Genomic DNA, 107,296 nt, shown 5'->3' with positions numbered 1-107,296 from the left:
GTCCATTTTCCCGAGACGGCATCGAATTTTCCATACCTCCACAAGACAATGTCTGGTACGAGAATTGCGTTGATGTAGTTCCATACGTCGTTGCTCGAGGCATCTACTGGCATTATCTCCATTTGTTGATGAACCACGGGTCCCACAGCTCGATCGAACTCGGTGAGACGGCGCCCTCGGACTACAGAGGGATAGCCGAACTCTGATGCGACGTTTACGATCTTTGCCCTCAGCGCGGAAAGGTCATCCGGGGACGCGCGACGGCGAGCCAGGGGGTAGAACTCACCGCTGGCGCCGAAGAAATCGACCTCAGTCGCGATGACATGGAGGGGTTGGGACTTTAGTAGATCCCATCGCAAGGACGCATCGGCTACAGACATGCGTGGGTAGCAGAGTTGTGTGCTCTCGGACATTTCTAGACGCCTCCAACCTTGGCCTGCAGTTGGGCTTCGACTCTTCCGGGATCGTCGTTGTACCGACTCCGAACGTATTCCACTGTTTCCCCAAGAAGGCGGACCACGCCCGAGAGGGCGTGTCCCAAGGAGGCATCGGGGTAGTCCTCCGATAAAGTCAACTCGTCGTGATCCAGAGCTTCCCGGAGCAACTGCCGAGCAAAGTCAATCTTTAGGAACTGCAACCAAACTTCGGATTCGGGTGAGTCTGGATCGTCTAACACTGCTTGGACAGACGGATTCTCGACGTTCATCCAAAGCCAAATAGCTGAGGCGGCAGATGCTTGCAAGTCCTTAGTCATGAGCTTTAGCCACCACAGAGCTTCGCGGCTGTTCTGAAGGTCGTAATCGGAAAAACGAACAGGCAGCATCGGGAGACGAGGCGCCGATCCTTCGAGGACCACACGCCGGTTCAATCGAAGGACTGTGTGTCCAAGCTTGTGTGGAGAAATGGCGCTGGATACAGAGGCCAAGGTCTCGGCGGAAGATATTTGAAACTCCAGACTCAGAGTTCCCGCCAGTTGGTCGGCAGGAAGAGTGACGCTTAGTTGCTGAGAACCGGATTTGACTCTTTGAACGCTCGACGTCTGAACAATGGGTGTGCCTGTGCACCGAGCAATTATTACCGCCCCCAGGGGAGCATCCTCCGGAAGCTGGAGTCGAGACAATGCATCCACGAGGTCTATCTCATACGAGCAAGTCACGTGCACGTCGTCGTAGTAAGTCCATCCTTCGGCAACGTCTTCGCCCGCCTCCAGCACACCATCGCCGATATGAACGGTCCACGAAAGTTGCGGCGCCGCGTCAACGGGCAGGGTAAGGTGACCGTAGCTAACTGCCTGCATACTCCACCTCGTTCAATTGTGCAGAGGCTCGCATAGCCGTGTCCTGCGGCTGGCTGAACACAGCCACGAAAACACGATCAGTGGGCACCGAGACCCTCAAAGACGGGTCCGTATTTAGCCATCCATCCGATTCCCAGCCGAGGAACTCGGGGGTCTGCGCGTCCGCCGGAACGGCTCCTTCATTAGCCCCCGATTCGGTGACAACGTGGGCAGTGACGTTGAGATCGACAAGGTCCCCGTCGCGGCCTCCAACAACACTGAATGAATACCGGACGGCTATGCCTTGGTCCATGTAGAGCAAATCCGGCTCCGCGATCTGCTTGACCCGCGCCTTCCGCTGCCTGCTGCTACCTGGCCGGCTTTCTCTCTCTGGCTGTTGCTCTGCCCCGTTACCCGAGAAGCCGGAAAGCAAACTCCCTAAGGACGCCGATACTTTGGAGGCGCCCTTCGAAGCCACCCCTCCTGACGCCCGGACACCGTCGACGGCCAACGACTTGAACGTATCGCGTATGCGGTCCAACGCAATTTTCACGGGGTTGGCTGAGTTCTTCGACACCGAAGCCCGCTGGTAGACCCAGTCGTCATGCGTGACCGGCTCGGATTTGGCGAACGTCTGATCCATGTCATGAGCTGCGATGAAAACCCCATAAGTGGGTATGCCTTTTGGCTGAGCCGCCACTGGCATGTATTTCACGACCATCCGAGGTGCGCGGAGTAGCGCCACAGTATTTTCAAGCTCAGACGGAGTGGACTCAGGCGAGCCACTTATTCTGTGGACAAGCAGACCCAAAAACTTGTGAGGGCGCTTGCTTTCAATGCGCGTGAACGTTGTCTGCCAGTCCGTGGCATATTCCGGGTTAAGAATTCGTTTCCTACCTTCAAGGTAGGCCAGTGCAAACTCCCGATACTCCTTGGATTCAAGTGGGTCTGGTGCCGGAAGTTCTGTTCCATCCGCAGAAAAGGAGAACAGAATGTTCGCACCTTGGCCTGTGTCGACTGCATGCGGCCATGCCCACTTTAGGGCAGCGGAGGCCATAGCTTGGATTCGGTCCACCCCAGCCTCATAGCCCTCGTTTTCCGGGGCAAGGATCATGATGCTGGTTCCCGTGTTGTCGGACCCCGGCACGGGCATACCCAAGCGAAGGGCCAGGTCACGAGCTGCTTCGCCGACGAGAGGGTCAACGATTGCATCGTCGCCGGGTACACCCCACCAGTTCCTCCCCGTATAGCGCAGTCCACCGTCGTCATAGTCTCCATCCCCACCAGAGACTCCAATAATGCGCGGCTGGATCGCACCCTCGTGGAGTGTCTGTGAATATATGAGACAGATGCCGACCTTGCTGGCTTTGTACAGGACTCCCTTCCCGAGCCCGTATGTACCGCCTTGAAGTCCCTTGGCTGTCGATCTGCCGAGATTGCGTACAAAGTCAACGAAGTCGCGACGTTCGCCCGAACCCGCCAAGTGCCCACGCACTGGGCCTCCTAGGCCCTTCGTTCCGGAATCTGAAATAACCATTACTCGCAGGCGCCGGTCGAAAACATATCGGCTGAGGTCGGTGCATTGGCAGTGCGGTGGTAACTCAGCGAAAACCTCATTGGTAAGCACATCTGTCTGTTCGACAGTCATGTTGTACTCATCGACTGCATACGAGATAGGCCCATTTACGTCCCTCCTCGCGTCCCAGCTGTTCTGCAGGGACTCTCGAAGCACCAAATCCCACAGATCCAGGGAGGTACGTCCGATCGCGTTCTCTGCGGACCGCGCGTCCACCCCGCCGTCAGCCCCATATGGTTGCCGAAATAATGACAGCATTACATCCCTCCGACGGAATGAAACTGCAACCGGGCTACGTCAAGGGGGTAGCTTTCGAGTTGGCCCAAATCAACTGCGTAGCTAAGGTTCGACAGCTTCTCCAACACTTCGGGAGGGCAAACTGTTTCTGCCGTTATGCGAGGAAACGTTGCGCCCACAATGAATGCCTTGTCCATAAGAGGGGAGAAGCGCAGCGAACCATAAAGCTTCGAGTGAGTGTCGCTGTATTTGGCTCCTTCCAACTTGGCAAGAAGATCCAAACGGCCAACACCGAGGGCAATCAAATCCCGAATCTTGTCCGGTACTGAAATCCCCTCTGGGCTCGGTTCCATCTGGAAGGCATGAACGAAAAGTTTGGCATCCTTGGGGGCTAACAGCTGTTTGCCGCCGTGGATGGTGACAACCATGTTGTTGTGGTTTGTAGTGGCCTTCACCTCGATTGAGCAACCAGCCAATACGAAGTCATGACGGTTGCCACTTGGGCCCTGCCATGTTGTGAGGGCTTTGGGGCCATGGGCACGGACCAGTCTCTCTAACACCAAGAGCTCCGCAAGAAGACCTGCCAGCTGAGCGGGTCCGAGGATCCCTGGCGATTCTGTTTCAAAAAGTCGTCGCCATCTGTCCAAAGTCGAGAGTGTCGCCTTCAAGGCACCGTCCGGCTGAAGCTCAATTGCGTCAAGGATCTCGTCGGTCAAGAGGGAAAACTGGCCGTTCAGCTTGTCGTCAGTGCACCGCAGAATCATAAATGGGCTGATGTGATCATTAAATTCAAGCGGCTTGAATTCCAGTGATAACGCCTTGGAATTCCAGTCCACATATCCGACCTCGGAGGTGCTGAGTGGTACAAGTAAGGTCAGCCCACCGAGGGAGTCGACTGCGTGGAAGACAACTCCGTCCGCGCATTGAACACCTGAGTTACGGACACGAAACTTACCTTTTCCAGCCAGCTCGTGTGTAAGAAACTGGAAAACCGAAGTTGAAGTCTCTTTCATACTTGCGAAACTTCCTCGACTTTGGCCCTGGCCTCATCCATCTTGTCTGCTTCGTCGAACTCCCGCTCGGCGTCCTCCAAGTAATCTGTGTCGACTCTTGCTGAGACATAGTCGACAGCTGATTGGGGATTCTGCGAGCGCGGAAACATGAGACTTATCGCGATGACATGGTCTGCCGCTGTGAGGGGCGTGCGACGCCCAGGATTGGTCTGGTGTTCGGCTTGAGCCAGTTCGGGATTGGATAGCTTGGCGATCGGGTAAATGCACAACAGCCCCGTTTTTTGAAGGCCCCTCATCTCTCGTACCTGCAGGAGTTGGGCGTCGGTGATACGGTCTCCGGGTCCCAGACCTAAGGACTTCCGAATGGTATCGATTTCAACTTCCAAGTCGGAGACACGATCCGGCGTGGAAGCCACTGCCTTAAGGTTTGCCGTTCCATTACTGCCGGGAAGATACATCTTCTTGCGACGCATCATTTTGATCGTCGTCCCCAACCCCAGGTCGAGTTCCTCGTCCTTCCCGTTACGAGGCTCCATCAAAACAACGTTCCATCGCTCCAACGCACCGCTGCGTCGTTCCCGTTCGACGTACTTCCGAACTGCCTTTTGATCGATGGAGCGGGCGTCTTCGTGAAGTTGGTAGTCGTCCAGGAACTTCAATACGTGATCGGCAGATACGCCGGTGAAGCCGCGATACCCATTGCCAAAGGATTGGACTTCTAGCTCATCATGCATTGCGTTGGAAACCAGAGCTTTGGTCGCATCAATGTTCTTGCGCAACCATGTCTCATCATCTTCTTTGAACAAAATCGTCTGTACACGGCTTCCCGAGTAACTTACGGAGGCGCTTACGGCTTGCCGCATCTTCGCCGCAGCCGTCACAGACATCTGTGGGTGCGTTCGAATACGCACCGGAAGCTCACGAGGTGTCTTTCCCTCCTTCTCATAAACACTGATCTCCTCCCGGATCTCGGATTCCACCAAGGCCAGCATGAGGAACCAGCTCTGAAGTTCAGACGACATCCAAATGCGAATAAAGTCTTCGTATCCCACTCTGTAGCCAAACCAACGACCCATCTGGAGCAAAGTGTCATAAGCAGATGAGGCTCTTACGAAGTAGCTTGAAGTGAGTCCCTCCAAGGTCAGTCCGCGGGACAGGGTGTTCCCGCCGACGACGATTACCGTTTGAGGTTTGTCCTTGGCGTAGTACAACCTGTCCTCAGAGAGGTAGTTGTCCACGACAATGGTCGTGGCCCTGGCGGTAGTAAGGAGCTCATCCTGAATATCTGCAAACAGGACAGGATCGTGACCAAACATGCTTGCTGGGACTATACCGGTTTCCGATTCCCAGAGTCCTCGAAACTCGGTGAAGGCCGAGCTTGATTCATTTGCCATCGCACTCCGAAGGTCGTCCAAGCAGTCTTCAACAGCTTCAGCGGTACGCATGTGGGCTGCGGCCAGCATGGACGTGTGGATCAGCATTGAAGAGTGCGAAACCTTGCCACTGCGGACACGCCTGGCTGTCGTAGCCAAAAGGAACCACATGATTGCCGTCCGCATGGAATCAGGTACGTCCGGGGCCCAAGCTTCGAGCGCATCACGGCCCTTAGGAGGCCGAACGACGTCAACTTCAAGTTCCGGGATCGAGCGCACGACGTCCAGTCCGTCGTCCGGCTCCTGACCATCTGCAGGAGGCTCTGGGCTGCCGAAAATCCTCTCTGCGCCGAAGTAGTTTTCGGGCTTGGGCAGATCGACTATGAAGTCCTTGGGATAGAGGTCCTTCTCAAAGTTTGGGTCAATGAGAAAGTTCGCGAACGGCGTCGCCGTGTAGGCGATGTAAGCAGCCTTTGGGTTGTCCAAAATCTCGCGAATCAATTTGTTTATTGTCGACTGACGCTTGGTCCCCACATCGATGGATGCTTGATCGGCCTCATCGTCGATTACAAGGATTGGACAACCAGCACGTGTTGCATCCGAAGCGGTGCGGATCCAATCACGGAGACGCCTCAGTCTGGCAGGATTCTTCTTTACCACCGCAATCGAGCGCATGCCTGCAGCTCCGAGCACAGCATCCGAGCCGGTAGTTTCGCAGAAGTCGTGGACGGCAGTCGTTAGAGGATGCCAGGTTGGACCACACGGCTTTATGAGATAGTCGTCGATCCGTTCCTGCGTTTGTGTGCGCAAGTTTTCCGTCGTCCCGGTCAAGACAACGATCAGCCGGTACCCCACATCGGCCGCCTTAGCGATTACCGACATGAAGTTCGTGGTCTTACCGCTTTGAACATACCCAAGGACCAAGCCGCGCGATTCGATGGGCGATTGTCCGGGGGGTTTACTCAGCCCTATGACTCTTGACGATGCTCGATCGATGCCTTCAACCGCTGATTCCGGCAGCTCGCCGTCGAGGATGGTCTTAAGAGTCGGCCAGATCTTATCCTCATCGCGCGGTCCGGAGTACCAAAACCCCGTCCTGGCTTCCGCCTCGACAAGCGCTCCAGGATCCGATATCTCGGCTATCAGTCCCTTCTTCTTTTCATAGAGCGAGCGGGCTTGAAACACCAGTTCGTCCGGTGCATAGCTCAGCGCGTTCTGCGCACCCTCCAAGGTGAAACCACCAGCCACCAGGCCGGCAATTGTGTCCGCCATTTTCGCGACTTCCGCGTCGGAAAAGCCGTTGTCCGCCATCACTGCCCCCATGTTCCATGCCATTCATGGCCAATCTCAAATAAACACCTATTTCAGATGCTAGCTTCATCCCACGACAATTCTTGTCCGTCGCGCTTTCCATGACCTCGGAGGCGTGTCTGAATGGCTAGAGGCACCCCGACGGCGGGTGGCTCAGTTGAGTGTCGGACCCGCCCCGTAAGCTGGGGGCATGGCAAGCAATTGGGACAGCCTGGACCAGGCTCAGCGCGACGCAGTGGATGCGAATGTGGCGCTCTATGAGCGTGTTCGCCCCGCCCTGAAGCGGGTCACGCGCGATGTGCTGCTCACTTTGCGTGACATGTTGAACGACGCAGAGGTCACCCCTTTGTTTGTCACGGGACGGACCAAAACGGTCGAGTCGTTCCGCGAAAAGATTTCCCGTACGGATGATCCCTTGGAGCCGGGTGGGCCGCGTGTGCTCAAGTTTCCGGACCCGTTCCGCACCTTGAACGACATGGTGGGCATCCGCGTCATCACCAAGCTACCCGCGGAAAACGCAGCGGTGGCCAACATCATCAAGCGCCAGCGGCAACTCTTCGACTGCCGTGGCGACCGCGAGAAGGACATTGGTTCCATTGAGTCAGGAACCTATGGATATTCCAGCCGGCACCTCATTCTGCGCACCATCCAGAACGAGGCCGTGAAGGAATACCAGCACGTCTTCAACCCGGAGATGCCTGCCAATGGCAGCTATTTCTTCGAGTGCCAGATTCGTACCGTGTTTGCGCACGCCTGGAGCGAGATCGAGCACGATATTCGTTTTAAGGCGGAAGACCCGCGGGCCTGGACGCCGCATTTCGACCGCCAGTTCACGGCCACCGCGGCCATGTTGGAAACCGTGGAGAGCGCCTTCGCCGATCTTCACGAACGCTACGAGGAAGTCCGCGGCTACTGGGATCTCGAGGGCGATGGCGGCATGCCGTTGACACCCAACCGTGTCCGGGACGTCTGGCGTACGCTTCTGCCGCACGTTGACCGTAAAGTTGATGACGACTGGGGATGGGCTGCCGAACTGCTCGCCGCCCACGGACTCACCAAGACCGTGGAGCTTGCGGGTCTGCTGAGCGCCAACCGCATCACCGAGGTCCGCAAGGCCTTGGACCACCGCTACTCCCCCGGTCCGGACCGCCTCTTGGATGACCTCCTGCTGTGGCAGTACGGAACCGAACACATTGATCTCACCGCTGAGGCGCCCGACGTCGTCCCGCACCCGCGGCGCGACAGCCTCCAGCGGCGCCTTAAGCAGATTGAGCGCTACCGACAGACTGCGCCCTAGGACAACTGCACCTGTAAGGACCCATGACTCCCGAGCAACTCATGTCACTACGGGCGACCTTCCGCTCGCCCCGCCGCCTGCTGACCGAATCCCTTGCGGGACTCGTGGTGGCTTTGGCTTTGATCCCCGAGGCGATCGCGTTCTCGGTGATCGCCGGGGTGGATCCGCGCATCGGCCTCTTCGCGTCCTTCACCATGGGCGTGGTCACTGCCATTGTGGGCGGGCGGCCGGCCATGATTTCCGCGGCCACCGGTGCCGTGGCCTTGGTAATCGCACCGGTGATGAAAGAACACGGGCTGGATTATCTGATTGCCACGATCATCCTGGCGGGTGTTTTCCAGATCGTCCTGGCAGTCCTGGGCGTCACCAAGCTGATGCGTTTCATCCCGAGGTCCGTCATGATCGGCTTCGTGAACGCCTTGGCCATCCTGGTATTTATGTCCCAGATGCCCGAGCTCTTCAACGTGCCGTGGATGGTCTATCCGATTGTCATTGTGGGCTTGGTGATCGTGTTCGGGCTGCCCCGCATCACCACGGCCATTCCTGCACCGTTGGTGGCAATCGTGGCCATCACCCTGGTTACCGTGCTCGGAAATATCGATGTTCCGACAGTCAGCGACAAGGGAGAACTCCCCGACAGCCTGCCCGGATTCTTCCTGCCGAACGTTCCCCTGAACCTGGAGACGTTCCAGATCATTGCGCCCTTCGCCCTGTCCATGGCGCTGGTGGGCCTGCTCGAGTCGCTGATGACAGCCAAGCTGGTGGACGACATCACGGACACACGTTCCAACAAGACGCGCGTTTCCTGGGGCCAGGGTGCCGCGAACATTGTCACGGGCTTCCTTGGTGGTCTGGGTGGTTGCGCAGTAATCGGCCAAACCATGATCAACGTCAAGGGCTCAGGGGCTCGCAGCCGGCTCTCCACGTTCCTGGCCGGCGTGTTCCTGCTGGTGCTGGTGGTGGTCCTGGGCGATGTTGTGGGCCAGATCCCCATGGCCGCTCTCGTGGCCGTGATGATCTTCGTATCGCTGATCACCTTCGACTGGCACTCAGTCCGCATCTCAACGCTCAAGCGCCTGCCGAAGTCCGAGACCGCGGTCATGCTCATCACTGTTGCCGCCGTGGTGGCGACGCACAACCTCGCGGTGGGCGTCGGCGTCGGCGTCTTGACCGCCATGGTGCTGTTTGCTCGCCGGGTGGCCCACTTCGCAACTGTGGAGCGGACGGAACTCGAGCTCAACGGCGAAGTTGTCGCGACGTACACAGTGGACGGTGAACTGTTCTTTGCTTCATCGAATGACCTGTACACCCAGTTCGATTACGCGAAAGATTCCTCAGAAAGCATAGATCGAGTGATCATCGATCTGCATGGCTCGCACATCTGGGATGCCTCCACGGTGGCAGTGCTGGATTCCGTGACCGAGAAGTACCGGAATCACGGCCGTGAGGTGGAGTTCATAGGACTCAACGAGGCCAGTATTCGTATGCGCGAACGGCTAGCCGGCAAGCTCAACTCCTAACCCAAGTAGGTCGCAGTTAAGGCCGTTTTGAGCGCTCAAAACGGCCTTAACTGCGACCTACTTGGGTACAAACAGCGGTCATCTGACATATACGCTCCCCTGCAAGTAAAGAATTAGTGGCGGCCACCGTGCGGGTGTGAGCATGGATGAATGCTTGAGGCAACCAATTCACCAGCGAAAACCCAAGAACCCACTGCGCCCGTCAATGCAGCGCTTGCAGCTGAAGCCAAGATTGCGCGTATCGCGGTCACAGTGTTCCCGCTGTTGGTGGTGGTTGCAGGCATCCTGGGGTTCCTCATCCCGGACCTCTTCAAACCGATGGGCGTCGCGGTTCCCTACCTGCTTGGCGTCATTATGTTCTGTATGGGCCTCACGCTGACCCCGCCGGACTTCGCTTCGGTGGCCCGGCGTCCGTGGGCTGTGGCCCTCGGCATCGTGGCGCATTATGTGATCATGCCCGGCGCTGGATGGCTCATTGCCGTGCTCCTGCAGTTGCCTCCCGAGCTGGCCGTTGGCCTGATTCTGGTCGGCTGCGCGCCCTCCGGCACCGCTTCGAACGTCATGGCATTCCTGGCCAAGGGCGACGTTGCTCTGTCTGTAGCTGTTGCCTCGGTCTCCACATTGATCGCGCCGATCGTGACCCCAGCGCTGACTCTCTTCCTGGCCGGGTCCTTCCTGCACATCGATGCCGGCGCCATGGTGTTGGACATCGTGAAGACTGTCCTGCTGCCGGTGATCGCGGGGCTTGTGGCCCGGCTCTTTCTTTCGAAGCTCGTCGCAAAGGTACTCCCGGCACTTCCGTGGGCGTCCGCCGTCGTGATTTCACTGATCGTGGCGATCGTCGTGGCCGGTAGCGCCAGCAAGATCGTTGCCGCAGGCGCGATCGTGTTCCTGGCGGTAGTCCTCCACAACGGTTTCGGACTGGGCCTCGGGTACTTGGCAGGCAAGCTCGGCCGTCTGGACGACAAAGCACGCCGCGCCTTGGCGTTCGAGGTGGGAATGCAAAACTCCGGCCTGGCCGCGACGTTGGCCACCGCACACTTCAGCCCCCTGGCAGCGCTGCCGTCGGCCGTGTTCTCGCTGTGGCACAACATCTCGGGTGCGATCGTGGCCGCTTGGCTGGCACGGCGTCCCCTGAAGGACTAGCTAGCCCTCCGTCGTGCCGCGGCGGTGCAACTTCCACGGTGACGCAACCCGGATGCCCTCGGCCGGTGTGGTTCCCGCCAACCGGTCCAGCAACATCCGGACAACCTGCTCGAAGATCGGGTCCGGCCCTACGGTAGTCAGCGGCGGATCGTAGTCCTGGCCCTCGGTGGAATTCCCGACGCCGACGATCTGGACGTCCTCGGGAACGCGGAGGCCAAGGCGGTAGGCGGCACGGATCGTCTGCAGCGCTTCCATGTCGTCGGTGCAGAGGATGGCCGTGGGTCGGTCCGGGAGTTGGAGCAATTCCAGGGCGGACTGATAGGCAGTGGCCGGGCGGTGATGTGAGGTCCTGACCAAGGACGCGTCCAAGGGAATGCCCGCCTTCTCCAGCCCGGCTGCGTAGGCGGCAAAGCGGCTCTTGGGTCGCCCAGCCGGGTCAGCTCTCCGGATGCAGGCAATTCTGCGGTGCGACGCCGTGAGGAATTCCATGCAGTCCGCGAGCCCGGAATCGGTCTCGGGGGCAAGGACATCGAACCCAGCAGGCTTCATGGTGCCTGAGATGACTACTTGGGCAACGCCGCGGCGGGCCAATTCAGTGACTGCTTCGTCCTCGGACCTTGCTTCAGGGAAGTAGCCAATGATGACGCCGTCGGCGCCCCCGGACATCATGAACTTCCGCCAGTCGTCGCCCAGCAGGATCACCGGTTGATAACCGTGCTGCGGCAGGATGTCGGCAGCGGCAGTGGCGAGTGCGCGATCCCAAGGCCATTCAAGGTTTCCGATTGCCACGGCAACCACGTCCGTTTTGCCGCGTCGCATTCCCCGCGCGGCTTGATTGGGCACGTAACCCAGTTCCTTGACCGCTGCCAGAACCCGGTCCTGCGTGGGCTGGCTGATCCGGGTGGTGCCGCCATGACGGCCGGAAAGCACATAGGAGACAGTGGTCAGTGATACGTCCGCCGCCATCGCAACATCCCGGATGGTGGGTTTGGATCCCTTACTCACGTTGCGACTCCTGGTAGACAGCGGATTTCTTGAACTCTATCCGCAACCGCGGTGGACTCCCCTTGACGCAATTAGTTGTGAACGTTAACAATTGCGGGAGTCTACAAATACAAGTGGGAGATCATTCAATGAAGAACTGGGCAGGAAATCTTGAGTATTCGTCTGCGGACGTCCAGCGGCCCACCACTGTGGACCAGCTGCGCGAGCTTGTAGCCCAGGCGACACGGATCAAGGCCCTGGGTTCCCGGCACTCCTTCAACACGGTGGCCGACACCGACGGTACCCACCTCCTGCTCGATGCCCTCCCCCAGGAAGTTGTGTTGGACGCCGCGAAGGGCACCGTCAAAGTCAGCGGTGGCATCAGCTACGGAGCCCTCGGCCGCGCGCTTGAGGAACAGGGCTACGCCATCCACAACCTCGCCTCCCTCCCACACATCTCCGTCGCGGGTGCCATCCAAACCGGCACGCACGGCAGTGGAGTCAACAACCCGTCCCTGGCTGCCGCCGTCGTTAGTGTTGACCTGGTGCGCGCCTCCGGCGAGCTGGTCACCCTCACGGCGGACGACGACGAATTTCTCGCCAGCGTGGTGGGAATGGGCGCACTTGGCATTGTCACAGGGCTGGAGCTCGCTGTCCGGCCGAGCTATGAGGTACGACAGCGCGTGCTCACCAACTTGTCCTGGGAGGGCGCACTGGCGAACTTCCAGGCCATCGCTTCGAGTGCTTACAGTGTCAGCTTCTTCACCGATTACACCGGCGACACCATTCCCCAGGTTTGGCTCAAGGCACTGGACACGGAAGCTCCGCTGCCTGACCTTTTTGGGGCAACCGCTGCAACGGCTGCCATGCATCCCTTGCCGGACATGTCCGCGGAGAACTGCACCGAGCAGCTGGATGTGGCCGGCAAGTGGCTTGACCGTTTGCCGCACTTCCGCCACGAATTCACGCCCAGCAACGGCGAGGAGCTGCAAAGCGAGTTCCTCTTGCCGCTGGAACAGGCGCCGGCCGCGCTGCAGGCTGTCCGGGGACTGGCCGACAAGCTCGCACCTCTCCTGTTCGTCTCCGAAATCCGCACCGTGGCCGCTGATGAGTTCTGGATTAGCCCCTTCTACCAGCAGCAAAGCGTGGCACTCCACTTCACGTGGAAGCCGCTGCAGGCCGAGGTAGAAGCGGTGCTCCCGGAGCTCGAGGAGGCCCTCCGTCCGTTCGGTGCGCGCCCGCACTGGGGCAAACTGTTCACGCCCAGTCAGTACGACTTCGCTTTTCTCTATCCGCGGTTCGAGGATTTCCGAGCTTTGGTTCAGGCCAATGACCCAAATGGGAAGTTCCGCAATGAGCTGCTGGACAGCGTGCTGGGAATCTCCGCGGCGACGCACGCCTAGCGCTACTCGATGTGAGCCAGCACGGCGCCGGCAGTGACAACACCGCCGGGCTCTGACAACACCTCGGTGAGAGTGCCTGAACGGTGTGCCGAGACCTGGGTCTCCATCTTCATGGCCTCCAGTACCACCAAAGGATCCCCGGCTGCTACGTCAGTGCCGGGTTCCACCAGCCACTTCACTACGGTCCCGGCCATGCTGGAGACGAGGGCGGATTCTGCGGGAGAGTCGCCGGTGCCTGAGCCGGAACCCGGCGCATCGGTCGGAGTCGTAAAAGCAGGAATGCCCTGCCCCGAACGCGCCCAGCCGTCCAGGAGGTCCGCGGGAAGTCCCACGGCGAGCCGCTTGCCGTCCACGTCAACGGTGATGGTGCGTCGCTCCCCTTCCGGGGCGACCACGTTGTATTCGGGGTCCACAGGGATCTGGTCTGCGAAGTCCGTCTCGATCCACCGGGTGTGAACCCGCATTCCGGCAACGGAGGTGAAATCTTCGGACTCGAGGACCGCGCGGTGGAACGGCAGGACCGTCGCGAGCCCCCTGATATTGATTTCGGCCAGGGCACGCCGCGAGCGGCGAAGGGCCTGCTGCCGGTCAGCGCCAGTGACGATCAGCTTGGCCAACAAAGAATCGAATTGCGGCGCGACAAACGAGCCCGAACGAACTCCGGTGTCTACGCGGATTCCCGGGCCTGTTGGCACCTCAAAGAGTTCCACTGTCCCCGGGGAGGGCAGGAAGCCGCGGCCCACGTCCTCGGCATTGATGCGGAACTCGAAGGAGTGTCCTCGGGCGACGGGATCTTCCGTAATGCTCAGTGGCAAGCCTGCAGCAATTCGGAACTGCTCTTGGACGAGGTCGATCCCTGCAGTTTCCTCAGTGATGGGGTGCTCGACCTGAAGGCGGGTGTTGACCTCAAGGAAGGCCACGGCTCCGTCAGCGGAGACCAGGAACTCCACGGTTCCGGCACCGTAATAGCCGGCTTCACGCACGATTGCTTTCGCACCGTCGTAAATTTGCTGGCGTTGCGTGTCACTGAGGAAGGGTGCGGGAGCCTCTTCCACGAGCTTCTGGTGGCGACGTTGGAGGGAGCAGTCGCGGGTGCCGACCACAACAACGTTGCCGAGCTTGTCCGCGATGATCTGAGCTTCCACATGCCGAGGCCGGTCAAGGTACTGCTCCACGAAGCACTCGCCACGACCAAAGGCAGCCACTGCTTCCCGGACTGCAGAATCGAAGGCCTCTTCCACTTCGGCGAGCTCCCGAACCACCTTCAAACCACGGCCGCCGCCGCCGAAAGCAGCCTTGATGGCAAGTGGAAGTCCATGTTCCTCCGCGAAGGCCCGGGCTTCCGCAGCCGAGGACACTGGTCCGTCGCTGCCGGCAACCAACGGAGCACCTGCGCGGACAGCGATTTCGCGGGCCGTGATCTTGTTACCCAACTGGCGGATCGATTCCGGTGAGGGACCGATCCACTCAAGTCCGGCGTCGAGCACTGCTTGTGCAAAGTCCGCGTTCTCGGAAAGGAAACCGTACCCGGGGTGGACGGCGTCTGCGCCGGACTCCGCGGCAACGGCAAGCAGCTTCGCGATGTTCAAATAGGTGTCAGCCGGCGAATTTCCGCCCAGGCTGAAGGCTTCGTCGGCAGCACCAACGTGCATGGCATCGGCATCGATGTCTGCGTAAACGGCGACTGAGAGGATGCCGGCGTCGTCACAGGCTCGGGCGACGCGGACAGCGATTTCGCCGCGGTTCGCGATCAGGACCTTGCGCATCAAATACTCACTTCTCTGGGGTCTTCGTAAAAGGCGTGATGAACTCTGGGGAATCCGGGACGAGCCGGAAGCGGATCTTTCCGCCAATGGGGACCTGCGCGGCGAGATCAAGGTGCTCGTCGCGCACCACGCCGATCACTGGGTATCCGCCGGTGATGGGGTGGTCCGCCAGGAAGAGCACGGGGAGTCCCGCGGGTGGGATCTGGAGAGCTCCCGCCATGGTGCCCTCGCTGGGAAGCTCACCCTGGCGGGTTCGCTTCAGCGGCGTGCCATGCAGTCGCATGCCCACACGGTTGGACTGCGGAGTGACCAGCCATTCCTGGTTGCAGAGGGAATCCAGGGCTTCCTGGTCGAACCAGTCGGCACGCGGCCCGGGAACGACGTCCAGCACAGTGACTCCGTCCCCCGGGAATTCAGGTTGCAACTCAGGACTGCCAACAGCCGTGGATGCCGTAGCGCCGCCCACGGCCAGGACCTGACTGGCGACCACGGGTGCCGGCCCGATGCCGGACATCGTGTCCGCCGAGCGACTGCCCAGCACCTCAGGAACGTCCACGCCGCCGCGGATCGCCACATAATTCCGGAATCCCGACTCCGGAGCGCCCAAGGTGAGTACTTCGCCGTCGAGCAATGCGAAGGGTGCGGCCATCGGGGCGGATCGCTTCGCACCCGGCTGGACGTCGTCGTCGGCCCCGTCACCGGGCTCAAACCACGACGGCGACTCGATAGTCAGCGTGGTCGGCGCACCTGTCACAGCAATCACCTGGTCGCCAACAGCTTCCACCGTGAGCCCGCCACTTACGGATTCGATTGCTGCGGCAGACGAAGCGTTACCGACAAGCCGGTTGGCCCGCCGCAACGATGCCCTGTCCAGCGCACCGGCAGCGGACACCCCCAGTGGACCGTAGCCTCGGCGCCCGAGATCTTGGATCAGGCTCTGCGCACCCGGATTGAGAATCCGAAGACCGGACTCAACGTGATGCTCCTTTTCGGGTTCACGCGCCGGGGCGTCACCGCTCGATGGTGCTTTAGCTGTGACCACTTCGCGGACGGCCCGGTACTGCACGCGATCGCCAGGACGAACCAATGCAGGTTGGGAACGGTCCAGATCCCACATCCGGGCCCCTGTCCGGCCGATCAGCTGCCAACCTCCCGGAGAACGGCGTGGGTAGACGGCGGAGTATTGTCCACCGAGAGCCACGGATCCGGCGGGCACCGCCGTGCGCGGTGAAGAGCGGCGGGGAACCGTGAGGGCCTCATTTTCACCCACCATGTAGCCAAAACCGGGTGCGAAGCCAGCAAAGGCCACTGTCCAGATTTGTCCCGTGTGCGCGGCTATGACGCCGTCCACGCTCAGCCCGGTGAGCTCCGCAACATCGGCGAGGTCGTCGCCGTCGTACACGGTATCGATGACCACAAGACCAGAGTCGCTGGCGATCAGCGGAGCAAGCTCCAACTCCAGGAGCCGCGCGCCAATGGCACGGGTTGCAGCCGCCGACTCGCCGACCACCATGACAGTTTCCGCGGCGGCCAGAACGTCCACTTGGCCGGGAAGCGGGGACTTGTAGAGCATGTCCTGAAGGGCAAGGACATCCTGCAGGCTGTTCAGTTCGGCCAGGACGGCACGGGTGCCGACGGGCCTGACAGAGCGAACCCTTTTCGCGGTGGCGGTTTGCATCACGGTTTCCATCTTTCGCTACGCCGCCGGCTGAGCGTGCGTCCCCTGCACCAAACGGACATCTTCTTCCGGCTTGGGGTCACGGCCGAGGAGCATGCCCACGATCGTGACAACAGCTGCGACGAGGATGTATACGGCGATCAGGTACCAGCCGCCGCCAGCGGCACCGTAGAGCGCTGTGAAGATGATGGGAGCAACGGCTCCACCGATCACACCAGCCAGGGTGTATGCCAAGGAACTGCCGGCGTAGCGAAGGCGGGCCGGGAACTGCTCGGTGATGAATGCGGCCTGCGGGCCATACATGAAGGCGTGGAGTGCCAGGCCAATGACGGTACCGATGGTCAGCATGGCTACGGACTTGCCCTGAATCATCAGGAAGAACAGCGGGATATAGGCGGCGGTAGCTGCTGCCGCGATGCCGTAGACCCAGCGACGGTTGAAGCGGTCCGTCAGTGCACCTGCCGCCGGGATCAGGAACAGCTGGAAAGCCGAGCCGATCAGGATGGCGGACAGCACGTTGCCGGTGGTCATGCCCAGTTCTTTGGTGGCATAAACAGCGACGAACACCGTGAACAGGGCGTAAAGGATATCCGGGCAAACACGTGAGAGCGCTGCTGCCACCAAGGCCTTGGGCTGGGTGGTGAAGACTTCCTTGATGGGAGCCTTGGGACGATCTCCGTGGGCCTGGATGGCCTTGAAGACCGGCGTTTCCTCAAGCTTGAGTCGGATGATCAAGCCGAAGACCACCAAGAGTGCAGAGGCCAGGAAGGCTACGCGCCAGCCCCAGGAGAGGAAGGCCTCTTCGCTGAGGGAAGCGGCAAGAATGGCAAGAACGCCGTTGGCCATGAGGTTGCCGGCGGGCGGGCCGATCTGGGCCGCGGAGGACCAGAATCCGCGCTTGTTGGGGTCACCGAATTCGCTGGAAAGCAGCACTGCGCCGCCCCATTCGCCGCCAACGCCAATGCCCTGCGCCAAACGCAGCAGCACAAGGATGGTGGGTGCTGCGACTCCAATCACTGAGTAGTCAGGCAGTGCACCGATGAGGACCGTAGCCACGCCGATCAGGACGAGGGTGAAGACCAGAACGTATTTACGGCCGATCTTGTCGCCCAGGCGGCCGAAGATGACGCCACCAATCGGTCGGGCCAGGTATCCAACCGCGAAGGCCGAGAAGGACAGCAGCAACGCGACGAATTCGTCATTGCCCGGGAAGAAGATCTTGGGGAACACGAGGGCCGAGGCCACCGAGTAAATAGCGAAGTCGTAGTACTCAAGCGACGTGCCGGTGAGGCTGGCGACGTACGCCTTGATGGCACCGGGCGGCGGCTTCCTTGTCGCTGCCTTGGGTGCATTGTTGGTGCTGGTCATGATGTCCTCCGGGGGGATGAGGGATGGTGCGGGGAGCCCATGTGGGCTAGAGGAACGAGCCGACTCCGACGCCGGCATCGCTCAGAGCAGACTTCACAGCGGTGGCCATCGCGACGGCACCGGGTGAGTCACCATGCACGCAGATACTCTCTGCGCGGATTTTTAGGAGGGAACCGTCGATGGTTCTGACGGCTTGTTCAGTGGCCATTCGCAGGACGTGCTCTGCTACTTCGGCTGGATCGTGCAACACGGCCCCGGTTTGGGAGCGCGAGACGAGCGTTCCGTCCGGGTTGTAAGCGCGGTCCGCGAATGCTTCGGAAACGCCCCGAAGGCCTGCTTCCTCCGCGAGGCGCAGGACTTCGGAACCGGGAAGGCCAAGAATCGGAAGGTTGGGGTCAACCGATTTCACGGCCTCCACCACAGCGCGGGCCTGGGCAGTGTGCTTGACGATCGCGTTGTAAAGGCCGCCATGCGGTTTCACGTACTGAACGCTGGCTCCCGTGGTGGCCGCCAACGCCTGCAGCGCGCCAATCTGATAAACCACGTCATCAGCCAGTTCCATGGGGTCGATGTCCATGAAGCGGCGGCCGAATCCAGCGAGGTCGCGGTAGCCGACATGGGCGCCAATAACGACGCCGGCCTTGGCCGCCTTTTCGCAGGTGCTGCGGATGACGCTGGGGTCGCCAGCATGGAATCCGCACGCAACGTTGGCACTGGAGACGGACTCGAACATGGCTTCGTCATCGCCGAGTGTCCAGCGCCCGAAGGACTCGCCGACGTCGCTGTTCAAATCGATGATTGCCATGATGTGATCCCTGCCTCGTGATGTGCGTTACATCCAGCATGCACCATTTCGCCGGATTGTTCAACGATCCAGCGATCCTGCTTTTCGGCAATCGTGTATTTTTGGTGTCATGGCCAGTGCAGATCACGGAAGAAACGAACATGTTGGCCTTGATAGCGCGCGGGCCCGGGTACGGATGAAAGTTCCGTCCGTTGCCGAGAGGGTCGCCGAAGAACTGCGCTACCAGCTGGCTGAAGGTTTCCTTGTCCCGGGCGCCAAGCTGACGGAAGCCACCATTGCTGAGGACCTGGGCGTCTCCCGGAACACGGTCCGCGAAGCATTCGCCGAACTGGCCGGGGAGCGGTTACTTCTCCGCCAGCCCAATAAGGGCGTTTTTGTAGCCACCCTCGAAGCAGGCGACATCCACGACGTTTACACGGTTCGCCGCGCCATAGAGGTCAGTTCTATCCGAGCGGGTGGGTCCCCGGAGCGCATTGCCGCCGTCAGGGCCGCCGTCGAAGAAGGTAAGCGCGCGGCTGCAGCCAACGACAACGAGGGCCTGGGCAGCGCCAACCAGCATTTCCACGGGGCCATCGTCGCCTTGGCCGAGAGCAACCGGTTGAACACGATCATGGCGCAGATCCTGGCCGAAATGCGCCTCTACTTCCACAAGGCCACCATGAACGCCCACTTCTACAGCGATTGGCTGAAGGAAAATGAGCAGATCTGCTCAGCATTGGAAGCGGGCGAGCTGGAGCGTGCCGGGGACCTTCTCCTGGCCTACCTCAACCGTTCAGAGCAGCAACAAAGCGCCATCCACGGCGAGTAGTCAGCGTTTGCCCTTCTTGCGTGAACCCTTGCCGCGACCTTTGTCCGGGTTCGGGGCGTAGCGCTGCGCAACCGCGGGCTTCTTGGGGCCACCGCCACGACGATCAGGCTTGGGCTCCTTCTTGGGCTTTTCCTGCTGAGCCGAGGGTTGGCGCGAACTCTGGGCTGTCCGCCCGCGCACTATTCCTATGAACTCTTCGATCACCGGGCTGTCGGTTCCAACCAGCCAGGCCAGGCCGATCTGCGTCCCCGGAGCCCCTGTCAGACGACGCATGACCGTGTCCTTGACGTTCAGGTGCCGCGCAACGGACATCGGCAGGATCGCCAACCCGGCGCCGGATGCGACCACTTGGAGGGCCATGTCCGGCCCGCCCATTTCGTCAATATCCAGGAAGTTCTCCTCGGCGAGGTCGTCCAGTGCAACTTCCTCAAACACCGAAATCTCGTGTCCTTTGGGAGCGACCACCACGGGCTGCTCTTCATACAAAGGGATAACGTTCAGGCCTTCGCGGTCCACGGGCAACCGAACGAAGCTAAGGTCAGCGGAACCGTCACGCAACACCGAAACCTGAGCGGCGTCGTCGGACATGAATGAGTGCAACGGAAAGTTGGGCATCCGTTCTTCCCACCGCCGGATCCATTTCCCAGGAGTCACACCGGCAACATAGGCGAAGCGGAGGCCGGCAAGGGGTTCGGTTGTTTCGGCGGAATCTTCAGCGTCTGGCACACACTCACAGTACCGGCCAGATACCCTTGAAGCATGACGTCCTCGAACTCCCAGTCCATGAAGCCGGCAACAGTTGCCAAGAAACTCGGCATCTACCTGCCCGCAACACCCCAGGAGTTCCAGGATTCGTCCATCTCCCGCGAGGAATTCGCCGAACTTCAGGCCAACCCGCCGGAGTGGCTCGCCGAACTGCGCCGCAACGGCCCCCACCCGCGCCCGGTAGTCGCGCACAAGCTCAACATCTCCATCAGCGGCCTCGCCCGCGGCGGCGTAGAGGATGCGCTCACGACGGCGGAAATCACCGAGCTGCTGCAGGCACCGCCGCAGTGGCTGGTCACCGAACGCGCCACACACGCTGCTGTCCGCTCCGAAGCGCAGCGCGTCAAGGACGAAGCTGCCAAGAAGGCCGCCACCAAGGAAGCAAGGGACAACGCTGCCGCAAAGCGTGATGCTCCGAAGACCTCCAAGCGCGATCACGCGTAGTTTTCACGAGCTGTGGCCGGGACCTGCGTCCCGGCCACAGTTGTTTAAGGCCGGGTGCCTAAGCCGGGCTAGTCCTGGTGCAGCTGGATGAAGTTGCCACAGCCGTCGTCGAAGACTGCGCTGACGCCTGAAGGATCCTCGGAGGGTTCACCTTGGAACGTCACACCCGCGGCAAGCAAACGCTCGTACTCGGCCTGGACATCGGGTACGCCGAAGGTGATCGCGGCCAGGCCGGACTCGTGCAGGGCGTTCATGTAATTCGAGGCGATGGGGTTATCGCTGGGCTCCAGCAGCAGCCCTGGCGAATTGCTGTTGTCCGCGCCGGGATCCTTGATGATGAAAAGGTTGTACTCGGGCATGGCCATCAAGGTCTCGAAGCCGAGCGTCTCCGTGTAGAAGACGTGGGCTGCTGCGGGGTCCTTGACGTGGATGCTGCACATTTTCAGTCTCATGCTGCCAAGGCTACGCCCGGGGGTCCGACATCGAAGCACCTCGGGACGACGGCCACGGACAAGCCCGCGACCGTCGTCGAGACATGGTGCACCCCCTCACTGAGGACGGGCGCGATCGCGGTCAGAGTGCTTGCAGCCCGCGAAGGGGCATACTCTTGAGGCGTGAGCATCAAGGAGTAAGCCCTTGAATCGCACCAAAGAGCGCATCGCGCTGAACAAAGACCCGATTGCAGTCGGGTCTTTTGTTTGTTAACAATGCGGCAGGCTCTTGCCCACTGGCACAGAGTCTACCGAGAGTTGGCTATCCGTTTTTCAAGGCACTCCCATTGCCCCTCGCGCCCAAGCAGACACTGCCGCATACTGAATTCAAAGCAGCGAATTCGCCTGGAGGTGGTCCGATGCCCGCCATGATGCTCCTGTGGGGTGTAGCTCTGGTTCTTGCAACCGCAGCAACCACGTATGTCCTGCACAGGAAACTGACACACGGCCGCGGCCAGGAGCCGGACGGGCTCTTTTGGGACGTGTTCGGCGGGCTCGTTGTCGTAGCGCCCGCCATTCTGGTCCCTGCCGTGCAATGGGCACCGGCCGGGCTCATCATGGTTTTGGTCGGCATCGCCACTGCGGCAGGAACGCTGTTAAGCATCCGCAAAGTGGAGCGCATCCACGCAGCTGAGCCCCGCCGTCGTGCTGGTTTCCCGGACGACGCAGCCCGCCACGAAAGGATCCTGGAGCAGTGGCGCCAGTACGAGCTCGATCCTGCGCGGACCATCGATTTTCCGGCCATGACCGACGTCAGGACTGCCGAAACAGCGGCTCTTACGCGGGCCATGCGCGAGGCGGATTACTGCAAGGTGACAGCAGGAACTGACTACCGTGCCGCCGTCGAGCGACTCGCGGAAGCCCTCACGGCAGCCGAACGGGCAGCGGGCGTCCCAACGGCCGCCCTCCCTGCGCCCAGATGACACTTAATGACCATCCCAGCGAGCAACATTGGTATTAAATGCCACCTCGGCGGGAGGTCGGGAGAAAACTACAGAACCTTGCCCTTGAAAAACTCAGGACGCAGGCGATACATCACCAACATGACCACCACGCCGAGCAGGATCACGCCCATTCCCAGCACGAACACCAGGCCCACACCGCCAACGGACGAGCCCGAGCCATACTCCGGGTCCATCGAGTCCATGGCGGTCTTCACGAACATGACCAGCAGGATCACGCCGCCCAACAAAGGTGCCAGGAACTTGAAGAAGAACGGACGGACGCCACTAAACGCTGATGCCCGGAAGAACCAGACGCAGGCCAGGGCGGTGATGCCGTAGTAGAAGCAGATCATCATTCCCAAGGCGGTGATGGTGTCCCACAGCGCGTTCTCCGACACGGTCCGGGTGATCACGTAGAAACCGGCGGCAGCGATCGCAGCCGCGATGGTCGCGAAGCTGGGCGACTTGTAGGTGGGGCTAATACGGCCAAAGCGCGGCGAGATGGCGCGGTAGTGACCCATGGCCAGCATGGTGCGCGCCGGTGAAACGAACGTCGACTGCAGGGACGCCGCCGAGCTGCTCAGGATGGCGAGCGACATGAGGATGGCGAACGGACCCATCACGGGACCGGCAAGCACGGCGAAGATACTGGACTGGTTCTCCGGGTTGCCGGCACCCAATCCGGTCTCCCCCACGCCCGCGAAGGAGAGCGTAGCCAGTGCAATGGTCATGTAGATGATCACGATGACCAGCACAGTGATGGTCGCTGCCCGGCCCGGGGTCTTCTCGGGATTCTTCGTCTCCTCGTTCATTGTGAGGGTGACGTCCCACCCCCAGTAAATGAAGATCGAGAGTGACACACCCGCGGCGAACGAGGAGAAGGAGTCCACGGCAAACGGGTTGAACCAGTCGGGCGAAATTGCGGTCGCGTCGAAGGCCGTCCCGTTGGATACGTGCACAAACGCTGAGACGGCGAACCAGCCGAGGACCAGCAGTTGGAAGGCCACCAGCACGTACTGGACGCCTTTGGTGGTCTCCATGCCGCGGTAGGAAATCCAGCACGCCAAGGCAATGAACACCAGCGTGGTGGCGATGTTCAGCGGCAGGATCTTGCTGAGCTCCCCTAGTTCCGGGTTACTGAAAATCTGCGCGAGCATCAGGTAGAAGAAGTCCACGGCGACGGCGGCGAGGTTGGATAGCACGATGATGGTTGCCGCGATCAGCCCCCAGCCACCCATCCAGCCGATCCATGGACCAAAGGCGCGCGTCGCCCACGTAAAGGAGGTGCCGGCGTCGGGCATTGCATTGTTCAGTTCGCGGTACCCGAGCGCTACCAGCAGCATGGGGATGAAGCCCACCAGGAAGATGGCCGGCAGATGGACGCCAACCTCGGACACGGTGGGGCCCAAGGCAGCTGTAAGCGTGTAAGCGGGTGCGATGCAGGAAACACCAATCACGACGGCGCCGATCAGGCCCACCGATCCGGCTTTCAGCCCCTTTTCACTCAGGGATGGTGTTTCTTTCGACTGGACCGTCTTTGGTGCAGTTGACATGGGTTTTGCCTCTCAGGCGATTGCTAGGAGCTTTGTCGCGTGTAGTCGCGGGGGACCACGATCATGGGGACGGGGAGGGCACGCAGGATCCGGTTGGCGGTGCTGCCAAGGAATGTGGCCCGGTGCTGGGCCAGGCGGCTGGAGCCGATCAACAGGATTTCGCCGTCTTCCCAGTCGAGTCGGTCAACGGCTTCTTCGATGGTGCGGCCCTGCGCGACGACGATCTCAGGTTCCGGCGTCTCCACAGCAGAACCTCCGACGGCGGCAAGCCGCTCTGCGGCATGCGTCCAGGCCGCGTCGGCCAACCCAGGCGAGTTACCGCCGTCGAGCGCCAACAGCGAGACGAGCCGCAACGGAAGGCCACGGTCGCGCGCGGACTCGACCGCGACGTCGAGCAGTTCATCAGCGCCCGGACGCGTCCCAAAACCGCAACTCAAACGGGTGATCGGCTCCGTCCGCTGGTAACCGTGGGGGGCCAAAACGACCGGAACCGGCGAAGAATGGAGCAGCGAACCCGCAACGGAGCCGATGGTGAACCGCTTGAACAGGCCACCGTTGGTTGCGCCGATGACCAGGGCCGCGGCGTCCATCTCCACGGCAGCGTCGATCAACGCCTGCGCTTCGGAGTCGCCGCGCCTGATGTGGGCACGGGCGGTGACGTCGGCTGGAACCAGCGCAAGGCCTTCGTCCAACCAGCGCTGCGCCTGCTCGTTGAGGATGTCGTTGTAGCCGGCCTCAGGCGGGTAGACCGCATTGAACGGGGAATCTTGCGGGATCACCAGGACCAGGTCCAGGCTGACATCGTGGTTCCTGGCCAGCGCAACGGCAAGGTGAACGGCGTCGTGCCCCCTCGCGTTGGCGCTATAACCCACTACGTAGCGCATGGTGGTCCCTTTCTCGTCTTAAACAGTGGAGCCGGCAGGCCGGGGATGGTGCTCCCCCAGCCTGCCGGTTTAGTGCTGTATGCCTTAGGCGACAGGCACCGCGGCGAGCCTGTTGGCCTCGACGATGCGGGCGGCCGTTGCCTGGCCCATGCGGACGGCGCCATCCACGTGCTGGTAGCCCTCGGCTGCCAAGTCGGATGAGGACCAGTAAATCGGTCCGACGTTCGCGTGCTGGTCTTTGCCGTAGCGGTGCAGGCCACCGAGGTCGTAGCTGGAGGCGTACGCGCCGCGGGTCCACTCTTCGGAGCCCCAGTCGGACTCGTAGTAGACCTCGGGGGTGAGCGCCTTGTCGCCGAGGAAGCCGGCGATGGACTCGAGGATGGCCTTCTTGCGGTCTTCGGCGCTGAGCTCGAACACGGCGTCAGCCTTTTCGTCGGACACGAAGCCCACCAGGGTGCCGCGGGTGTCGCCGTGGTTGGTGTTGTCGTAGACCTCCTGGACCAGCGCGCCTGCGCTGAAGCCCGTGCCGGATAGCCCTTCTTCGCGCCAGAACGGTGTGTCGTACACGGCGTGGACCTTGATGACCAGGCCCAGCGACTGGTGCTGGTGCATCTGGTGCTGGCGGCGCGGCAGCGGCGGCTCAAACGAGACGCGGGAGTACAGATTCGGCGGCACTGCCATGATCACGAACCGCGCATTGACGGTTGCTTGCTCAGACACGACAGTCACGTTGTTGTCGTCCCACTTGATGGTGCGAACCGGGCTGTTAAGTACGACGTCGTCACCCAGCTCTGCTGCCTGCAGCAGCGAGACCTGCTGCATGCCGCCGATGACGCGCTTGTCCAGGATGAAGTCTTCGTCCGTCAGGTGGCTGAAGGACCCGGCTGAGGCTGCCATGAGAACTGCCTGCAGTGCGGAGAAAGCGTGAGCCGGCTTGGTCAGCATGCCACCGGCGATGAAGAGGCCGATGTTGTTGCAGGCTTCCTCGTCGTTGGAGTTCTGGCGGAGCCAGTGGTGGAAGGAGATGGTGTCCAGCTCGCGTGCCTTGGGGTGTGCCCAGGGCTCGGTGGGACCGATCTCGGCGGCGAGGCCGTCCAAAATGGCAACAAGCTTGTCCATCTCGGCCTTGGTGGTTTCGTTCACGGGGAACGTGTCACCGGTGTACTGGGTGCGCTTGCCGTCTTCGCCGATGTAGACGGATTCACCGTCGCGGTAGCGCGAGTACATTTTCAGGCCGAGCTCGTCCAGCAGTTCCATGAGCACTGTCTGGTCGGGGGAAACCCACTGGCCGCCGATCTCCAGCATGGCGCCGTCGATGGTGTCGGTCCAGGTGCGGCCGCCCACCCGGTCGCGTGCTTCGAGCACGGCAACGCTGAGTCCGGCCTTCTTCAATTCACGTGCCGCCGTCAGCCCTGACGGTCCGGCACCGACGATCACAACGTCGCGGTCAAGATTCTGCATGATGTCCTCTCCGTGGCCGTCCGTGGTGGCTGACCAATAAATGAATGACGTTCATTTAGTTCCATACTAGCGTTGGAGTCGGCCGCTGTGAAGCCCCGGTGGAATAATGCTGGGGACACAGGCAGCAGAAAGGCCTCCGATGCCCGCACCGACTCCCGCTCCTTCCGCCCTCCCGGCCGGCTCTGTGCGCCGCCGCGCCGGTCGACCGACGGCGGCGGTCCTGGACCAAAACGGGATTACGACGGCCGCGCTTGAGTTGATCAGCAGCAAGGGTTACAACGGGCTCACTATGGCCGCCTTGGCACGCTCCCTTGGCGTCGCGCCGTCTGCGCTGTACAACCACGTGGGCTCCAAGGACGACGTATTACTGCTGGTGGAAGACCATTTGGCGGCGATGGTGGATGTCTCCGCTTTTGGCTCGGAACCATGGGATGTGGCAGTGCGTCGTTGGGCATGGTCCTACCGCGACGTATTCTCGGAACATACGCCGCTGATACCCGTGATTGCAGTGCTTCCCGTGGCAAATGCCCCCAAAACCCTGGCGATGTACGAGGCCGTGACTGCGGGCTTCCGCGATGCCGGGTTCCCTGAAGAGAAGATCATCTCGGCGATTGTGGCTTTGGAGGCGTTCGTTTTCGGTGCCGCTTATGACGTCACCGCGCCGGAGGACATCTTCGACGCCGGCAGCCTCGCCGAGCAGGTCCCCAACTTCACCGCCGCCGTGGACCGGCTGGCTGCCGAGGAGCACGCTCGGCCGACCGACGTCGCATTCAACCTGGGACTTGAGGCTCTGATTACGGGGTTCGGGGCGCTGCGGGAAGCCGTTTCTGACTGACGCGGGGGTACTCAGCCGTCCAGAGGGCTGACGCGAATGCTTATGACTGATGGATCCGGGAACTCATAGGCGATGTCGTAGGTGACCGCCAAGCCGGTGGACGTGCCGGGACCCAGGCTGTGATTGAACAGATCGACTGAGCTGCTGGTCTTGTTGACGTTTTGGAGCCAATATTCTGCGTCGTCGGCGTCCAACCCATAACGGGAAACCGCGTCACGAACGTCCTTTTCCAGGTCCTCCCATGTGTCGAACCGATGGTAAAAAGTGACCTCCTTAAAGTCTGAACGCGCGGGGTCCGTTACAAATTTGAGGGTGTCAGAGCTTCCAGTAACGGTTCCTTTGGGACCGGCGATGTCGATCTGAATCTCGCGGTCGTCCTGAGCAAAGATCAGGGGGCCTTTCGCAGCGTCCGCAGGTAGACCCACGGCCTCCTTTTCGAGTTTCCCCTTTGTCATATCCAGCTTCGCTGTCCCCTGTGACGTAATACGTTCGGCCCCATCGGACGTCAGGATGTCGAATTCGACGGCATCCGGTGCGGTCGTTTGATTGCCGGAGACGGCCCCCGAGCAGGCGGCCAGGGCAAGGGATAGCGCGAGAGCACCAATGGCTGCTTTCAGGCTCTTCCGGGCCTTGCCCGGGATAGCTTTCCTATTCAAGGGACGCCTGCCCCACAAATCCTCGTGATAGCCGGCCATTCTTTGTCCTGTTTTTCGTTCTGACACACAGGGAGTCTACGAGCACGGGCGCAGATCGCGCGCAACGTGAACCGCACACTGCGGGTCTTTTAGCGGACGACCCTCTTGTAGTACAAGTTTTAAACTTATATCCTAAGTGGCAGGCAAGGATGCCGTCCCCATTAGGAGAACCATGAGCACCGTAGATCTCATTCGTCACGTCAAGCTATCCACCGCAAGGTTGCCCCTCACTGTGCCCATCAGCGATGCCAAAGTCTTCACCGGCCGCCAAAAGCCCATGACCGAAGTGGTGTTCCTGTTCGCCGAGATCACCACGGAACAGGGCCATAGCGGCCTCGGATTCAGTTACTCCAAGCGCGCAGGCGGCCCGGCACAATATGCCCACGCCAAGGAGGTCGCAGAGGGCATCATCGGCGAGGACCCCAACGACATTGGAAAGATCTACACCAAGCTTCTTTGGGCCGGCGCCTCCGTGGGGCGGTCCGGTGTAGCAACGCAAGCCCTGGCCGCAATAGACATTGCGCTCTACGACCTCAAGGCGAAGCGCGCCGGGCTCCCCCTTGCCAAGCTCCTGGGCTCTTACCGCGACTCGGTCCAGACTTACAACACGTCCGGCGGCTTCCTCAACGCCACCTTGGATGAGGTCAAGGAACGCGCCACTCGGTCCATCGACGAGGGGATTGGCGGAATCAAGATCAAGGTCGGCCTGCCGGACTCCAAGGAAGATCTCCGCCGCGTCGCCGGAGTTCGCGAGCACATCGGCTGGGACGTCCCGCTCATGGTGGACGCGAATCAGCAATGGGACCGCGCCACCGCCTTGCGCATGGGCCGCCAACTCGAAGAATTCAATCTCATCTGGATCGAAGAACCACTGGACGCGTATGACTTCGAAGGCCACGCGCACCTTGCACAGGTCTTGGACACACCCATCGCAACCGGTGAAATGCTGGCGTCCGTCGCGGAGCACAAGGGCCTCATCAATGCGAACAGCTGCGACATCATCCAGCCCGATGCTCCCCGCGTTGGCGGCATCACCCAGTTCCTGCGCCTCGCGGCGTTGGCTGATGAAAGAGGGCTGGGCCTCGCCCCGCACTTTGCCATGGAAATCCACCTGCACTTGGCTGCTGCCTACCCGCGTGAGCCTTGGGTGGAGCACTTCGACTGGCTTGACCCGCTGTTCGAGGAGCGGCTGGAAACCAAGAATGGCCGCATGATCGTTCCGGACCGCCCTGGATTGGGTGTTACCTTGAGCGCACAGGCGCGGGCATGGACCACCGAATCAGTGGAATTCGGCGCGTAATCTTGAACCCATGAGCCGAAACCTGACCGCGGATCTCGCCGCCGACCTTCGCAACCGCATCGTCGACGGCGTCATCCAGCCAGGTGAGAAGCTCCCCAGCGAAAACACCCTCATCAGTGAGTTCGGGGTGAGCCGGACCGTTGTCCGTTCCGCCCTCACCCGTTTGCAGGCCGAGGGGCTTGTGGAAACCGAACGTGGGCGGGGCAGCTTCGCGCTGACCCCGCCCGCGGACGGACCCACGCCTGCACCAGGAACGCGGGCCGTTGGCAGCATGGAAGAGCGGCTGCAGATGCTCGACTTCCGGATCGGCGTCGAGACAGAAGCCGCAGCACTTGCCGCCCGGAACCACACAGAACACCAGCTGAAGGCTACGCACGGCGCCTTGGAGCAGTTCGTTGCGAGCTCAGGCCACCCGGCCCATTCAATGAAGGCCGATTTCGAGTTCCACCGGGCAGTCGCGGCGGCCACCGGCAACCCCTTCTATACGGACTGCATCTCCGCCCTGGGCCAAACCATGATCACCATGCCCCGCCCACGCCTCGTTTCAGGCGATGAGCAAGATTCCCGTAGACGCTTCGAGCAAGTGGTCCACGAACACTCCTCTATATATGCAGCCATCGCGGAGGGCGACCCAGTAGCTGCCGCGGCCGCCATGCGCCTGCACCTGAGCAATTCACGACGCCGGTTCACAGGTTCCGCAGGCAACTGACCTTCCGCCCGCCCGGGACCCGCTTGGTCACCCAGTCCCTGGCTTGTTCGAATCCCCCGCCCTACCACGGTGAGCGGAGCGAACAAGGGCGGGAGTCGCGCCCAAGACAGCAAAAGAGCCCCGGTCCTAAGACCGGGGCTCTTTCAATTGCGTGCGCGAGGGGGGATTTGAACCCCCACACCCTTTCGGATACTGGCACCTGAAGCCAGCGCGTCTGCCGTTCCGCCACTCGCGCGCAACTTCTTTTTCCGGAATCTGGCTGGTCTCCCAGCTTCGTTTCCTTCAAAAGCAGCGAGATCAAGCATAACGGACATCCTGAGCAAAACACCAATCGGCCGGGAGGCAGAGCCCCTGTCGAGCCTGGCAGAACCCCAACAACAGCTGAATCGAACGAAAATTTCAATCCCCGCCTCCCGCGCCAACAAGGGCCGGGAACGAACTTTTCCGGGTCGCAAGGCGTTGTGGATTAAGGCCATTCCCAGTCAGTCCCAGTAGTATCGGGAAGTGGAAGGGCCGTCAGGCGCATACTTCGCCGTGTGCGCAGACGGAGGAATGGACGGACTATCGGACCAGGCACAACGGGTGCCGCGGCAAGGAAAGGAGAAGGACATGGGTTTGCTGGACAAAGTCGAGCGCGGCATTGAAAAGGCCGTCCGCAACGTCTTCTCCACGGGGTCGCGGGCACGTGTTGAACCAGTGGAGATTGCAAGCAAGCTGAGGCGCGAGTTGGACAACAAGTCCATCACCATCGCAGCCGGGCGGACGCTCGCTCCCAATGTTTTCGACGTCCTGCTCAGCGATGAAGACTTCGCCCGGGCACAGGAATGGGGAACACCCCTCGCCGAGGAACTATGCGACGTCGTTATCCAGCACGTCCGCAGCCAGGGCTACACGCTCCAAGGCGCTGTCCGTATCTCGTTCCGTCGCAGTGACGAAGAACGCGCAGGACATTTCGAAATAAACTCCCGGACCGAGAAATCGTCCGATGACGCTGCTCCTGCTCCACAAGCTCCACGTGCCCATGTTCCTGCTGCCCCGGCACGGCAACCCACCCGCCTCCAGCCCGTGCTGGACATTGGTGGCCAGCGGTATTCCCTCAACGCCCACTCCGTGGTGCTGGGCCGCTCATCCGAGGCCGACATCCTTGTAGATGACACAGGCGTTTCACGGAAACACCTCGAGGTCCGCACGGAGAACGGCGGCACTTGGGCCGTTGACCTCGGCTCCACTAATGGCAGTTACGTCAACGGGCATAAAGTGAACGGCAGCGTGGAGCTGACAGACGGCTCAACCATCACGATGGGACGTACCAAGATTATTTTCCGCCTACTCCCCCAAGCCCCGGGTGGCCACGCGTGAACGACATCAGCGAACTGACCATCACAGCGCTTCGCTTCGGGTTCCTCCTTTTGTTGTGGGTCCTGATCTTCAGCATTGTGACCACCATGCGCCGCGACTTCCAGATTGGCCGCAAGGCCGTAACTGGTGTTCCCACCGCACGCGAAGTCCGGAAGCACCCTGAGCTGGCAGCTTCTCCGCCGCCGGCAATCCAGCATGCGCGCACACTGGTAGTCACGGAGGGCCCCCTCAAGGGCACCACGGTTCCCTTGGCCGCCAGCCCCATCCTGCTCGGCCGCGCACAGGAAGCCACGCTTGTCCTGGAAGATGATTACGCTTCAGGGCGGCATGCGCGCCTGTTCCCGCAGGGCAGCCGCTGGTTCATCGAAGACCTCGGATCCACCAACGGCACCTACCTGGCCGATCAACAGCTCACCCGCGCCTTGCCGGTTGAGCTTGGCGTCCCCGTGAGAATCGGCAAGACGGTCATTGAATTGAGGCCGTAGTCCATGGCCTTTTCCGAGACCCCCAAAGGCCAGGAAAAGCCTGCGGAGCGCCCGCTCATCATGCGCTACGCGGCGCGTTCCGACGTCGGACGGATCCGTTCCAAGAATGACGACTCCGCTTATGTGGGCCGCCATCTTGCAGTGGTGGCCGATGGCATGGGCGGTCACGCTGGCGGCGATGTCGCTTCCGCCTCAACGGTCTTGGACATGATCCACCTTGATCATGACGATTACCCGGAGGGCGCGGACACCGTCCTGGCTGACGAGATCCAGACCGCAAATTCCCTGCTCTCCGAGCTTGTCCACCAGAATCCCAAGCTCTCGGGCATGGGCACCACGGTCACGGCGCTGCTCTTGGAGGGACGCAAGCTCCACTTTGCCCACATTGGCGATTCCCGTGCCTACCGGTTGCGCAACAAGAAGTTTGAGCAGGTCAGCATTGACCACACCTTCGTGCAGCGCCTCATTGACGAAGGCCGCCTCCGCCCGGAGGAAGCGGAAACGCATCCGCACAAGAACGTCCTCATGCGCGTCCTGGGCGACGTCGATGCCAGCCCTGAGCTGGACTTGGATGTCCTGGACGTCGAACCGGGCGAACGCTGGCTGCTGTGCTCCGACGGGCTCAACTACGTAGCTGGCCACGTAGTGGAGCGCATGGTCCGCGAGACCAAGGACCTGCGCGAATGTGCTGAGATCCTGGTGGATCTGACGCTGGAAGCCGGCGCCCCGGACAACGTCACCGTGGTGATGCTGGAGATTGCGGAGGAGACCGACGACGACGTCAACACGGCCGCCGTCGACGTCGTTCCGGCAGCAGCGCTTGCCGCGGTTAACGAGCCCGAGGCAGTCACGGCTACCAAGTCAGCTGATGACCTGGCCGCGGACAAGGCGGAAAAGGACAGCAAGACCGAGTCCCATGCCAAAACCGCGCGGAATGCCGACGCTGGATCTTCCTTCAGCGCAGGAGATCCGGACGACAAAGAGGACGACGCTGGATCGTCAGAAGAGTCCACGGAGCCACCCACCAGCACCGACCCCCATCTTGGTGAGCATTTGTCGGCTGAAGTACTGCGCGAGGAATTGGCCAGTCGCCCCCACGAACTTGTTGGCGCTGCAGCCACGGCTGCGGAAACGGGCTCCATACCCACCGTGGCCGGCCGCACCGTCGCACGCAGGGCAGCAACGGTCCTCACGCATAAAGCAGAACAAGACCGTGTTGAGATCGAAGAGCCGGCCCGTCGCCGTGTGCGTTGGCTCATGCCTGCTGTCGCGGCCGTTGTGGTCCTGGGCGTCGTGGTGGGCCTGTGGCTTGGCTATGCCTGGACGCAGACACGTTATTACGTGGGCGAATACGACCAGCGGGTCGCTATCTTCAACGGGATCTCTCAGAGGCTCGGACCCATTCAGCTTTCCCGGCTTGAGGCCGTTACCGATATCAGGGTGGATTCATTGCCGGAATACGGCCAGCAGAGCGTACGCCAGACAGTTCCGGCGGGTGACCTCGACAGCGCACAGGGCATTGTGGAGAACCTGAGGAACACTGGCAGCGCTTCAGCCAACTGCCCGAGCACCCCCGCGGCCACAGCTTCGGGATCCGCTACGCCGACCCCGTCGGCCACTGTGCCCATACCCAGTACGGCTGCCGTTGCCAGCCCCACTCCTTCACCCGTCCCGACTCCCTGTGAGGCGGCCAAATGATGCAGACTGAGATAGCACCCAAACCCCGCCGCAATGTCGAGCTGGTTCTCATCGTCCTGGCCCTTGCCGTCGGCATTGGCGCAAGTGCGTTGGTTAGCATCAACTCGGAGGTCGGGCTGGACAGCGACTTCTGGTTCCAGTCGAGCCTCCTGGCGGTTGCAGCTTTTGCATTCCACGTGGTTCTCCGGCTCCGTGCGAAATATGCCGATCCGGTAATACTTCCGATCGTTGTAGCTCTCAACGGACTTGGGCTTGCCCTGATACACCGTATGGACGGTCCCGCGGACGATACGGGCAACAATCAGCTGCGGTGGACACTCATTGCCATGGCGGTCTCGATTGCCGTGATCTGGTTCCTCAAGGACCACCGCATCCTTCGCCGCTTTACATACATCTCCTTGGCGGCCAGCGCTTTCCTCCTGGTCCTTCCATTGATTCCGGGAATCTCCGCCGGTGAAATCCTGGGTGCGCGCGTGTGGATCCGAGTGGGTCCCATGACGTTCCAGCCCGGTGAAATCGCCAAGATCACTCTCGCCATATTCTTTGCCGGCTATCTATCCTCCAACCGGGACCTGATTCTGTTGGCTGGCCGGAAGATCGGCCCTATGCAGTTCCCCCGGTTCAAAGACCTCGGCCCCATGATCACCGCGTGGCTGGTGAGCATCGGTGTTCTCGTCTTCCAGCGTGACCTCGGATCCTCCATCCTCTTCTTCGGCCTGTTCATCGTGATGATCTACGTGGCCACCAGCCGGATCTCGTGGGTGGTCATCGGCTTGCTGCTGATTCTGGGCGGCGGCTTCATTGCCTCCCAGATCTTCTCCCACGTGGCGTTCCGCATCGACAGCTGGATCAATGCGTTCACGCCTGAGGTCTTCGGCAGGTCTCCCGGTGGTAGCGGGCAAATCGTAGAGGGCTTGTTCGGGATGGCCGACGGCGGACTGGTTGGCACCGGCCTTGGCCAGGGCAGGCCCGATCTGGTGCCCTTTGCCAACAGCGACATGATCGTTGCCCTTATCGGTGAGGAGCTTGGCCTCATTGGCCTCTTCGCCGTGGTGATGCTTTATCTGTTGCTGTTCACTCGAGGCTTCCGTGCAGCCTTGGGCACCCGGGATGCGTTCGGAAAGCTCCTGGCGTGCGGTTTGTCCTTTGCGATTGCCCTGCAGTGCTTCGTCGTCATCGGTGGAGTTACCCGGCTCATCCCATTGACCGGCCTCACGACTCCGTTCCTTGCCGCTGGTGGTTCTTCGCTTCTGGCCAACTGGATAATCGTTGGCCTGCTGCTCATGATTTCCAACACGGCCCGCGGCCCGGTGGACACCACTCCCATGGTCAACAAGCCCCCGGCAAGCAGTAGCACCCCGGGAACACGTAAACCGGCCACGGGCCAGACACCTAGCGCACCAACAGAGGCGGTGAAGCAGCAATGAACCAGGCTATTCGCAGCAGCTGGATGGCTGCCGTCGCCATGTTCGCGTTGATCTTCGGCGCCATCAGCTACGTTCAGGTCATTGGCGCTGATGACCTCAACGCCAATCCTTGGAACCAGCGCGCCGTTCTAGCGTCTTTTTGCAATGAGCGTGGCTCCATCATTGTGGGTGGAAAACCTGTAGCTGAATCAGTCACGGGAACAGAATCCTGCGCATTCCAGCGTCAGTACAACCAGCCGGAGCTTTACGCCGGCATCACCGGATACTTCTCCAAGTTCTTTGGTTCCACCGGCCTGGAGCAATCCATGGGGGAAACCCTGGCCGGAAACTCCGACCAGTTGTTCCTGGATCGCATGAGCCAGATGTTCCTGGGCAAGGAGCCCAAGGGCGCATCTGTGGAACTGACCTTGGACCCTGCCATCCAGCAACTGGCCTACGACCTCATTCCTGAGGGGCAGCGCGGTTCCATTGTGGTCACCAACCCCAAGACCGGCGCTATCCTCGCGATGGTTTCCAAGCCGTCATATAACCCCAACTTGATTGCCTCGCATGACCGCACCACGGCTGAGGCCAACTACGCTCAGCTGAACCAGATTCCGGGCATCAACCTGAACCAAAACGTCAGCGGCCCTACGGGTAACCTGCTCTCGCCCGGATCGGTCTTCAAGCTCATTGATACCGCGGCTGCGTTGAACTCGGGCAAGTACAACAAGGACAGCGAGCTGCCGAACCCCAGCAGCCTGCCCTTGCCTGGCAGCAGTGCCAGCCTCCCCAACTACGCCGGCGGTAACTGCAACGTTCGCGAAACAGCCTCCTTCGCCTTTGCCTTGGAGCAGTCGTGTAATACTCCGTTTGCCAGCATCGCACTGGACCTCGGCCAGGATGCCATCCGGGAGCAAGCGCAGAAGTTCGGCTTCGGCGAAAACTTTGGCGACCAGCTTAAGCTCCAGCAGGCCACCAGCGTCTTCCCGGAGGACCTGGACCAGGCCCAGTTGGCCCAGTCGTCGGTGGGTCAACGCGACGTGAAAGCCACACCGCTGCAGATCAACCTGATGACGGCGGCCATCGCCAACGGCGGCGTGCAGATGAAGCCCAACCTGGTTGAGGCCATCCGTGCACCCGATCTGCGCGTTATCAACGAACCCAAGCCTGAGGCGCTCCGCACCAGCACTACGCAGCCCATCGCGACCCAGATCACCGAGTGGATGACCAGCGCCGTGGATAACGGTATCGCCCGGGGCGCAGCCGTTCCCGGCGTCAAGGTGGCCGGTAAGACCGGCACGGCCGAGCTCGGTGATTCAGGTTTGAACAACTCATGGTTTACCGGGTTCGCCCCGGCAAACGACCCGCAAGTAGCCGTCACCATTGTCATGGAGAGTGTTGACGTGCAAACCGGGGCCCAGCTAACCAGTCCGAACGCAAAGAAGATTTTTGAGGCGGTGTTGAATAAGTGAGGCCTACTTCGGGAATCACACTCGGCGGCAGGTTCCAGCTGACCAGTCGCATTGCGATTGGCGGCATGGGCGAGGTCTGGAAGGCCAAGGACCAGATCCTCGGCCGGATCGTTGCCATCAAGGTGCTCAAGGAGGAATACACGGGTGACCCCGGGTTCCTTCAGCGGTTCCGTGCCGAGGCGCGTCACACCGCCCTCCTCAACCACGTGGGCATCGCCAACGTCTTCGATTACGGCGAGGAAGCCGGTTCGGCCTACCTGGTCATGGAACTCGTTCCCGGACACCCCCTGAGCGGCATCCTCGAACGGGAGCAGGTGCTCTCGCCGGACATGACGCTCTCCATCATCTCGCAGACAGCGCGTGCCCTTGCCGTTGCGCACGCACAGGGCCTCGTCCACCGCGACATCAAGCCGGGCAACCTGCTGATCACGCCCGACAACCGCGTCAAGGTCACCGACTTCGGCATTGCCAGGTTGGCTGACCAGGTGCCGCTCACACAAACCGGCCAGGTCATGGGCACCGCCCAGTATCTGGCGCCTGAGCAGGCAACCGGCCAGACCGCCACGGGTTCTTCGGACATTTATTCGCTCGGCGTCATCGGCTACGAGTGCCTCACCGGGCACCGTCCGTTCTCCGGCGAATCCCAGATTGCCATTGCCCTGGCCCAGGTGAATGACGCACCGCCGCCCCTTCCGGAGACGCTGCCCACCCCCGTGCGGGCACTGCTGATGTCCATGCTGGCCAAGGATCCGAAGAACCGTCCGGCCAACGCCATCAAGCTGGCCGAAGCCGCGGAAGCCATCCGCAACGGTGACATCGCCACCGCCCACGCCGCCGTGCCCGGCATGCTGTTGTTCGAATCCAATACCGGACCCATCACTGCGCCGGTGGACACCGCAACGGCACCCACCGGCGTCGTTACCTCGCCTTACGGCAAGGAACAGTCGACGACGGCGACGTCCGCACTGCCGGTGCTCGGCGCCGGGGCTGCAGGGGCTGCTCTTGGAGCCGCCGCCGCGTCTTCGGATAACCCCCTGACGCGTGCAAACGCGCTGGAGGCCGAACGTCAGCTCAACGACGACGAAGTGGTCTACACCGAAGAAGAGAACTTCGACGATGCTGAACCCGAGCGCAAGAAGCGCAGCCCCTGGACCTGGCCCCTTGTTGCCCTGATTCTGCTGGTCCTGTTTGCTTTGGTTGGTTTCCTGATTTCGCAGTCAGGTTTCTTCTCGCCGAGCCCCGCGCCCACCGAGTCAACCACCACGAGCTCCAGCCGGAGCGCGAGTCCTACCTCCACGTCAGCTACGCCTACGCCGCGGCCCACAGAGACCTCAGAGGCACCGCAGCCCACGCAGTCGGTTCCCCAGAAGATCAACATCATTCCCGAGCAGTACGTTGGCCAACCCTTCGAGACTGTCAGCGCGCAACTTCGGGCATTGGGCTTTGGAGTGAACGGCCAGGAGGTCTTCGACGACACAGCCGAGGCAGGAATCGTGACGACTCTCAATCCCACCGGACCTCGTGAACCTGGCGAAACCATCACCGTCACCTACTCCAAGGGCCCCGAATTGGTCGCTGTCCCCGCTATCGGAGTCGGGGTTGACGAATCGCGGATTCGCCAAGCCATCGAAGGAGCCGGTCTTTTGTGGGTTGCCGGAGAACCCGTGAACGGTGCCATCGGGCAGCAGCCGGGAACGTTCGTCCGTTCCTCACCGGCGGCTGGAACCCAGGTCCCGGCAGGCTCCACAGTCACTTATTACCTGTCCAAGGCACTGGTTCCGGTTGATCCCGGCTCGTCGAGTGCCACCCCCAGCGGCTCCGGCAGCCCGAGCGACTAAGTAAACGCCATGTCAACGTCACGTCCAGGTCCTGCGCATCGAGAGGAGAGCACACCTGTGTCCTCCCAGCGCATCCTCAATTCCCGCTATGAACTTGGCGAGCTGATCGGTCGTGGCGGCATGGCGGACGTCTACCGGGGAACGGACACCCTGCTGGGACGGACCATCGCCGTCAAGGTGCTGCGCGCGGACCTTGCGCGGGATCCCCAGTTCCAGGCCCGTTTCAAACGCGAAGCCCAGGCTGTAGCGGCGTTGAACCATCCCTCCATCGTGGCCATCTTCGATACCGGAGAATACTCGGTTCCGGGAGGTCCGGGCGAGGACGTACGTGTCCCTTACATCGTCATGGAGTACGTGGCCGGACGCACCCTGCGGGACATGATCAAGGCGAACGAGCTTGGGGTGGAGGACTCCATCGGCTTCACTTTGGGGGTCCTTGGCGCTCTTGAGTACAGCCACCGGGCCGGCATCGTCCACCGGGATATCAAACCAGCCAATGTGATGGTGTGTGCCGACACCGGCGAGGTGAAGGTCATGGACTTCGGCATCGCGCGTGCCATGGCCGATTCCGCCGCCACCATGACGCAAACACAAGCCGTGGTGGGCACAGCGCAATACCTTTCGCCGGAGCAGGCCCGTGGTGAAACGGTGGATGCGCGCAGTGACCTCTACTCGGCCGGTTGTCTTCTTTTCGAACTGCTGACAAGCCGGCCTCCGTTCATCGGCGACAGCCCCGTATCAGTTGCCTACCAGCACGTCCGCGAGACCCCGGACCTGCCCAGTGCCCACAACCCGGAAGTCACCGAAGCCCTGGACTCAGTCCTGGTAAAGGCATTGCAGAAGAGCCGGACAGATCGCTTCCAGGACGCTGCCGCCTTCCGCCGTGCGCTGCGCGCGGCCAGCAACGGCATTCCCGTGCCGGCAGTGGCGGCCAGCGAGGCCCCTACCGACCCCAACGACCTCGTGGAACCCGAAGACCCGGCAACAGAGCTTTTGAGCACCACGGCCGTGGGCTTCCTCGATGCCGGGCAGTTCAAGGACGAGCCAGTTGATCAGCCCCAGGAAGAGCCTCTTCCCTTGGGCCTCCCACCCGAACGTGAGCTGCCGGCGCGCCAGAAGTCCCGTCGTCGTGCCTGGGTTGCCACCTTGGTGATTTTCACCATTCTGGTGCTGGCAGGGGGTGGCTTCTGGCTCTACAGCCTCATGAACATGCAACCGCCGCCCCCGGCGAGAATAGCCGTACCGGTAGTGACCAACATGTCGGAAAGCCAAGCAATTCAGGAACTGTTCACGGCCAAACTGAAACCCAAGTCCGTGCGTGAGCCCAGCGACACCGTGGCCAAGGACATGACCATCGGAACGACGCCGATTGCCGGCGCAATGTTGGAACAGGATGCTGAAGTCATCCTCAAAATTTCCAGCGGTCCCAGCTCAGTGACCATCCCGGCGGACATCGTGGGGCGCACTGAACCCGACGCACGGGAAGCTTTGCGCAGGCTTGGCATCACCGGTGAAGTGGTGACCGCTTTGACCCACAGCCCCACGGTCCCCGCAGGCGTTGTGATCAGCACGGCTCCCGCCCCTGGTGGCGCCATAGCCGTGGATTCCAAGGTGGAGCTGCAGGTTTCAACGGGCAAGGTCCTCATGCCCCAGTTGATCGCGTTGCCCTTGGCTGAAGCCGAAGCGGCGCTCAAAGCCAACGGACTCACCATGGCAGTGGTGGAGCAAGAGAACTCTCAAGTTGCGGCGGGAACAGTCACAGCTCAGAGCGACGCGTTCAACACTGAGGTGGCCCAGGGCAAGGTGGTAACTGTCACGGTGGCCAAGGCCCCGGCACCACCGCCCACACCCACCCCGACGCCAACAGAGACCGAAAAACCGACCCCGACGCCGAAGCCCACGGCAACCAAGAAATAGGGGGGCTTCGGCTGTCGCCGCTGGCACCCGGAAGCGGGCGTCTAAGCGAGGAACGAGCCAGCCCGCGGAGGGTGTCAGCGGCGACAGCCCTGCCACACCTACTGCTTGATCAGCGGGCTCAGCTTCGATGCACGTGCGGCTGCTCCGGTCATGCCCAGGGACTCCAACCAGTTGCCCAGCATCTGATACCCGCCTTCGGTGAGCACCGATTCCGGGTGGAACTGGACGCCGCATAGGGGCGCGGTCTTGTGCTGCAGGCCCATCACCACTCCGTTGGTGGTCTCGGCGGTGATTTCCAAGACGTCGGGGATGGAGTCCCGTACTGCTGCGAGTGAGTGGTAGCGCGTCGCTGTCACTGGCGAGGGCAGGCCGGCAAAAACGCTCTTCCCTTCGTGCCGGACGGGCGAAGTCTTGCCGTGCATAAGCTCCGGCGCGTGAGTCACCACACCGCCATAGGCCTCGGCGAGGGCCTGGTGTCCCAGGCAAACACCGAACATGGGCTTGGCGGCCTCGCCACACCATTTGATGAGCTCAATGCAGACGCCCGCTTCTGCAGGGGTTCCCGGGCCAGGGGAGACCAGCACACCGTCGCGGCTTGCTGCGAGCTCGGTGGCCTCGGCAAGTGTCACGTCGTCGTTGCGGACCACCGTTGTCTCGGCACCGAGTTCTTGGAGGTATCCCACCAGTGTGTAGACGAAGCTGTCGTAGTTATCCACTACAAGGATTTTTGTTGTGCTCATGGCTGCTGCACTAAACCAATCGTTGAGTCGGTCAATGTGGTGAATTGGGAGAACCACGGGAAGAGGAATTCGACCATCAGTACCAGGGCTACGCCCACCAGCACCAAGGATGTCAGGATCCGCACCCACAGGGGGCCAGGCAAATGACGAAAGATCCACGCGTACATCCGTTACCCCTTTCCGTGAGCCCGGGCTACTTGGGCGGCGATTTCCGACGGCGGTCCGGCTGAGGCGGGTTGCCAATCATCCAGCATGGAGTAAGCAATGATGCGTTCCTGTGCCCCAAAGCGCGGGTTGCAACTCGTCATGGTGAGGATACTTTCCGTGGGCTGGACACCCGGTTCGGTGGGAACGGGCATCAAAACGTCCGTCCGGTCCGGGAGGACGATCTGGTTGTTACGGAAGACGTAGGTGTAGTAGCCGTCTGCGGTCTGGATGTAGATCTTGTCGCCGGGAACCAGGGTGTGGATGTTGTCCAGTACGGCACCGTGGGTTTGACGGTGTCCGGCCACAGCGAAGTTCCCGGGCGCGCCTGGCATGGAGGTGCTTCCGTAGTGTCCAAGTCCCAGGGTGTCCAGGACGTCCGAACCGGTGCCCTCAATGATGGGGCGAGTGTAGTCGGGGCCGAAGCGGGGGATGTACATAATCCCGATCATTCCGGCGTAGGCAGGTGCCGGCGCGACCACAGGCGGTCCATAATCCACAGGTGCGGCAGGTGCTGCCGGAGTTACGGGGCCGGAGAACTCCTGTGCGAAACTCTTGACCGCCTCAGTTTGCTTTGCGTCCGCTTGAACGTTGGTCCACCACAGTTCCCAACCCACAAAGAGCAGAAGAACAATGCCTGCAGTGATGAGGAGTTCGCCCAGGATCTGGCTGATTTTTCGGATGACGTCCGATGCCCGGAGACGCTTCCGCGGGCGCAGTTCCTGTCCTTGGCGGGCGGACGGCATGGCGGAAGCCGCCGTCTGCTGCTGATGCGCCACAGGGTCTCCTTGCATAGGGCGCGGGCGGCACGGGCGGACCCAGGTTGCGGCTAGACTTGACAGCTAGAACCAACCCGGAACGCCGTGTGGCCGTTAACCGCTGGAAATTTCCTTCCTGCAGGATATCAAGGCTGGCGGAACGGGGATTAACCGAACAGCCAGGAGGATCCGTGCCCGAGTCCAAGCCCCGCAAGCGGCCTGCCCGTCAGGCCCAGCAGACTTCCGCAGCGCAGCAGTACAAACCGAACCCGGTCTGGTACAAGGCTGTTATGTTCGGCCTGATGATTCTCGGCCTTATCTGGATCATCACGTTCTATATCACTGAGGGCCAGCTCCCAATCCGCGAGTGGGCCTCGTGGAACATCGTGGCAGGCTTCGGGATCGCCATCATCGGCTTCCTTATGACCACTCGCTGGCGCTCCTAGGAATTCAGCACCTCACATTTCCGTGCCCGTGAACGTCTACAGGATATGAACAGCCGGCACACCACCTTGGATTCCCCGTTGGGGCAGTTAACCCTGACTGCCCGCGGGGAATTTTTGACGGGCATCTTTTACGAGGGTCACTGGCATATGCCCCCGCCGGACTACTTCGGAGATCCCGCAGGAATCGAGGACCCGGTTTTCGCGCGGGCCCAAACCGAGCTCGCCGAGTATTTGAACGGTCATCGGACAGTTTTCGACGTCCCATTCGAAGCCTCGGGCAACCCCTTCCAGGAGAAGGTCTGGGATCGACTTAAACATATTCCCTTCGGCGAAACCGTCAGTTACGGGGAGTTGGCGTCGGAGTTGGGGGATCCTCATCTTGCCCAAGCTGTTGGGTCCGCCGTTGGACGCAACCCCATAAGCATCATCATTCCTTGTCATCGGGTGGTGGGACGCAACGGACAACTCACCGGCTACGCGGGTGGCCTTCGCAACAAGCGCTTCCTCTTGGAATTGGAAGAGCCGGCAGAAGTGCGGGAGGGCAAGCTTTTCTAATGAAGCCAGGGCAAATGGGCAACAAGAAGCCGTTCGAAGCAGTGGTCCGGGAACAAGGTGCCACTGTGCTTCGGGTGTGCCGTGCAGTTCTCGGTGTGCATGACGCCGATGACGCGTGGTCAGACACATTTCTAGCCGCCCTGCAGGCCTACCCCACCCTCCCCGCAGGGGCGAACGTTGAAGCCTGGCTGGTCACCATCGCCCATCGCAAGTGCATCGACCATGTGCGTGCCGGTACCCGCCGCGCCCTTCCGGTGGACCACCCACCCGAACAACATTCCAGCCTCGGCATTCCCGGTGACGGGCATGAGGAATTGCTCGACGCAATATCGAGCCTTCCGCCGAAGCAACGACAGGCCGTCGCTTATCACTACCTTGCCGGCCTTCCCTATAACGATGTTGCTGCCCTGTTGGGGGGCACCGCCGAGGCTGCCCGCCGTGCCGGGGCTGACGGTGTTAAATCACTCCGCTCCGCTCTTGCGGCACATCAGTCGCTGGCTCACACATCTTCGAAAGGCGATATCTGATGACCCTCGAACTCAGCCCCGATCACGCCGAAGTCGTTTCGCTCCTGCACCCCCTGGATGCAGGACTCGAACCAGCCATCGCCAGCCTCCACGCCCGGTTGGCCCGGGATGCTCAACTCACCCACACCCTGGACATCGCCTACAGGGTTGTGGACTCTCCTGTGGGGAAGCTCCTCTTGGCCGCGACAGATCGGGGAATCGTCCGCGTCGCGTTCGAGCTTGAAGACCACGACTCCGTCCTGCAGCTCCTGGCCAACACTGTGAGCCCGCGGATCCTTCAGGCACCAGCCCGATTGGACGACGCCGCCCGGGAACTCGACGAGTATTTCAAAGGCACCAGGACGGAGTTCGATCTCACGCTGGATTTCCGTTTGTGCCGGGGTTTCCGCCTCAACGTCCTGCGCCACCTGCCTCGGATCCCTTACGGCAGCACAGCCAGCTATGCCCAGGTGGCCCAGGCAGCTGGCAGCCCCAACGCGGTCCGGGCGGTCGGAACCGCTTGCGCCACCAACCCTTTGCCCCTCATTGTGCCGTGCCACCGGGTAGTGAAGTCTGATGGCAGTTTCGGCGGCTACCTTGGTGGAAGCGAGGCCAAACGCGCACTGCTCCGCCTTGAGGCAGCGGCATGAGTGACGACGCCCTGTTTCCGCTGGAACTTCTGCAGCCGGAAGGGCACGACGCCGGTCCGCGCCTCGTCGCACCCGGCGCCGTCCATGTGCCTGGTTGGCTCACGCTTGAACAACAACGGTGGATCGTTGCGCGCTTTGGTGAGTGGACGCAAGGACCGGTTCCCCTGCGTGCCGCCACCCTCCCTGGCGGACACCAGATGTCGGTAAGGACTGTATGCCTTGGTTGGCACTGGCAGCCTTACCGGTACACAAGGGAAGCCACGGACGTCAACGGCCGCCCCGTGCTCGATTTTCCGGACTGGATGGTGCGCTTGGGGCGGCAGGCAGTGGAAGCGGCCTACGCCTCCGGGGTTGAAGATGATGAAGCCCTGATCAAGCTGGCCAAGGATTACAGACCCGATGCCGCGCTGGTGAATTTTTACGACGACGGTGCTGCCATGGGCATGCACCAGGACAAGGACGAGCGCTCCAACGAACCCGTGGTTTCGCTCAGCATCGGGGAGACCTGCCTCTTTCGCTTTGGCAACACTCAGACACGGACCAAGCCATATACGGATGTTGAACTTCGCTCCGGAGACCTCTTCGTCTTTGGAGGACCATCACGTTTCGCGTATCACGGCATTCCCAAAGTCCTCCCAGGAACGGCACCGGATGGTTGTGGCCTCTCACAAGGACGGATCAACATCACCATGCGAGTTACGGGCTTGTCCTGATGCCGCGGAGCCATCACAAGAATGTCAGAGGCACCGGGCACACTAGCCCTGAAGCTGAATTACCGTCCCACCGCATTGGCGGTGCGGCTGCAGAGGAGCATGCATGAGCCCGGATAACGGCACCATCGTTGGTCAGGATGGGCTGGCGCGCCCTCTATGGGCCTCCTCGGATCCCCTCATGCAGGCGTACTACGACCACGAGTGGGGAATGCCCGTCCGCGATGAGCAGGGCATGTATGAGCGCATCAGCCTCGAAGCCTTCCAAGCCGGTCTCTCCTGGGCCACCATTCTTCGGAAACGGGACGCTTTCAGGAAGGCCTTCCTGCACTTCCATCCGGAGAGTGTCGCCGCCTTCACTGAGGCTGACGTGGAGCGCCTCATGCTAGACGCCGGGATTGTGCGCAACAGGCTAAAGATCAATGCCGCGATCACCAACGCCAAGGCCACCATCGCCTTGCGCGAAGAGGGGGGCCTGGTCGAATTCGTGTGGTCGTTCCAACCCGAGAGTACGCCGGCTCCCAGCTCCATGGCGGACATCCCCACCACATCCCCTGAATCGATCGCGTTATCCAAGGCACTCAGAACGAAGGGCTTCGCTTTCGTGGGCCCAACCACCATGTATGCGCTCATGGAAGCCGTGGGCATCATCGACACTCATTTGGTGGATAGCCACCGTCGCGGCACCTCAGGAGTTTGGCCCTGAGCCTCCGCCTGCCTCCGAGGTGAACGTCTTTAGCTAGTCCACAGCTCTTGTCCACAGAAGTGCGAAACTTTATCCACAGGCGTGGATAACTTCTGTGGACATCCACGCACCTAAGGGATAAATCAGCGCCAACCCGCCAATCCGGGCCAAAAGTCTGATCGGTCATACTTTTACCCACTGTGCACGACACTGTGGATAGTGCCCCAATCTTCACCCAGAGTTCAACGTTCAGGGATTGCCCGATTTGCCTCGGATAGTTTGAGCGAGCGTTGAACCTGCCCCACCCGGGTCGGGAGCTCCACAGTCCGAGCGTAGACGTTGAATCACTTACCCACTTAACAACAGCCCCCTACCCACAAGTTATCCACAGATGGGGATAAGGAGTGGGTATCCACTCTTAGATCGCTGGTCTGCCGGGCTTTAGAGCCCTTTCTGCAGGCTGAACTACAGCCGTGTAAGTTATTAACACTGTTGATAAGCCTGTTGATATTTGCCTCCCCGCACGCTCATTAACAGGTTTATCCACAGCCGTCACGGAAATGCCCAGTTTGTCCACATATTTTCACCCAACGGGGACAAAGTTATCCACAGGTGTGGAGAAATGCATGCCTTTCGGGGGATATCTACCGCTCTGGCGAGCGTGCGGACGATTAAAGGGGGTAACTACACTCATGTAAGTTACGCACAGTGTGGATAACAGCTGTGGATAACCGCTGGGAGTACCGTGAAGCTATGAAGAGCGACTTCAAGAAGCAGATCCCCAGCTACACGGCCAAGCACGGCCAGTTCTCGGTGGTCACAGTGCCCACATTGCAGTTTTTGATGATCGACGGTCACGGGGACCCCAACACGGCACAGTCTTATAGGGACAGTCTGGCTACGTTGTATCCCGTTGCCTACAAGCTCAAGTTCTTCAGCAAGAGTGAACTCGGTCGGGACTACACGGTGATGCCACTCGAGGCTCTGTGGTGGTCGGATGACATGGAGTCATTCACCAGTGCCAGGGATAAGTCACGCTGGGACTGGACGCTGATGAACATGGTCCCCGACTGGATCACCCAGGAGCACCTGGACATGGCGCTGGAGATGGTCGCCAAGAAGGGTGGGGCACCGCTTCTGAACGCGCTTCGTCTGGAGCCGGTCCATGAAGGATTGAGCGTGCAAACGCTTCACATAGGCCCTTATGACGATGAAGGACCAGTGCTGGAGGAGATGCACAACAAATTCATACCCGAGAAATCGCTGACTATGATCGGCAGGCACCATGAAATCTACCTCGGCGATCCTCGCCGGACCGCACCGGAGAAACTTAGGACCATCCTGCGACAGCCGGTCAAAGAATGACGGAAAAGTGGCTCGCTAGCCAGCGGTGACGCGGAACCAAGTGGCCACGGCCAAGAGACCTGCCACCAGAACCAGCCCGCCGGTCTGCAGCAGCGCCTGGTTCTTGCCACGAGGGGCGTAGGCAATGGCCGCAGCAGCCAAGCCACCCGTAATCAGGCCGCCCAGGTGTGCTTGCCAGGCGATGCTGGGCACGAAGAAGCCGATGGCGCCATTAATGGCGATCAAGACCCACAGTTGCTTGGTCTCTCCACCTCGATGGCGCTGCACAACAAGCATGGCACCGAACAGGCCGAAGATGGCCCCGGAAGCACCAACGACCCCCACAAGGGGCCTGTCCGGGGTCAGCAACAGGAAGCCCACTGAGCCACCAATTGCGGAAATCAAGTAGACAGCCAGGAACCGGATCCGCCCGAGCAAAGGCTCAAGGGCTTGTCCGAAGATCCACAGCGTGTACATATTCAGGACTATATGAAGCAGGAAGCCTTGGGAATGCAGGAACGCTGCCGTGACCATGCGCCAGGGCTCACTGACTGCAAAGATGTTGGCGAACGCGAAGTTTTCGAAGACCGCGTCGCCGGGCACCATCCACTGAAGGACATAAACCAGGGCGCACAGGCCAATGATCACGTATGTCACCAAAGGCCGGCCCACTGCCAAGGCTCCGCCATACGGGGAGCGGTATGTCGGCGTCGTACGTTTTTGTTCGTTGACGCAGTCAACGCATTGGAATCCGACGGCGGCCGCCCGCTGGCACTCTGGGCACGCAGGGCGCCCGCAGCGCTGGCACCGCACATAGGAGGGCCTGTCCGGGTGCCTGGGGCACACCGGAATATCAGCGGACGGCTCTGCCGACGGAATTCCGTAACTCATGGGCTCTGGTTCAGCGTGCGACTAGAGCTGTTCGATGTCGATGCTGTTGATGACAACGTCCTCAACCGGTCGGTCACCCATGCCGGTGCGGACGGACTCGATTGCATCCACAACCTTGCGGGATTCCTCATCCGAGACTTCGCCGAAGATGCTGTGCTTGCCGAACAGCCAGTCGGTGTTCACGGTGGTGATGAAGAACTGTGACCCGTTGGTGCCCTTGCCCATCTGAATGCCTGCGTTGGCCATAGCAAGCTTGTACGGAGCGTTGAAGGTCAGTTCAGGGTGGATTTCGTCATCGAACTGGTAGCCCGGGCCACCCACGCCGCGTCCAAGGGGATCGCCGGCCTGAATCATGAAGTCCTTGATGATCCGGTGGAAAATGGTGCCGTTGTAAAGGGGCGTACCGGTCTTGTCTTCGCCGGTTTCCGGGTGGTTCCAGGACTTTTCGCCCGTGGCCAGGCCAACGAAGTTGGCGACCGTCTTGGGGGCGTGGTTGCCGAAGAGGTCAACCTTGATGTCGCCGAGGCTCGTGTGGATCGTTGCTTTTGCGGTTGCGATGGTCATGGGAACATTCTTCCATGCAGGGTCAACGGCCGTCGGGCTGTAAAGCCGGTTCCGCGCTCGGTGAAATCCGGGACGAACTCGAACAGATGAATAGCCGGTGTTCCACAAGCGACGTAGGCTAGCAACAAACGAGCATGTGTATCGGGAGGTAGTTGTGAAGAAATCAGACCGTATTGCCCGCGAACTCGAACAATCAGTCACGGCCGGTGTGGATAACGCCCGCGACTGGGCTGCACCGCGTGTGGAAGCAGCCGTCAATTGGGCTGTTCCGCGTATCCAGCACGGCATTGACACCGCTTCCCCCAAGATCCAAGAGGGGCTGAAGTCCGCTGCGCACAACCTCGCCGACGGCGTTGCAGTTGTTACGCCGCGGATCCAGGACGGGTTGGCGCACCTCGCGCCGAAGATCCATGACGTAGTTGAAGATGCGACACCCAGGATTCAGGAGACGCTCAACAAGGCCACCCCTGCTCTTGGTCATGCCAGGGACAAAGTGGTGGTGGAATATTTGCCCAAGCTCTCGGAGCAGTTGGGCCAAGCTTCCGTAGCTGTCCATCACGTTCTCGAGAACGCTCCCGCACAGGTTGACGCTGTGGCGCAGAAGCTGGTTGATTCCGGTGTTGTCCACAGCGTCCAGGAGCAGGCTCAGGCGACCGGCAAGCAGATCAAGGCAGTTACTGACCAGGCCAGCAAGGCGGTTTCCACCGCGCTAGCCAAGGAACAGCCCAAGCCCAAGAAGCGCGGATGGTTGATCGTCACGGTCATTGCTGCCGCGGCGGCCGCAGGCGTTGCTGCTTGGAAGGCTTCCAAGCCGGTTGAGGATCCGTGGAAGACGCCTTCACCGGTCACACCCACGCCCGCTCCTGTTCCTGCAACGAGCACCACTCCGGCCCCGGCCGATGCCTCTGCGTCGGTCACAGCCACAGTTACTGAGCCCAAGGCTTCGGACATCACGCCGGAGGAAGCCCAAGCTGAAGTAGAGCAGGCAACCAAGGACGCTTTCAAGAACGTTGAGGATTCCACCGACAAGGTGGCAACCGATGCCAAGACTGCCGTCAAGAACATTGCGGCCAGCCTCCATAAGGACACTGATGGCAAGGACTCCGACGCCAAAGATGCACAAAACTAAGACCTGACCTACAGCCTCACACAGGGGCTTGCAAGTCAATCATCTGAAGGGATCCGGGCAGTTGCCTGGGTCCCTTCAGTGTTTGCCGGCTCGTAACCAAAGCCTCCATCGGACCTACCGCCCCGGGTGTTAGATTTGAGGTGATGTCAGCCGATAGACCCCTTGCGGGTGCCCTCCAGGATGTCCCGGAACCCCCGGGAGTGTCCATCGTCATCCCGGCGTATAACGAGGAAAGCGTCATTCGCCAGTGCCTCATCGCGGCCATCTACCAGTCAGTTCCAGCCGAAGAGATCATCGTGGTGGATAACCTCTCCACGGATCGCACGGCCAGGATCGTGCGCCAGATGCAGCAGGAATATCCCGAGAGCCCCATCATCCTCCTGCGGCAGGGAGACACCCAAGGCTTGATCCCGACACGTAACCATGGCCTGAACAACGCCACAGGTGACGTGGTGGGCCGCATCGACGCTGACTCCGTTCTTGAACCGGACTGGGTGGAACAGGTCCAGAAGGCTTTCATTGACCCGTCCGTCGCGGCAGCCACAGGTCCGGTGGTCTACTACGACATGCCCATGCGCCGGTTCGGGCTAAAAGCGGACGACAAGATGCGGCAGCTAATGCTCCGCTTGGCCAAGCACCAATACCACTTCCTCTTTGGCTCCAACATGGCACTACGCCGCACCGCATGGGAAACCATCCGTGATGAGGCCTGTCTGGACCCCAAGGACGAGATGCACGAGGACATCGATCTTTCGCTGCACTTGTTCGAGCACGACCTCAAAGTGCAGTACCTTCCGCAGATGGTGTCCGGCATGTCTGCCCGGCGGCTTGAGGACTCGCCGCGGGACTACCGCTACTACGTCCAGCGTTTTGATCGGACGTACAAGGCCCACAACGTCAAGAAGATGGCTCTGAAGGCGCCTATGGTGGTGTTCTTCTCCGTGTACTTCCCGGCCAAGTTACTGCGTGCCATCCACACGGCCAACTCCGCGCAAGGGGCCCGACGCGGCGGTGCTTAAACGCCCGACGCCGGTACCTCAGTCTGTGCCAAGCCCGGCTAGGCGCTGGTCCGGTTCCGGCCGCCCGCGCCGCTGACCGGCAACCACTACGGCCAGTCCCACCAGGATCAGCGACAAACCCGCATATGTGCCGGCCGGCAGGGTCTCGTTCAGGAAGACGGCTGCCAGGAAGGCAGCACCTGGAATCTCCAACAGGATGATCATGGACACCAGCAACGGGCTCATGGTGGCCAGCAGGTGGTTGAACGCCGTGTGCCCCACCAGCTGCGCACATACGGTGATGGCAATAATGCCAAGCCAACCGCCGGCGTCGAATCCTGTGAGCGGCTGAGCGCTGAACAAAGCCAGCACGGCCACTATCCCCGCGCACATTCCGTAGCACAGGGTGGTGTACGTTCCCGTACCCATGGACTGGCGTGCCTTGCCGCCCGCCAGCGTGTAGAGACCGGCCAAGGCGCCGCCAGCGAGTGCCAGGAGGTCGCCCAGCAGCGCTTCCGGGGATGAACCCATGTCGAAGCCGGTAATGGCCACAACACCGCCGAAAGCGATGCCCAAGCCCACGAGGACCGGCCACCTGTGCCGCGTACCCCGGAACAACTGGAAAACGGCGATCCACCCCGACTGCAGGCACACCAACGCGGTGGCGGCGGCAACGGACGTCAGCTGCAGCGCGGTAATGAAGCACGCAAAGTGGAACGCAAGAGCCACGGCCGCTACAGCCGACCAGCCGAATTCACGCCGCGTGATCTTCCCGAACGCTTTCGGCTCCCGGATGACAACCGGGCCCGCCATCACCACGGCACCGATAGCGTTGCGCCAGAACGCGATGGCCAAGGCTGTCACTGAAGTGGCACCGAGCGTGCCCGCTATGAGTGGTCCGGAGGACGCCACGCCAAGGACACCGAGCGCAGCAATGAGAAGGTTCACGGATCTACCCTAGTGCGGCGGGCAGGCCCGGCAGTTCCCGGGCAGTCAGTGCATTTCCCGTTGGTGTATGACACGCATATGGGGACGGCCCTTAAATGCAAAAGTCCCGGTCATTTCTGACCGGGACTTTTCTTATGGTGGAGGCACGGGGACTCGAACCCCGAACCCCCTGCTTGCAAAGCAGGTGCGCTACCAATTGCGCCATGCCCCCATAAGAAGCAACCCGTCAATCATACCCCATGTCCGGACTGGTATTTACCAATCCGTACCGGGCTCCTCGGCTAGTCCACCGTATCGGTCGACTTGCTCCAGACATCCTTCCGGGCTTCGGATTCCTGCGCCTTTTTATAGACCAGGACACCTGCGATTGCCGCTGCCACTACTACCAGCAACTTCTTCACAAGCACCTCATTCCGGTTCAGTTTTACCTGAACCTCTTTCGGTTCCGTGGGCGTACCAGGACTTGAACCTGGGACCTCTTCGTTATCAGCGAAGCGCTCTAACCGCCTGAGCTATACGCCCCGATGCCTCATCGGGCCGAGATATGACTGTACAGCACATCCCGGCCCGATCTCAAATCGAGGCATTTCCCCGGATGATTTCCGCCATTTTCGGCGTATTTCCGGGGATTTTCGTTAGTCGTCGGTCAGGGTGACGCCAACGCCACCAACCAACGTTGCGGAAATGTTATACAGCACGGCCGAAAGCATGGACAGTGCAGTCAACAGGATCACGTTCACCACGGCGATGATGGTGGCAAACGATGCCACTTGGCCAAGCGAAGCAATCTTCTTCAGTTCGAATCCACTGCCTTCGGAGCCTGCCAAAGTGCCAAGAAGGCTATCCACCTGATTGAAGATGCCTGTGAGATCCAGCACAGTCCAGAGGACGATCGCCGCAACGACAGTAACGATGCCCAACGCAACAGAGAGCAGGAATGCCATCTTCAGCACCGACCAGGGGTCAACCTTGCTGACAAGGAGGCGCGCGCGGCGGACCTTTGCTTTCGGGGCCGGCTTCACAAGTCCGGGACCACCCTGGGCAGGGCGCTGGGCAGGCGTGCCTGCAGGGCGCTGGCCTGGAGCACCTGTAGGACGCTGGCCTGGAGCACCTGCGGGACGCTGAGCGCCGGTGGCGGGACGCTGGCCGGAAGCACCGGGAGCACCGGTAGGCCGCTGGGTGGAGTTGGTGCCGCCTGCGGGACGTGCTCCGGCTGCGCCGGCGCCGGAAGAACCGGTTCCGGGACGCTGCTGGGGCCGTGCAGGTGTTCCTGCCTGTGCGCTGCCCGAGGGCTGCCGGAGTCCGCCGGGGACACCTGTGCTCGGCTTGGGATATGAGTCGGAATTACTCACTCGTTACCTCCGGTATTGTCTTCGTTCAGCTCCGCGCCCGTTTCGATTTCCGGGTCTGCGTCGTTTTCCGTTTCGTCCGTCACGGTCGCCTCGGAGGCGCCGTCGTTTGCAGCCAACGTTACGTCATCGTCGAGTCCGTCCTCTGACTCTTCTACTTCCAAGCCGCGTTCGCTGTTGCGCGCAACCTCGATAATGCGATCATTCTTGTCCGGCTTGGCAAAGATGACGCCCATGGTGTCGCGGCCCTTGGCGGGGACGCCGGTCACGGCCGAGCGCACCACCTTGCCACCCTCCATGACCACCAGGACCTCGTCCTCTTCCTGCACGATCAGTGCGCCGACGAGGTCACCGCGGTCTTCAGCAAGCTTGGCCACCTTGATGCCCAAGCCACCACGGCCCTGCAGACGGTATTCGTCCACTGCGGTCCGCTTGGCGTAGCCGCCCTCGGTCACGATGAACACGAAGGATCCGTCCTGGACGACGTCTGCGGCGAGCAGTTCGTCGTCTTCACGGAACTTCATACCGGTCACACCGGACGTGGCGCGGCCCATGGGACGCAAAGCATCATCGGTGGCCGTGAAGCGGATGGACTGGCCCTTGCGTGACACCAGGAGCAGGTCATCGGTTTCGCTGACCAGCTGGGCCGAGACAAGTTCGTCCTCATCGCGCAGGTTAATGGCGATGACGCCGGCCGTACGGTTGGTGTCATAGTCCTCCAACCGTGTCTTCTTGACCAAACCGTTCTTGGTGGCCAGCACCAAGTAGGGAGCCTGCTGGTAGTCCCGCAGGTCAAGGACCTGGGCGATATGCTCATCCGGCTGGAACGCCAGCAAGTTGGCAACGTGCTGGCCCTTGGCATCGCGGCCGGCTTCTGCCAGCTCGTAAGCCTTTGCCCGGTACACGCGTCCAAGGTTGGTAAAGAACAGCAACCAGTGGTGCGTGGTGGTGACGAAGAAGTGCTCCACAACGTCGTCGCCACGCAACTGTGCACCCTTGATGCCCTTGCCGCCACGCTGCTGCGAACGGTAGTTGTCGCTGCGGGTGCGCTTTACGTAGCCGCCACGGGTGATGGTGACAACCATTTCCTCTTCGGGGATCAAGTCCTCCATGGACATGTCGCCGTCGAAACCCATCAGGATGTGGGTGCGGCGGTCGTCGCCGTGCTTGGCCACAATCTCTGCGAGTTCTTCACTGATGATCTGGCGCTGCCGCTCCTCCGAAGCAAGGATCGAGTTGTATTCCTCGATCATCGACTCGAGCTCAGAGTGACGGTCCTGGATCTTCTGGCGTTCCAGTGCGGCCAGACGGCGCAGCTGCATGTCCAGGATGGCGCGGGCCTGGAGTTCGTCGATCTCCAAGAGTTCCATGAGGCCTTCACGGGCAGCCTCTGTGGTGTTGGACGCGCGGATGAGGGCAATGACCTCGTCCAGCATGTCCAGTGCCTTGAGGAGTGCGCGCAGGATGTGCGCCTCTTCCTCGGCCTTGCGCAGGCGGTAGCGGGTGCGGCGTGCAATGACGTCCATCTGGTGCGCAACCCAGTGTCGGATGAAGGCGTCAAGGCTCAAGGTGCGCGGAACGCCGTCGACAATTGCCAGCATGTTCGCCGAGAAGTTGTCCTGCAACTGCGTGTGCTTATAAAGGTTGTTGAGTACAACCTTGGCCACGGCATCGCGCTTCAGCACAATCACCAGGCGCTGGCCGGTACGGCCGGAGGTTTCATCGCGGAGGTCAGCAATGCCGGAAATCTTGCCGTCCTTGACCAGTTCGGCAATCTTGATGGCCAGGTTGTCCGGGTTGGCCTGGTACGGGAGCTCGGTTACCACCAGGCACGTGCGGCCTTGGAGTTCCTCCACGTTGACCACGGCCCGCATGGTGATGGAGCCTCGGCCGGTTCGGTACGCGTCTTCGATGCCCTTGTGGCCAAGAATGGTGGCGCCCGTGGGGAAGTCGGGGCCCTTTATCCGCAGCAGCAGCGCTTCGAGGAGCTCTTCGCGCGTGGCGGTGGGGTTTTCAAGCGCCCACTGGACGCCTTCGGCAACCTCGCGGAGGTTATGCGGCGGAATGTTGGTGGCCATACCGACGGCGATACCTGAGGAGCCGTTGACCAACAGGTTGGGGAAACGCGCCGGCAGGATGGTGGGTTCCTGGTTCTTGCCGTCGTAGTTGTCCTGGAAGTCGACGGTTTCCTCGTCGATGTCGCGGACCATTTCCATCGCCAGCTGGGCCATCTTGGTTTCGGTGTAACGCGGTGCAGCAGCACCGTCGTTGCCGGGCGAACCAAAGTTGCCTTGGCCGAGTGCCAGCGGGTAGCGCATGGTCCAGTCCTGGATCAAGCGGACCAGGGCATCGTAGATCGCCATGTCGCCGTGCGGGTGGTACGTACCCATAACGTCGCCCACAACGCGGGCGCACTTGTTGAAAGAGCGGTCGGGGCGGTATCCGCCGTCGAACATTGCGTACAGAACGCGGCGGTGCACCGGCTTAAGGCCGTCACGGACATCCGGGAGGGCGCGGCCGACGATAACGGCCATGGCGTAGTCCAAGTAGGACCGCTGCATTTCCGTCTGCAGGTCCACCTGTTCCACGCGGTCGGTCAGCACATCGCCCTCGAGGATGACGTCGTCAGCGTTGGATTCCGCCGGGACTTCGGGAGTTTCGTCACTCATAATCTAAGGTTTCCGTTTCAGGTATATGTCAGTTCTGGAATATTCAGTTGCCCTTGTGGGCCCCTAGATATCGAGGAATCTGACGTCCTTGGCGTTCTGCTGAATGAAGTTACGGCGCGATTCGACGTCCTCGCCCATCAGGACGGAGAAGGTTTGATCGGCAGCCAGTGCGTCATCCATGGTGACCTGCAGCAGGGTGCGCCGATCCGGGTCCATGGTGGTGTCCCACAGCTCCGTGTAGTCCATCTCGCCCAGGCCCTTGTAGCGCTGGATGCCGTTGTCCTTGGGCAGTCGCTTGTTCATGCTGGCACCCTTGCGGATGGTTTCATCGCGTTCGCGGTCGCTGTAGACGTAGTCGTGGGCGGCGTTGGACCACTTGATCCTGTACAGCGGCGGCTGGGCCAGGTACACGTAGCCATTCTCGATGAGCGGACGCATGTAGCGGAACAGCAGCGTCATCAGCAGCGTGGTGATGTGCTGGCCATCTACGTCTGCATCTGCCATCAGGACGATCTTGTGATACCGAAGCTTGGAGATGTCGAAGTCCTCGCCAATACCCGTTCCGAAGGCGGTGATCATTGACTGGACTTCAGCGTTGCCCAAGGCCTTGTCCAGGCGGGCACGCTCAACGTTCAGGATCTTGCCACGCAGCGGCAGGATGGCCTGGGTCTCAGGGTTACGGCCACGCTTGGCAGAACCACCGGCCGAGTCGCCCTCCACAAGGTAGACCTCGCAACGTGAGGGATCCTTGGAAGAGCAGTCAGAGAGCTTGCCGGGCATGCCAAAGGACTCCAGCGGGCTCTTCCGGCGGGCGTTATCACGGGCCTTGCGGGCAGCCATGCGTGCCTGGGCAGCCGAAATGGCCTTACGGATGACATCGCGGGCGGGTCCGGGATTCCGCTCCAGCCAATCACCCAGCTGGTCCGTGACAACGCGCTGTACAAAGCCCTTTACCTCGGAGTTGCCCAGTTTGGTCTTGGTCTGGCCTTCGAACTGCGGCTCGGAAAGCTTCACCGAGATAACGGCCGTCAGACCTTCACGGATGTCATCGCCGGTAAGGTTGTCTTCCTTTTCCTTGATGATGCTCTTCTCCCGCGCATAGCGGTTAATGAGCGAGGTCATCGCGGCGCGGAAGCCTTCTTCGTGCGTTCCACCCTCATGGGTGTTGATCGTGTTTGCGTAGGTATGGACACTTTCCGAGTAAGCGGTGGTCCACTGCATGGCAACCTCGACGGCGATGTGCCGCTCAGTGTCTTCGGTTTCGAAAGCGATAACGTCCTCGTGGACGATTTCAACCTTCTTGCTCGAGTTCAGGTGCTTGACGTAGTCCAACAGCCCGTCCGGGTATTGGTAAACGACTGTGCGGTGCTCGGCTGCGACTTCGCCTTCCGTTGCCACGGCATCCAGATCGAGATCGTCGTCCCCGTCACGGTTAACCGGGCGCTCATCCGTCAGCGTGATCCGCAGGCCCTTGTTGAGGAAGGCCATCTGCTGGAAACGTGCACGCAGCGTCTCGAAGTCGAACTCGGTGGACTCGAAGATGGTGCCGTCCGGGTAGAACGTCTGGGACGTCCCCGTAACGTCAGTAGCCTCGCCCTTGACGAGTTCGCCCTGCGGCTTGCCGCCGTCGGCAAAGGTCATACGCCAAACGTGACCCTGGCGGCGGACTTCCGTGTCAACCCGGCGCGACAGGGCGTTGACCACGGAAATACCAACACCGTGAAGACCACCGGAAACGGCATAGCCGCCGCCCCCGAACTTGCCGCCGGCGTGCAGGATGGTCATGACCACTTCAACGGTGGGCTTGCCCTCGGTCGGGTGAATGTCCACGGGGATGCCGCGGCCATCGTCCACAACGCGGACTCCACCATCAGCGCGGAGCGTGATTTCGATGTGACTGCAGTAACCAGCCAAGGCCTCGTCAACAGAGTTGTCCACCACTTCATAGACCAAGTGGTGCAGGCCGCGGGGACCGGTTGAGCCGATGTACATGCCGGGGCGTTTGCGCACGGCTTCGAGACCTTCCAGCACGGTGATATCGCTGGCACCGTACTCCCTGGGCGCCTCCGCGGGCGTGTCAGGCTTGGGAACAGTCTCCTCTTCGGGCTCTACTGCCAAGGTCTCTGCATTGTCGTTAGCCACAGGCGCTTTCGACTCCTCTGTACTCGATGTCGGCCGTTCCCGGAGCTGCCCACGGCGAACCGCGGCCGCCAACGGGCACGTGACTGATTGCGCCGATTAGTCCGACGAAGGGGTCCCCAATGCCACAGGAGTGGATTCAGGACCCGACGACGTTTCACCGGCGCTCAGTGATCTACGCCAATTCTATCGTGGAAACGCGTGAATCCTTGCAAATACGGGGGCAGCCGAGAGCTGAATATGGCCGTAGGAGACCGCTGGCCCTATCTTCAGTGGCCCTATGGTGGTCCCGACGGGGGCCTATACGACTCGGGGGCGTTGAAACGCCCTGCACGCCGTTTAGCCGTAAGTGTCCCTCGGTCCGCGACCGTTAACGCTGCGTCCGCCTTTTCGCCAACTTGGAGCTGAAGGTCCAAGCACCTGAATGCTCGTTACCACTCCTTCTCCCAGTTCATTGCGGAACATCTCCAGGAGGCTGGTGCTCAGCAGCCGCAGTTGTGTAGCCCAGGCCGTGGAGTCGCAACGAACGTGGAGCGTGGTGTCGGTGAAACTCTCGGGCGTGCAGTGAGCGGAGATGTCCGGCCCAACCAGAGTCTCCCACTCCGCCATGACCGAGCCGACGGCCACAGGAGATGTCCAACCGCGTTCGGCCACCAAACGACCTACTACTTTTCCAAGTCCCAAGGGATCACGGCCGCTGCCGTGGAATTGGGTGAAGCCCCTGGTATCCCGCAGCCCTTTGCGTTTCGGAGCGGATCCAGGCCTCGGCGCGCGTTGCCGTACTTCGCCGCGGGCAGCTGCGGCTTCGCGCATCCGGTTTAAGGCCGCTTGGGCAGCGTCAATCTCATCCGGCTCACGGCCGGGCTGAAGTCCGTCGTGGCTATCCTTCGCCATCGATGCCTCCCGGAACAACGGTTACGCGCCGTCCGGCCAGCTCCTCGGGGATATCGGCATCGACGGCGGCAGTCACCAGTACTTGCTCAGCACCGGCGACGATTGCTGCCAGTTTACGCCGCCGGTGGACATCGAGTTCGGCGAAAACATCGTCCAGGATGAGGATGGGCGCAGTGCCACCGGTCCGGGCGTCATCCAGCATCACATAGTAGGAGGCCAGGCGCAGTGACAGGCACATGGACCACGTTTCACCATGGGACGCATAGCCCTTGGCGGGGGCCTGCCCCAGCACGAGTTCCAGTTCGTCGCGGTGCGGACCTACCAAGGAGATACCGCGTTCGAGTTCCTTTTTCCTGGAGGCTGCGAAGGCCTGGATGTAGCGCTCCGTAAGTTCATCAACAGACAGCACCCGGAGGTCATCAACCGACGCCGAAGGCTCCGTTCCCTGCTCGGCCGGCCCGCCGTCGTCGTCAAGTGCGCCCTGAATGGTTGAGCGGTAGACGGCTCCAGCGTCCTTGGAACCATCAGTAAGTTGGGCATAAGCGCTGTTCAGGTGGGGACGCAAGCGCTCCACAAGTTCCAGGCGTGCATGCAGGAGTTCCGCGCCGGCACGGGCCATGTGCTGATCCCAGACATCCAGGGTTGCCTCATGCCCGGCGGTGAACTTGCCGGCACGGGCCGATTTCAGCAGCGCATTGCGTTGCTTCAACACACGGTCGTAGTCGCTGCGGGTTGCGGCGTGCCGCGGAACGAGGCTCACCAGCAGCTCGTCCAGAAAGCGCCTACGGTTCGAAGGATCGCCCTTGACCAGCGCCAAATCCTCGGGCGCGAACAACACTGTTTGGCAGATCCCCAAAATGTCCCTGGCACGGACCGGGTTGCTGCGGTTGATACGTCCCCGGTTCGCCCGCCCGGAGTTGATCTCAAGCTCGATGACCGTTGACTGCTCGCCACGGACGAGCCTCGCCCGGATCATGGCGCGCTCCGTGCCGAAGCGAAGAAGCGGAGCGTCCGTGCTGACCCGGTGGGAACTCAACGTCGCCAGGTACCCGATGGCTTCCATGAGGTTGGTCTTGCCGATTCCGTTGGAACCCACCAAGACCGTCACGCCGGGGCCGAGTTTCAGGTCGACCTGTGCATAGCTTCGGAAATCCGTCAGCGAAAGATGTTCGAGGTACACGCCGTTTGCAGGACTCCTGCGGCCTAGTTGGCCGGACGGGTGGCGTGTCCGCCGAACTGGTGGCGTAGTGCGGAAACCATCTTCATGGCAGGTGAATTGTCTTCGCGGGAGGCAAAGCGGGCAAAGAGTGCGGCCGTGATTGCAGGTGCGGGCACTGCGTTGGCGATTGCTTCTTCCACGGTCCAACGGCCTTCACCGGAGTCCTCAACATAGTCATCGATCGAGGCCAAGCCCGGATCTTCGTCGAGGGCTTTGACCATGAGGTCCAAGAGCCACGAACGGACAACCGTGCCCTTTTGCCACGCACGGAAAGTCCCCGGAAGGTCCTTCACGATGTCTTTTGCAGCCAGCAATTCGTAGCCCTCGGCGTACGCCTGCATGAGGCCGTACTCTATGCCGTTGTGAACCATCTTGGCGTAGTGGCCGGCACCAACTCCACCAACGTGGACGAAGCTGTCTGCCCGTTCGCCCTCGGGACGGAGTGCATCGAAAACCGGCATGGCCAGTTGAATGTCCTCGTCGGCGCCGCCTGCCATGAGGCCGTAACCGTTCTGGAGGCCCCAAACACCGCCAGATACACCGCAATCCGCGAAGCGGATGCTCTTTTCTGCGAGTGCAGCAGCGTGCTTCTGGTCTTCCGTGAATCGTGAGTTGCCGCCGTCGATGACCAAGTCACCGGGGCTGAGTTTCTCGCCCAACTCCGTTACGACAGCATCCGTGATGGCACCGGACGGAACCATTACCCACACCAACCGAGGAGTGGGTAATGCAGCGATGAGTTCATCAACTGACCCGACGTCCGTGACGTCGGGATTGCGATCAAAACCTGTGACCTCAATGCCACCGTTCCGCATGCGTTCCCGCATGTTGAAACCCATTTTTCCGAGGCCGATCAGTCCGATGTGCACAGTGTGAACTCTTTTCTGTGGAGGTGGCGGGAGACGGTACCGGGCTGGGGCCAATTGGCTCGCAGCTAGTTGGGAAGGCGGACCGGCATCACTAGGTAGCGGTAGTCATCCTGGTCTTCGCCGTCTGCTTCAGCCTGGGCCGTGATCATGGCCGGTTTCGGGGCGGTGGTGAAGGAGAATCGAACGTACTTGGTTTCGATGACGCTCAAGCCTTCAACCAGGTAGTGCGGGTTGAAGGCAACGGTGATGTCTTCACCGGAAAGCTGGGCTTCCAGCTCCTCGGAAGCCTGAGCATCTTCACCAGTACCGGCGTCGAGATTCAGTAGTCCTTGGGTGAAGGCAAGACGGACCGGGGTGTTTCGCTCTGCCACAAGTGAGACACGGCGAACGGCCTCGACGAGTTCCTGGGTCTGGACTGTTGCGTGGATCGGCGTGGAGTCCGGGAAGAGTGAACGGATCTTGGGGTAGTCGCCGTCCACCAGAAGTGAAGTGGTGGTCCGTCCACCACTTTCGAAGCCAATGAGGCGGCTGTCGTCGTCAGCAAGCGCGAGGTTGATGTCGCCGCTGCCACCGAGGGTTTTGGCCACTTCGTTCAGGGTTTTGGATTTCACCAGTGCGCTGGTGGAAATGCCCGGGGTGACAGGCTTCCACGGGACCTCGCGCATGGCCAGGCGGTAGCGGTCCGTGGCGAGGAGCGTGATGAGGTCATCCTCGATCTCCATGCGGACGCCGGTGAGGATCGGCAGGGTGTCATCCTTGCTTGCTGCAATGATCACCTGGGATACGGCTTGGGCGAAAGCGTCGCCCGGCAAGGTACCGCTGATCGCAGGAAGTGCCGGAAGTGCCGGGTACTCGGACTCGGGCATGGTGGCCAGGTGGAAGCTGCTTCGGCGGCAGGTGAGAGTGACTTTGCTGCCATCTGTCTCAACTTCCACAGGAGCCGACGGAAGGCTGCGGCAGATGTCTGCCAACAAGCGCCCGGAAACCAAGATGGTGCCCTCAACAGCGATATCCGCGGGGATTTCCAAACGAGCTGAGGTCTCGTAGTCAAAGCTGGACAGGCTAACGGTTCCTGCCTCGGCTTTGAGGAGGAGGCCGGACAGCACGGGTACGGGCGGCCGCGGAGACAACGACCGCGCGGTCCACGTAACGGCTTCTGCCAGGACGTCGCGGTCGACTCTGAACTTCACGGAAGGGTGCCGCCTTTCATTGCTGCTGCCATGTAGTAGCTGCGGCTTCCTGCTTGGAGGCCGCTAAATCTTCGCAGTCCGGCACCGGAACCTGCATGGTCCGCACTTAGCGAACTACAAGCAGACCCGAGGATGGGAGCGCTGCTGACAGCTTAGCCGGAAGATCCGGGATTAACCCATCCCCGTCGGGCAGGCCCCCTCGTATGTGGATAGTCCAGGCCGGCTACGGCCTGGCTCTTGGTCTGTCGTTTGCGGGGCGGGATGGGTGGCAGAACGAGATTGTTATTTGAGGGATTTCAATTTTTTGGGATTCGTAGTGTTAATAACTGCTGTGGAAACTGTGGATAACCCGATCTCGCCGCGTCGTTTCGCGGTTAAGCCCTGTTCACGGATTGTGCGTTAACTGGGTTTTAAACAGGGTGTGGATGGGGACAACTCCCAGGCCGGTTTTTAACGATCCACAGATGGCTTAAGGGTTTTAAGCCCATTAACCGCGCTTGTCCCCTTAAGTATCCACAGGCTTATCCACATGCACCTGTTAATAAGGTATGTAGTGCCGGGCGCGATGTGGATTTCAGGAGTCGCGCTGCTGCTGTTTGATCCGGTTGGTCAGCTCCGTGACCTGGTTGTAGATCACACGGCGCTCGGCCATCAGCTCGCGGATCTTGCGGTCTGCGTGGATAACGGTGGTGTGGTCACGACCACCGAGCTCCTGTCCGATCTTCGGCAAGGACATGTCCGTCAGCTCGCGGCACAGGTACATGGCAATCTGCCGGGCCGTCACCAGGGTGCGTGTACGGGACTTGCTGCAGAGCTCTTCCATGCTGAGCTTGAAGTAGTCAGCTGTCTGGTCCAGGATCTGCTTCGCCGTGATCTCCTGGGCACCGTCGTCGGTGATGAGGTCCTTCAGGACCATCTCAGCGAGAGCCACGTCCACAGGTTGGCGGTTGAGGCTCGCGAACGCCGTGACGCGGATCAGCGCGCCTTCAAGTTCGCGGATGTTGCTGGAGATCTTGGAAGCGATGTACTCCAAGGCATCGTCCGGCGCGGAGAGACCCTCGCTGAGGCCCTTCTTGCGAAGGATAGCGATACGGGTCTCCAGTTCAGGGGGCTGGATATCCGTCAGGAGGCCCCACTCGAAACGGGACGTCATACGGTCTTCGAAGCCGGCGAGCATCTTGGGCGGCTGATCGGAGGTGATGACAACCTGCTTGTTGGCGTTGTGCAGGGCATTGAACGTGTGGAAGAACTCTTCCTGGGTCCGGTCCTTGCCCGCCAGGAACTGGATGTCATCGATCAGGAGCACGTCCACGTTGCGGTACGTGGTCTTGAAGCTGGTGCCTTCGTCATCGCGGATGGAGTTGATGAAGTCGTTGGTGAACTCTTCCGAGTTCACGTAGCGGACCCGGATGCCGCTGTAGAGCCGGCGGGCATAGTGTCCGATTGCGTGAAGCAGGTGGGTCTTGCCCAAACCTGAATCGCCATAGATGAACAATGGGTTGTAGGCCTTCGCCGGAGCTTCAGCCACGGCCACTGCGGCCGCATGGGCAAAGCGGTTCGATGAACCGATCACGAAAGTATCGAAGATGTACTTCGGGTTCAGTCGGCCAAACTCATGCGAGGTACTCGGCGGCGTGGGCTGCGGCTTCGGTTCGGCGAAGTCGGATACTGCGGAAAGCTCGACGGCGGGTTCGGGCTCTGCGTGGACGGGCACCAGATCGGTGTCTACGTCGATTGCACAGCGGATGTCGTCCGAGAAGACATTGCGGAGGGCATCGTCCAAGGCGTCCTTGACCTGCGTCTGAAGGACCTCGCGGGTGAGTTCATTGGGAACGGCCACCAGCAGGGTTGAACCGATGAGGCCCTGCGCCTGGGCGAGGATGACGAAACCGCGCTGACGGGGTGAGACCCGGTCGTCTTGTTCCATGAGGCTCAGCACCCTGCGCCAGGAACTTCCGACAGTGTTGGCGTGGTTGGCTTCGTCTACTGTCATCAATCAGTTCCTAAATACTTGCTTGCCGGCGTTGCTGGCAGCCGAAGTGTCTCCGGCGGCGCTGTTCTGGGCGATAATCCACAGAGTTATACACAGCGGGTGGACATTGGGCTACTGAGCCACTCTAGGGGATGGAATCGCTAGAAGATAGCTGGGAAGTTGCCTGTGGATAATTACACCGTTGTGGTTCTCAAAAGCGGCCTGTGAGCCACTTCATCCACAGGCTGCGAACTGCGGTTGGACACAGCTGTGGATACCTCCGCGGCAGGCTCCCGGTTTGACTGTGGGTCCCTTTTTGCCCTAACGTTGTGAAGTCCTTTGTGTCCGCTTTTGAGATCAGTTGTAACTCCGTACGTTCACCGTGCGGGAGGCAACGGCGGCAGGCACATACAAAACTTAGCGTCGGCCAGTTCTTCCCCTTTTTTGATCGGGTGGGCGCACCTTTGATCCACTGGAGTAACTAACGTGAGCAAGCGGACTTTTCAGCCGAATAACCGCCGTCGGGCCAAGAAGCACGGCTTCCGCCTTCGTATGCGCACCCGTGCCGGCCGTGCCATCCTGGCTGCCCGTCGCGGCAAGGGCCGCGTCGAACTGTCGGCGTAAATAACTGACTTGTCGGTCAGGGTCTTTTTGCAGGTTCGACGGTGCTAGCCACCCCTAACCGTCTGCGGACGTCTACCGACTTTTCAACAACTGTACGTTCCGGCGTCCGCAATGGACGCCGGAACTTAGTGTTATATACGGCCTCTATAGAGGCCGGGGAGCCGAGTCGAATCGGCTTCATTGTCTCCAAAGCCGTCGGGAACGCCGTGACCAGGAACCTCGTTAAGAGGAGACTGAGAGAAGCAGGCGCACTGTCCTTGCATACGCATGGAACGGGTCTGGCGGTAGTAGTCCGGGCGCTGCCCGCAGCTGCAACAGCCAGCTGGGAGCAGTTGCTCTCGGACTACAACGCCGCACTGGCAGTGACGACGAAGCGATTGGGTGGCTCAGCTCCACGCAACGCTTCGACCGAACACAACGGCACCACAACGGAAGGGACACCGCGTGCATGACATAAGCACCGCCGTCGTTCCTTCCTCAAGCGACCCCTCCGGGAAGGTTCCCCATGGGAGCCTTCCGGCGGCGGTAGGCACGTTCCTCTGGGAGCTGCCCCGCAACATCCTCATTCTCTTGCTGAAGGCGTACCGTAAGGTCGTCTCGCCCCTGTACGGCCAGGTTTGCCGTTTCTTCCCCTCCTGCTCGGCCTACGCCTTGGAAGCAGTGACGGTGCATGGCGCCGTGAAGGGCAGCTGGCTCGCAGCGAAAAGGCTCGCGAAATGTCACCCTTGGAACGCCGGTGGAGTGGACCATGTCCCCGCCGGTCACCGTCATTGGCCTGAAGGCCGGACGCCCACAATTGTTGTACTGAACAATCCGGACCAGTTCCTGGCTGCTCAGGCTGATGAAGAAGGCCGCTCGGCGGCCTAACGAATAGGGATATCGTATGGACTTCTTTGAAACAATCATGTTTCCGTTCAAGTGGCTGGTGTCAATCATCATGGTTGGCTTCCACGAGGGACTGAGCTTCATTGGGCTGCCCGCCGCGAACGGCTGGACGTGGACTTTGTCCATCATTGGCCTCGTGTTGGTGATCCGTGCCGCCCTGATTCCTGTATTCGTCAAGCAGATCAAAGCGCAGCGCGGCATGCAGCTGCTGCAGCCGGACCTGAAGAAACTTCAGACCAAGTACAAGGGCAAGACCGATCAGCTGTCCCGCCAGGCCATGGCGCAGGAACAGATGGCGCTGTACAAGAAGCACGGCACCAACCCGTTCTCGGCTTGTTTGCCGATGCTGATCCAGATGCCGTTCTTCTTCGCCCTGTTCCAGGTGTTGTCGGGCATCTCCACTAACGCCAAGCAGGGCCAGGGCGTCGGTGCCATGAGTCACGAGCAGGTAGTTCAGTTCGATTCGTCCAGCATCTTTGGTGCGCCGCTGTCCGCTTCGCTCCTTCACGGTGACCCCAGTGGTGGCAACAGTGCTGTGGCTGTTTGGGTTCTGAGCATCATCATGATCATCGCCATGACGGCGTCGCAGTTCATCACCCAGAAGCAGATCATGGCCAAGAACATGTCCGAAGAGGCCATGGCCAGCCCGTTCATGCGCCAGCAGAAGATGATGCTCTACATCCTGCCGCTCGTGTTCGGTATCGGTGGCATCAACTTCCCGATCGGTGTCCTCATCTACTGGACCACCACCAACCTCTGGACCATGGGCCAGCAGTTCTTCGTTATCCGCCGTATGCCTACGCCGGGATCCCCCGCAGCCAAGGCGCTGGAAGAGCGCCGTGCCGCTAAGGGCCTGCCCCCGCTGCTGGGTGGAAAGAAGAACGCCGCCGCGGACGCTGCCGCTGAAGCCGAAGCTGCCGCTGCGGCAGCCGCCGAAATCAGGGCCCAGCGCGTCCAGCCACAACGTAAGAACAGGAAGAAGAAGTAATGTCTGCCGAGAGCACCGAAGAAGCAATGACCGCTGTGACCGAAGACCAAGAGGACTCGCAGGAAGAGACGCAGTCCAAGACGGCCAGCCGTTTGGAAGAGGAAGGCGACATCGCCGCCGACTACCTCGAAGAACTCCTGGATATCGCCGACATTGACGGCGACATCGACATCGAGGTCCGCAACGGGCGCACATACATCTCCATCGGTGCTGATGAAGAGTCAGCAGCGCTGGATAGTCTCGTGGGGCGGGATGGAGAAGTTCTGGAAGCCCTGCAGGAACTGGCCCGTCTTTCGGTCCTTTCGGCCACCGAAAGCCGTTCACGTCTTGTCCTGGACATCAATGGCTACCGCAAGGAACGCGCCGGCGTACTTCAGCAGATCGCCGAGGATGCTGTGGCGAAGGTCAAGGCTGATGGCGGCACGGTTGCCCTTGAGCCGATGAGTGCTTATGAGCGCAAGATCGTCCACGACGCCGTTGCTGATCTCGGATTCGTCTCCGAGTCCGAGGGCGAAGGCGCCGGCCGCCACATCGTCGTTTCGGCTGACTAGCAGCTCATGGTTGAAATCACGGCAGCTGAACTGGAAGCGGCAGAGAAAATCTTTGGGGAGCGCTTGGATCTTGCCAAGCGCTACGTGGAACATCTGGCTACGTCAGGTACTGAACGCGGACTGATAGGTCCCCGTGAGATTCCGCGCCTTTGGAGTCGTCACGTCCTGAACTGTGCAGTAATTGAGTCCGCCATTGCCATAGACAGCCATGTTGCTGACGTCGGGTCCGGCGCGGGCCTTCCGGGCCTTTGCCTGGCAATTGCCCGCCCTGATCTCGAGCTGACCTTGATTGAACCACTGGAGCGACGCGTCATCTGGCTCCAGGAGGTTGTGGATGACCTCGGCCTGGACAACGTCACCATCATGAGGACCCGGGCTGAGCTCGCGGTCGGAATGGTGGATGCTGACGTCGTTACAGCACGGGCTGTTTCTGCCCTCTCCAATCTGGCTGGTCTCACCATCCCTCTCCTGAATGGTCATGGTGAAGTAGTGGCCATCAAGGGACGCAGCGCTGCGGAAGAGATCGAGAAGGCAAAGAAGATCATCCGCAAGCTTGGGGGCGTGGAAACGTCAGTTGTGGTTTGTGGACAGGAACTTTTGGAGGAACCCACCACCGTGGTGAGGATCATCGTCAACAAGCCCGGAAAGACGGCGTAGGTCCCGCTCGGTTTCCCGCGTGTCGGCGGTCGAGCGGTTAGGCTAGAGAACGGCAGCAAGCGCCGAATGAGAGTGAGAGTGTGACCAGTGGGTAGTAGTGAAACCTCCACGCAGCGAATTCCCCCGTTTATGTCTTTGGGGTCCGCGCGGGCCATGGCTACACCCTCTGCATCTCTCCAGTCCGCAATAGTGCGAACTGATTCGGTTGATAACGCTGCCGTTTCACGTGAAACCGTCTCAGATGGAGTGCGTAACGTCATGGATTCCATCGATGATTCGAGTCCCATCGCCCGCCAGTTGGCTAACGAAACCCGACGCCGCGAACGGCTGATCGGCCGGGAACTGCCCAAGCCTGACAAAACCCGCATCTTCACGGTTTCCAATCAAAAGGGCGGCGTGGGTAAGACCACCACTACCGTGAACATTGCTGCCGCCTTGGCGTCTGCCGGTCTCAACGTGTTGGTGATCGACATCGACCCCCAGGGCAACGCCTCTACAGCTTTGGGTATTGAGCACCACGCTGACGTAGACAGCATCTACGATGTGCTCATCAACGATCTTCCGCTCAAGGAAGTTGTAGCTCCGTGCCCTGACATACCCAACCTGATCTGCGCGCCCGCCACCATTCATTTGGCCGGCGCCGAGATTGAGCTTGTTTCACTTGTTGCCCGCGAGCAGCGACTTCGCCGTGCTATTGACGTGTACGCCAAGGAGCGGGAGAACAATGGCGAGGGCCGGCTGGACTTCATCTTCATCGACTGCCCTCCCAGCCTGGGGCTGCTGACAGTCAACGCCTTCTGCGCCGCCAGTGAGGTGCTGATTCCCATCCAGTGCGAGTATTACGCTCTGGAAGGCCTGAGCCAATTGCTCAAGAACATCGAGATGATCCAGAAACACCTGAATGCAGACCTCGTTGTCTCCACCATTCTCTTGACCATGTACGATGGCCGCACGAACTTGGCTGCGCAGGTTGCATCCGAAGTACGCCAACACTTCCCCGAGCAGGTTCTGGGCGCTGTAGTTCCTCGGTCGGTACGCATCTCTGAAGCTCCGAGCTATCAGCAGACAGTCATGACGTACGATCCTTCTTCGAGCGGCGCGCTTTCCTACATGGAAGCCGCCGCCGAAATAGCTGAACGCTAGAATTCTTGAAACACTGCAACAGCTTGGGCCGGTCCGTGCTCGGCTATTCCATCGGAGGGATGAATCAATGAGCGAAAAGCGAAGGGGCCTCGGCAGGGGTCTTGGGGCTCTCATTCCTAGCTCGGCCGCGGCCCAAGGGAACGGTACCGCACCGTCCCGGCCCGTGGATCTATTTTTTCCCGAGGCCCGGAAAGCCGAGGAGCCTGCGACGGTAGAACCCGCGCTTGAGCAATCGGATGCTGTTGATTCAAAACCGTCTCCTGCAAAATCGCCTTCCAAGGCCTCGGCGACGAAGTCCTCCAGCACAAAGACATCGACGTCGGCAAGGTCGGCTTCGAAACCCTCCGCTTCGCGTGCTCCCGCCGCTAGCAAGCCAGGTTCAGACGTAGCAGGTACGACGGCGGCCGCCGCGCCTGCCGTCGCATCCCCGGGCTCCGCAGCCGCGCCTGCCGCCGCATCCCCGGGCTCCGCAGCCGACGTGGAGCTGGTGGAAGTCCCTGGAGCGCGGTTTGCTGAGATCCCCGTCGGGGACATCCACCCTAATCGCAAACAGCCTCGTTCGGTCTTCGATGAAGACGACATGGCCGAGCTGGTGCACTCCGTGCGGGAAATCGGGGTCCTCCAGCCAATTGTCGTACGTACTTCAACCGAAAAGGGTGGAGAACCGTATGAATTGGTCATGGGTGAACGTCGCTGGCGTGCAGTGCAAGCCGCGGGACTCGAAACGATCCCTGCGATTGTCCGTGATACCACCGACGATGACCTTCTCCGTGATGCCCTTCTGGAAAACCTGCATCGGAGCCAGCTGAATCCGCTGGAAGAAGCAGCAGCGTACCAGCAGCTCCTGGAGGATTTCGGCACCACGCACGAACAGCTCGCAGACAGGATCGGTCGGTCCCGTCCGCAAGTATCCAACACGCTGCGACTGCTTAAGCTTCCACCATTGGTTCAACGCCGAGTAGCCGCGGGTGTCTTGTCCGCCGGGCATGCTCGGGCCTTGCTTGCACTCCCCGATGCTGCGGCTATGGAACGAATGGCTCAGAAGATCGTGGCGGAGGGTATGTCCGTCCGTGCCACCGAAGAATCAGTTGCTCTCTACCAGGATCCCACTACGCCGGCCAAGAGCAGCATCCCGAAGCCCAACGCCCGGCACGAACGGTTGGACTACCTCGCTTCATCGCTCTCGGACCGTCTGGACACAAACGTGAAAATCACTTTGGGTGCACGCAAGGGACGCGTCAGTATTGAGTTCGCCAGCGTTGAGGATCTCAACCGCATTATGGATGTCTTGGGCCCTGGCGCAGAGGACTAAATACAACTATCGATGAATGGGGCTCACATATGCCATGTGGGTCCCATTTGCTGTTAAGCTCATCAAGTCATGCACGGTTTTCGTCAAAATCCTGCGACTTCCGTTAGGTTCCGTGTTTCACGTGAAACCACGTGTCTGCTTGATGCAATGCGGGAGCTGAGCCGAACGAGCGCCTAGTTGTCGTGTGCGTGTTGCCGCTTGGTTCACCGAGGATGCAATCGGACAACCAGGTCACCACTGTCACGAATTTCCCCCGAGTGGCCCTAGCTTGGAGTTGGTACGCTGACTTCTCTCCACATTTCCGAGGTTTCGCCAGCAATACTACGGTCTTCCCATCCGATCCGGGCAGCACGGGAGATCCGTGACCCACTGCCGTTCTGCAGCTTCCTCAGTGGCAACACTAGTGTGGTGGAAAGGTTGGGGTCCCTATTCGCGCATTCGGGAGTTGGGTCGTCGTCTCGAAGCACGGCGAATAGGTGGAGTTCCATCGGCTTCGGATAGCCACGGACACCGGGCCCTGTGCGAGTACGTTGTCAGGATAAATCGAACGACGTAGCTGAGACCAATCTTCGAAATTATAAGAATAGCGGTGTCCACAAGACGGCTAGTTTCACGTGAAACGTGCGGTCGGGTAGGCCCCCCAAGGTATTTGGTCTGCTTCGGCATGTTCCTTTTGGGGTTTCCCGGCTCATTCCGGGAAATTTGGTGTTTATCTGATCGTTTATGGCCGTGACATCGGGACCTATGGCAGTCAAGGACATAGTTGGGAGGTTTCTGAGTCGCCGTTCCAGAGACTAGGCAGGATACGGGCTATAACTGACGGCCTCGTTTCTATAGGGATTTGCATTGGTTCCCTTCCACAACAGAGGGACGGCTCAATCATGGATCCTCCTTCGCTGGATGTGATCTGAAGCTGTAAGCAGGGTGATATTTCGCGCGCAAGGATCAGCGAGGTTTGGGTTCGGAGTCCCCTCGCGAACCAGCGTTGGTATTGCGCTGAGGCGGGCGACTAGCATTCGAAGTGAGGGCGCACGCAGGGAATTGTTATGTTTCACGTGAAACGCAGCTATTAGACGGCAGGAGTGTGCGCCTCGACATGGGTAGCTTCGGTCATGCACGAGCGGCATATGCGTGCGTGGTCCTGCTACGGTCTTGGACGCGCCCGGCAGCGTGAATTCTCCTGATATCGGAACGCAAGGTGATTATTCTGCGACCGTTTCACGTGAAACAGTGCTCTGTTACTCGACCCTTCTCCACATTGCTTCGGCTACAGATGAAAAACCAATGCGCACGTCGGGTGCGTTCATGTAACAGCCTGGCGACGTAGCATTTGCCGCCTCGCCATTGCGAAGCCTGTGGGTTGCTTCTGCGCAGCGCGCCCAGAAAGTCTCCATTCGCTGACGTGCGATGCCTTGACAGGTACCCGGCCGTGGAGGCGGCAACATTCGTGTTCACCTCGCCAGGGACAGGATGGCTGTTGCCTCGTGTCGAGTTCCTTGGAATGGGGGCTCCAAACGCGTCATATGCGTAGGACCCCGAACCGGTCCCATGTCGGCGCCCATCCATCGCCTTGGGCCTGCCCTTCTGATGGACCTTCGGTTCAATGCCCACATTCCCAAATGGGTGAGTTGTTCTGGGAAGAACGCCTTGCCGCCGGGCTTTCCAGCGTGCCGAGACGCTTAACGGCCGTACAGGCAGCCGAGAATCGTTCAGGAAGGGTTTGGGGGGGGGTTACATAGCCGAGAACGCTATTTCTCCCCCGGACCCCCTTCTCGGGCCCGTCCTCGGAGATGCAGTGGGACGCGCAGGTTGCCGAGGGCTGGCAGCGGAAGAGTAGTCTGCCAATGCTTCTCAGCAGCGGAGAATCTACTTCCGCTGAGTCGTTTCCCTACACCTACCTAGGCCTTTTCCTTCATTGGAACGGGCTGTCCTCCCTCAGGAGCTGATGCGCCCCTGCCGCCTTAGACAGCAGGGCCTTCGCCGCCAGCTGCTCAAGGGTGTATTGGGGCTCCAAGATGGCGGCTGGGCACGCCTGCGGGTGAAACGTGCTCTTCGGCGCGGATTCGACTTCGGCGTGGATTGGTCTTCGTAGTTCCTTTAAAGAGGTGCAGGGCACTCCGGTGTCGGCGCGGATAGTGAGTCCCCAATCAAAGTCTGCCGAGATCCTGGGGAAATATGGCAAATGATGTCTAACCGCTTCCCGAGGGCGGCACGACTTAGCTGGGACTCATAGTGGGTCAAGCAACGCTATGACACCAGGGATAGTCCCTTACAGCGTTCCCTGCATCCATTACAAAGGGCCGGGAGATGTTGAAGCAGTTGGATCTGTGCAGCGTAGGTAAGGACACTGCAGGTCACAGTGATGAAGCACACGATTGGTCTGATGTTGGAGAACTGACTTTATAGCCTGAGAGGCTCGATCACCACTATCCAAGTCCAGAGCCTCCGGCCGGAAGCAGAGCCTATTGTTAGAGCCTGACACACGGAGCCGGAAGCCCCCGCAACACACAGAGGTGCCGCTGTCTTGTTTCACGTGAAACGGCGCTGTAGGGGTTCTGTTCGAGGCAGTGCGGGTGCCCTCGGAGGCCGGGAGGCTGCGGTGGATAAGTCGGTGGATAACCATGTGGAAAACGTTGGGGATAACTCTGTGGATTGCCAAGGGATTCGCATTGACCGCCTTGGTCCTCCTGCAGGTCCAGGGATCCAGCGGAGGGGCCTATTGATCGTGAGATGCTCAATATGTCGTGATCTGTGATCGGTCAGTGCAACTAGTGCGCCCCATATTGTCCAGTGAGCCCAATTTTCATTGATTTAGCGGGCTACGACCCGGGTTGGGCGCTTCCGGATCGGCCAACCCCAGTATCTGCTCTTCAGGTCACCACGGTCTTCACCTATTCCACGTATCTGCGACTGCGATATCCACTTGTAAGTCAAATGTGGGCAATGTCATGAGCGGTGGATAAGCCTGTGGATAACATTGTGCATAAGTCGGTGGATAATTACCGCTGTCGCCGCCTAACTCCTAAGCCTCCCCCTGGTTGGCTTTGGTGCAGGAGGCACTTGAGTGCACTGCATCTGCGTGGACGACGAGGGCTTATGACCTCCCTCTCTGCGGAAGGCGGGTCGAGTTGCGATCGTCACTTGAATAGGACGTGCTCACGCGGAGCTTCGTCTCCTGTGCCTGCGCCACACTCCATGACGTTCAATGGGAGAACAGCATTCAGCTCGGCATATTCATCCGATGTCTACGGGCCTATGCGCAGGGATGACTGAACTAAGTGGTCGATCGTATGCAAGCAGCAAGTTCAATCTCATGCGTCACGGTCTCCTGACAAGACGCAGTTGACCGCGCCCATTGTCTCCCCGGGCCCAAAGAATCAAGTAGCATCGACTCCTGTCTCGGTCAGGCTTTGGCAACCGGCGTCATTCATGTCGGTCATTATGAGACCTCCTGCTTTGCGACTTCCACCTGCATTCACGCACGACGACTTGAACCCACACTGTTTCACGTGAAACGTTCCGCATTCCTCTTCGTTGTTTCACGTGAAACAGCCGAAGGTGACCCAAGGATTGCCAAGGCTTCCGATGGGGCATCCAGAGGTTCATGAGCCCTGAATAGCGCAGCACGGTGCCCGCCGAGGCGATGTGGATGCGCCAGGCTCTAGCCGCTCAGCTTCGATGATGATGGGGGCTTGTGTGCCGCCCGGGTTTGCTGGCCGCAGTCGGCAATGGCCTTTCGCGTTCAGTGGAGTGGTTATATACGTGTCATTCAATTCTGAGTCGCCCGAAGCAATTGTCGGTGTAGCGCCAACAATAGTCCTGCCTGCATTGGTGGGTGCGACACGATGCCTCGATGGATGTCTCCTTCTGCGTCGGGGCGAGCCAGTCGGGTGCGGGTCGGAGATGAATTTGCACGGGCTCGCTCGTGGGTGGCCTGCGTGCCGACTGCGAACTCGGAGCTCACCCGTCGCGGACGACGCCACTCTAGTTGTGGGCTGGCGCAGCGAACTTCAGGGCGGCTCATCTTCCTGCGCACTACGAAGCCAAATGACTCAACAAATGCTGCAAGGGCCTGATCACCTTTGATCCTTGCGAACCAATAGCTGGTGCTCTATTGGGTGGTAGGGAAACGACAAATAGTGCGAAAAGCCCGACAAACCGTGCACTGTTTCACGTGAAACGCTGCTTGCTTGAGCCAAGGGGTGGTCGCTCGTCCGCACATGCCCGCGCTATGTGTTGGCAAGAATCATTACCGACGTGCTCAGACCACGAGGCAGGAATGAGAACTTCTTGTGTTCAGCTTCAATTGAGCCTTTGGCTGCCCCCTCCTGAGAGTGGCGGCACCCTGTCGGAACTAAGGACCCGGCAAGAGGATCTCCAATGAACTCCCAGCACACTAATCCGACGTGGCAGGGCGGAACGCCGGCGGAACGCGGTTCTAGTGAGATGTATGGTGCAGGCGGAGCTCCAGCTGTGCTCCTCTAAACGCTAGGTGGAGTCGTGCGGCGTAGGGGCAGTGTTGCGCGTGGATGTAATCGGATGGGGCGCTGGAGTGTGGCCTGGTCTCGGCGTGACGCTTGGGAGCGTCGACCTGATTCGGCACTGTTTTTCTGCGCGCAAACCTGGGCTGTGTGGTGGTTGGGTAGCTAATACGCGCCTAGCCGCACTCCTTATTGATGAGATGTCGGCTGTCTGTAGGAGATTAGAGCAACTGGCAATGCCTGAAGTTGCCATGGAGGCCCAACCTACGGAGACCATGCGCGAAGATGCCCTGACCATTTTGTAGCTGTCTAGCGGCAGGAGCGGCATTCAGTGGGTCATCGTCGTGTAGCGGTGCCAAGATCCCCCGAAGGCACTCGCCGCCAAAAGAGCGCGTCTGGCGGCTAACAGGGTCCCCTAGGGGTGCCGTAGGAGGCGGTGCAACCACAGCGGAGCCTGCACAGCCCTGACTTGGCCGTTGAGTCTCTAGGGACGACGGATTCTTCGATTTCAAGGGATATGGATTGGAGTTGGATGACAACATAACCTTCCAAAGGTCGTTATCGCGGCATATGGAACCGCAACCGAACCAGACTTTGACTGTGACACCACTCAGCCCAGTCCGAAATTGTCCCAGTTGAGCCGATTTTCCGCGTAGTTCGTTCGATTCCCCGCCGTCCGGTCATGGCGCAGCCAAGGGACATCCCAGCCAAGCGCACTGAAACTATCCGTGCCGATAGAAGCGCGCAACAGATTGCCTCCCAATTGTCGCTGTGGTGCACTTAATGGCTGTTCTGCTGATTTAGCCGGCCGCCCAGCCAAAGGCGCAGTCGCAGCGATGCAACCGAGGACGTTTCACGTGAAACTGGCAATGACGTCCTAGGGTGACACAACGGGCAGACACCGTGAACGCGAACGCGCTGTTTCACGTGAAACAAGACTTCCCGTACGGACCAGCGTCTTTTCCCACGTCAGAGATCCCTCATTTCGTCGATATTGGTGCTCTAGACGTGGGACGGACTCAGCACCACTAACGCTGCCGCGCACCCGAGTCACTACTAAACTCGTTCCCCGCCGACGGGCGGTACAGGCCAGGTTGTAACATTTCCTCAAGCAGCGCGAAGTTAAGCGGGACCCGATACCGCCCCACCAGCCCAGCTAGATCGCCGCCGTGACCCGAGACTAGGACTCGGAGGATCCGGAGTGGACGAGGGAGGTTCCGGGCGAGGACCCTCAGCGACGCGGCTCCTACTGGGAGAAGTCAATCTACTCGGCGGGCCGGGAATGAGAAACACGCGACCTGGAGATCTAAAGGGGTGTGTTGAGCTGACTTCTCCCTACCCCTGGTAGGGAGAAGTGAAGTGACCAATTCTGAGAAGGAGTGAGCCTGTCCAGAGCAAGAAGGTTGTTTAAGAGACCTATTCTGGTTTATGTCCTTCTGAGCAGCAAAAAGCCGGCGGCTTCCGCTCCCTCGGGAGCAGCAACCGCCGGCTTTCTACGAATTAGATCAGAAGAGAAGCCTAGGACAGGACGTCCGCAAATTCCTTTTCGAAGAACTGCTTCGGCTTGGCACCGATGACAGTGCTCTTCACTTCTCCCCCACTGAACAGGTAGACGGCCGGGATGGACGTGATGCCATATTCGGCGGCGATCGCGGGGTTGTCGTCGACGTTGAGCTTTACTACGTCAACCTTCTCGCTGTACTCAACGGAGATCTCGTCCAGGATGGGACCGAGCTTGCGGCAGGGGCCACACCACTCTGCCCAGAAGTCCACGATGACCGGCTTCTCGGAAGCCAAAACATCCGTGCTGAAGCTTGCGTCAGTTACGTCTTTTGCGTTGCTCATAACTTTTCCCTTCGTATGGTTGCTTGGATGCAGTCTAGGAGTGCAGGTCTGCGAGGTAGTGCTCTACGTCAAGGGCAGCCACACAACCGGAGCCCGAAGCCGTGATGGCCTGGCGGTACGTGGGGTCGATGACATCGCCCGCGGCGAAGACACCCTTGATGTTGGTTCGGGAGCTACGGCCTACTACGGCGATGGTTCCCTCGGGGGTCAGATCAACCTTGCCCTTGATGAGATCCGTGCGGGGGTCGTTGCCGATGGCCACAAACACGCCGGTGACTGCGAGTTCGGACTCGGTGCCGTCCACCAGGTTCTTCAGCTTCAGGCCGGTGACCTTGTCTTCACCGAGAACATCTTCAACAGCGGTGTTCCAGACAAAGTTGATCTTCTCGTGAGCCTGGGCACGGTCACCCATGATCTTTGAAGCCTTGAGGGTATCGCGGCGGTGGACAACGGTAACGGACTTCGCGAACTTGGTGAGGAACAGTGCTTCCTCCATGGCGGAGTCGCCACCACCGATAACGGCGATGTCCTGATCCTTGAAGAAGAAACCGTCACAGGTTGCACACCAGCTAACTCCGTGGCCGGAAAGGCGCTTTTCGTTGGCCAGGCCGAGCTCGCGGTATGCCGAACCTGTGGACAGGATGATGGCCTTCGCCTGGAAGGTCTCCCCCGTTCCGATGGTCACAGTCTTGATGTCGCCGTCGAGGTCCAGCTCGGTGACATCCTCGAACTGGATCTCGGTGCCGAAACGAGCGGCCTGCTTTTCGAAGTTCTCCATCAGGTCCGGGCCCATGATGCCCTCCGGGAAACCCGGGTAGTTTTCCACGTCCGTGGTGTTCATCAGTTCGCCACCAGCTGTAACGGAACCGGCAATGAGCAGAGGCTTCATGTTGGCGCGGGCGGTGTAAACGGCGGCGGTGTAGCCGGCAGGGCCTGAACCTACGATGATGACGTCACGCACCTGCGATGCGCTGTTTTCTGCAATGCTCACGTGGCGTGAACCTCTTCCTTAGTCGATGCTGCGGCTTTCGGGGCAGCCACCTGACTCAACCCCTGTTGCTTTCCAAATATTCCGTTGGAGTTGGGGACCCTAAAGCCACCATCATTCAGGGTACCGTCTGCAGGCATGCCGAATCTAAGCGGTGACGCCAATGTAGGTAGCAGTAGAGGCCGTTCCGACGAGTCAAAACGGCCTCTACTGCTACCTAGTTGGGTTTGGCTACTGGACCGTGACCTCGGCCAGGCGCAATCCGAATCCGAATCGCGTCTTCGGTGCAGCCAGCTTCGGGAGTGCGCTGATGACTACGATGACGTACTGGGTCTGCGCCGGTGCTGCAAGCGGCATGGTCAGTTCCGGGGACGTGAAGCTGTTTGTGCCCACGAGTTTTGCGCCGTCCATCGCAGGACGATCGTTGGTGTAGACGCTGATGCTACCGCCGGAGCCACCCAACTGGTTGAGTACTACCGACTTGACCTCGGTGGGTTCCTTGAGCTTAACCACAAGGGGCATGTCTTCGAAGAGCCCACCCCAGTTTGCAGACGCGAATTCCATGTCCGACCAGTAGCTGGCAGCGTTACCGTCAAAGGCCCTGGCAAGGTCCTTGTCATAGGTGGCGGCGAAGGGGAAGTCGCCGAGGCGCGTGATGCCTTCAATTTCCGGTGGTGTGGCCGGGGCCGGAGCTTCTGTGGGCGCGGGTTCCTCGGTTTCCGCGGCGGAAGATTGAGGGGCAGGCGTGCTTTGCGTCGCGGCAGGTGCACCACTGGGCAGGAGGCTACCCAGATTGGTCACCGCAAGCACGAGTCCGACCACCAAGACAGCTGCGAGAAGGCCGCCTACCAGCCAGCGCAGGGAACGCGGTTCCTTCTCAGGAGCCTCGTCTTCGTAAACTTCCTCGTCCTCGTAATCGTCCGTAACAGCTGACGACGCCGGGAAGCTGCTTGGCGCGCGATCGTAGCCGGAGTCGGTCCCCCGGCTTGCTACACCGGAACCACCCGCAGCTGCAGCGGCGCCTGAGCCGCTAAAGCCGTAGTCCTCTTCGGACCACAGCGAAACCTTTGGCTCCGCAGCAGACTCGCGGCTGGCGGGCGGCGAGACGGGCGAAGTCGAAACGGGCTGCGATGAAACAGCCTGGGTGGGCGGCTGCGAGGCAACAGCAGGCGACGCTCCGCCCCTGGAACCAGGGCCGGCAGAGGCAGCGCCAGCGTCGGCAGAACCAGTAGCGGCAGCTCCGGCGTCGTTGTTCTTGGAACCCGCATGCTTCAGCGCTGCAGCGGCAGCAACACCCGCTGCTCCGGCACCGGCAGCGGCCGCTGCCAGCTTCCCCGCGATACCGCTCTTCGGTGAAGAGGGGCTGGACGAAGGCATAGGCGGTACGTGAGGCGCGGTGCGTGCTGGGGCAGCAGGCGCCGAGTCAGGCTCATCGTTGGACTCGGACGGGATGGGGTAGCCGTTTTCGTCGTACTGGATGTACTCGGCGTCGTGCTCGTCATCCTCGTACAGGCCATCGTAAGTTTCAGGCTCATAGGTGCGCGGCTGGCCGAAGATCTCGCTTCCGAGCGTTTCGGTGAAGAAAGGCTCGATGTACGGCGGGTTGGTGGCGACCACAAGGTCCAACAGATCGGGGGCGGTGCTGTGGTTGGTGATCAGGTACGTGGTGTTTTCACTGATGCCCAAGTCCAGGATCTGAACGTGGCCCGGCCTCTCCCCAGTGGCTACTTCGCGGGCGCTCTGAGCAACCTGCTCGGCATTCCCGGGACCGGCAACAAGGATGCTCACGGGACGGTTGAGGACTTGGTCCACGCCGTCGAGCACCTGATCTTGGTCATGCGAGGTCAATACATTGGCCGTGACCTTGTAGCGGCCGCCAAGTACTGATCCGACGTCGATCGGGTGGGACACGTGTTCCTCCTAGGCTGTCCGGCAGCTGCGGTCCTGCACATGGCTCCCCCGGCGAGCCGGTTGAACCGCTTTTGCAACTACCTATATTCGTTTCTAGCCTAGCGGATTGACGCCCGCCGCCCACGTTGGCGCCACCGGCTTACTTCCTGTGGTTGCGCTTAGTGGGGAAGTACGGATTCTGTCCTGCGTCGCCTTGGTATGTCCGCCGACCCGGCAAGGGGACCTGCGGACGGAACCTGCCGCCGCGAGCCGTGCCGGGCGTGTCTTCCTCCGGCAGGTAGTTCTTGGGTGCGTCAGGGGAGTTTCCGGCGGCGGGTTCGGCAGCCCGCTGTGGAGCGAGCGCAGGCCCGGCCCTGAAGGAGGCAGCATCGAACTCGCCGGAGATGCGCGGAATCAGACCTGTATCGTCCGAGACCGTGGCGCGTGCCGGCGTCGTGGGTTCCGGTGCTGCACCGGTGACAGGTGCGGGTGCTCCTCGGCCCAGACGGCCCATGAGCGGACGTAGGAGGTCGCGCAGTTCGGTGACGTGGAAGACGCGCAGGAGGACCAGGTAGGCGAGCAGCATGACGGGCCCGACGACGACGACAGTCACCAAGGCGGCCGGCCGGCTGCTCCACGCGAAGCCGTCAGCGCGGTAGCTGCCCAAAAGCCACAAGGCCCCAGCGCCGGCTAGCGCAGATCCCAAGCCCGCGTAACCCATGCGAATGTACGAATTGGCAATGCGGGGACCGTCCAGGTGACCCAACAAGCGGCGAAGGAACACCACGCTGATCACCACAGAGAGGATGTTGCCCAGTGTGTAAAGGATGGCGATCGCGTAGATGATCTGGCCGACGGGGAGGAACTGGATGAAGAACGCTCCCACCACGTAGATCACGGCCAGCCACAACTGGACATACAGGGGCGTACGGGCATCCTCGTTGGCGTAGAACACACGGGACATCATGAAGTTCGCACTCAGGAACGGTGTGCTCAGGGCGAGGATGGTGAGCGTTTGGGCCAGCATGACGCCGTCCTGCGGTTCGCCGCCGGAGAAGAACATGCCCAGGGGGCCGGCCAGCGCGAACAGCGCCAGGGCACCGAAAACCGTAGCGACGGCCATGGTGCGGAGACCGTGGGACAGGGCGTCACGCAGTTCGGCTTTGTTGCCGTCCTGCGATGCGCGCGTCATGCGGTTGAAGAGGACGGTGGCCAAGGACAACGCGATGATCGAGTGCGGCAGCAGGTACAGCTGGCTGGCGACTTCCAGCACGGCGTTACCTGGGAGGACGGCCGCAGCGGCTCTGTCCCCGGCGTTGTCCAAACGGAGGCGCTCGGCACCGGGAATCGTGGCGATCCTCATGACGTAAAGGAACGCCAACTGCCCGACGGCGGCCGTCGCCAGCGTCCACACACTCAGCTTTGCTGCCTGGCCGAGTCCAACGCCGCGCCAGCCGAAACGAGGCCGGAGCCCAAGGCGCAAACGGAAGACAGGAACGAGCAGGATTGCCGTCTGGGCGACCACACCAAAAGTAGAGAAGCCAGCAATCAGGAGCGTCTGGGTGGGTCCCCAATTGTCCAAAGTGTGCGGGTTGTAGACGTTCTCGCCCAGAATCCAGATGAACATCCCCAGGCCGGCGATGGCCACGAGGTTGTTGAGGATGGGGGCCCACATGGCGGGCCCGAACGCTCCGTGGGCGTTCAGCACCTGCGTGAGGAGGGCGTAGAGCCCGTAGAAGAAGATCTGAGGCAGGCACCAGAAAGCGAAGGTGACTGCCAGCGCTTTCTGTTGCTCGGAATAGCCCTGGGTGGTGAGGTCGATGACCAGGGGCGCCGCAAGTGTTACTAGCGCCGTCAGCGCCAGCAGCACCAGGACTGCGAGTGTCAGCAGGCGGCTGATGTAGTCCGCGCCGCGGTCCGGGGCCTTGCTGGCCTTGATGATCTGAGGGACCAGGACGGCATTGAACACGCCGCCTGCTACCAACAGGAAGATCAGGTTCGGCAGGTTGTTCGCGTTAATGAACGTGTCATTGATCGTGGAGCCCAGGCCGAGGGCGGCACCGAGCATCCACGTTTTGGCGAAGCCAAGGAACCGGGAAACCAGCGTTCCTGCTGCCATGATGGCGCTGGAACGTGCTTCTCCGGATTGAACGGACTGGGTTGTTTTGGCTTCAGACATCGCCTTTATCGTCCCATGTACCCGGGTCAGAGGTGTTCGGGCAGCACTTCCCGTGCCAAATCGGCGATGCGGCGTTCATTCGGGAAGGACAATTTCCGGGCCAGTTCCTGGATGGGAACCCATGCGGCGTCAACGGCCTCCTGGTCCGGATCATTCTCGATGGTCAGCTCGCCGCCCGTGGCCCGGAGCAGAAAATGGTGCACGGTCTTGTGGACGCGGTGGCCGCTCACGGTGAACCAGTAGTCGATGCTGCCGAGGGGCGCCAGGATGCTGCCTTCGATGCCGGTTTCCTCGGCGATCTCACGTACGGCGGCTTCCTCGTTGTTCTCGCGACCTTCGGGATGGCCCTTCGGGAGGCACCACTCAAGCCGGCCACCCCTATTAAGGCGGGCGATAATCGCAACCCGGAGTTCGCCGTCGGACGTGTCTACTACAACGCCACCGGCTGACACTTCCTCCACAGTGGGAAGCGAGGCCTGCACCGGATGCTGCTGGGCGGGCGCGACGTGCGCACCGATTGCCGACGGCAACGGTGCGTTTGTCCTCCTGCCAGGAGCGCTCGGGATCGGGTTGGCCATGAGGTCCACTCTAACGACTCTTGCCCTCGAGTGATGACCGGGACATGGCCACAAGATGGACTGCAGGAGATGCTCCGCGGACGCATGCCTGATTTCGCATGGAGCAGTGGCCCACTGCAGAGCAAAAATCTGCCAAGCTTAAGGAACTATGGCGCACGTATTGGACAGCTCTTCTGTTAACTTCACCATCGATCCGGTGGTGCTCGACCTCGGGCAGCGCTTTGTCGATGCCGGCTTCGAGTTGTCCCTGGTCGGTGGACCCGTGCGCGATCTCTTCCTGGGGAGGACATCCCCGGACCTCGACTTCACCACCGACGCCACGCCGGACCAGACCATCTCCGTCATCAAGAAGTGGGCGGACAACTTCTGGGAAATCGGGCGCGCCTTCGGAACCATCGGTATGAAGAAGAATGGCTTCCAGATCGAAGTCACCACGTATCGCGCGGAGGCTTACGACCCCGATTCGCGAAAGCCGGTGGTGGCGTTCGGCAACTCCCTGACCGACGACCTGCTGCGCCGCGACTTCACCATCAACGCCATGGCGCTGCGGCTGCCAAGCCTGGAACTCGTAGATCCGTTCGGCGGCGTCCGCGATCTCCACGCGTCCGAGCTCGCCACGCCAGGCGCCCCCGAGGCCTCGTTCTCCGACGATCCGCTGCGCATGATGCGCGCGGCCCGATTCGCCTCCCAGCTAGGCGTCTCGGTTCACGACGACGTCCGGCTCGCCATGTCTCAGATGGCCGACCGCATCAAGATCATCTCCGCCGAGCGCGTCCGGGAAGAGCTGGTCAAGCTCATCAACGGAGCGCACCCGCGGGTAGGCATAGACCTCCTGGTGGACACGGGGCTCGCTGAGTTCGTGCTCCCTGAGGTTTCCGCCCTGCGCCTCGAAGCCGATGAACACCACCGGCATAAAGACGTGTACCAGCACTCGCTGCAGGTCCTTGAGCAGGCTGCCGCATTGGAAACAGGACCTGACGGCCCCGTGCCCGGCCCTGATTTTGTGCTGCGGTTCGCAGCGTTGATGCACGACGTCGGCAAGCCGGCTACGCGCCGCTTTGAACCGGGCGGCGCGGTGAGCTTCCGCCACCATGACGTTGTTGGTTCCAAGCTGACAGCCAAACGAATGAAAGCGTTGCGTTTCGACAACGAGTCGATCAAAGCTGTGTCCCGCCTGGTCGAACTGCACATGCGTTTCTACGGTTACGGCGATGCCGGCTGGAGCGATTCCGCTGTACGTCGCTACGTCACCGATGCAGGTCCTCTCCTGGAACGCCTGCACCGGCTTACCCGCTCCGACGTCACTACGCGTAACCAGCGCAAGGCCGACCGTCTGTCCTTCGCCTACGATGACCTTGAGCATCGCATTGCGGCGCTTCTGGAACAGGAATCGCTGGCGGCCGTCCGGCCTGACCTAGATGGGGCGCAGATCATGGCGCTCCTGGGACTCAAGCCCGGCCCGGTAGTGGGGCGGGCTTACAAGTTCCTTCTGGAAGAACGGATGGAACACGGACCACTATCCCCCGAGGAAGCCGAGCAGAAACTCTTGGCTTGGTGGGAAGCGCAACCCGAGTCCGCCGTCGTCGAGCCTTTGACCGAAACTGAGGAGCCCTCATGAACGCAGCGACTTCCCCGCGTCCGCAACTCTGGATCCTTCGCCATGGTGAGACGGAATGGTCCAAGAGCGGGCAGTACACAGGTCTGACGGATCTTCCCCTCACTGTTGAGGGTGAACAGCAGGCTGTTGAAGCCCGCAAGGTCCTGGAAAGCATCGACTTCGACCTCGTCCTGACTTCACCGCTTCGCCGTGCACGCCGCACGGCAGAACTTGCAGGCTACCCGGAGGCTGTCCATGAGCCGCTGGCCGTCGAATGGAACTACGGCGACTATGAAGGCATCAGCTCGGACCTGATCCGCAAGGACAACCCCGACTACCTCATCTGGACCGATGGCGTGCCCAACGGGGAAACACTGGACGAAGTTGCTGCACGGGCCGACAAGATCATTGGACGCGTCCTGGAATCCGGAATGGACAACGTCCTGATAGTGGCCCACGGTCATTTCTCCAGGATCCTCACCGCCCGTTGGCTGGAAATGGATGCCCGCGAAGGCCGGCACTTCATTCTGGGAACGGCGAAAGTCTGCACCCTTGGTTGGGATAAGCGGACGCCCGCAATTGTGCGTTGGGGCCTCTAAAACAAGAATTTAGAAAAAGTTTTAACGAATTAGCTAATTTCGCTGGTCAAACTCCTTCTTCATGAGGTAGCTTATATCTTGTTCCCAGAGCGACCCGCCGGGAACAAGGCGCGCATTCCCTGGTTCAGTCAGCCGGGACAATGCCACAGCAGGCTGCTTATCAGCCAGAAAAGGAGGTTGGGAAAAATGATTACTTTGACTAGCGGACGGAAGTTGACCGTCACTGCTACCCCGGCCTCTGCTGATGATCGACGCCATTTTTGCTCTCTGACCCACTCCTGAACCACCGGACCGGCTTGTTTGCCGGCGGTGTTCCTGACGGCCTCCTCTCTTTGGATGGCTGAGTAGTCAGTTGTAGGCGCGGACCCACGCAGCATGCCGCGGGTGCGCAGTTTCCCCATAGTTCGGAACCAGCTTCTTGTTGGGTCGACTGCTGGAAGCACGCGCTATTGCACGGCGATTCGGGCTTTCCCGATTCGGTCCGCAAATCCCCTTATTAGCCTCGGCTATTTATGCCCTTTTGGCCCTTGATTTCTTTTGAATTCATTTGGCTTTTATTGTCGCGCCTAAATGCCGGTATTTCTTTGACGGAAGGAGGTGAACCATGCGCAAACGCCCCGAAGACATGCGTTTCTACAAGAGCACCGATGCTCCCAAGGACCGCACTTTGTTCAACGGCCAGCTGCTCGACCAGCGCCGTGAAGACGTCTACGTTGTCCTGCACCAGATGGGACTCATCCGCTGATTCCCAACAGCTGCGCCAGAAGGAGTTCAGGTGCCACACATTCATGCTGAACCTCAAGGAGCCCACGCGGCTACGCGTGGGCTCCTCCCCTTTTAATCCCATGATGCTCTGACCCAGTGCACCTCGCAGGACTGTAAGCTCGATCGCATGCAGGAGACGAAGCCTCACCGGCTACAAAAACGTGCCCGCTTTGTGGTTCCCAGCCGCAGCGACGCCCTGCTCCGGAACTTCACGGAACTCGTGGGCGGACCCTTGGGCAAGCATTCGTCGCCAGAGAACATTTCACCCGGCCCGTTCACTGTGGAACGGGTCCTGATAATCCTCACCGTTGTGGCTGCACTGCTCGCCGTACTCGCAAAGGATTACTGCCGCGTCCGGGGCTGGGAGACTCCCGGCCAGTTCTACGCGACCTGCTATTCGGACTTTCCTGAGCTCTTCCGGAACCGCGGTCTCGGTGAGGGCATATTTCCCTTTTTCACCCAAGGCAGCCTGTTCGAGTATCCAGTGCTCATGGGCATCATCGCCGGCGTGACAGCTTTTCTGGTGCCCGGCCAGGGCATAGGGAACGAACGCATCCTGGGTTACTTCGATGTCAACGCAACACTGATCGTCGCGATTTGGATCGTTACCGTCCTCCTGACCGCCAGGATTAACAGGCGCCGCCCTTGGGACGCAGCCATGGTGGCCGTGGCACCCGGGATCATCCTGGCCGGATTCATCAACTGGGACATGTGGGCTGTGGGGCTGCTGGCTCTGGGCATGTACTTGTTCTCCAGGGACAAGCTGATCCTGGCTGGAGTGGTCATCGGTCTGGGAGCTGCCACCAAGCTGTACCCGGCCCTCATACTCGGTGCCGTGTTGCTGTTGGCCCTCCGAACCGGGAAGTTGCGTGCCTTCTTCATCACAGCCGGTGCGGCCGCAGCATCCTGGCTGGCGGTGAACTTGCCCATCGCAGCGATGAACCCTTCGGGCTGGCGATACTTCTTTGAATTCAGCCAGGATCGCCCTGCCGGGTACAGCTCACCTTGGTTTGCGTACAACCTCGTGGCGGACAGGGTCCGTTGGGTGCAGATTGACGGCGCAGCCATCAATTCCATGACACTGTTCCTGTTCGTCCTGGCGTGCGTACTTATCGGTGCCTTGGCCTTATGTGCTCCACGGCGACCCCGTCTGGCCCAACTGGTGTTCCTGATTGTTGCCGCATTCATCCTGACCAACAAGGTTTACTCGCCCCAGTTCGTCATCTGGCTCATACCGCTCCTCGCTCTGGCCCGGCCCCGCTGGCGCGACTTCCTCATCTGGCAAGCCGCAGAAGGGCTGCACTGGGCCGCCGTCTGGATGTATCTGGGCCAAACGACCAGTGGTGGATCCGTCCAGCACAACATTGATATGTCCTACTACGTGCTGGCCGTGGGTGTACATATGGTTGCAACGGCATATCTCATGGTGCGGGTGGTCATCGATATTTGGGACCCTGCCCGGGATCCACTACGCGCGTATGGCGAGGACGATCCCCATGGTGGACCATTCGACGACGCCCGGGACTGGCTGAGGCTCGACGCTTTCCGCCCCTCCCGGTCAGTGCTGCCGTGGCGTCCTCGGGCTACGGTGGAGACTACCGACCCCAAAGCACCCCAGCGTACGGAGGTAAACAGCGATGGTTGATGTCGCCGTCGTCGGCGCCGGTCCTAATGGCCTGGCCGCCGCAGTGGTTATGGCCCGTGCGGGCCTGAGTGTCCATCTCTACGAAGCAGCCGATGCGATCGGTGGTGGGTCCCGGACCAGTGAGTTGATTGAACCCGGCCACCTCTACGACGTGTGCTCCGCCGTGCATCCGATGGCTGTTGCGTCGCCCTTTTTCCGCGCTTTCGAGCTGTCGCAGCGCGTGGACCTGAGGGTGCCGGAGGTCCAGCACGGTACTCCGTTGGACATCGGTGGTGCGGCCTTGGCCTACCAATCCCTGGATCGGACGGTGCAGGAGCTGGGTGTCGATGGACCCGCTTACCGACGCCTGATGCAGCCGTTGCTGGAGCGGGTGGACGGGGTTGTGGAATTTACGTCCAACCAACTCCTGCGCATTCCAAAGGATCCTCTGGCGGCAGTCAGGTTTGGGCTGGCGACCCTGGATCAGGGGACCCCGATCTGGATGCGCCGATTCCGCGAAGAAGCCGCCCCTGCGCTACTGACGGGTGTGATGTCGCATGCCCTTGGATCGCAGCCGTCCCTTAGCTCAACGGGTGCCGGGCTGTTGCTCAGCACTCTGGCCCACGCGGGCGGTTGGGTGATACCCGTTGGCGGCTCCATGTCCATTGCCCGGGCCATGGCTGACGATCTTACTGCTCACGGCGGTACCATCCATGTGGGCGAACGCGTGGGTTCGCTGGATCAGGTCCGGCCGGCGAAGGCCATCCTGCTGGATGTTGCCCCGCCAACTCTGGCGCGCTTGGGTGGCTCGGAAGTTCCCGACCGTTACCGTCGAGCACTTGAAGCATTCCGCTTCGGGAATGCAGCGTGCAAGGTGGACTTCATCCTGTCCGGCCCTGTTCCGTGGCGTGATTCCGGATTGGCGAAGGCAGGGACTGTCCACGTTGGCGGTTCACGGCAGGCAATGGCAGAGTCCGAGAACCTGGTGGACATGGGCAAACATCCAACGGAACCCTATGTCCTGGTGTCCCAGCCATCCGTGGTGGATTCGACGCGGGCTCCGGAAGGTCGTCACGTTTTATGGTCTTATTGCCACGTCCCCGCCAACTCCAAGGTGGACATGGCCGAAGCTGTCACAGCGCGCATCGAGCGGTACGCACCAGGCTTCCGGGATGTTGTGGTGGCGTCAAAGACCACGACGGCGGCGGAACTGTCCGCGTACAACGAGAACTATGTTGGCGGTGACTTCAGTGCAGGACTGTTGGACCTGCGTGGTCTGGTGCAACGGCCGGTTATATCCAACGTGCCTTGGCGAACGCCAATGAAGGGCGTGTATCTGTGTTCCTCGTCAACGCCGCCTGGTCCGGGGGTTACGGGAATGCCCGGGTACCGCGCGGCAAGGTATGCCCTGAAGGACATATTCAAGATGCGAGTACCCGGGCTGGGCGTCGGACTGTAGCGGCTCGTTAGTTGGCGGCGGTGAAGCGGGCGCGGCGGTGCGCCGGGCTCTCGATCTCGTCCAGCATGGCTACTGCGTAGTCCTGCGTGGAGATGCTGTTGCCGGCCGGTGAATCCTTGGCAACCGTGTATTCACCGGTGCGCTCACCCGGCTGGATGACGGGAGCGGGAGCCAAGACGGTCCAGTCGATGGTCTCCGGGGTCTGCTTCACGGCTTCGAAGGCCTTGGCTGCGGTGGTGGCCTCTGCCTTGTAGGCCTCGGGGAAGTCGGGGGAATCGAGCAGGCGCACGCCGTCGATCTCCAAGGTGCCGGCACCGCCGACAATCATGAGGCGGGTTCCCTCGGCATTGCTGTAGGCGGAAGCCATCGCGTCGAGCCACTCGCCGTGGTCGCCGCCGGTGCGGCTGGGGCCCGTAGCCAGCACAACGACGTCGTGATCCTTGGCGATGGAGACGAAGGCCTGGGCGTCAGCCAGTTCAGCTGCCTGGGCAGCGGCACCGGGAACCTCTGCACCCTTGCGGGAGATGGCTGTGACCTCATGGCCGCGGGTGATGGATTCGTTGACGATCTGGCTGCCGACCATACCGGTTGCGCCGTAGACTGCGATTTTCATAGCTCTCCTTGAGGTTGGTATCCTTGCAGTAACCCCAACGGTATCCACTGGATACTGATAGCTTCAAAGGAACTGAGTTACCTTTTGGATACTAACGACCTCCCGGCAAATATCCTCGACCCCAACTGTCCTTCGCGGGTGGTCTTCCAACGCATCGGCGATAAATGGGCTTCGTTGGTGATTCAAGTGCTCGGTGACGGGCCGGTCCGCTTTTCGGAACTGCGCAAAATGGTGAACGTAGTTACTCCCAAGGTCCTGACGCAAACCCTGCGCGCCCTGGAACGCGACGGCCTGATTACCCGGACCGTCTACGCTCAGGTACCGCCACGGGTGGAGTATGAGCTGACAGCTTTAGGGGAGTCCCTGCTTCAGCCGCTCACCATGTTGCGCCACTGGGCGGAGAGTCATGTGCCCAGCATTCTTGAAGCCCGTGACGCCTACGACGAAGCGCAAGACGAATCCCTCCTCGGCTCCCCCAACTGAGTAACAGCAGAGCGCGTTTTGAGCCGTCAAAACGCGCTCTGCTGCGACCTAGTTGGGCTGCTCGGACGGGACCAGCGCACGGCTGATTCGTCCATCACGCATCGTGGTCACGGCGTCGGTGAGAGGCAGGAACTCTGTGTCGTGAGTGACCATGACGGTGGCCGTCTGGAATTCATCCGTGACCTGCCGGAGTAGCCGGACGATCGACTCGCTGCGTTCGTGGTCCAGCGCGGCCGTTGGTTCATCGACGAGAAGAACCGTTGGGCTTCCCATGAGGGCCCTCGCAATGTTCACCCTTTGACGTTGGCCCCCGGACAGCTGGTGTGGCCTCTTGTGTGCCACCCCGGACAGCCCGACGACGTTCAGTAGTTCCGCCGCCTTCTCGCGTTCGTCGCGTACGGGCTTTCCCCGCAGATGTTCGCGGATCAGCAACTGCTCGACGGCGGTCAGTGAGGGCAGCAAGTTGGCCTGCTGGAAGATGATGCCCACCTTGTCCCGGCGAAGGGCTGTGCGTTCGGCCTCCGAAAGGGCCGACACATCCTGTCCGTCGATGATGACCAGCCCGGCCGTAGGTTTGACGAGAGTCGCGGCGACGGCCAGCAAGGAGGATTTTCCGGATCCGGAAGGACCCACGAGGGAGAGGAATTCACCCCTGCGGACGCTGAGGTTGACGGCGTCCAATGCCTTAAGGGTGGAACTGCCGTCAGGGTATTCGAGGGAGACGTTGTTCAGGTTCAGTGCCGGAGTCATGATGCATGCCTTTCTGGGAATGTACTAGTTGCCGCCGAGGGCCAGCAGTGGATCGACCTTGGTGACGTTTCTGACGGCCAGGACAGCCCCTGCCAAACCCAGGAGGACGATCCCTGCGATGGGAACCAGCGTGGTCATAGGCGTGATGAGGAAGGGTGCTGCTTGAGCCGCGAAGAATCCGCCTGCCACGCCAATCAGTCCGCCCACGCCGGCGCCGATCAGCAGGACCAGGGCGGCTTGGGCAAGGGCATCCCGCAGCACGTAGCCGGATGAAGCTCCCATCGCTTTGAGTACGGCTATGTCTCGTGTGCGTTGCACGGTCCATACGGTCAGGAAGGCCACGATCACCAAGGCTGAGATCCCGTAGAGGAATGCCTGCATGAGCATGAGTGACCCGTTTTCACTCTTGTAGGAGGCCAAAGCTTGGAAGGAGCCCACGGGATCCGAGCTGACGGTGCCAGCCGCGGCGTTGGCGGCGTCGAGGTCCACGGAAGATCCGGCGTCGTAAGTTGCGGTGATAACAGTCGCTGTCCCGGGGGCCGCGTGGGCGATGGTCCGCCACGTGTCGAGCGTCGTCCAGACCACTCCGGTGTGGGAGTACCACTGGTCCTCCACAACCTCGGCCACGGTAAGGTCTGTCCCGCCCACCCGGAGCCGGCCGCCGGCCTCCAGCGAGAGCTCCTTTGCCAGTGTTTCGCCAATCACCACCGTCCCGTCCTCCACAGCTGCCGGAGCCCCGGCCCCACCAAAGACGGCGGTGTTCGCAGTACCGCTCGGTGCGCCACCGTCCCCTAGCGACAGCGCACGGCTTTGGCTGATTCCGAGTGCCTGCGCCGAAGTAACGCCGGGCTGGTCCCTCCACGTCTCCAACTGCGCGGAGGAAACTTCCGATTCTGTGAAGGACGCCTTTGGATCCCCGCCGGTAGGTGCGCCGAAAACGATCTGCTGAACGGGCAGGGCCCCAATGGCCGACGTCGACTGGTTGCCCAAGCCCGCCGTAAGCCCGGAAAGCATGACGAGCAACAAGGTGATCAGGGCGACGACGCTGGCCATGAGCGCAAAACGGCCTTTGGCGAAACGAATGTCGCGGATGGCAAGAAACATCGGATTCCTTCGATTCATTGCGGGCTTGGTCCCGTCCATATCAACTCTTCCGGCGATGCGTGGAAGGGACATCGGGAGCCGGATGGATTGGCTGGCATCGTGGGGTTGAGCTGACGATCAACCGAATGGTTGATTCCGGCTTCAGGGGACGGAAAGCGGGTTCTCCGAGGAATGTCGGGGATACGCTGGGATGCATGCAGTCTCCCGCTGGCGCCGCCACAATACTCCGCGTGCTGCGTGTGAGCCTGCATGTCGGTTTCGCGGTTCTGTTGCTTGTGGCCGTTGTCCGTTTGGTGACGGGAATGGGAACCAGCGGCGCACCGTCGGCTCTGGCTGTGGCCGCTGGACTGGGGCTTTCGGCCCTGCTGGCGCTGGTGTACCTCAGTGGCACGCTTCTGGAAAAGCATCATGCAAGCGACCCGACGCGCTTCAATCCCACGCCTTACGCGCGCTGGTGGCTGGGTGCGGTGATGCTCGTGTGGCTGCTGCTCCTCTTGGTCAGCAGCGACTTCGCATGGGTGGCCTTCCCTCTGTTTTTCCTGCAACTGCACCTGCTCCCCCGGCGGTTGGCACTCCCTGCGATTGGTCTGAGCACTGCCCTTCTGGTGGGCACGCTGTGGTTCCACAGCCGGGGAGCATCCGACGGCGGCCTGCAGCTTGCGATGATCCTGGGACCGGTGTTCGGGGCGGTGTTTGCGGTGGTCACAGGGCTGGCGTACCGGGCCCTCTTTCTCGAAGCCGAAAACCAGCGCACTGTTGCTGACGAACTCCGCAGAACACGGGCAGAACTTGCCCGAACCCAGCACGACGCCGGAATGCTGGCTGAACGTGAAAGGCTCGCCCGGGAAATCCACGACACCCTGGCCCAGGGTTTCTCCAGCATCGTCTTGATGGGAAGGTCCGCAGAGAAGGCCTTGGACGATGGCGACGCCACTGCCGCCAAGGAGCGGTTGCGGACGGTACAGGACACGGCGTCGGCCAATTTGGCTGAAGCGCGCAGCTTTGTTCGCGGCCTGCGTTCGCCGGACCTTGAGGAGTCCGGACTAGTCGACACCCTCCGCCGACTCTGTGGGAAAACGGAAACCGAGGCCGCTGCACGTGGGTCTGCGTTGCGCTGCCGCTTCGAGCTGGTGGGTACGCCTATGGAGCTGCCGAATACGTACCAGACCACCCTGCTCCGGGCGGCCCAGGCGTCCCTCGCGAACGTGTGGGCGCATGCCCACGCACGGGCCGCCGTCGTGACCCTGTCCTTCCTTGGCGATGAGGTGACCTTGGACGTTTTCGACGACGGCGTTGGTTTCGAACCGTCGACGGCGGTGAGCCCAGCGCGTGGCGACATGACCGGCGTCGGGCTTCAGAGTTTGCGGGAACGGCTGGCCGCGCTGGACGGGCGCTTGGAGATCGAGTCGGCACCCGGTGAAGGAACAGTGGTTGCGATTCGCGTGCCGCTGCCGGCGGATGAAGGTGCTGCGTGAGTGATATCCGAGTCTTGCTAGTGGATGACCACCCGGTGGTTCGGGCGGGGCTGCGGGCCATGCTCGCCGACTTTCCGGGTGTCACGGTGGTTGCCGAAGCGGCGGATGGTGACGCCGCCCTGGTGGAACTCAGCAAGCTGCACACCCTTGGCGAGCCCGTAGACCTGGTGCTGATGGACCTGCAAATGGGCAGCGGCATGGACGGTGTGACAGCCACGGAAAAAATCAAGGCCGGCGAGGCTGGGACTCCCCCGCCGCCTGTGCTGATTCTGACGACTTACGACACCGACGCCGACATCCTCGCCGCGGTGGAGGCCGGTGCCAGCGGCTACATGTTGAAAGATGCCCCGCCGGATCAAATTAGACAAGCCGTTTTGTCCGCTGCTGCCGGGCAAACCGCGCTGGCACCCGAAGTTGCGGCGCGGCTCATGGGCCGCATCCGGAATCCTTCGCCCGCCCTGAGTGCCCGGGAAGTCCAGCTGTTGGAGCTCTTGGCGACGGGCATGAGCAACCGTGCCATGGCCAAGCAGCTCTTCATTTCCGAGGCCACGGTGAAGACGCACTTGGTGCACATCTACTCGAAGCTTGGCGTCGACAACCGAACCGCGGCCATTGCCGTAGCGACCCAGCGCAGGGTCATCCGCGGGCGCTAACTCCCAACTAAGTAGCAGTTAATGCCGTTTTGAGCGCTCAAAACGGCATTTAATGCGACTCAGTTGGGCAAGGGATGCCGGGTTTACGTGAGCTCCTTGGCCCGGCTTAGTCCGTCTGCTGGCCGGGACAAGAAACTGTCAGGGGAACGGGGCATAATGTCGCAAATGGGGAAATTGAAAAAACACAGCCTTGTACTTGGTCTCGTATCGCTGGTCACGGCTGGTTCATTGACCGCCTGCGATGACGGCCGCGCCGGTGCGGAAGGAGCAGCCAAGCAGCTCGCGTCCTCGCTGGCAGCGCTCGACGTCGGCCAACTGGCCGTTGAGGGCAAGGACCCTGCCGCGGCCAACGATCAACTCAAAGCCGTGTTCGAGGGACTCGACGCCAAGCCGGCGGTCGCATCCGGCGACGTAAAACTCGACGGCGACACCGCAACATTTCCCCTTAACTACACCTGGAACATCGGGTCGGCCAAGTGGGATTACAGTTCCGAGGCCACGCTGAAGAAGTCCGGCGACAAGTGGGCTGTCCAATGGACCCCCGCACTTCTGGCTCCCGAACTCTCCGAGGGTGAAACCCTGTCGGTCAAAACAGTTCCCGCCCAACGCGGTCAGATCCTCGGCGCCGGGGATGCTGCGATCGTTGAGGACCGTCCGGTCTTCCGTGTGGGCATCGACAAAACCAAGGTTCCGGCAGAGCAGGCCGACGCTTCTGCCCGTGCCATGGCGACGCTGCTCGGACTCGATGCAGAAGAATACGCCAAGCAGGTTGCCGCCTCAGGTCCGCAGGCTTTCGTCGAGGGCATCGTGCTGCGTGCCTACACGGCGGAGATCACTGAGGCGAAAATCGAGGCCATTCCGGGCGGTTCGAGCATCCTGGACTCCATGGCTTTGGCTCCCACCCGGACCTTTGCCCGCGCCTTGTTGGGCAGCGTTGGCCAAGCCAGTGCCGAACAGATTGAAAACTCCAACGGTGCGCTGCGTGCCGGGGACACCACGGGCACCGGCGGCCTGCAGCAGAAGTACGACTCCTTACTGCGAGGTAAAGACGGCGTGGAAGTTCTCGCCACGCCCGAGGTGAAGTCTGAAGGCGAGACGCTCGGCACTAAGGTGTTCTTCTCGTCACTCCCGTCCCCCGGCACTACGCTCAAAACCACCCTTGACCTGAAACTCCAGCAGTTGGCCGAAGAGACGTTGGCTGGTGTTGGACCAGCGTCGGCCATTGTTGCCCTCAAGCCGTCTACCGGAGCTGTCCTTGCTGCCGCGTCCGGACCCGGCAGCAACGGGTACAACACGGCTCTGCTTGGTCAGTATGCGCCCGGGTCCACGTTCAAGATCGTCGATTCCCTGGCGATGTTCCGCAACGGCGCCACACCGGACTCGAAGGTTGAATGCCCCTCAACGCTGACTGTGGACGGCCGCACGTTCAAAAATGCCGAAGGCTACCCCGAAAGCTCCCTTGGCTCGGTGGCCCTGCGGGACGCGTTCGCACACTCCTGCAACACTGCCTTCATCAACGCCCGTGATGCAGTCAGCCAGGACCAGCTCGAATCCGCAGCCCAGGCCCTCGGCGTAGCGGTTGAAGCTCCCAAGCTTGGCGCTGACGCGTTCCTGGGTTCGGTTCCTGGCGCTGCCGAGGGTACCGAGCACGCCGCTTCCATGATTGGCCAGGGCAAGGTGCTCTTTTCCCCGCTCTCGGCCGCGGTCATGGCTGCTTCCGTCGCCAACGGCGCTCCCGTTTCTCCGCAACTCGTGTTGAACGCCGATGGCGCCCAGAACGCTGACGCTGCCCAGAACTCCAGCGCCAGTGCCGCGCCCACCGAAAGTGGCGGCGCGTCGCCGTCGTCCGCTTCAGTAAGCGCCGCTCCCGTGTCACCGGCGTCCACCAAACCGATCACCAAGGAAGAAGCCGCTGCGCTCTCAGACATGATGCGGGCGGTGGTGACCTCCGGGCACGCTGGATTCCTCGCGGAAGTCCCCGGGACGCCGGTAGGGGCAAAGACCGGTACCGCGGAATTCGGGAATGACAACCCGCCCAAGACGCATGCCTGGATCGTCGCAACGCACGGGGACCTGGCAGTTGCCGTGTTTGTGGAAGAAGGCGGCCTCGGTGCCACCACCAGCGGACCCCTGCTGAAGTCCTTCCTTACCGCGGCTGGCTGACACCGCTTGGGTGCGGAGCCAGCCGCACCTTCCAGAGCAAGAGAACTGTTCGCGGGATGGGCCAGAGAAGGGCCAAAGCCAGGACCGGCACCAGGAAAAGTCCGACGTCGGGAAACTGGCGGACGATGACGGTGAGGTTCGTGTCAAACCTGGCGGGTGCATAAACGAAGCACAACCATAGTGCGAACGCGTCCAAGACAAGCGCGCTGAAAACCAAGGTGAGTGGCTTCCACTTTGGGGGTGATGTGCGGCTCCTGAGCAGGATGGAAAGTGCCAGCCACAAACTGAGCAACTCTGCGAGCAGCAATGCCAGTGCGACGACCCAGCTGTAGCGCTGCAGCCAGTCCTCCTGCACAACTGTTGGCGCAGGGGGCTGACCGTGGAGGATCCGCAGGACATTGGTATCCACGGCCTTCAGTCTTGAGGGTGCCGAGGTGTCATTGGCGTTGATAACCAACGCGACACCAATTCCGGAAGCGGGAATCATTGCCAGATACGTGTGCGAGTTGCCCCACTCGCCCTGGTGTTCCAGCAGCAGCGGCAATTCTCCGTCAAGTGGTTGCTTGGAAGTATCCGCGGACTCCACAAGTGGACGGGTGAACCACCCCATGCCGTACCCCTTGGAGCCGTCCACCTGTACGCGGGGCTCGAACATCGCGTTCACGCTGTGCGGCTGGAGGACGCGGGCTTCGCCGTACCGCCCCTGCCCCAGCAGTGCCGTTAACTCGTGACCCAAGTCCTCGGCGGAGGAGTACATGGTGGTGGACGGCATGCCTGTGGCTGGCGCAGGTGCATCCGTCTGACCCCAGAACGAGCCAAACCATAATGAATACCCGGCAGCCACATTGTCAGCACGGGCAGCCGCCTGCGTCGGGTGGCTGTGGATCATGTCCAAGGGTTCGAAGACGTGCTGCCTCACGTAATCGCCGAAAGGCTGGCCTGAGACTGTTTGAACCAGGAGGCCCAGAATGTTGTAGTTTGCGTTGGCATACCCAAAGGCTTCGCCAGGTGACCTGGCCAGAGGAGCGCCTGACAGTGCACGGACACCTTCTTCCAGGGCCTTGGGACCTTGGGTGTCGCTGCCTTCAAACGCCGTACCTGCTGAAGCCATTCCGCTGGTTTGGTGCAGCAGATGGCGGACTGTGATCGCGGACGCGCGGCTATCCTTCAATGCAAACCACGGCAGGTACGTCTGGACAGGCTCATCCAACTCCAGCCTGCCCGCCTCAACCTGCTGCATCACGGCAATTGCTGTGAGTGACTTGGTGGTGGACGCCAGGAGCACCGGCGTCTTAGCGGTCATGGGCCTTCCCGAGTTGTCGGCGCGGCCAAACGCAGCCGAATGCACCTGGATACCGTGCTGGACAACCACGACGGCGGCACCGGGAACCCCGAGCGTCTCAAGCTGGTCCTGGAGGAAGGTGTCCAAGGCCTCGTAGGCCGATCCGGTGATCTCCGCATTCTCTGCCGGGATGGCGGCGTTACCGGCTGCCGGCGGGCCAAGGCCTCCCACCATAATGGCGGCCAGCAAACAAGCGAGAAGGCTCCGCGATGACCGGGAACCGATTTGCATGCCATCACCTGCCCTGGGCTGACTGTCCCTTCACGGTAGCTCTTCACGGCAGAGGGGGACAGAAGGAAAACCATGCACCGCCAGCGGGGCGTAAGTCAGCCCGGGCACCCAAGCCGGCTGCCGCCGTCGAGCGCTATTACGCCGCCGTGGGAGGATTGAAACGTGGCCCATATTGACGTTTCCGGCATCGACTACTTCCTCTCCGACGGCACACAGCTGCTCAACGGGGTGACTTTCAAGGTCCCCGACGGCACCAAGACGGCGCTCATCGGACCCAATGGAACGGGCAAGACCACCCTGTTCAAGATCATTTCCGGCGATCTCACCCCTGACGAAGGTGTGGTGGGCCGTTCCGGAAACATGGGCATCATGCGGCAGTTCGTTGGGCAGGTCCGTGACGAATCGACCGTCCGGGACCTCCTGGTTTCCACAGCACAGGCCGGCCTCGCCGCTGCTGCGAAGGCCGTGGAGGACGCCGAGCTGGCCATGATGGAGCACGATGACGAGCCCACGCAGATGAAGTACGCTCAGGCGATCGTGGACTGGGGAGACGCCGGCGGGTACGACGTCGAGACCGTCTGGGACGAAGTGTGCATGGCAGCACTCGGAATTTCCTTCGATAAGGCGCAATTCCGCCGCGCCTCCACGTTGTCCGGTGGTGAGCAGAAGCGCTTGGTGCTCGAAGCCTTGTTTGCGGGTCCGGATGAGCTCTTGCTCCTGGACGAGCCGGACAACTACCTGGACGTCCCTGGCAAGCGTTGGCTGGAGGGGAAACTCAACGAGTCCAAGAAGACTGTGCTGTTCATCAGTCACGACCGTGAGCTGCTTAACAACGCCGCCGGCCGCATCGTCACGCTCGAGCCCGGCATCAACGGTGCCGGGGCGTGGATTCATGGCGGTGGCTTCGGATCCTACGTTGAGGCACGCGCTGACCGTAACGCCCGGTTCGAGGAACTCCGCAAGCGCTGGGACGAGGAGCACATCAAGCTCAAGGAACTCGTCAATATGTACAAGAACAAGGCCGCGTTCCGCTCCGACATGGCTAACAGGTACCAGGCAGCGCAGACCCGCCTCGCCAAGTTCCTGGAAGCCGGCCCGCCCGAGGCATTGCCGATCGAGCAGAACGTCAAAATGCGCCTCAAAGGTGGTCGAACGGCCAAGCGAGCTGTGGTGGCCGAGAAGCTCGAACTGACCGGACTCATGAAGCCGTTCTCCACCGAGATCTGGTTTGGCGATCGCGTTGGTGTGCTCGGTTCCAACGGTTCCGGCAAGAGCCATTTCCTGCGCCTCCTCGCCACCGGCGGCACAGACCCCGAGCGCGAGCACCTCCCGGTGTCCGACGTCGTGATCGCTGAAGTGCCCCACGAGGGCACTGTGAAGCTGGGAGCCCGCATCCGGCCCGGCTTCTTTGCCCAGACACACGTCCGCCCTGATCTGTTGGGCAGGACCTTGTTGGAGATCCTGCACCGTGGAGACGAACACCGCTCCGGCCTTCCCCGCGAGGCTGCAGCTGGAGCCTTGGATTCGTACGGCCTGGCCGGTCAGTCCGAGCAGAAGTACGAGTCCTTGTCCGGTGGCCAGCAGGCTCGTTTCCAAATCCTGCTCCTGCAACTCTCCGGCGCCACCCTGCTGCTGCTCGACGAGCCCACGGACAACCTGGACCTTCACTCGGGCGAGGCTCTGGAGCGGGCCATCGATGCTTTCGAAGGCACCGTCCTGGCAGTCACGCACGACCGCTGGTTCGCCAAGTCCTTCGACCGCTTCATGATCTTCGGCTCGGATGGCAAGGTCTACGAGTCCGAGGAACCTGTTTGGGACGAGAAGAGGGTGGAGCGCGCCCGCTAACCCCGGGCGCTCTCTCACATTCCAGGGGTATTCCGCGAACGCTCTTGCACCTGCTGCGAGAGCGTTTCGCTTTAGGCCATGGGATGTGCGAGAGCGTCGGTGCGCAAATGATCACACCGGATGATTAATTGAGCAAACATTGCTACGGTTGAAGCATGGGAACTGCTGACCGCCACCGACTCATTGGCGAGTTGTTGCGCACCCGCGAAGAAGCCACGGTGGATGAACTCGTCCAAGCGACGGGAGCCTCCGGCGCCACCATCCGCCGTGACCTCGAGAGCCTCGCTGCCAACGGTGTGCTGAAACGGGTCCACGGGGGCGCCCGCAGCCTGGTGGCCCGAGGCGACAACCCCGGCTACGGGCAACGCGAGTTGGAAGACCACGACGCCAAAATACGGATCGCAGCAGCCGTGGACGCGCTCCTCAAAGACCGCGAACACGTGTGGCTGGACAGTGGATCCACTGCCACGGAGATCGCACGCATGCTCAGCAAGCGCGAACTCACCGTGATGCCCATGTCCTTGCACGGCGTGGAGGCACTGACGCGTACCAAGGATGGTCGCACACCCGAGCTCATCCTCCCAGGTGGCAGCCTCATCCCAGGTGAGCAATCCTTCCGGGGACCGATGACGCAAGCCAACATCCGCTCCCTAAGGTTCGACACCGCCGTCGTAACTCCCTGTGCCCTCAATCTGAAAGACGGCCTGCTGGCCCACGACCTCGAGGACGCCGCAGTCAAGCGCGCCGGTCTGGAATCGGCAAGCCGGGTGATAGTGGCGGCTTCAGGAAGCAAATGGAATGCCAACGCGCTAGCACTCGTTGCAGCCATGGACACCGTGGCCGTCATCGTGACAGACCAGGAACCACCCCCCGAAGATCTTGCCCGGCTCAACAAACTCTCCGTGGAAGTTGTGATTGCATGACCACCAACACCAGAAGCACCACCAACGTCAACGCCGCTGCGGTGGCGACGTTCCTGATCTTCGGCATGAACGGTTTGGTCTTCGCCAGCTGGGCTGCCCGCATCCCCGCCGTGACCGAGGCACTCAGCCTGACGTCCGGCCAGATGGGCACTCTGTTGCTCTGCACCGCCGTCGGGTCCTTGCTGGCGCTTCCATCAGCCGGATGGGTGGTGGGCAGGATCGGTACAGCCAATACGGTCCGGGTGGCCGGCATCGTGGCTGGGGCTGCCGGCGCGGCAATCGCCTTCTCACTGATGGCCGCGTCCGTTCCGGGCACAGCCGTTGCCCTGTTCTTCTTTGGCATTGGCATCGGCCTCTGGGACGTGGCGCAGAACATTGAAGGCGCCGACGTCGAGCACCGGCTCAAGCGCACCATCATGCCGCAGTTCCATGCTGCCTTCAGCGGCGGCGCGTTCCTGGGCGCACTGATCGGTGCCGGCCTCTCCCAACTGGGTGTCGGCTTGCCGGAGCACTTGTTGGTCATCGCGGCCATCGCCGTTGCCTTGGCGCTGACGGTCCCCAAATACTTCCTGCCGCACGCGGTTGAAGAAATTCACGACGGCGGCGTGGCCGCTGAGAAGGGCCCCACGGCTTGGCGGGACGGCAGGACGCTGCTCATCGGCGTCGTGGTCCTCGGCGCCACCCTCACCGAAGGGGCGGGCAACGACTGGATCGCGAAGGCTGCAGTGGACGGGCTCGGCGCCTCGGAATCCACAGGCGCGTTGCTGTTCGCACTCTTTGTTCTTGCCATGACCATCATGCGGTTCTTCGGCGGCAAGGCGATCGACAAGTTTGGACGAGTGAACGTCCTCCGGGCCAGCATGGCCGCGGCCGCCGTTGGCCTTGCATTGTTCGTCTTCGCCGGCAATGTAATCCTGGCAGGCGTTGGAGCGGCCCTCTGGGGCATCGGCGCGGCGCTGGCTTTCCCTATGGGAATGTCAGCCGCAGCGGATGATCCGAAGCACGCAGCTGCACGCGTGTCAGTGGTTTCCACCATCGGCTACGTAGCGTTCCTGGCTGGCCCGCCACTGCTGGGCTACTTGGGCGACCACACCGGAATCCACTTGGCCTTGCTCGCCATCGGAGCGCCTATTTTGCTTGCCCTGCTGCTTGCCGGCGTTGCGAAGCCCTTGCCGCCCAAATAGTCTGTCCGTCCGCTTGGGCATTCTCCTTGATGCATATATCGCGGAAACGCCACCACATCAGCAGGACAATGCCGGCGGCGAGGCACGCACCACCCAGTACGTCGCTTAGCCAATGGGCCGAAAGGTAGGTGCGGCTGATCATCATGGCGATAACACCAATGACTGCCATCAGTGCCATCCACCAACGTCCCATCAGTATGGAAAGCACCAGCAGGAAGGCAGTTGTCGCAGAGACATGCCCGGAGGGGTATGAACCTGTATCAGATAAAACCCTGGCGCCCTCCGGCCTATCTCTACCCACCACGGCTTTGGCAAGCTGCGTCAGCGACAGCACGACGATGCCGCTCAACGCGGCGAAGACCGCCGCCATGGGTCGCTGCCATATGACGAGCGAAATCGCGAGCACCACATGGAAGACGAGCATCCCCGCGTAGCCGGCCCAGTTGAGGACGACGTTGACTCCATCCCAGAAGGGTGAGTGCAGGCTGAAGGCGTAGGCCTGCCAGATGGTGTCCACGCCGTTGAATGCCGGCTCCCCTTGCCCTGCCATAAGCAGCACCCCGGGAACTGCGAACGCACAGAGCAGGAGCACTCCGGGGGTGACCAACTGCCAGCTGGGAGGTTGACGCGGATGGAGTACACGAATCATCCATTCATCGTAGCGACGGCAGCTTGGCGACACCGGCAGGCGTTAGTGTGATGGGATGCGAGGCTTCTTGGGCAAAGGCCCCAAACGGGTTGCGAGACTAGATCATTTCCTGGTCCGGGCTGTGTCCCGGCAACCCCAGGGTGATCACGACGTGTTCTTTCGCGAACTCTCGGCCGCGGCCACCAAAGGCAAACTTTGGTTCGGTATTGCAGGGATCATGGCTACTTTCCCCGGTAAGCCCCGGAGGGCAGCCCTGCACGGCCTCCTTGCCTTGGGTGTTGCCTCCGGGGTTACGAATCTGGTCTTCAAAACGGCGCTGCCCCGGACCCGACCGCTGCCCGAGCATTTGCCCATCTTTCGTTTCGTGCACCCCCAGCCGATCAGTTCTTCCATGCCGTCCGGTCATTCCGCGTCGGCGGTTGCCTTTGCAGTAGGCGCCGGTATTGTTTCCCCGACGCTGGGCGCCTTGTTGGCTCCCATCGCTGCGGGCGTCGCCTACTCGCGCGTGCACACGGGTGCCCATTGGCCCTCCGATGTGGTGTTCGGTTCCGCCCTGGGGGCGGGAGCGGCCTTACTGACCCGCAAGTGGTGGCCAGCGCGACCGCCCGAACCGACTCCCCGGCGGACTCCTGCGGAGGCACCGGCAATTTCCGACGGCGGAGGGCTGAGTATCGCTGTCAACGTCCTAGGTGGTTCTTACTCCCCCGAGACTGCGGAATTGTTGAAAGTTATATTCCCTAAGGCCTATATACGGGAAATTGCTGAGGGTAAGGACGTCGCGGCCGAGATCGATGCGGCGGCAACCCGGCCAGGCACCGTTGCGCTCGGTGTCTGGGGCGGTGACGGAACGGTTGGCACTGCCGCGGCTGCCGCCGTCGAGCATTCACTGCCCCTCCTGGTGCTTCCGGGCGGAACCCTCAACCACTTCGCCCGCGACCTCGGCACCAGCTCGATTGACGATGCGATCGATGCTGTGACTAAAGGACATGCAGCGTCCGTCGACCTGGGACACGTGGTGGTGCAGCGGGGCCTCCCCGAGACGCCGGAGACCACGAATCTGGCCATGCTGAACACTGCCAGCGTCGGCGTGTATCCCAACTTGGTGAGGCGGCGGGAGCGGCTCCAGCCAGCCATGGGCAAACCGCTGGCCAGCTTGGTGGCGTCCCTGCGTACGTTCGGCGTGAACTCCCCCACCACCCTCCTGGTGGATGGGGTGAAACACAAGCTGTGGATCCTCTACATGGGCAGGGGCCGGTTCTATCCCAGCGATCACGCGCCGCTTCGCAGGCCAGTGTTGGACGACGGTGTTTTCGATCTGCGCATGATCACAGCCGATGAGCCGTTCGCCCGGGCGCGACTGCTGTGGGCGGTAGTGACCGGCACCGTTGCCGCCTCCAAAGTCACCCACCTGACCGAGGCCACCACCATCACGGTGGAGGCTATTGGGCAACCATTGGTCCTGGCGGTTGACGGGGAGCCGAAGCCGGGGGTCCGCAGTGCGACGTTCACTGTGAAACCGCGCGAGCTCACCGTGTACTCGCCGCTGCCTGTGGGCTGAGTTGACTTCCCGGATTGACCGGACCGGGTCATCCGCGAGGACTACCCTGACTGAACCCTGAATCATCCCTGAGACAGGCGATTTACCGCCCCTCCGTGAGTAGCGTTGTAGGTACATTCAAAACTCACTTGCACACACATGTGCTCCGAGGAGGGGAACGCTTCCATGATCGAAGCAAAAGGCCTGACCAAGGTCTACGGCGAGAAGACCGCCGTTGGCGGCGTCAATTTCACTGTCCAAGCCGGACGGGTGACGGGCTTCCTGGGCCCGAACGGTGCCGGCAAGTCAACAACAATGCGCATGATCATGGGACTGGACGCTCCTACGTCGGGTTCTGTAACCGTGAACGGTGAGCCCTTCGCCCAGCACAAGGCGCCGCTGCGCGAGATTGGTGCCCTTCTGGACGCCAAGGCTGTCCATACGAGCCGCACTGCCTACAACCACCTTCTTGCCATGGCGGCGACGCACAGCATCCCCAAGAGCCGGGTTCGTGAAGTTATCGAGATGACCGGCCTGGGTGACGTTGCCAAGAAGAAGGTCAAGGGATTCTCGCTCGGAATGGGTCAGCGCCTCGGAATAGCCGCCGCGCTGCTGGGCGATCCGCAGACCATCATCCTGGACGAGCCGGTCAACGGCCTCGATCCTGAAGGCGTGGTTTGGGTTCGCAACCTCGTCAAGTACCTGGCCTCCGAAGGACGCACAGTTTTCCTGTCCAGCCACCTCATGAGTGAGATGGCGCTGACGGCAGACCACCTGATTGTGATCGGTCGAGGCAGGATCATTGCCGACGCACCCATCGCCGAAATCATCACCGGCAAGGGCCAAGCACGCACCCGGGTCCGCACTGATCAGCCGGAACGCCTCATGCAGCTCCTTGCCGGAACCGGTGTCTCCGTGGAGGTCCACGAACGCGAACTGCTGGAGGTTTCAGGGTTGGATCCCCGAGGCATCGCACGCACCGCCTTGGAGAATCAGGTCATGGTCTACGAGCTGACCCCGCTCCAGGCGAGCCTTGAAGAGGCTTACATGGAACTCACCAAGGACGAGGTCGAATACCACTCGCACATCACCACCGGGGCCTCGGTTCCCGCTCAGGTCGGAGGGAAATAAACATGAGCACCACTACCTTGGACCGCAAGTCCATCCGTAACTCCGTCGGTCCCGGACCGGCGTTCCACCGTGTACTCAACTCGGAATTCATCAAGTTCCGCACCTTGATGTCCACTCTGATCCTCCTGGCCTCCACGGCACTGGTCATGGTGGGCTTCGCAGCTCTCTCGGCCTGGGGAACAGGACAGTTTGCGGAGCAGGCCGCCGCCGACCCCGAAGTGGCAGCCGCCATGGCTGCCCAAGGCGGGGACCTGGCAGTCAGCATCCCCACGTCAGGTATTTCGTTCGCCCAGCTCATCCTCGGTTCCTTGGGCGTCCTGCTCATGAGCTCCGAGTTCACCACCGGCATGGCACGCTCAACGTTTGCCGCCGTTCCCAAGCGGCTCACGCCATTCCTGGCCAAGCTGATTGTGGTCATGGTCAGCGCCTTCCTGCTGACAGCGGTGTCCATTTACATCGCCGGCCTGGTGTCGCTACCAATCGTTGATACCTACGACCTCAAGCTGGATCTCGGCAGTTCGCAATCCATCAAGCTCCTCCTGGTCAACAGCCTCTACGTTGCAGCTGTGGCGGCCATTGGCATGGCCCTGGGAACAATCGTCCGTAACTCGGCCGGTGGCATCATGAGCCTGGTGGGACTCCTGTTCGTTGCACCCATAGCTTTCCAGCTCATCCCCGGCGACTTCTTCAAGGAAGCCAACAAGTACCTGCCCACCAGCACCATCACTCCGATGACCGCCGTCGAGCACGTCCCGGACACGCTGGAAGCGTGGCAGGCTGCGCTGGTTCTTGGTGCTTGGGTGGTTGTGCCGGTAGCACTGGCCATGGTTCTGCTCAAGAAGCGGGACGTCTAGGACGGGGTTGCCGTCTAGGCTCAATCCATGACTGAAGTTTCGCAGATGAAGGACGCGTCGGGCACCACGGCCGACGCGTCCTTCGCTGAAATTACCCAGCGCCGCAGGGGCAGGATCCGGCGCTACTTCTACAAGCGCCCACGGGCCATGGATGCCGTGGTGATCCTTTGCTACCTTCTGTTGGCGTTGCCCACCATCATTACCTCGATCATCGATGGCAAGTGGCTCGTGGTGGCAATCCTGCTGTTGATCGCCATCGCGTTGATTTTCAGGCGGCAATTCCCGCTTCAGGTGGTGCTCGCCATCGCGCTTCTGGAAATCGCGGCCACCATCCTGAACCCGTGGGGCTCGAACGTTTCTGCGGGTCTTTGGTTTGCGCTCTATGCTGTGGCGTCCCTGAGGAAGCGTGCGCTGACGCTGGTGGTTTTCGCCGCAGCCAGCCTGCCCCTGAGTCTTCTCTACTTGTTCATGTGGACGAGCCCCAGCCAGATGGACAACTTGCAGGACGTCCCGGAGAACTTCCACCTCATCAACAACATCGCCACTGCGGCATCCATCATGCTGTCCAACCTCCTGGCTACTGGCATCGGCATCTCGGTACGGCAGCGCAGGGAGCATGAAGCGGAGATCGCGGCGTGGGCCGCGCGGACCACGCAGCTCGGCAAGGTCACCGAGCGCAACAGGATCGCCCGCGAAATGCACGACGTCGTGGCCCACTCGCTGACAGTCATGATCAGCCTCTCAGACGGGGCCGCCGTGGTGGTCAAGAAGGATCCGGATCGAGCCGGTGAGGTCCTCGGCGAACTGTCACGCACCGGAAGGGCCGCACTGGCCGATATGCGCAGGGTCCTCGGGGTTCTACGGGATGACTCCGGGCGACCGGCACCGCTGACGCCCCTTGAATCCGGTCAGAACCTGGCGAAACTCCTGGACGGTTTCCGCACCGCCGGATTGCCGCTGCACTACGCCCATTCGGGGCCGGGCCTCCCGGCCGACCCCGCTTTTGAACTGACCGTCTACAGGATCGTGCAGGAGTCGCTGACCAACGTCCTGCGGTACGGTCGGTCGCTGAGCCGAGTTGACGTGCACGTGGCCCGCGACGGCGATTTGGTCACCATTGACGTGCTCGACGACGGCCGCGGAAGCCGCGAGGGCAGCAGCGAATCCGTGGGCAGCCTTGGGACCGGACAAGGCATTGCGGGAATGAATGAACGTGCCGGAATCTATGCTGGAATCGTTACTGCCGGTCCGGGAAAAAGGGGAGGCTGGGCAGTCCATGCCGAGCTCCGCTGGAACGGCGAAAAGGGGGAATCATGACCGAAGACAACATCAAAGTGCTGCTGGTGGACGATCAGCCACTGCTGCGGATGGGCTTCCGGCTCATTCTTGAAGGCCAAGAGGACTTCCACGTTGTGGGCGAGGCTTCCGATGGGATTGAGGCCGTGCGCCAGGTTGAGGCCCTGCAACCGGACGTAGTGCTGATGGACGTACGCATGCCCGGCATGGACGGCATTGAAGCCACGCGTAGGATCTCGGATTCAGGCTCCGATGCACGGGTCATCATCCTGACCACGTTCGACCTTGATGAGTACGCCTTCACCGGACTACAAGCCGGGGCCTCCGCATTCCTGCTCAAGGATGTTGCTCCCTCTGAGCTGGTCCACGCGGTGCGCCTGGTTGCCAGTGGCGATGCTGTGGTGGCGCCACGTGTTACGCAACGGCTGCTGGAAACTTACGTTCGCGGGGGCGTCGTGCCCGGTCACGCGCCGAGTCCGCATCGGGACCCGCTCCTGGATGAACTCACACCGCGGGAAACGGAAATCCTCACCACCATCGCGGAGGGCCTCTCCAACGCTGAGATCGCCCACAAGTTCTTCCTATCCGAGGCCACGGTGAAGACCCACGTCCGCCGAATCCTGAGCAAGCTGCAGCTCCGGGACCGGGTGCAGGTTGTGGTTTACGCCTACGAAACCGGACTCGTGGTGCCGAGCAACCCGGACTACTGACACTCAGTCTGCCCTCGAAATAGCTTGCTGCCACGTTTGCTGCGCGTCCGGAGATACATGAAATGCAAGCACCATACGAATCCGATGGGGAGGTTCACAGAGCCCTTTCCCTTCTTCGGCTGAAGGACAGGGAACTGGTCATGTTGATTGTCTGGGACGGATTCGAGTCGCTGAGGCAGGGGCGATTCTGGGACTCTCTGCAACTGCGTCGAGGACCCGCTACTCGCGCGCGCGAAAGCAGTTGAAGGACACTCTGGAACGTAGTCCTGAGTCTAAGGAGTAGCCACACAGGCGGACGTGACGTGCGTTATATACATTCACAAATGCATTTAACGCTCATTAGGGCTTGGTTCTGTGTTACCTTCGTCACTACAAGCGCCGCTTCGGCTCCCCACCCCGAAAGTTCCCGGCGTGCCGTTCGCATCTGTCAGTTAACGGAGACAAGACATGGAATCTTCTACACCCCTGAAGCTGGACCATCCATCCGCCGCCCTTCCGGCCCCGGTGGAAACCGGCCTGCGCCGGTCAATGGGGCCGCGGCACTTGATCATGATCGCGATGGGAGGTGTCATCGGTTCAGGCCTGTTCCTGAGTTCCGGTTACACCATCTCCCAGGCAGGTCCCCTCGGTGCCGTCATTGCCTATCTGGTGGGAGCCTTCGTGGTCTACCTGGTGATGGCCTGCCTCGGAGAGTTGGCCATTGCTTACCCGGTCTCCGGCGCCTTTCACATCTACGCTTCCCGTTCCATCGGTCCGGCAACAGGCTTCGCTACCGCTTGGCTTTACTGGCTCTGCTGGGCTGTGGCAATCGGATCTGAGTTCACAGCCTCAGGATTGCTCATGCAGCGGTGGTTCCCGGATATTGAGGTCTGGGTGTGGTGCCTCGTCTTCGCCGCCATGCTGTTTGGGTTCAACGCCTTTTCCTCCAAGTTCTTTGGA

93 protein-coding genes and 3 tRNA genes (1 of these 96 only partly in view) are annotated in these 107,296 nt (G+C 61.1%); 52 read left to right on the top strand and 44 right to left on the bottom strand.

Annotated features, from left to right (window positions below; all coding sequences use genetic code 11):
• The 5 genes from AC6CH8_RS11195 to AC6CH8_RS11175 form a co-directional block, all read right to left on the bottom strand.
• Positions 1-413: DUF6339 family protein (locus AC6CH8_RS11195; protein ID WP_498190539.1), on the bottom strand; the 413-nt coding region annotated here is incomplete at its 3' end.
• 2 nt (positions 414-415) lie between these two features.
• Positions 416-1,297 (bottom strand): hypothetical protein, encoded by an 882-nt coding sequence (locus tag AC6CH8_RS11190; protein ID WP_498190538.1) that lies wholly within the window; start codon positions 1,295-1,297, stop codon positions 416-418.
• Positions 1,284-2,771, bottom strand: coding sequence for a hypothetical protein (locus tag AC6CH8_RS11185; protein WP_498190536.1), 1,488 nt, complete (start codon positions 2,769-2,771; stop codon positions 1,284-1,286). The genes AC6CH8_RS11190 and AC6CH8_RS11185 overlap by 14 nt, the downstream gene beginning before the upstream one ends.
• A gap of 338 nt (positions 2,772-3,109) precedes the next feature.
• Positions 3,110-4,102, bottom strand: a complete 993-nt coding sequence (locus AC6CH8_RS11180; protein ID WP_498190534.1) for a PD-(D/E)XK motif protein — start codon at positions 4,100-4,102, stop codon at positions 3,110-3,112.
• A complete protein-coding gene (locus AC6CH8_RS11175) occupies positions 4,099-6,810 on the bottom strand; it encodes a Z1 domain-containing protein (RefSeq protein WP_498190532.1) in 2,712 nt (903 codons plus the stop codon). Before AC6CH8_RS11175 ends, AC6CH8_RS11180 begins: the two co-directional genes overlap by 4 nt.
• Before the next feature lie 166 nt (positions 6,811-6,976).
• Between AC6CH8_RS11175 and AC6CH8_RS11170 the strand changes: the two genes are divergently transcribed.
• From AC6CH8_RS11170 to AC6CH8_RS11160, 3 genes are all read left to right on the top strand, one after another.
• Positions 6,977-8,083: a GTP pyrophosphokinase gene (locus AC6CH8_RS11170; RefSeq protein ID WP_091464366.1), complete on the top strand. Its 1,107-nt coding sequence runs from the start codon at positions 6,977-6,979 to the stop codon at positions 8,081-8,083.
• A 23-nt stretch (positions 8,084-8,106) separates the two neighbouring features.
• A complete protein-coding gene (locus AC6CH8_RS11165) occupies positions 8,107-9,603 on the top strand; it encodes a SulP family inorganic anion transporter (RefSeq protein ID WP_498190530.1) in 1,497 nt (498 codons plus the stop codon).
• Positions 9,604-9,753: 150 nt separating this feature from the next.
• A complete protein-coding gene (locus AC6CH8_RS11160) occupies positions 9,754-10,749 on the top strand; it encodes a bile acid:sodium symporter family protein (protein ID WP_498190528.1) in 996 nt (331 codons plus the stop codon).
• Here the strand turns inward: AC6CH8_RS11160 and AC6CH8_RS11155 are convergent, their stop codons facing one another.
• Positions 10,750-11,754 carry a LacI family DNA-binding transcriptional regulator gene (locus AC6CH8_RS11155; RefSeq protein ID WP_498190527.1) on the bottom strand — a complete coding sequence of 335 codons (1,005 nt, stop codon included), beginning with the start codon at positions 11,752-11,754 and terminating at the stop codon, positions 10,750-10,752.
• A 128-nt stretch (positions 11,755-11,882) separates the two neighbouring features.
• Here AC6CH8_RS11155 and AC6CH8_RS11150 point away from each other — a divergent pair, with 128 nt between their 5' ends.
• On the top strand, positions 11,883-13,136 hold the full coding sequence (locus AC6CH8_RS11150; RefSeq protein ID WP_498190525.1) for a D-arabinono-1,4-lactone oxidase: 1,254 nt from the start codon (positions 11,883-11,885) through the stop codon (positions 13,134-13,136).
• Positions 13,137-13,138: 2 nt separating this feature from the next.
• Here the strand turns inward: AC6CH8_RS11150 and AC6CH8_RS11145 are convergent, their stop codons facing one another.
• From AC6CH8_RS11145 to AC6CH8_RS11130, 4 genes are read right to left on the bottom strand one after another with little or no spacing between them, the layout of a single operon-like run.
• Complete coding sequence (locus AC6CH8_RS11145; protein ID WP_498190523.1) at positions 13,139-14,902, bottom strand: acetyl/propionyl/methylcrotonyl-CoA carboxylase subunit alpha; 1,764 nt, start codon at positions 14,900-14,902, stop codon at positions 13,139-13,141.
• Positions 14,903-14,909: 7 nt separating this feature from the next.
• Positions 14,910-16,592, bottom strand: coding sequence for a 5-oxoprolinase subunit B/C family protein (locus tag AC6CH8_RS11140; protein WP_498190521.1), 1,683 nt, complete (start codon positions 16,590-16,592; stop codon positions 14,910-14,912).
• A 6-nt stretch (positions 16,593-16,598) separates the two neighbouring features.
• Positions 16,599-17,948, bottom strand: a complete 1,350-nt coding sequence (locus AC6CH8_RS11135) for an MFS transporter (protein WP_364308615.1) — start codon at positions 17,946-17,948, stop codon at positions 16,599-16,601.
• Between the two features lie 46 nt (positions 17,949-17,994).
• Complete coding sequence (locus AC6CH8_RS11130; RefSeq protein WP_498190518.1) at positions 17,995-18,753, bottom strand: LamB/YcsF family protein; 759 nt, start codon at positions 18,751-18,753, stop codon at positions 17,995-17,997.
• Between the two features lie 109 nt (positions 18,754-18,862).
• On the opposite strand from AC6CH8_RS11130, the gene AC6CH8_RS11125 reads away from it, so the two are divergent.
• A complete protein-coding gene (locus tag AC6CH8_RS11125; RefSeq protein ID WP_498190516.1) occupies positions 18,863-19,561 on the top strand; it encodes a GntR family transcriptional regulator in 699 nt (232 codons plus the stop codon).
• Here AC6CH8_RS11125 and AC6CH8_RS11120 read toward each other — a convergent pair whose 3' ends face one another.
• Positions 19,562-20,287 (bottom strand): LysR family substrate-binding domain-containing protein, encoded by a 726-nt coding sequence (locus AC6CH8_RS11120; protein ID WP_179018038.1) that lies wholly within the window; start codon positions 20,285-20,287, stop codon positions 19,562-19,564.
• A 33-nt stretch (positions 20,288-20,320) separates the two neighbouring features.
• On the opposite strand from AC6CH8_RS11120, the gene AC6CH8_RS11115 reads away from it, so the two are divergent.
• Positions 20,321-20,770, top strand: coding sequence for a DUF5997 family protein (locus AC6CH8_RS11115; protein ID WP_062072297.1), 450 nt, complete (start codon positions 20,321-20,323; stop codon positions 20,768-20,770).
• 68 nt (positions 20,771-20,838) lie between these two features.
• Here AC6CH8_RS11115 and AC6CH8_RS11110 read toward each other — a convergent pair whose 3' ends face one another.
• Complete coding sequence (locus tag AC6CH8_RS11110) at positions 20,839-21,222, bottom strand: VOC family protein (protein ID WP_420179558.1); 384 nt, start codon at positions 21,220-21,222, stop codon at positions 20,839-20,841.
• A gap of 398 nt (positions 21,223-21,620) precedes the next feature.
• On the opposite strand from AC6CH8_RS11110, the gene AC6CH8_RS11105 reads away from it, so the two are divergent.
• On the top strand, positions 21,621-22,184 hold the full coding sequence (locus AC6CH8_RS11105; RefSeq protein ID WP_498190514.1) for a hypothetical protein: 564 nt from the start codon (positions 21,621-21,623) through the stop codon (positions 22,182-22,184).
• A gap of 68 nt (positions 22,185-22,252) precedes the next feature.
• Here the strand turns inward: AC6CH8_RS11105 and AC6CH8_RS11100 are convergent, their stop codons facing one another.
• From AC6CH8_RS11100 to AC6CH8_RS11090, 3 genes are all read right to left on the bottom strand, one after another.
• Complete coding sequence (locus AC6CH8_RS11100; protein WP_091464338.1) at positions 22,253-23,758, bottom strand: APC family permease; 1,506 nt, start codon at positions 23,756-23,758, stop codon at positions 22,253-22,255.
• A 23-nt stretch (positions 23,759-23,781) separates the two neighbouring features.
• Complete coding sequence (locus tag AC6CH8_RS11095) at positions 23,782-24,642, bottom strand: universal stress protein (protein WP_498190512.1); 861 nt, start codon at positions 24,640-24,642, stop codon at positions 23,782-23,784.
• An 84-nt stretch (positions 24,643-24,726) separates the two neighbouring features.
• A complete protein-coding gene (locus tag AC6CH8_RS11090; RefSeq protein WP_279586729.1) occupies positions 24,727-26,145 on the bottom strand; it encodes a flavin monoamine oxidase family protein in 1,419 nt (472 codons plus the stop codon).
• A gap of 64 nt (positions 26,146-26,209) precedes the next feature.
• Here AC6CH8_RS11090 and AC6CH8_RS11085 point away from each other — a divergent pair, with 64 nt between their 5' ends.
• Complete coding sequence (locus AC6CH8_RS11085) at positions 26,210-26,938, top strand: TetR/AcrR family transcriptional regulator (protein WP_498190510.1); 729 nt, start codon at positions 26,210-26,212, stop codon at positions 26,936-26,938.
• 11 nt (positions 26,939-26,949) lie between these two features.
• Here the strand turns inward: AC6CH8_RS11085 and AC6CH8_RS11080 are convergent, their stop codons facing one another.
• Positions 26,950-27,633, bottom strand: coding sequence for a hypothetical protein (locus AC6CH8_RS11080; RefSeq protein ID WP_498190509.1), 684 nt, complete (start codon positions 27,631-27,633; stop codon positions 26,950-26,952).
• Between the two features lie 172 nt (positions 27,634-27,805).
• Here AC6CH8_RS11080 and AC6CH8_RS11075 point away from each other — a divergent pair, with 172 nt between their 5' ends.
• Both AC6CH8_RS11075 and AC6CH8_RS11070 read left to right on the top strand, forming a co-directional pair.
• A complete protein-coding gene (locus AC6CH8_RS11075; RefSeq protein WP_498190507.1) occupies positions 27,806-28,933 on the top strand; it encodes an L-talarate/galactarate dehydratase in 1,128 nt (375 codons plus the stop codon).
• A gap of 10 nt (positions 28,934-28,943) precedes the next feature.
• Entirely contained in the window at positions 28,944-29,642 is a 699-nt protein-coding gene (locus tag AC6CH8_RS11070) for a FadR/GntR family transcriptional regulator (protein WP_091464322.1), read from the top strand.
• A gap of 152 nt (positions 29,643-29,794) precedes the next feature.
• On the opposite strand, the gene AC6CH8_RS11065 is transcribed toward AC6CH8_RS11070, so the two are convergent.
• Positions 29,795-29,877: transfer RNA gene (locus tag AC6CH8_RS11065), tRNA-Leu, on the bottom strand.
• A 374-nt stretch (positions 29,878-30,251) separates the two neighbouring features.
• On the opposite strand from AC6CH8_RS11065, the gene AC6CH8_RS11060 reads away from it, so the two are divergent.
• From AC6CH8_RS11060 to pknB, 7 genes are read left to right on the top strand one after another with little or no spacing between them, the layout of a single operon-like run.
• Positions 30,252-31,001 carry an FHA domain-containing protein gene (locus AC6CH8_RS11060; RefSeq protein WP_420179551.1) on the top strand — a complete coding sequence of 250 codons (750 nt, stop codon included), beginning with the start codon at positions 30,252-30,254 and terminating at the stop codon, positions 30,999-31,001.
• Between the two features lie 5 nt (positions 31,002-31,006).
• Positions 31,007-31,486 carry an FHA domain-containing protein FhaB/FipA gene (locus tag AC6CH8_RS11055; protein WP_024818875.1) on the top strand — a complete coding sequence of 160 codons (480 nt, stop codon included), beginning with the start codon at positions 31,007-31,009 and terminating at the stop codon, positions 31,484-31,486.
• A 3-nt stretch (positions 31,487-31,489) separates the two neighbouring features.
• Positions 31,490-33,184, top strand: a complete 1,695-nt coding sequence (locus AC6CH8_RS11050) for a PP2C family protein-serine/threonine phosphatase (protein ID WP_498190504.1) — start codon at positions 31,490-31,492, stop codon at positions 33,182-33,184.
• Positions 33,181-34,611, top strand: a complete 1,431-nt coding sequence (locus AC6CH8_RS11045) for an FtsW/RodA/SpoVE family cell cycle protein (RefSeq protein ID WP_178994682.1) — start codon at positions 33,181-33,183, stop codon at positions 34,609-34,611. Before AC6CH8_RS11050 ends, AC6CH8_RS11045 begins: the two co-directional genes overlap by 4 nt.
• The gene (locus AC6CH8_RS11040) at positions 34,608-36,065 is read left to right on the top strand and encodes a penicillin-binding transpeptidase domain-containing protein (protein WP_498190502.1); all 1,458 of its coding nucleotides are present in this window, start codon (positions 34,608-34,610) and stop codon (positions 36,063-36,065) included. The genes AC6CH8_RS11045 and AC6CH8_RS11040 overlap by 4 nt, the downstream gene beginning before the upstream one ends.
• A complete protein-coding gene (locus tag AC6CH8_RS11035) occupies positions 36,062-37,903 on the top strand; it encodes a protein kinase domain-containing protein (protein ID WP_498190500.1) in 1,842 nt (613 codons plus the stop codon). Before AC6CH8_RS11040 ends, AC6CH8_RS11035 begins: the two co-directional genes overlap by 4 nt.
• A 9-nt stretch (positions 37,904-37,912) precedes the next feature.
• Entirely contained in the window at positions 37,913-39,820 is a 1,908-nt protein-coding gene (pknB, locus tag AC6CH8_RS11030) for a Stk1 family PASTA domain-containing Ser/Thr kinase (protein WP_498190498.1), read from the top strand.
• Positions 39,821-39,918: 98 nt separating this feature from the next.
• Here the strand turns inward: pknB and AC6CH8_RS11025 are convergent, their stop codons facing one another.
• The 3 genes from AC6CH8_RS11025 to AC6CH8_RS11015 are packed head-to-tail and all read right to left on the bottom strand — an operon-like array spanning position 39,919 to position 41,558.
• Positions 39,919-40,560 carry an aminodeoxychorismate/anthranilate synthase component II gene (locus AC6CH8_RS11025; protein WP_054808446.1) on the bottom strand — a complete coding sequence of 214 codons (642 nt, stop codon included), beginning with the start codon at positions 40,558-40,560 and terminating at the stop codon, positions 39,919-39,921.
• On the bottom strand, positions 40,557-40,727 hold the full coding sequence (locus AC6CH8_RS11020) for a hypothetical protein (protein WP_178994679.1): 171 nt from the start codon (positions 40,725-40,727) through the stop codon (positions 40,557-40,559). Before AC6CH8_RS11020 ends, AC6CH8_RS11025 begins: the two co-directional genes overlap by 4 nt.
• A 3-nt stretch (positions 40,728-40,730) precedes the next feature.
• On the bottom strand, positions 40,731-41,558 hold the full coding sequence (locus AC6CH8_RS11015; RefSeq protein WP_420179545.1) for a class E sortase: 828 nt from the start codon (positions 41,556-41,558) through the stop codon (positions 40,731-40,733).
• Positions 41,559-41,713: 155 nt separating this feature from the next.
• On the opposite strand from AC6CH8_RS11015, the gene AC6CH8_RS11010 reads away from it, so the two are divergent.
• From AC6CH8_RS11010 to AC6CH8_RS10980, 7 genes are all read left to right on the top strand, one after another.
• Positions 41,714-41,968, top strand: coding sequence for a cell division protein CrgA (locus AC6CH8_RS11010; protein WP_017199768.1), 255 nt, complete (start codon positions 41,714-41,716; stop codon positions 41,966-41,968).
• A gap of 45 nt (positions 41,969-42,013) precedes the next feature.
• Positions 42,014-42,523 (top strand): methylated-DNA--[protein]-cysteine S-methyltransferase, encoded by a 510-nt coding sequence (locus AC6CH8_RS11005; protein ID WP_498190495.1) that lies wholly within the window; start codon positions 42,014-42,016, stop codon positions 42,521-42,523.
• The gene (locus AC6CH8_RS11000; protein ID WP_091464299.1) at positions 42,523-43,050 is read left to right on the top strand and encodes an RNA polymerase sigma factor; all 528 of its coding nucleotides are present in this window, start codon (positions 42,523-42,525) and stop codon (positions 43,048-43,050) included. The genes AC6CH8_RS11005 and AC6CH8_RS11000 overlap by 1 nt, the downstream gene beginning before the upstream one ends.
• On the top strand, positions 43,050-43,679 hold the full coding sequence (locus AC6CH8_RS10995) for a methylated-DNA--[protein]-cysteine S-methyltransferase (protein WP_091464295.1): 630 nt from the start codon (positions 43,050-43,052) through the stop codon (positions 43,677-43,679). The genes AC6CH8_RS11000 and AC6CH8_RS10995 overlap by 1 nt, the downstream gene beginning before the upstream one ends.
• Positions 43,676-44,392 (top strand): alpha-ketoglutarate-dependent dioxygenase AlkB family protein, encoded by a 717-nt coding sequence (locus AC6CH8_RS10990; protein WP_498190493.1) that lies wholly within the window; start codon positions 43,676-43,678, stop codon positions 44,390-44,392. Before AC6CH8_RS10995 ends, AC6CH8_RS10990 begins: the two co-directional genes overlap by 4 nt.
• A 103-nt stretch (positions 44,393-44,495) precedes the next feature.
• The gene (locus AC6CH8_RS10985; RefSeq protein ID WP_498190491.1) at positions 44,496-45,095 is read left to right on the top strand and encodes a DNA-3-methyladenine glycosylase I; all 600 of its coding nucleotides are present in this window, start codon (positions 44,496-44,498) and stop codon (positions 45,093-45,095) included.
• 732 nt (positions 45,096-45,827) lie between these two features.
• On the top strand, positions 45,828-46,439 hold the full coding sequence (locus AC6CH8_RS10980; protein ID WP_498190489.1) for a GyrI-like domain-containing protein: 612 nt from the start codon (positions 45,828-45,830) through the stop codon (positions 46,437-46,439).
• A gap of 15 nt (positions 46,440-46,454) precedes the next feature.
• On the opposite strand, the gene AC6CH8_RS10975 is transcribed toward AC6CH8_RS10980, so the two are convergent.
• The gene (locus AC6CH8_RS10975; RefSeq protein WP_091464287.1) at positions 46,455-47,309 is read right to left on the bottom strand and encodes a rhomboid family intramembrane serine protease; all 855 of its coding nucleotides are present in this window, start codon (positions 47,307-47,309) and stop codon (positions 46,455-46,457) included.
• Between the two features lie 21 nt (positions 47,310-47,330).
• On the bottom strand, positions 47,331-47,873 hold the full coding sequence (locus tag AC6CH8_RS10970; RefSeq protein WP_017199760.1) for a peptidylprolyl isomerase: 543 nt from the start codon (positions 47,871-47,873) through the stop codon (positions 47,331-47,333).
• A 154-nt stretch (positions 47,874-48,027) separates the two neighbouring features.
• Between AC6CH8_RS10970 and AC6CH8_RS10965 the strand changes: the two genes are divergently transcribed.
• Positions 48,028-49,002 carry a hypothetical protein gene (locus AC6CH8_RS10965; protein WP_498190487.1) on the top strand — a complete coding sequence of 325 codons (975 nt, stop codon included), beginning with the start codon at positions 48,028-48,030 and terminating at the stop codon, positions 49,000-49,002.
• Between the two features lie 143 nt (positions 49,003-49,145).
• Positions 49,146-50,021, top strand: coding sequence for a glycosyltransferase family 2 protein (locus tag AC6CH8_RS10960; protein WP_091464282.1), 876 nt, complete (start codon positions 49,146-49,148; stop codon positions 50,019-50,021).
• 18 nt (positions 50,022-50,039) lie between these two features.
• On the opposite strand, the gene AC6CH8_RS10955 is transcribed toward AC6CH8_RS10960, so the two are convergent.
• From AC6CH8_RS10955 to dnaA, 12 genes are all read right to left on the bottom strand, one after another.
• Entirely contained in the window at positions 50,040-50,948 is a 909-nt protein-coding gene (locus AC6CH8_RS10955) for a DMT family transporter (protein ID WP_091464279.1), read from the bottom strand.
• Between the two features lie 135 nt (positions 50,949-51,083).
• Positions 51,084-51,159 (bottom strand) — tRNA-Ala (locus AC6CH8_RS10950).
• A gap of 70 nt (positions 51,160-51,229) precedes the next feature.
• The gene (locus AC6CH8_RS10945; protein WP_217639245.1) at positions 51,230-51,349 is read right to left on the bottom strand and encodes a DLW-39 family protein; all 120 of its coding nucleotides are present in this window, start codon (positions 51,347-51,349) and stop codon (positions 51,230-51,232) included.
• A 47-nt stretch (positions 51,350-51,396) separates the two neighbouring features.
• A tRNA-Ile gene (locus AC6CH8_RS10940) sits at positions 51,397-51,470 on the bottom strand.
• 113 nt (positions 51,471-51,583) lie between these two features.
• Positions 51,584-52,300 (bottom strand): DUF3566 domain-containing protein, encoded by a 717-nt coding sequence (locus AC6CH8_RS10935; protein WP_498190484.1) that lies wholly within the window; start codon positions 52,298-52,300, stop codon positions 51,584-51,586.
• Positions 52,297-54,966: a DNA gyrase subunit A gene (gene gyrA, locus AC6CH8_RS10930; RefSeq protein ID WP_420179537.1), complete on the bottom strand. Its 2,670-nt coding sequence runs from the start codon at positions 54,964-54,966 to the stop codon at positions 52,297-52,299. The genes AC6CH8_RS10935 and gyrA overlap by 4 nt, the downstream gene beginning before the upstream one ends.
• A gap of 63 nt (positions 54,967-55,029) precedes the next feature.
• Positions 55,030-57,108 (bottom strand): DNA topoisomerase (ATP-hydrolyzing) subunit B, encoded by a 2,079-nt coding sequence (gene gyrB, locus AC6CH8_RS10925; RefSeq protein ID WP_091464274.1) that lies wholly within the window; start codon positions 57,106-57,108, stop codon positions 55,030-55,032.
• 336 nt (positions 57,109-57,444) lie between these two features.
• Positions 57,445-57,999, bottom strand: a complete 555-nt coding sequence (locus tag AC6CH8_RS10920) for a DciA family protein (RefSeq protein WP_054808852.1) — start codon at positions 57,997-57,999, stop codon at positions 57,445-57,447.
• Positions 57,986-59,179, bottom strand: a complete 1,194-nt coding sequence (recF, locus tag AC6CH8_RS10915) for a DNA replication/repair protein RecF (protein ID WP_420179536.1) — start codon at positions 59,177-59,179, stop codon at positions 57,986-57,988. Before recF ends, AC6CH8_RS10920 begins: the two co-directional genes overlap by 14 nt.
• A gap of 23 nt (positions 59,180-59,202) precedes the next feature.
• A complete protein-coding gene (gnd, locus tag AC6CH8_RS10910; protein WP_498190481.1) occupies positions 59,203-60,087 on the bottom strand; it encodes a phosphogluconate dehydrogenase (NAD(+)-dependent, decarboxylating) in 885 nt (294 codons plus the stop codon).
• Positions 60,088-60,152: 65 nt separating this feature from the next.
• On the bottom strand, positions 60,153-61,277 hold the full coding sequence (gene dnaN, locus AC6CH8_RS10905; protein ID WP_011772783.1) for a DNA polymerase III subunit beta: 1,125 nt from the start codon (positions 61,275-61,277) through the stop codon (positions 60,153-60,155).
• 574 nt (positions 61,278-61,851) lie between these two features.
• On the bottom strand, positions 61,852-63,270 hold the full coding sequence (gene dnaA, locus AC6CH8_RS10900) for a chromosomal replication initiator protein DnaA (RefSeq protein ID WP_017199749.1): 1,419 nt from the start codon (positions 63,268-63,270) through the stop codon (positions 61,852-61,854).
• A 465-nt stretch (positions 63,271-63,735) separates the two neighbouring features.
• On the opposite strand from dnaA, the gene rpmH reads away from it, so the two are divergent.
• The 8 genes from rpmH (at position 63,736) to AC6CH8_RS10860 (ending at position 69,409) form a co-directional block, all read left to right on the top strand.
• On the top strand, positions 63,736-63,873 hold the full coding sequence (rpmH, locus tag AC6CH8_RS10895) for a 50S ribosomal protein L34 (protein WP_011776797.1): 138 nt from the start codon (positions 63,736-63,738) through the stop codon (positions 63,871-63,873).
• Positions 63,874-63,914: 41 nt separating this feature from the next.
• Entirely contained in the window at positions 63,915-64,325 is a 411-nt protein-coding gene (rnpA, locus tag AC6CH8_RS10890) for a ribonuclease P protein component (protein ID WP_091464267.1), read from the top strand.
• A complete protein-coding gene (yidD, locus tag AC6CH8_RS10885) occupies positions 64,255-64,740 on the top strand; it encodes a membrane protein insertion efficiency factor YidD (protein ID WP_091464264.1) in 486 nt (161 codons plus the stop codon). Before rnpA ends, yidD begins: the two co-directional genes overlap by 71 nt.
• Before the next feature lie 16 nt (positions 64,741-64,756).
• Complete coding sequence (yidC, locus tag AC6CH8_RS10880; protein ID WP_091464261.1) at positions 64,757-65,746, top strand: membrane protein insertase YidC; 990 nt, start codon at positions 64,757-64,759, stop codon at positions 65,744-65,746.
• The gene (locus AC6CH8_RS10875) at positions 65,746-66,297 is read left to right on the top strand and encodes a Jag family protein (RefSeq protein ID WP_017199746.1); all 552 of its coding nucleotides are present in this window, start codon (positions 65,746-65,748) and stop codon (positions 66,295-66,297) included. The genes yidC and AC6CH8_RS10875 overlap by 1 nt, the downstream gene beginning before the upstream one ends.
• Before the next feature lie 6 nt (positions 66,298-66,303).
• Positions 66,304-66,954, top strand: coding sequence for a 16S rRNA (guanine(527)-N(7))-methyltransferase RsmG (gene rsmG, locus AC6CH8_RS10870; RefSeq protein ID WP_498190477.1), 651 nt, complete (start codon positions 66,304-66,306; stop codon positions 66,952-66,954).
• Between the two features lie 87 nt (positions 66,955-67,041).
• Entirely contained in the window at positions 67,042-68,097 is a 1,056-nt protein-coding gene (locus AC6CH8_RS10865) for a ParA family protein (protein ID WP_402938817.1), read from the top strand.
• Between the two features lie 67 nt (positions 68,098-68,164).
• On the top strand, positions 68,165-69,409 hold the full coding sequence (locus tag AC6CH8_RS10860; RefSeq protein WP_498190475.1) for a ParB/RepB/Spo0J family partition protein: 1,245 nt from the start codon (positions 68,165-68,167) through the stop codon (positions 69,407-69,409).
• A 5,999-nt stretch (positions 69,410-75,408) separates the two neighbouring features.
• Here AC6CH8_RS10860 and trxA read toward each other — a convergent pair.
• The 5 genes from trxA to AC6CH8_RS10835 all read right to left on the bottom strand — a co-directional run bounded on the left by trxA (position 75,409) and on the right by AC6CH8_RS10835 (position 81,322).
• Positions 75,409-75,735, bottom strand: a complete 327-nt coding sequence (gene trxA, locus AC6CH8_RS10855; protein ID WP_014923339.1) for a thioredoxin — start codon at positions 75,733-75,735, stop codon at positions 75,409-75,411.
• A gap of 34 nt (positions 75,736-75,769) precedes the next feature.
• Positions 75,770-76,726: a thioredoxin-disulfide reductase gene (gene trxB, locus AC6CH8_RS10850; RefSeq protein ID WP_498190472.1), complete on the bottom strand. Its 957-nt coding sequence runs from the start codon at positions 76,724-76,726 to the stop codon at positions 75,770-75,772.
• Between the two features lie 228 nt (positions 76,727-76,954).
• Complete coding sequence (locus tag AC6CH8_RS10845; protein ID WP_498190471.1) at positions 76,955-78,634, bottom strand: ABC transporter substrate-binding protein; 1,680 nt, start codon at positions 78,632-78,634, stop codon at positions 76,955-76,957.
• Between the two features lie 139 nt (positions 78,635-78,773).
• Positions 78,774-80,792: a murein biosynthesis integral membrane protein MurJ gene (gene murJ, locus AC6CH8_RS10840; protein WP_498190469.1), complete on the bottom strand. Its 2,019-nt coding sequence runs from the start codon at positions 80,790-80,792 to the stop codon at positions 78,774-78,776.
• A 26-nt stretch (positions 80,793-80,818) separates the two neighbouring features.
• Complete coding sequence (locus tag AC6CH8_RS10835; protein WP_026005276.1) at positions 80,819-81,322, bottom strand: NUDIX hydrolase; 504 nt, start codon at positions 81,320-81,322, stop codon at positions 80,819-80,821.
• 196 nt (positions 81,323-81,518) lie between these two features.
• On the opposite strand from AC6CH8_RS10835, the gene AC6CH8_RS10830 reads away from it, so the two are divergent.
• The 5 genes from AC6CH8_RS10830 to AC6CH8_RS10810 all read left to right on the top strand — a co-directional run bounded on the left by AC6CH8_RS10830 (position 81,519) and on the right by AC6CH8_RS10810 (position 87,414).
• Positions 81,519-82,988, top strand: coding sequence for a CCA tRNA nucleotidyltransferase (locus AC6CH8_RS10830; protein WP_178994656.1), 1,470 nt, complete (start codon positions 81,519-81,521; stop codon positions 82,986-82,988).
• Positions 82,985-83,566: a histidine phosphatase family protein gene (locus AC6CH8_RS10825; protein WP_091464242.1), complete on the top strand. Its 582-nt coding sequence runs from the start codon at positions 82,985-82,987 to the stop codon at positions 83,564-83,566. Before AC6CH8_RS10830 ends, AC6CH8_RS10825 begins: the two co-directional genes overlap by 4 nt.
• Positions 83,567-84,170: 604 nt before the next feature.
• Positions 84,171-84,311, top strand: coding sequence for a hypothetical protein (locus AC6CH8_RS10820; RefSeq protein WP_017197242.1), 141 nt, complete (start codon positions 84,171-84,173; stop codon positions 84,309-84,311).
• 147 nt (positions 84,312-84,458) lie between these two features.
• Complete coding sequence (locus AC6CH8_RS10815) at positions 84,459-85,976, top strand: glycosyltransferase family 87 protein (RefSeq protein ID WP_498190467.1); 1,518 nt, start codon at positions 84,459-84,461, stop codon at positions 85,974-85,976.
• A complete protein-coding gene (locus AC6CH8_RS10810; RefSeq protein ID WP_498190465.1) occupies positions 85,969-87,414 on the top strand; it encodes a phytoene desaturase family protein in 1,446 nt (481 codons plus the stop codon). Before AC6CH8_RS10815 ends, AC6CH8_RS10810 begins: the two co-directional genes overlap by 8 nt.
• Positions 87,415-87,421: 7 nt before the next feature.
• On the opposite strand, the gene AC6CH8_RS10805 is transcribed toward AC6CH8_RS10810, so the two are convergent.
• Complete coding sequence (locus AC6CH8_RS10805; protein ID WP_498190464.1) at positions 87,422-88,027, bottom strand: NAD(P)-dependent oxidoreductase; 606 nt, start codon at positions 88,025-88,027, stop codon at positions 87,422-87,424.
• Between the two features lie 84 nt (positions 88,028-88,111).
• Here AC6CH8_RS10805 and AC6CH8_RS10800 point away from each other — a divergent pair, with 84 nt between their 5' ends.
• Entirely contained in the window at positions 88,112-88,510 is a 399-nt protein-coding gene (locus AC6CH8_RS10800; RefSeq protein WP_498190462.1) for a winged helix-turn-helix transcriptional regulator, read from the top strand.
• Between the two features lie 48 nt (positions 88,511-88,558).
• On the opposite strand, the gene AC6CH8_RS10795 is transcribed toward AC6CH8_RS10800, so the two are convergent.
• Entirely contained in the window at positions 88,559-89,260 is a 702-nt protein-coding gene (locus tag AC6CH8_RS10795) for an ABC transporter ATP-binding protein (RefSeq protein ID WP_498190460.1), read from the bottom strand.
• 24 nt (positions 89,261-89,284) lie between these two features.
• Positions 89,285-90,364 (bottom strand): ABC transporter permease, encoded by a 1,080-nt coding sequence (locus AC6CH8_RS10790; RefSeq protein ID WP_498190458.1) that lies wholly within the window; start codon positions 90,362-90,364, stop codon positions 89,285-89,287.
• Positions 90,365-90,558: 194 nt separating this feature from the next.
• Here AC6CH8_RS10790 and AC6CH8_RS10785 point away from each other — a divergent pair, with 194 nt between their 5' ends.
• The 3 genes from AC6CH8_RS10785 to AC6CH8_RS10775 all read left to right on the top strand — a co-directional run bounded on the left by AC6CH8_RS10785 (position 90,559) and on the right by AC6CH8_RS10775 (position 94,655).
• On the top strand, positions 90,559-91,839 hold the full coding sequence (locus AC6CH8_RS10785; protein ID WP_498190456.1) for a sensor histidine kinase: 1,281 nt from the start codon (positions 90,559-90,561) through the stop codon (positions 91,837-91,839).
• Positions 91,836-92,492, top strand: a complete 657-nt coding sequence (locus AC6CH8_RS10780; protein WP_091464223.1) for a response regulator — start codon at positions 91,836-91,838, stop codon at positions 92,490-92,492. Before AC6CH8_RS10785 ends, AC6CH8_RS10780 begins: the two co-directional genes overlap by 4 nt.
• Before the next feature lie 165 nt (positions 92,493-92,657).
• A complete protein-coding gene (locus AC6CH8_RS10775; RefSeq protein ID WP_498190454.1) occupies positions 92,658-94,655 on the top strand; it encodes a penicillin-binding transpeptidase domain-containing protein in 1,998 nt (665 codons plus the stop codon).
• Here AC6CH8_RS10775 and AC6CH8_RS10770 read toward each other — a convergent pair.
• Positions 94,639-96,228, bottom strand: coding sequence for a serine hydrolase domain-containing protein (locus AC6CH8_RS10770; protein WP_498190452.1), 1,590 nt, complete (start codon positions 96,226-96,228; stop codon positions 94,639-94,641). The genes AC6CH8_RS10775 and AC6CH8_RS10770 overlap by 17 nt on opposite strands.
• Before the next feature lie 162 nt (positions 96,229-96,390).
• On the opposite strand from AC6CH8_RS10770, the gene AC6CH8_RS10765 reads away from it, so the two are divergent.
• From AC6CH8_RS10765 to AC6CH8_RS10755, 3 genes are all read left to right on the top strand, one after another.
• Entirely contained in the window at positions 96,391-98,073 is a 1,683-nt protein-coding gene (locus AC6CH8_RS10765; protein WP_091464216.1) for an ABC-F family ATP-binding cassette domain-containing protein, read from the top strand.
• Between the two features lie 155 nt (positions 98,074-98,228).
• Positions 98,229-98,996: a DeoR/GlpR family DNA-binding transcription regulator gene (locus AC6CH8_RS10760; RefSeq protein ID WP_498190450.1), complete on the top strand. Its 768-nt coding sequence runs from the start codon at positions 98,229-98,231 to the stop codon at positions 98,994-98,996.
• Positions 98,993-100,180, top strand: a complete 1,188-nt coding sequence (locus tag AC6CH8_RS10755) for an MFS transporter (protein ID WP_091464212.1) — start codon at positions 98,993-98,995, stop codon at positions 100,178-100,180. The genes AC6CH8_RS10760 and AC6CH8_RS10755 overlap by 4 nt, the downstream gene beginning before the upstream one ends.
• Here the strand turns inward: AC6CH8_RS10755 and AC6CH8_RS10750 are convergent.
• The gene (locus tag AC6CH8_RS10750) at positions 100,125-100,829 is read right to left on the bottom strand and encodes a phosphatase PAP2 family protein (protein ID WP_498190448.1); all 705 of its coding nucleotides are present in this window, start codon (positions 100,827-100,829) and stop codon (positions 100,125-100,127) included. The two genes, AC6CH8_RS10755 and AC6CH8_RS10750, sit on opposite strands and share 56 nt — an antisense overlap.
• A gap of 55 nt (positions 100,830-100,884) precedes the next feature.
• On the opposite strand from AC6CH8_RS10750, the gene AC6CH8_RS10745 reads away from it, so the two are divergent.
• The 6 genes from AC6CH8_RS10745 to AC6CH8_RS10720 form a co-directional block, all read left to right on the top strand.
• Positions 100,885-102,387: a bifunctional phosphatase PAP2/diacylglycerol kinase family protein gene (locus AC6CH8_RS10745; RefSeq protein ID WP_498190446.1), complete on the top strand. Its 1,503-nt coding sequence runs from the start codon at positions 100,885-100,887 to the stop codon at positions 102,385-102,387.
• Between the two features lie 165 nt (positions 102,388-102,552).
• Positions 102,553-103,497 carry an ABC transporter ATP-binding protein gene (locus AC6CH8_RS10740; RefSeq protein WP_091464204.1) on the top strand — a complete coding sequence of 315 codons (945 nt, stop codon included), beginning with the start codon at positions 102,553-102,555 and terminating at the stop codon, positions 103,495-103,497.
• A 2-nt stretch (positions 103,498-103,499) separates the two neighbouring features.
• A complete protein-coding gene (locus AC6CH8_RS10735) occupies positions 103,500-104,351 on the top strand; it encodes an ABC transporter permease (RefSeq protein WP_091464201.1) in 852 nt (283 codons plus the stop codon).
• A 27-nt stretch (positions 104,352-104,378) separates the two neighbouring features.
• The gene (locus AC6CH8_RS10730; RefSeq protein ID WP_498190444.1) at positions 104,379-105,668 is read left to right on the top strand and encodes a sensor histidine kinase; all 1,290 of its coding nucleotides are present in this window, start codon (positions 104,379-104,381) and stop codon (positions 105,666-105,668) included.
• Positions 105,665-106,357 carry a response regulator gene (locus AC6CH8_RS10725; RefSeq protein WP_091464196.1) on the top strand — a complete coding sequence of 231 codons (693 nt, stop codon included), beginning with the start codon at positions 105,665-105,667 and terminating at the stop codon, positions 106,355-106,357. The genes AC6CH8_RS10730 and AC6CH8_RS10725 overlap by 4 nt, the downstream gene beginning before the upstream one ends.
• A 447-nt stretch (positions 106,358-106,804) precedes the next feature.
• A protein-coding gene (locus AC6CH8_RS10720; RefSeq protein WP_420179513.1) for an amino acid permease crosses the window boundary here: on the top strand, positions 106,805-107,296 show its beginning. Its footprint extends 951 nt past the window's final position; only the first 492 of its 1,443 coding nucleotides appear in the window; its start codon is at positions 106,805-106,807; its stop codon lies beyond the right edge, outside the window.

The organism is Paenarthrobacter sp. GQ52 (genome assembly GCF_059759005.1).
This window is presented reverse-complemented; position numbering and strand designations above follow the sequence as displayed.

Coding starts and splice junctions, on each gene's coding strand:
- AC6CH8_RS11040 (WP_498190502.1), top strand. CDS start 34,608: ATGAACCAGGCTATTCGCAGCAGCTGGATGGCTGCCGTCGCCATGTTC.
- AC6CH8_RS11070 (WP_091464322.1), top strand. CDS start 28,944: ATGAGCCGAAACCTGACCGCGGATCTCGCCGCCGACCTTCGCAACCGC.
- AC6CH8_RS10820 (WP_017197242.1), top strand. CDS start 84,171: ATGCGCAAACGCCCCGAAGACATGCGTTTCTACAAGAGCACCGATGCT.
- murJ (WP_498190469.1), bottom strand. CDS start 80,792: ATGTCTGAAGCCAAAACAACCCAGTCCGTTCAATCCGGAGAAGCACGT.
- AC6CH8_RS10980 (WP_498190489.1), top strand. CDS start 45,828: ATGAAGAGCGACTTCAAGAAGCAGATCCCCAGCTACACGGCCAAGCAC.
- AC6CH8_RS10740 (WP_091464204.1), top strand. CDS start 102,553: ATGATCGAAGCAAAAGGCCTGACCAAGGTCTACGGCGAGAAGACCGCC.
- AC6CH8_RS11015 (WP_420179545.1), bottom strand. CDS start 41,558: ATGCAAGGAGACCCTGTGGCGCATCAGCAGCAGACGGCGGCTTCCGCC.
- AC6CH8_RS10920 (WP_054808852.1), bottom strand. CDS start 57,999: ATGGCGAAGGATAGCCACGACGGACTTCAGCCCGGCCGTGAGCCGGAT.
- AC6CH8_RS11005 (WP_498190495.1), top strand. CDS start 42,014: ATGAACAGCCGGCACACCACCTTGGATTCCCCGTTGGGGCAGTTAACC.
- AC6CH8_RS11105 (WP_498190514.1), top strand. CDS start 21,621: ATGCCCGCCATGATGCTCCTGTGGGGTGTAGCTCTGGTTCTTGCAACC.
- AC6CH8_RS11075 (WP_498190507.1), top strand. CDS start 27,806: ATGAGCACCGTAGATCTCATTCGTCACGTCAAGCTATCCACCGCAAGG.
- AC6CH8_RS10785 (WP_498190456.1), top strand. CDS start 90,559: ATGCAGTCTCCCGCTGGCGCCGCCACAATACTCCGCGTGCTGCGTGTG.
- AC6CH8_RS11060 (WP_420179551.1), top strand. CDS start 30,252: ATGGGTTTGCTGGACAAAGTCGAGCGCGGCATTGAAAAGGCCGTCCGC.
- AC6CH8_RS11175 (WP_498190532.1), bottom strand. CDS start 6,810: ATGGCATGGAACATGGGGGCAGTGATGGCGGACAACGGCTTTTCCGAC.
- AC6CH8_RS10735 (WP_091464201.1), top strand. CDS start 103,500: ATGAGCACCACTACCTTGGACCGCAAGTCCATCCGTAACTCCGTCGGT.
- AC6CH8_RS10755 (WP_091464212.1), top strand. CDS start 98,993: ATGACCACCAACACCAGAAGCACCACCAACGTCAACGCCGCTGCGGTG.
- AC6CH8_RS10825 (WP_091464242.1), top strand. CDS start 82,985: ATGAACGCAGCGACTTCCCCGCGTCCGCAACTCTGGATCCTTCGCCAT.
- AC6CH8_RS11100 (WP_091464338.1), bottom strand. CDS start 23,758: ATGTCAACTGCACCAAAGACGGTCCAGTCGAAAGAAACACCATCCCTG.
- AC6CH8_RS11135 (WP_364308615.1), bottom strand. CDS start 17,948: ATGACCAGCACCAACAATGCACCCAAGGCAGCGACAAGGAAGCCGCCG.
- yidC (WP_091464261.1), top strand. CDS start 64,757: ATGGACTTCTTTGAAACAATCATGTTTCCGTTCAAGTGGCTGGTGTCA.
- AC6CH8_RS11085 (WP_498190510.1), top strand. CDS start 26,210: ATGCTGGGGACACAGGCAGCAGAAAGGCCTCCGATGCCCGCACCGACT.
- AC6CH8_RS10975 (WP_091464287.1), bottom strand. CDS start 47,309: ATGAGTTACGGAATTCCGTCGGCAGAGCCGTCCGCTGATATTCCGGTG.
- gyrA (WP_420179537.1), bottom strand. CDS start 54,966: ATGAGTGACGAAACTCCCGAAGTCCCGGCGGAATCCAACGCTGACGAC.
- AC6CH8_RS11020 (WP_178994679.1), bottom strand. CDS start 40,727: ATGTACGCGTGGATCTTTCGTCATTTGCCTGGCCCCCTGTGGGTGCGG.
- dnaA (WP_017199749.1), bottom strand. CDS start 63,270: ATGACAGTAGACGAAGCCAACCACGCCAACACTGTCGGAAGTTCCTGG.
- AC6CH8_RS10815 (WP_498190467.1), top strand. CDS start 84,459: ATGCAGGAGACGAAGCCTCACCGGCTACAAAAACGTGCCCGCTTTGTG.
- AC6CH8_RS10750 (WP_498190448.1), bottom strand. CDS start 100,829: ATGATTCGTGTACTCCATCCGCGTCAACCTCCCAGCTGGCAGTTGGTC.
- AC6CH8_RS10760 (WP_498190450.1), top strand. CDS start 98,229: ATGGGAACTGCTGACCGCCACCGACTCATTGGCGAGTTGTTGCGCACC.
- AC6CH8_RS10875 (WP_017199746.1), top strand. CDS start 65,746: ATGTCTGCCGAGAGCACCGAAGAAGCAATGACCGCTGTGACCGAAGAC.
- AC6CH8_RS10995 (WP_091464295.1), top strand. CDS start 43,050: ATGACCCTCGAACTCAGCCCCGATCACGCCGAAGTCGTTTCGCTCCTG.
- AC6CH8_RS10775 (WP_498190454.1), top strand. CDS start 92,658: ATGGGGAAATTGAAAAAACACAGCCTTGTACTTGGTCTCGTATCGCTG.
- AC6CH8_RS11130 (WP_498190518.1), bottom strand. CDS start 18,753: ATGGCAATCATCGATTTGAACAGCGACGTCGGCGAGTCCTTCGGGCGC.
- AC6CH8_RS11170 (WP_091464366.1), top strand. CDS start 6,977: ATGGCAAGCAATTGGGACAGCCTGGACCAGGCTCAGCGCGACGCAGTG.
- pknB (WP_498190498.1), top strand. CDS start 37,913: ATGTCAACGTCACGTCCAGGTCCTGCGCATCGAGAGGAGAGCACACCT.
- AC6CH8_RS10830 (WP_178994656.1), top strand. CDS start 81,519: ATGGCGCACGTATTGGACAGCTCTTCTGTTAACTTCACCATCGATCCG.
- AC6CH8_RS11045 (WP_178994682.1), top strand. CDS start 33,181: ATGATGCAGACTGAGATAGCACCCAAACCCCGCCGCAATGTCGAGCTG.
- rsmG (WP_498190477.1), top strand. CDS start 66,304: ATGGTTGAAATCACGGCAGCTGAACTGGAAGCGGCAGAGAAAATCTTT.
- AC6CH8_RS11145 (WP_498190523.1), bottom strand. CDS start 14,902: ATGCGCAAGGTCCTGATCGCGAACCGCGGCGAAATCGCTGTCCGCGTC.
- AC6CH8_RS11115 (WP_062072297.1), top strand. CDS start 20,321: ATGACGTCCTCGAACTCCCAGTCCATGAAGCCGGCAACAGTTGCCAAG.
- AC6CH8_RS10985 (WP_498190491.1), top strand. CDS start 44,496: ATGAGCCCGGATAACGGCACCATCGTTGGTCAGGATGGGCTGGCGCGC.
- AC6CH8_RS10745 (WP_498190446.1), top strand. CDS start 100,885: ATGCGAGGCTTCTTGGGCAAAGGCCCCAAACGGGTTGCGAGACTAGAT.
- AC6CH8_RS11190 (WP_498190538.1), bottom strand. CDS start 1,297: ATGCAGGCAGTTAGCTACGGTCACCTTACCCTGCCCGTTGACGCGGCG.
- AC6CH8_RS11150 (WP_498190525.1), top strand. CDS start 11,883: ATGAAGAACTGGGCAGGAAATCTTGAGTATTCGTCTGCGGACGTCCAG.
- AC6CH8_RS11160 (WP_498190528.1), top strand. CDS start 9,754: ATGCTTGAGGCAACCAATTCACCAGCGAAAACCCAAGAACCCACTGCG.
- AC6CH8_RS10810 (WP_498190465.1), top strand. CDS start 85,969: ATGGTTGATGTCGCCGTCGTCGGCGCCGGTCCTAATGGCCTGGCCGCC.
- AC6CH8_RS10990 (WP_498190493.1), top strand. CDS start 43,676: ATGAGTGACGACGCCCTGTTTCCGCTGGAACTTCTGCAGCCGGAAGGG.
- AC6CH8_RS11140 (WP_498190521.1), bottom strand. CDS start 16,592: ATGGAAACCGTGATGCAAACCGCCACCGCGAAAAGGGTTCGCTCTGTC.
- AC6CH8_RS10860 (WP_498190475.1), top strand. CDS start 68,165: ATGAGCGAAAAGCGAAGGGGCCTCGGCAGGGGTCTTGGGGCTCTCATT.
- AC6CH8_RS10795 (WP_498190460.1), bottom strand. CDS start 89,260: ATGACTCCGGCACTGAACCTGAACAACGTCTCCCTCGAATACCCTGAC.
- AC6CH8_RS11025 (WP_054808446.1), bottom strand. CDS start 40,560: ATGAGCACAACAAAAATCCTTGTAGTGGATAACTACGACAGCTTCGTC.
- AC6CH8_RS11050 (WP_498190504.1), top strand. CDS start 31,490: ATGGCCTTTTCCGAGACCCCCAAAGGCCAGGAAAAGCCTGCGGAGCGC.
- AC6CH8_RS11080 (WP_498190509.1), bottom strand. CDS start 27,633: ATGGCCGGCTATCACGAGGATTTGTGGGGCAGGCGTCCCTTGAATAGG.
- AC6CH8_RS11110 (WP_420179558.1), bottom strand. CDS start 21,222: ATGAGACTGAAAATGTGCAGCATCCACGTCAAGGACCCCGCAGCAGCC.
- AC6CH8_RS11180 (WP_498190534.1), bottom strand. CDS start 4,102: ATGAAAGAGACTTCAACTTCGGTTTTCCAGTTTCTTACACACGAGCTG.
- AC6CH8_RS11095 (WP_498190512.1), bottom strand. CDS start 24,642: ATGCGCTACGTAGTGGGTTATAGCGCCAACGCGAGGGGGCACGACGCC.
- AC6CH8_RS10970 (WP_017199760.1), bottom strand. CDS start 47,873: ATGACCATCGCAACCGCAAAAGCAACGATCCACACGAGCCTCGGCGAC.
- AC6CH8_RS10960 (WP_091464282.1), top strand. CDS start 49,146: ATGTCAGCCGATAGACCCCTTGCGGGTGCCCTCCAGGATGTCCCGGAA.
- AC6CH8_RS10790 (WP_498190458.1), bottom strand. CDS start 90,364: ATGTTTCTTGCCATCCGCGACATTCGTTTCGCCAAAGGCCGTTTTGCG.
- trxA (WP_014923339.1), bottom strand. CDS start 75,735: ATGAGCAACGCAAAAGACGTAACTGACGCAAGCTTCAGCACGGATGTT.
- AC6CH8_RS10725 (WP_091464196.1), top strand. CDS start 105,665: ATGACCGAAGACAACATCAAAGTGCTGCTGGTGGACGATCAGCCACTG.
- AC6CH8_RS11165 (WP_498190530.1), top strand. CDS start 8,107: ATGACTCCCGAGCAACTCATGTCACTACGGGCGACCTTCCGCTCGCCC.
- AC6CH8_RS10805 (WP_498190464.1), bottom strand. CDS start 88,027: ATGAAAATCGCAGTCTACGGCGCAACCGGTATGGTCGGCAGCCAGATC.
- AC6CH8_RS10770 (WP_498190452.1), bottom strand. CDS start 96,228: ATGCAAATCGGTTCCCGGTCATCGCGGAGCCTTCTCGCTTGTTTGCTG.
- AC6CH8_RS10730 (WP_498190444.1), top strand. CDS start 104,379: ATGACTGAAGTTTCGCAGATGAAGGACGCGTCGGGCACCACGGCCGAC.
- AC6CH8_RS11000 (WP_091464299.1), top strand. CDS start 42,523: ATGAAGCCAGGGCAAATGGGCAACAAGAAGCCGTTCGAAGCAGTGGTC.
- AC6CH8_RS11125 (WP_498190516.1), top strand. CDS start 18,863: ATGGCCAGTGCAGATCACGGAAGAAACGAACATGTTGGCCTTGATAGC.